This is a genomic window from Pseudomonas mosselii, assembly GCF_019823065.1.
Classification (GTDB): domain Bacteria; phylum Pseudomonadota; class Gammaproteobacteria; order Pseudomonadales; family Pseudomonadaceae; genus Aquipseudomonas; species Aquipseudomonas mosselii.
On the sequence record NZ_CP081966.1, the window covers coordinates 1,229,195 to 1,341,762 of the forward strand.

Here is a 112,568-nt window from a genome sequence, read left to right on the forward strand (position 1 = left end):
CTGTGTCGCGTTGGGGGGTGCGGCGGCCCCTGACTCTTGTGGTCAGATCGCGGCTTTCTTGTGGCGGATGGCCACCGGCCCGGCATTGGCCTCCACGGCCTTTTTCAGCTCAGGGCACAGCCCGGCCATGAACGCCAGCTCCGCCACCACGAACAGCGGCCCGATGATCAGCCCGCTCAGGTCATCGACGAACGCTGGCTTGCGCCCTTCGTACCAGTGGCCGACGAACTGGATGATCCAGCCCACCACGAATGCCCCCAGCCCGGCGCTCAGCCACAGCCCGGTGCTCTGTACGGCCAGCGCCTGGCCGGCCCACAGGCACAGCCCTAGCAGCAGGCCCATCACCAGCCCGAAGCGCAGGTCCAGGCGCAGGTAGAACCACACCGACCAGCCCGCCAGCAACAGCGCCGGCGACAGCCAGACGCCGGCCAGTTCCCAGCCGGGGCGCGACAGCAGGATGGCCACGGCCAGCACGATCAGCGGAATGCCGATGAAGTGGGTGGCGATATTGCGCGGGTCGCGGTGGTAGGTCGCGTATTGACTCAGGTGCTCGACGAGGTTTTTCATTGTTGTTCCTCCATCAGGGGTGAGCGCAGCTTGCCCCCGTTCAGTCACCGTCGTCTGTCGCCTGGCCGACAGAGTTCGTTTTGCGAGGCGCCATGCACGATCCGCGTACCCAGCTGCTGCATGGCCAGTGGTTCCGGCAATTGCCCGCTACCGTTCAGGATAGCCTTCTGGCTCAGGGGCGTGCGCGCGAGCTGGCGCCGGGGCAGTGCCTGTTCCAGCGCGGCGATGCGCCCTGTGGCCTGTATGCGGTGCTCGAGGGGGCGATGCGGGTCGGCGCGGTCAGCAGCGAGGGCAAGGAGGCGTTGTTGACGTTGGTTGAATCGCCCCACTGGTTCGGCGAGATCAGCCTCTTCGACGGCCAGCCGCGTACCCATGACGCCTATGCCGAAGGACCGACGCGCCTGCTGTGGATCCCCCAGGCGCCGCTACTCGAGTGGCTGGCGCGCGAGCCTGTGCATTGGCGTGAGCTGGCCTTGCTGATGAGCCACAAGTTGCGCTGGGTGTTCGTTGCCCTGGAGCAGCAGAGCCTGCTGTCCGCCGCGCCGCGGGTGGCACAGCGCCTGCTGCAGATGGCCGAAGGCTACGGCGAGCGCGATGTCGCCCAGTGGCGGCTGCAGGTGTCCCAGGAACAGCTGGCGCTGATGCTGTCGCTGTCGCGCCAGACCATCAACCAGATCCTCAAGAGCTTCGAGCAGTCCGGCGTGGTACGCCTGGGCTATGGCGAGGTGGAGATTGTCGATGCCCGGCGTCTGCGGGCGATGGGGCAGCATCCAGGCTGACCAGGGTGTCGATCATCGCCCGTGCCGCCGGTGACAGGCGATAGCCGCTGCGGCTGATCACCCCGCAGCGGACGCTGAGCACCTCCAGGCCTGGCGGCAGGTTGCGCCAGTGCAGGCGCACCAGATCGCCGGCGGCCAGGTCCTCGGCCACCGCCTCCTCACTGGCCGTGCCGATGGCGTCGCTGGCCAGCACCACACTGCGCAGCACCGCCAGGTGCTCGGTCTGCAGGTGCGGGGTGAAGTCGCTGCGTCCGCTGAGGTTGGCCAGGCGCTTGCGCACGCCCGGCGCCAGCAATGCACTGGCCAGGGGATAGGCGAACAAGTCGTTGGTCGACAAGCTTTCCTTGGCCAGCAATGGGTGCCCGGGGCGGCAGAAGAACAGGCCGGGGCGCGGGGTCAGCGGTTCGGTGTGGAAGTTCGGGTCGGCCTCGAAGGTGCGCACGTCATCGACGAAGAACTCGATCTGCTCGCGCCGCAGCGCCTGGCCCAGGCGTTCGGCGTTGTCCACCAGCAGCGCGGTGCGGATGCCCGGATGGCGCTCGATGAACTGTTGCAGGGCCTGGGGCACCAGGCGCACGGCCAGTGCCGGGCCGCTGCCGAAATGCAGTTCGCCGGCATCGAGCTTGGTCATCTGCAGCACTTCGTTGTTCAACTGCGCCGCGCCTTGCACCAGGCGACGGGCGTGTTGCAGTACCACCTGCCCCTCGGGAGTTGGGCGCAGTGACTTGTTGGCGCGATCGACCAGGGCGCAGCCGAAGGCCTGTTCGAGGTTCTGGATGGCGCGGCTGAAGGCGGGTTGGGTGATGCCCATGGCTTCGGCAGCGCGGACGAAACTGCGGTATTCGGTAAGGGCGATGAAGTAGCGCAGTTGGCGCAGGTCCATGCTCGGGCTCTGGGGCGGGGATCGGAGCTTGGTTTTAGCGAGTTCTCGCATATAGCGTCAAAGAATTTAATTTGATTTGAATATGTCTTTTGATTATTTGAGGAAAACCCACTCCCACGCCGCTCCTCTCTTGTGCGGACGATGTGGGAGCGGGCTTGTCCCGCGATGGCATCAAAGAAGATTGAGTGGGTAACTGACGATCAGTCGGTTCTCGTCGAACGCATTGCTGCTGAAGTCCCTGCGCATGGTCGAGTTGCGCCATTTCACCGAAAGGTCCTTGAACGTCCCGGCCTGTACCACATAGGCCAGCTCGGTCTCCCTGGCCCACTCCTTGCCATCGTCCACCCCACCGGCGTGCACGTTGTCACCCTTGATGTAGCGGTTCATCAGGGTCAGCCCAGGGATGCCCACGGTGACGAAGTTGAAGTCATGGCGCACTTGCCAGGAGCGCTCCTTGGCATTATCGAAGCTGGCGTTGTAGCTGTCGTTGGCCAGGGTGCCGCCGCTGGTGCCGTTGACCCGCATCCAGGCGTCATCGCCGCTGACCTTCTGCAGGCCGATATAGAAGGTGTGGCCCTGGTAACGTGCCGAAAGCATGGCCGAGGCCGTACGGTTGTCGAGGTCGCCGGCGCGGGCGCTACCCTCTTCCTTGCCGAGGAAGTAGCCCAGGTTGGAGCCCAAGGTCCAGTCGCCCAGCGGCTGGCTGTGTACCAGGTTCAGGTACTGTTGGCGGTAGATGTCCTTGAGCCGGGCATCCCACAGGCCGACCATCGTGCGCTTGTCGTTGAAGCTGTATTCGCCACCGGCGAAGTTGAAGCGGTCGGAGGTGATGCCGGCGCGCCCCTGCATGAACATGTCTTCCATGCTCGCGTCGTTGCGCGGGCTGTTACCGCGGAACTGGCCGGCATAGAGGGTCAGGCCTTCGATCTCCTTGGCGGTGAGCTGGCCGCCGCGGAACGTCTGCGGCAGCGAGCGGCCATCGTCCGAACGCAGGATCGGCAGCACCGGCATCCACTCGCCGACCTTGAGTTCGGTCTGCGACAGGCGCGCCTTGAATGCCACGCCCAGGCGGCCGAAATCATCGGCCGGGCGGCCATCGTCATGCACCGGCAGCAGGTGAGTGCCGGCCGTGCCCTTGCCACCGTCGAGCTTGAGCGAGTACAGCCCCAGCACGTCGACACCGAAGCCGACGGTGCCCTGGGTGAAGCCGGAGCGAGCGTCGAGGATAAAGCTCTGGGTCCATTCCTCGGCCTTGCCCTGGGGGTTGGCCGGGTCGACGAAGTTGCGGTTGATGTAGAAGTTGCGCAGGTTGAGGCTGGCCTTGGCGTCTTCCAGGAAACCGCTTTCGGCGGCGACGGCGGGCAGGGCGCAGGACAGGGCCAACAGGCCCGGGAGCAGCTGGCGTGCGGGTTGCAAAGTGCTCATCTGTCGTGGATCTCTTGTTTTTATTGGGCGAGCCGGTGCGCTGCGGGTACGGGCCGCAGGTGTGGGCGTCTTTAGAGAGAACGAGTGCAACGTTGCGTGGGCGATGGTGCGGGGGAGGGTGGGGGCGAGGCAATTCGTGGAACGCGGAATGGGGCGATTATCGAACGTAATGTTGATCGAGCGTCATCGCGGGCAACAAAAAGCCCACCGCAAGGGTGGGCTTGATGCGTTACCGGGCCAATCAGCCTTTCGGCGTCTGGATCGAGGCTTGTTGCTGGGTCTGCTCGTACCAGCCGCCACCGAGGGCCTTGTACAGGTTGACCTCGCTGACCAGCTGCGACAGGCGATCGCCGATCAGCGACTGCTGGGCGCTGAACAGGTTGCGCTGGGCGTCGAGGAAGGTCAGGTTGCTGTCGATTCCGATGCGGTAGCGGCGCTCGGCCAGGCGGTAGTAGTCCTGGTTGGCGGCCACCAGGTCACGTTGCGCCTGCAGCTGCTCCTCGAACGTCTTGCGTGCGGCCAGGCCATCGGCGACTTCCTGGAAGGCGGTCTGAATGGTCTTTTCGTACTTGGCGACGTTGATGTCCTTCTGGATCTTCGAGTAGTCCAGGCTGGCCTTGAGGCTACCGGCGTTGAAGATCGGCAGGTTGATCTGCGGCTGGAACAGCCAGGTGCCCGAACCACCCTTGAACAGCCCGCCCATGTCCGGGCTCAGGGTACCGGCGTTGGCGGTCAGGCTGATGCTCGGGAAGAACGCGGCGCGGGCGGCGCCGATGTTGGCGTTGGCGGCCTTGAGCAGGTGCTCGGCTTCCTGGATGTCCGGACGACGTTGCAGGATGTCGGACGGCAGGCCCGCCGGCACTTCGGCCAGTTGGTCGGCATTGAGCTCCAGCGGCTTGGGCAGGTTGGCCGGCACGCCGGTACCTACCAGCACGGTGAGGCTGTTCAGGTCCTGGGCGACCAGGCGCTGGTACTGCGACAGCTTGACCCGCGCACCTTCGACGGCGGTGCGGGCCTGGCTCAGGTCCAGCGCCGAAGCCACGCCCACCTCATTGCTGCGGCGGGTCAGGTTGTAGCTCTCTTCGTACGTCTTGAGCGTTTCTTCGGTCAGCTTCAGCAACGCCTGGTCGGCCTGCCAGGTGTAATAGGCGTTGGCCACGCTGGCCACCAGGCTGATCTGCGTGGAGCGACGCGCCTGCTCGCTGGACAGGTAGGTTTCCAGGGCCTGTTGGGTCAGGCTGCGCACACGGCCGAACAGGTCCAGTTCATAAGCGCTGACACCCAGGGTGGCCGAGTACTGGCTGCTGATGGATGCCTCGCCGGTCTGCGACATGTTCGCCGGCAGCCGCTGGCGGCTACCGCTGCCATTGGCCGATACCGCCGGCAGCAGGTCGGCGCGCTGGATGCGGTACTGGGCGCGGTAGGCGTCGATGTTCAGCGCCGCGACGCGCAGATCGCGGTTGTTTTCCAGCGACGTCTGGATCAGTTGCTGCAGCGCCGGGTCGTGGAAGAACTGGCGCCAGCCTTGCTCGGCCGCGGCAACGTTGGCCGACTCGGTCGGCGAGTACGCAGGGCCTTGCGGCCACTGCGCGGCCACCGGCGCCTCGGGCGTCTGGTAGTCGGGGATCAGCGAGCAGCCGCCGAGGATGAAGGCGGTTACCGCCAGGGACAACAAAGACTTGGTCATTGCCCAGCCTCATAACGTGGAGTTTCAGGGGTGGCGTGTTCTTTCGGCTCTTTGCTGCCGAACAGCGACGACACTGCGACGAAGAATAGCGGTACCCAGAAGATGGCCAGCACGGTCGCACTGATCATGCCGCCGATCACGCCGGTACCAATGGCGTGCTGGCTGCCGGCGCCGGCGCCGCTGGCGATGGTCAACGGTACCACGCCGAGGATGAACGCCAGCGAGGTCATGATGATCGGGCGCAGACGCATGCGGCACGCCTCGATCGCCGCGTCGTACAGGCTGCGGCCTTGCTCGTGCAGTTCCTTGGCAAACTCGACGATCAGGATGGCGTTCTTCGCCGCCAGGCCGATCGTGGTCAGCAGGCCGACCAGGAAGTACACGTCGTTGGACAACCCACGCAGGCTGGTGGCGAGCAGGGCACCGATGATGCCCAGCGGTACCACGAGCACGACCGCGATCGGGATCGACCAGCTTTCGTACAGCGCCGCCAGGCACAGGAACACGAACAGTACCGAGAGGGCGAACAGCGCCGGCATCTGCGAGCCGGAGAGTTTTTCCTCGTAGGACATGCCGGTCCAGGAGTAGCCGATGCCGGTTGGCAGTTCGCCGGCGATGCGCTCGACTTCGGCCATGGCCTCACCGGTACTGTAGCCCGGGGCCGGGGTACCGAGGATCTCGACCGCTTCCACGCCGTTGTAGCGCGACAGCTTCGGTGAGCCGTAGCTCCATTCGCCCTTGGCGAATGAGGAGAACGGCACCATTTCACCCTTGCCGTTGCGCACGTACCACTTCTGCAGGTCTTCCGGGCTCATCCGCGAGTTTGGCTCGCCCTGGATGTAGACCTTCTTGACCCGACCGCGGTCGATGAAGTCGTTGACGTAGCTACCGCCCAGGGCGATCGACAGGGTGTTGTTGATGTCGGCGATGGTCACGCCCAGGGCACTGGCGCGTTCGTCGTCGATGGTCAGTTGGTACTGTGGCTCGTCGTTCAGGCCGTTCGGACGCACGGCGCTGAGGATCTTGCTCTGCGCGGCCTTGGCCAGGAACTGGTTGCGCGCTTCCATCAGTTTCGCGTGGCCGACGCCGGCGCGGTCCTGGAGGAACACGTCGAAGCCGGTGGCGTTACCCAGTTCGAGTACCGCCGGCGGGGCGAAGGCGAACACCATCGCGTCACGGAAGCTGAAGAAGTGCATCTGCGCGCGCTGGGCGAGGGCGAACACGCTGTTCTCCTTCGAGCGCTCGCCCCACGGCTTGAGCATGATGAAGGCCATGCCCGAGCTCTGGCCACGACCGGCGAAGTTGAAGCCGTTGACGGTGAACACCGAAGCCACGGTATCGGCTTCCTTGTCGAGCAGGTACTCGCGCATCTGGTCGACCACCACCTGGGTGCGCTCGGCACTGGAGCCGGCCGGGGTCTGCACCTGGGCGAACAGCACGCCCTGGTCTTCCTCGGGCAGGAACGCGGTGGGGATGCGCGCGAACAGCCAGATCATGCCGACCACGATCAGGGCGTAGGCCAGCAGGAACGGGATCTTGTTGCGCAGGATGGTGCCGACGCTGCGTTCGTAGCCGGCGACGCTGCGGTCGAAGTTGCGGTTGAACCAGCCGAAGAAGCCACGCTTGGCCACATGGTGCTCGCCCTTCTTGAGCGGCTTGAGCATGGTGGCGCACAGGGCCGGGGTGAAGATCAGCGCCACCAGCACCGACAGGCCCATGGCCGAGACGATGGTGATGGAGAACTGGCGATAGATCACACCGGTGGAACCGCCGAAGAAGGCCATCGGCAGCAGTACCGCCGACAGTACCAGGGCGATACCCACCAGGGCGCCCTGGATCTGCTCCATGGAGCGCTTGGTTGCCTCCTTGGGCGGCAACCCTTCCTCGGACATCACCCGCTCGACGTTCTCCACCACGACGATGGCGTCGTCCACCAGCAAGCCGATGGCCAGGACCATGGCGAACATGGTCAGGGTGTTGATGCTGAAGCCTGCGGCGGCAAGGATGCCGAAAGTACCCAGCAACACCACCGGCACGGTCATGGTGGTGATGATGGTGGCGCGGAAGTTCTGCAGGAACAGGTACATCACCAGGAACACCAGGACCACGGCCTCGATCAGGGTGTGGATCACCCCGCTGATCGATTCGGTGACCACCGGCGTGGTGTCATACGGGAATACGGCCTTCACGCCCGGCGGGAAGAATGGCTCCAGGTCGCTGATGGTGGTGCGCAGCGCCTTGGCGGTGTCCAGGGCGTTGGCGCCGGTGGCCAGCTTGACCGCCAGGCCCGAGGCCGGCTTGCCGTTGTACTGGGCGCTGATGGCGTAGTTCTCGCCGCCCAGGCCGACCGTGGCGACATCGCCCAGGCGTACCTGGGAACCGTCGTTGTTGACCTTGAGCAGGATCTTCTCGAACTGCTCGGCGGTCTGCAGGCGGGTCTTGCCGATGATGGTGGCGTTGAGCTGGGTGCCCGGCAGTGCTGGCAGGCCGCCGAGCTGGCCGGACGAGACCTGGACGTTCTGCGCGGCCACGGCGGTGCGCACGTCGACCGGGGTCAGCTGGAACTTGTTCAGCTTGGCCGGATCCAGCCAGATACGCATGGCGTACTGCGCACCGAACACCTGGAAGTCACCGACGCCCGCGGTCCGCGAGATCGGGTCCTGCATGTTGGAGACGATGTAGTTGGCCAGGTCGTCCTTGCTCATGCTGCCGTCTTCGGACACCAGGCCGATCACCAGCAGGAAGTTCTTCACGGCCTTGGTGACGCGGATACCTTGCTGCTGCACTTCCTGCGGCAACAGCGGGGTGGCCAGGTTCAGCTTGTTCTGGACCTGGACCTGCGCGGTGTCGGAGTTGGTGCCCTGCTCGAAGGTGGCGGTGATGGTCATGCTGCCGTCGGAGTTACTTTCCGACGACACATAACGCAGGTTGTCGATACCGTTGAGCTGTTGCTCGATCACCTGCACCACGGTGTCCTGCACCGTCTGCGCCGAGGCGCCCGGGTAGGTCACGGAGATGGCGATGGCCGGCGGGGCGATGCTCGGGTACTGGTTGATCGGCAGCTTCAGGATCGACAGGGCGCCGACCAGCATGATCACCAGGGCGATCACCCAGGCGAAGATCGGGCGATCGATAAAGAACTTCGACATGGTTTACTCCGCTTTGGCGTCGGCTTTGGCCGTGTTGGCCTGAGCAGGGCCGGCCGGCTTCTTGACGTTGGTGGCTTCGCTGACCTTGACCTCGACGCCCGGTCGCACGAACTGCAGCCCTTCGGTGATCAGACGATCGCCCGGGTTCAGGCCTTCCTCGATCAGCCAGTCGCTGCCAAGAGTGCGGCTGGCCTTGAGCTGGCGCAGTTCGACCTTGTTCTCCTGGTTGACCACCAGCGCGGTCGGCGCGCCCTTGAGGTCGCGGGTCACGCCCTGTTGCGGGGCCAGGATGGCGTTGGCGTTGACCCCGGCCTTGAGCCGCGCATGCACGAACATGCCAGGCAGCAGGGTGTGGTCGGGGTTGGGGAAGATCGCGCGCAGGGTGACCGAGCCTGTGGTCTCATCGACGGCGACTTCGGAGAACTCCAGGCGACCCTGTTGCTTGAACAGGCTGCCGTCCTCCAGCACCAGTTGCACCTGGGCGGCGTTGTCGCCGGCCTTCTGCAGTTGGCCGCTTTCCAGGTCACGACGCAGCTTGAGCAGCTCGGCGGTGGACTGGGTGACGTCGACGTAGATTGGATCGAGCTGCTGGATGGTGGCCATGGCGTTGGTCTGGCCGTTGTTCACCAGGGCGCCTTCGGTGACCGAGGAGCGACCGATGCGGCCACTGATCGGGGCCAGTACCTTGGTGTAGCGCAGGTCGATCTGGGCGCTCTTGAGCGAGGCCTCGGCCTGCAATCGTTTGGCATTGGCGTCGTCGTATTCCTGCTTGGAGACGGCTTGCTCGTCGATCAGCTGCTTGTAGCGTTCGGCCAGCGAGCGGGTAGCCTGCAGGTTGGCCTGGGCGTTGGCCAGGGTCGCCTCGTAGACGGCCGGGTCGATCTGGTAGAGCTGCTGCCCTTCCTTGACGTCGGTGCCTTCCTTGAACAGGCGCTTGAGAATGATGCCGTTCACCTGCGGGCGAACCTCGGCCACCCGGTAGGCGCTGGTACGCCCCGGCAGTTCCGAGGTCAGGGTGAAGGCTTGCGGTTGCACGGTCACGACGCCGACCTGAGGAGCCTGCGGCGCAGGCGCTGCTTCCTCTTTCTTACAGCCACTGAGCAGGGTTGCCAGGGCCACGGCGGAAACCAGGGCGGTTACGGCTGGCTTGAATTGCATGAGGATCCTCGGGTCGCGGGAGCAAGGGAGCTCAAGAATATAGTGGAAGAGTCTTAAGAGAAAAACGCTATCCGGTGGATAAATAGCTTGCTAAGGAATATACTTACATTCATGGTTGTTTGTAAATACCGTCGGTGAGTCGCCGCGGATCGTCCACATGCACCCGGGAGTGGCCCATAAAATGCTCGCCCCGGCCCGATTCCCGTCCGCCAGATGTGCGGGCGGGGCCTGATGAGGTTGTACTGCCATGGTCCGTCGAACCAAAGAAGAAGCCCAGGAAACCCGTGCCCAGATCATTGAGGCGGCGGAAAAGGCCTTCTACAAGCGCGGTGTCGCGCGTACCACCCTGGCCGACATCGCCGAGCTCGCGGGGGTGACCCGCGGGGCGATCTACTGGCATTTCAGCAACAAGGCGGAGCTGGTGCAGGCGCTGCTCGATAGCCTGCACGAAACCCATGACCACCTGGCCCGGGCCAGTGAAAGCGAGGACGAACTCGACCCGCTCGGCTGCATGCGCAAGCTCTTGCTGCAAGTGTTCAACGAGCTGGTGCTCGATGCCCGTACCCGGCGTATCAATGAAATCCTGCATCACAAGTGCGAGTTCACCGACGACATGTGTGAGATTCGCCAGCAACGCCAGGGCGCGGTGCTGGACTGCCATCAGAGCATCGCCCTGGCCCTGGGCAATGCGGTACGTCGTGGCCAGTTGCCCGGGGAGCTCGATATCGATCGGGCTGCCGTGGCCATGTTTGCCTATGTGGACGGCCTGATCGGCCGCTGGCTGCTGCTGCCGGACAGCTTCGACCTGTTGGCCGATGTCGAAAAATGGGTCGATACCGGGCTGGATATGCTGCGCTTGAGCCCAGGCTTGCGCAAATGACACTTTGTTAAGGATTGTGAGGAAGTGTTACTCCTTTGCGATTAAGGGGGCGTTAGTACCCCCTGTGGGCGCAGACAGCTAGCGCCCGCGCAACTGCCGGTCGGGTAAGGCCAGCGCCGCCAGCAGTCCGATCAGCGAAGCGCCGGCACTGACCAGCAGCAGGTCGCGGAAGGTTTCCAACAAGCGCGCCTGCGTCTGCGGATCCGCCTCGCCGGTCTTGAGGCTCCCCAGCAGCGGGTTGCCCAGCATTTCGAAACCGCCCTGATGCAGCAGCGCCAGCAACAGGCTCGACATGCACGCCACCCCCATCGCCCCGCCGAGCGAGCGGAACAGGTTGGTGGTACTGGTCGCCACGCCGATGTCCCTGCTGTCCACCGCGCTTTGCGTGCCCACCAGCGAGGTGGGGAACTGCAGGCCGCAGGCGATGCCGGTCAGCAGCATGAACACCGCGCCGAGCAAGCCCGACTGTGGTGGTGTCAGCGCCATGGCGGCAATGGCCAGCGGCATCAGCAGTGCTCCGGTCAGGATCTGCGGTTTGAAGCGGCCGGTGCGGCTGGTCATGCGTCCACCGGTGAAGGCGCCGACGGGCAGCCCCATGGCCAGTGGCAGCAGGTGCAGCGCCGCGCTGTCGGCACCCGCACCGGTGATGCCCTGGTAGCGCAGGGGCATGAGCATGGTCAGCGAAATCGACTGGAAGCTGGCGAAGAAGATCACGCACCAGCACAGCACCGCCACCCGATTGCCGAACAGGCTCAGCGGCAGCAGCGGCTCGCGGCAACGGCGCTCGTGGGCGATGAACGCCAGCAGCCCGAGCAGCGCGCAACCCAGCAGCGCCAGCACCTGCGACGACAGCCAGGCATGCCCCTGGCCGACCAGGGTGATGCCCAGCAGCAGGCTGCCCAGACCAACGATCATCAACACAGCGCCCAGGTAGTCCACCCGGGCCTCGCGGCGCTTGACCGACAACCCGTCCAGCGCCCGATGGATGACCCACAGGGCGACCAGTCCCAGCGGCAGGTTGATCCAGAACACCCAGCGCCAGGACAGGTACTCGGTCAGCCAGCCGCCGAGCACCGGCCCGGCGACACTGGCCAGGGCGTACATACTGCTGAAATAGCCCTGGTAGCGTCCGCGCTCGCGCGGTGGCACGAAGTCGCCGATGATCGCCTGGCTCACCGACACCATGCCGCCGGCGCCGATGCCCTGGAGCACCCGCGCCAGCACCAGTTGCGGCATGTCCTGGGCCAGGCCGCAGGCCACCGAGGCCAGGGTGAACAGGGCAGTGCCGGTGAGGATCATGCGCCGCCGACCATACAGGTCGCCGAGCTTGCCGTAGATCGGCACCGCGATGGTCATGGCCACCATGTAGCCGGAGATGACCCAGGCCAGCAGCCCGACGTCATTGAACTGCGCGGAGATCGCCGGCATGGACACGGCGACGATGGTCTGGTCGAGTGCGCCGAGGAAGATCGCCAGCATCAAGGCGGTCAGGACGCTACGCAGGACGGTGGGGGGGAGGGCGGCAGTCACGGTGGATACCTTGTGGTCAGAGCTGGCACGAGCGCGAGGCGTCGTGGGCTTGTCGTGCGATGGGATCGTCAATGGGGGCGTATTGTAGCCTGAGTTACATAGCTACCTATGTACTCCATGCATCCCCTATGCAAGATCGGCATTAGCGCATTCATCCAGCGATGCATGACCGCGTGATATCGTGGCAGGGCCGCAGAGGCTGAAATCCGGGGGCTGCACCAGCATGGTGCAGCTGTTTGCCGCAGGGTTTCGCGTCGCTGTATGTCCACACCTTCTATTCCTCTGCCTGCATGTCGAGCATGACCGCCCTGATGGCGACGGTTGGAACAGTCAGGTAGACCCGATACAGGGGTCGGTTGTCAGCCGTTCACAAATTTCATTACAAGCGGAGTGATCATGCCCAAGGCTTCCCACCACGATCTGCGTTTTGCCTTTCGCGAACTGCTTGCTTCAGGTTCGTGCTATCACACCGCTTCGGTCTTCGACCCGATGTCCGCCCGTATCGCCGCGGACCTGGGCTTCGAAGTCGGCATCCTCGGCGGCTCGGTCGCCTCGTTGCAGGTCCTGGCCGCGCCGGACTTCGCCCTGATCACCCTCAGCGAGTTCGTCGAGCAGGCCACCCGCATCGGGCGCGTGGCCCAGTTGCCGGTGCTCGCCGACGCCGACCACGGCTATGGCAATGCGCTCAATGTGATGCGCACGGTCATCGAGCTGGAGCGCGCCGGCGTGGCCGCGCTGACCATCGAGGACACCTTGCTGCCGGCCCAGTTCGGCCGCAAGTCCACCGACCTGATCTCGGTGGAGGAGGGCGTGGGCAAGATTCGCGCGGCGCTGGAGGCACGTGTCGATTCGGCGCTGGCGATCATCGCCCGGACCAATGCCGGCGTGCTCACCACCGAGGAAATCATCGTCCGCACCCAGAGCTACCAGAAGGCCGGCGCCGATGGCATCTGCATGGTGGGGGTGAAGGACTTCGAGCAGTTGGAGCAGATCGCCGAGCACCTGAGCGTGCCGCTGATGCTGGTCACCTACGCCAACCCGAACCTGCGCGACGACGAGCGCCTGGCGCGCCTGGGCGTGCGCATCGTGGTCGATGGCCATGCCGCCTACTTCGCCGCGATCAAGGCCACCTACGACTGCCTGCGCCAGCAGCGTGGCCAGCAGCACAAGTCGGACAGCCTCGGCGCCACCGAGCTTTCGCACACCTACACCCAGCCCGAGGACTACATCCGCTGGGCGAAAGAGTACATGAGCGTCGAGGAGTGATTTTCTCTACCTGACGGCGCTCAGGGTGGCGCTGTGGGGAACGCAGTGTTCGTGGACGCAACTGGCCGCCGTGTTGGGCTGGCTTCGCAGCAGCTCGACCCGCCAGCAGGCCGAGCCATAAAGCCCGGCCACCGCGACCAGGGCGAAGACGAGGGCGCAACGCCTGGATTTGATGCTCATGGTGCGGACCTCCTGTTGGTGCAACAGGTCATACCGTCAAGCATAGGCCTTGTGCACGAATCTGCATCGCCTGGACTCAGCTCAATCCCTTGTCCCACTCCGGCTCGTCGCCGAACCGCTGCGCCAGGAAGTCGAGCATGCTGCGCAGCGTCGCCGGCATGTGCTTGCGCGAGGTGTACACCGCATTCAGGGTCAGCTCCCGTGGCCTGGCGTGCGGCAATAGCCGTACCAGCTCGCCACTGCGCAACGCGGCCGCCGCCTGGTAGGTGGGCAACATGGCGATCCCGGCGTGGGCCAGGGCGGCTTTCTGCAGGGTCATGGCCTCGTTGGCGCTGATATTGCCCTGCACCGGCACGGCGACGTTCTGCCCGTCCACCTCGAAATGCCACAGGCTGTGGCCGAAATAGGCGTGGGTCAGGCAGTTGTGCCGGCTCAGTTCCTCGACCTGGCGCGGCGTACCGTGCTCGCGCAGGTAGGCGGGGCTGGCGCAGACCACCGAGCGGCACACGCTCAGGCGCCGGGCGATGAGGTTGGGGTCGACGTCGTTGCTGGTGCGGATGGCCAGGTCGATGCGCTCGTCCACCAAGTTGACGGTGCGGTCGAGCATTTGCAGTTCCACTTTCACCCCAGGGTAGCGTTTGACATAGGCGGCCAGCGCATCCACCAGTTGGGCCTGGCCGAACGAGGTGCTGACGCTGATGCGCAGTTCACCGCGGGGGGCGTCGTCCGGCTGGCGCACGGCGTTCTGCAGGTCGCCGGCCAGCTCCAGCAACTGGCGGCAGCGGGGCAGGGTTTCGAGACCCGCCGCCGTCAGGCTGAGCTTGCGCGTGGTGCGTTGCATCAGGCGTGCGCCCACCCAGTCCTCCAGCTCCGCCAGGTAGCGCGATACCACGGGCCTGGAAAGCTCCAGATGATCCGCCGCGGCGGACTGGCTGCCCAGGTCGACGACGGTGACGAATACGCGCATGGCGTTGAGACGGTCCATGATCTGTCCGATTTTAGAAACAAACTATGTCGAAGCATCGCATTTTTTGTATTGGTTCGGGCAACTAAGCTTGTCTGCATCGTCCCACTCACAGGATCTTGCGATGTCTCTTCTCACTCCCCTGCGCGGCCTGCTGCTGGCCTGTCTCACCCTCGGCGGCCAGGCCATGGCCAGCGAACCGCTAAAGCTCGAAGCCTACAACCCTGGCCACGCGGCGATCTTCCCGGTCAGTTCGGTGATCGTCAGTGGCGCCCATGAGGCCATCCTGGTCGACGCCCAGTTCGGCAAAGGCCAGGCCGAGCAGGTGGTCGAACGCCTGCGTGCCAGCGGCAAGCAGCTGACCACCATCTATGTCAGCCATGGCGACCCGGACTACTACTTTGGCCTGGACACCATCATCCAGGCGTTTCCCAAGGCCCGGGTGGTCGCCTCGGCCGCCACTGTCGAACACATTCGCAAGACCATGGACGCCAAGCTGGCCTACTGGGGCCCGCAGATGGGCGGGGACAAGCCGGCACGCCTGGTGGTGCCGCAGGTCCTCGAGGGCAATCGCCTGGAGCTGGAAGGCCAGGCACTGGAGGTTGTCGGCCTGGACGGTCCACAGCCGGACCGCAGCTTCGTCTGGATTCCCTCGATCAAGGCAGTGGTCGGTGGCGTGGTGGTTTCCGAGCACATCCACGTGTGGATGGCCGACACCCAGACCGCGCAATCCCACGCCGACTGGCTGAGCACCCTGGCGAAGATCGAGCAGCTTGCCCCGCGCACGGTGATCCCTGGGCATTACCTGGGCGACAGCAGCCGCTCGCTGGACGCGGTGCGCTTCACCGCCGGCTACATTCGTGACTTCGATACCGAAGCCGCCAAGGCCGCCGACTCCGCCGCGCTGATCGCAGCGATGAAGCAACGCTACCCGAACCTTGGCGACGAGAGTTCCCTGGAACTGGGGGCCAAGGTCGCCAAGGGCGAGATGAAGTGGTAATCCCTTTCAACCTGTTGGAGTGTTTCCCATGAGCAAGATCGCAATCATCGGCGCCACCGGGCGCGCCGGCAGCCAGTTACTGGAAGAGGCCCTGCGTCGTGGTCACAGTGTGGTGGCGATCGCCCGTGATCCGGGCAGCCTGCAAGGCCGTGACGGCGTGACGGTCAAGGCGCTGGATGCCAAGGACAGCGCCGCCCTGCAGGCGGCCGTGGCGGGCTGCGACGCGGTGCTGAGCGCGGCGCATTTTTCCACTCTCGAGCCGGGCGCGATCATCGAGCCGGTCAAGCGGGCCGGGGTCAAGCGCCTGCTGGTGGTGGGCGGGGCCGGCAGCCTGCTGCTGCCGTCCGGGCACCGGGTGATCGACAGCCCGGACTTCCCCGAGGCCTACAAGGCCGAGGCCAGCGCCGGGGTGCGCTTTCTCGATACGCTGCGCCGCGAACCGACCCTGGACTGGACCTTCCTGTCGCCGTCGGCGGAGTTCGTCGAAGGCGAGCGCAGCGGGCACTACACTCTGGGCAAGGACCACCTGCTGATCGGCGCAGACGGCAAGAGCTGGATCACCTTTGCCGATTACGCCATCGCCATGCTCGAAGAGCTGGAAAAGCCGGCACACTCGCGGGCAAGGTTCACAGTCGGTTACTGAGTCGCACGGTACAAGGAGCGGCCTTGTGTCGCGAAAGGACCCGCAAGCGGCCCCGGCGATCTATGCCATGGCCACGATCCTGGGGCCGCTGCGCGCCCCTTTCGCGACACAAGGCCGCTCCTACAGGGATTGTGCAAGGCTTGAGGCACGTGCCTGCAGCCACTCCATCAACTCGACCAGCCCCGCGGGCATGGTCTTCGAAGGTGTCACCAGGTAATACCCCTTCCCGGTCGTCACCTTCAGCTCGAACGGCATGCACAATCGGCCTGCGTGCAGGTCGTCGCCGATCAGCGAGAAATCGCCAATGGCGATCCCCGTCCCTTGGGAGGCCATCGCCATCGCCATGTCCAACGTCTCGAAATGCTGCTTCGGCCCCTGGGGCTCGAACCCGGCATTGGCCGCCTGCAACCACAACCGCCAGTCATGTTCGTCCCGCGAGGGGTGCAGCAGCATCTGCCGTGCCAGGTCCTGCAACTGCAAGGGGCCGCTAGACACCGATGGCGCGCAGACCGGCGTCAGTTGTTCGTCGAACAGCTTGCGTACCTGCTGCCCCTGGTTCGGCGCCGCGCCATAGACCACGGCCGCATCGAAGCCCTCGCGACGAAAATCCACGCCATGCTGCACCGTGGTGGTCAACTCCACCGGGACATCTGGGCGCAGTGCCTGCCATTCCAGCAAGCGTGGCAGCAGCCAGCGCATCACACAGGTCGGCGCTTTGAGCTGCAGTGTCGCGCTGCGTCCGCCGACCTCGCGCACGCCTTGCTCGATCAGGGCAAAGATCTGCTGCACCCTGGGCAGCCAGTCCTGCCCTTCGCGGGTCAGCGCCAGGCCTCGGGCCTGGCGCTGGAACAATGCGTAGCCCAGGTGCTCCTCGAGCCCGGCGATCTGCCGGCTGACCGCGCCTTGGGTGATATGCAGATGGTGCGCGGCGCGGGTGAAGTTGCAGTGCTGGGCGGTCACCAGGAAGGTGTGCAGGGCGGGGAGGGGCGGCAGGCGTTTCATTGTGACAAGCCATGATATGGGGTCATGGCTAGTATGTGTTTTTTTGCATTGTGGCGGTAGTCGGCGCTTGTTTCCATGAGCACAGGTCTTAACAAGAATCGGGTACTCGATGATGGCAACCTGTGGTGAAGTGCTGGTCAAACTCCTCGAAGGCTATGGCGTCGATCATGTCTTTGGCATTCCCGGCGTGCATACCGTGGAACTCTACCGCGGCCTGGCCGCTTCCTCGATCCGTCACATCACCCCCCGCCACGAGCAGGGTGCCGGGTTCATGGCCGATGGCTACGCGCGTACCCGGGGTAAGCCTGGCGTGTGTTTCATCATCACCGGCCCGGGCATGACCAACATCACCACCGCCATGGGCCAGGCCTATGCCGACTCGATTCCGATGCTGGTGATTTCCAGCGTGCAATCGCGCAACCAGCTGGGCGGCGGCCGTGGCAAGCTGCATGAGCTGCCCAACCAGGCCGGGCTGGTAGCGGGGGTGGCGGTGTTCTCGCACACGCTGATGAGCGCCGATGACCTGCCTGAGGTGCTGGCCCGGGCCTTCGCCGTGTTCGACGGTGGCCGGCCTCGCCCTGTGCATATCGAGATCCCGCTGGATGTGCTGGTGGAACCCGCCGATCATCTGTTGCCGGGCCGCGTGGTGCGTACCACCCGTGCCGGCGCCGCGCCACAGATCGTGCAGCGCATGGCCGTGCGCCTGGCCAAGGCGCGGTGTCCGCTGATCCTGGCCGGTGGCGGTGCGCTGGAGGCGGGCACCGCGCTGGCGCGACTGGCCGAGCACCTGCAGGCGCCGGTGGCGCTGACCATCAACGCCAAGGGGTTGTTGCCCGCCAACCATCCGCTGCAGATCGGTTCGACCCAGACCCTGTCTGCCACCCGCGCGCTGGTGGCCGAGGCCGACGTGGTGCTGGCCATCGGCACCGAACTGGCCGAAACCGACTACGACGTGACCTTCAAGGGCGGTTTCGAGATTCCCGGCAGCCTGCTGCGGATCGATATCGACCCTGACCAGACAGTACGCAATTACCTGCCAGAACTGGCCCTGGTGGGCGATGCCGCCCAGGCCACCGAAGCGCTGCTGGTAGCCCTGAACCTGCAGGCGCAACCGCCGCGTGATAGCGATTGGGGAGCGGCGCGGGCCGCCCGCCTGCGCCAGGACAACGCGGCCAGTTGGGACCAGCCGACCCTGAGCCAGACCCGTCTGCTGACCAGCATCCTGCAAACCCTGCCGGACGCCATCCTGGTGGGCGATTCGACCCAGCCGGTCTATACCGGCAACCTGACCCTGGACATGGCCAGGCCGCGCCGCTGGTTCAATGCCTCGACCGGTTACGGCACGCTGGGCTACGCGTTGCCGGCCGCCATGGGCGCCTGGTTGGGCAGCGCCGAGTCGCCCGCCGAACGCGCGCCGGTGGTGTGCCTTATCGGTGACGGCGGGTTGCAGTTCACCTTGCCCGAGCTGGCCAGCGCGGTCGAGGCGCAGGTGCCGCTGATCGTGCTGCTGTGGAACAACCAGGGGTACGAGGAAATCAAGAAGTACATGGTCAACCGGGCGATCGAGCCGGTTGGCGTGGACATCCATACCCCGGACTTCATTGGCGTGGCGCTGGCGCTGGGGGCCGAGGCAGAGGACGTGGGCGATGTGGGGCAGTTGCAGGCGGCGTTGGGCCGGGCAGTGGAGCGTCAGGGACCGACCTTGATCCAGGTGGATCAAGGCCGGTGGCAGCAGGCGGTACTAGCCTGAGCGCAGTAGCGAGGGCTTTGCCGTCGATCGCGGGGCAAGCCCGATCCTACGGTCGTCCAATGTTTGTCTCTTTTCAGCTGGCGCTGGCGCGCAGGCGCGCCACGTCGCGAATCGGCGGTGCTCCGTACAAGCGGCTGTACTCGCGGCTGAACTGCGACGGACTTTCATAGCCCACCCGGTAGCCAGCCACCGCGGCCTCCAGCCCGTCATTGAGCATCAGTCGCCGCGCCTCCTGCAGGCGCAGCTGCTTCTGGTACTGCAACGGGCTCATCGAGGTCACCGCCTTGAAACGGTGGTGCAGGGTCGAGGTGCTGAGGTTGACCTCGCGTGCCAGGTCCTCGATGCGCAAGGGCTCCTGGTAATGCCGGTTGAGCCAGGCGATGGCCTGGCATACCCGGTGGGTCTGGCTGCTGGACAGGGCGATCTCGCACAGACGCCAGCCCTGGGGGCCACGCAGCACGCGATACATCAGCTCGCGGCGCACCAGTGGGGCGAGCACGGCGATATCCCGCGGGCTGTCGAGCAAGCGCACCAGGCGCAGCAGCGTGTCGAGCAACTGCGGATCGCTTTTCTCCACGAACAGTCCACGGCCGGAAGCCTGGCCGGGGACCAGTATCGGCCCGCTCTCGGCGATCAGCTGGCTGATCTGTGCCGGGTCGATATCCAGGCGCAAACCCAGGCAGGGGTTCTCCGGGCTGGCCTCGAGCAGGGCGCCGGTAATGGGCAGCGTCACCGAGACCACCATGTAGTGCAGCGGGTCGTAGGTATAGCGCTCGTCGCCCAGGAACAATGTCTTGCTGCCCTGGGCCAGGATACACAAGGCCGGTTGTGCCAGGGCCGGCATGCCGCGTACATCCTCTTCGTAGCGGGTCAGGTACAGGTCTTCGATGGCCGACACCGAGCCATGGGGGATTTGGGCGTGACGCCGGATCAGTCCGGCCAGCTCCTGGCGTTGCTGCTCCAGAAGCGGATCGAGGGACGTGGATGAACTCATGGCGGTATTCCTCTGCTGACGGACGCAGCATAGGTTTGGGCAATGGCAGGCGCTAGTCGAAAGCTGCAGATCGATTGCCTGATCCTGCTCCGTTGCAGGATCAGGCAATCGGCCGGCAGTAATGGCCTAACGTTCCGCGTGGGCGACCCCCTAACCTTGGCAGCCTGGTTTTCCCGTCCGTAGCGCTTCAAGGAGATCGTTCATGAGCCAGCAGCAACCGGTCACACACCTGGCTTTCATCCGCGCCAGCAACGGTCGATCCGCGGAACTTGGCGTGCGCCTGCGCGACCTGCTCGAGCCGTCGCGGCGTGCGCCGGGCTGCCTGAGCTTCAGCGTGCAGCGCTCGCAGGTCGATGCCGACCTGTGGCTGCTCAGCGGCAGCTGGTGCGACCAGCAGGCGATGAGTGGCTATTTCGCCTCGCCCACCCTCGACGTATTTGGTGAGCTGGTGCAGGAGCAGGTGGTCAGCAGCCTCGACCTGCATACGTTCGCCTAGCGTGTAAAATGTCGTCCCTCGATCACACAGGCGCAGAGCGACATGGCACGTAGAGAATTCCCCCACTTCGAAGCGGTTTCGGCAATGGTCCCGGTACAAGGCGGCGGCTACCACGCGGCGATTGCCGTGAAGGCCCTGGTCATGGGCGGCGCGCCGCGCTTTCACAAAGTGCTGGACGGGCAGGTGTTCCAGTCGGCGATCGCGGCCGACGAGGCCGCTTGTGCCGAACTCGAACGCCTGCAGGGCGTGGGCGAGGAAGGTGAGCTGATTTTCTGATCAGGCCTGTGGCCGAGCCATCTTGAACAGCTCGCCCAGCGCAAAGTAGTCGGCCGGGCCGCCGCCACGCAGGATCGGCTCGGCGGCGGCGGTGTCGTAGATACCGTCTTTCAGCAGGTGCTCGGCGATGTGCACCGCCACCACCTCGCCGAGGATCAGCCAGCTGGGCACCACTTCCTGGTCCGCACGCTTGAGCTGGACGATCTGGCTGACCTTGCATTCGAAACTCACCGGGCTTTCGCCGACACGCGGCACCTTGACCACATTCGAGGCGGTCGGGGTGAGGCCGCTGAGCGCGAACTCGTCGACATCCGCCGTCACGGCGGCGCAGCTCTGGTTCATCTGCTGCGCCAGCGGACGGGTGGCCAGGTTCCAGACGAACTCTCCGGTCTGCTCGATGTTGTTCAGGCTGTCTTTGCGCCCGACGCTGCAGAAACCGATGATCGGAGGGATGTAGTTGAAGGCGTTGAAGAAGCTGTAGGGCGCCAGGTTCAGGCGGCCTTCGCGGTCGTGGCTGGAGATCCAGCCGATGGGCCGTGGGCCGACGATGGCGTTGAACGGGTCGTGGGGCAGGCCGTGGCCTTTGGCGGGTTCGTAGTAGTACATCTGCGCAAGGCCGCGAGGCCCTTCCTGGTGGGGGACAAGGCGCCTAGTGTGCCAAGGCTTGGCCCGGCTGCAAATAATCAAGCCCGGCCGAAGCCGGGCTGGTACCGCGCCTCAGCGATCAGCTGAGGCGGTGGCCGTTGGTGCGGTCGAAGCCGTCTTCTGCGAAGCGCTGGCCGCCGGTGCGGTCGAAGCCATCTTCGGCGAAGCGCTGGCCGCCAGTGCGATCAAAGCCGTCTTCGGCGAAGCGCTGGCCGCCGGTGCGATCGAAGCCGTCTTCGGCGAAGCGCTGGCCGCCGGTGCGATCAAAGCCATCTTCAGCGAAGCGCTGGCCGCCGGTACGATCGAAGCCATCTTCTGCGTAGGTGGCCGACTGACTCTGTACGGCAGCGAAGGTGTGGGCGCCGGTACGGTCGAAACCGTCTTCGGCGAAGGCGCCAGTGGCCAGAACAGAGAGGGCGAGGGTGAGGATCAGTTGGTTTTTCATGGTCGTTGCTCCGGTGGGTTGCTTGGGGTTGTTGTTTCTATGGGTTCAATGCTACGCCCATTAAATTGATTAAAAAGCGCAAAAAATAGCAAATTAGAATCGATTAAATCGATTGATAGTGGCGCGGGTAATGTCAGGAAGCTGCCATTGGCGCCCCAGCCACCGCCCAACGCCGTTCCCATCGGTTTCGGAAGGGCAGGTCAGTGGCAGGGCCATTTCAGAATGGGCCCAGGCAGTTAATTGGGAATTAAGGGAAGAAGCGGCTTTCCATGAGATAGCGACCTGTTACCAGTGACGCGAGGTACAGCGGGGAGCGAGCTGTTCAGGGCGCTCGTTGACCAGCCCTGCTCAGGTCTCTTGGGTATTCACCCTGTATCGGGTGCTACGCCCGCCGCCGGGCAGACGAACCAGGCAATGCTTGTCCAGCAGGTCGACAAGGTGCCGGGTGGCCGTGGCCTTGGAGACCTTGGCCACCGCCTGGTACTGGCTGGCGCTGATACCGGCCTCGAACCCGCGAGGCCCACCATCGAGCAGGCGGTTGAGCACCTTGACCTGTTCGGGCAACAAGCCATCGTCACGATGGATCAGCCAGAAGCGCGCCTTGGCCAGCACCCGGTCGATGCGCACCAGCGCTTGCTGGAGGCTGCGCAGCAAGGTGGACAGGAACCAGGCCAGCCATTGTGTGACGTCCAGGTCGCCGCGCTGGCTGCTTTCAAGGACTGCGTAGTAGCCGGCCCGGTCTTCCAGGATGCTGCTGGACATGGCGTAGAAACGGACCGCACGCTGCTCGCCCTGGGCCAATGCCAGGTCTGTGATGGCGCGCGCCAGGCGGCCGTTGCCATCGGCGAAGGGGTGCAAGGTGACGAACCAGAAATGGGCGAGCCCCGCGCGTAGCAGGGGGTCGAGTTGCCGATCGCTGCGGCTATTTTCAAACCAGTCGATGAACTGCCGCACCCGCTGCTCCAGGCCGGCACGCGGCGGTGCTTCGAAATGCACCCTGGGTTTGTCGATACGCCCCGATACCACTTGCATTGGAGCATCGTCGCGCCATTCACCGACTGGCAGGGGCGGTGCGAGTGAATCGTCAGGTTCGGGAAACAGCCAGCGGTGCCACAGGAACAGGCGCTGTTGATCCAGTGGCCGAACATAGCCCATGGCCGCATCCACCATCAGTTCGGCCAGGCCCTCGCTGCGTGTCGTGGTCATACCCGGCTCCGCGATGCCGAGCCGGCGGGCCAGGGAAGAGCGGACGGACTCCACATTGAGCTGCTCACCCTCGATGGCCGAGGATGTGACAATGTTCTGCAGCAGGGTATCGAGCGTATCGAGGTTGGCATTGGCCTCGGTCACCGCCCCCGCTCTGCCCAGCAGGCAGCCCTGCGCCTGGACGCAGTCTCTGAGCAAGGTTGCCAGTTGTGATGCGTCCCAACGAAAGTCGGGCCAGTCGGCCTGCTGCCAGACCCAGACGGTGTCGGCAGCCGTATGCGCTTTTGGGTTCATGAGCCGAATAATAGCGCCATTCGGCTCATTGTGTGAGCCGAATGGCGCTATTATTCGGCTCACAATCCTTAAAAAGGGGCGCACGGTCATCCGCAGCGCCCCTTTTCAGTTCTGCGAGGAGGGATCAGTCGGTGGTGATCCGCGAATGCTGCTTGGTGTCCTTCATGGTCGCGTACACCAACAGCGAGCAAGCGATGCAGGCGGTGACGTACCAGTAGAAGCCGGTCTCCATGCCGATGCTCTTGAACCACAGGGCCACATACTCGGCGGTGCCGCCGAAGATCGACACGGTCAGCGCGTACGGCAGGCCGACGCCCAGGGCGCGGATTTCGGTCGGGAACAGTTCGGCCTTCACCACGGCGTTGATCGAGGTGTAGCCGCTGACGATGATCAGCGCGGCCATGATCAGGAAGAACGCGCCCCACCAGGTCTGGATGGTGTGCAGGGTGCTGAGGATCGGCACGGTGAAGAGGGTGCCGAGCACGCCGAAGGCGATCAGGATAGGGCGTCGGCCAATCTTGTCGGACAGCCCGCCGATCACCGGCTGCAGGCACATGAACAGGAACAGCGTGGCCGCCGAGATGGTGGTCGAGTCGCTGATGCTCATGCCCACGGTGTTGACCAGGTATTTCTGCATGTAGGTGGTGTAGGTGTAGAAGGCCAGGGTACCGCCCATGGTCAGACCGACCACGGTCATCAGCTCCTTGGGATGGCGCAGCAGGGTACGCATCAGGCTTTCCTTGGATTTTTCCTTCTTGGTGAAGGAGGCGGTCTCTTCCATGCCGCGGCGCAGGTACAGGGCGACCACCGCGCATAGCGCGCCGATCACGAACGGTACGCGCCAGCCCCAGGCATACAGCTCCTCGGTGGTCAGGGTGTTCTGCAGGACGATCAGCACCGCCAGGGCGATGAGCTGGCCCGAGATCAGGGTGACGTACTGGAAACTGGAGAAGAAGCCACGGCGTTCCTTGCTGGCCATCTCGCTGAGATAAGTGGCCGAGGTGCCGTACTCACCACCTACCGACAGGCCCTGCATCAGGCGGGCGATGACCAGCAGGATCGGCGCGGCGACGCCGATGGTCTCGTAGCCCGGCGTCAGGGCGATGACCAGGGAGCCTGCGCACATCAGCAGTACAGAGGCCATCAGTGCCGCCTTGCGGCCCTTGCGGTCGGCGTACAGGCCCATCAGCCAGCCGCCTATCGGGCGCATGAGGAAGCCCACGGCGAAGATCGCGGCGGTGTTGAGCAGTTGGGCGGTGGTGTCGCCGGCGGGGAAGAAGGCCTTGGCGAAGTACAGCGAAAATGCGGCGTAGACATACCAGTCGTACCATTCGACCATGTTGCCGATGGAGCCACTGAAGATCGATTTGAGGCGGCTGGCGGTGGACTTTTGCGCGGCGGGCGCAACGGCCGCCCCGGTGGGCAGAGTGCTGGCGTTATCCATCAGGGATACCTTCTCGTTGTTTTTGTGGAGCGCGCTCGAGGCGCAGCTTGAGAAGGGTTTTGCAGGAGGTGTGCCAGATGAGTGCGTGGTGATCCATTCGAGGGCATCGCGGGGCAAGCCCGCTCCCACGCAAAGCCTGTGCCGCCTGCGTTTCAAGGACCTTCGTGGGAGCGGGCTTGCCCCGCGATGAGGTGTGAAACAACGGCAACGGATAGGCGGTTTTCCGCTTGTTGTCCTGAAATACTGAGCAATAATCCGCTCATTCGCGCTCAAGAAAGTCCTCTCTCACCAACCCATGCCGCTGCATCTTTTCATTGAGTGTGCGCCGCGGCAGTTGCAAGGCCTCCATCACGCCCTTGATCTCACCCTTGTGCTGGCGCAGTGCCGCGCGCAGGCACTGGGCCTCGAACGCTTCCATCTGCTCGACCAGTGATTGCCCACCGGACTCGATCTCCAGGGCCGGCGAGCCCAGCCCCAAGGCATGCCGTTCGGCGGCATTGGCCAGCTCGCGCACATTGCCCGGCCAATCGTGAGCCAGCAGGCGCGCCAGTTGCACGCCGGTCAGCGGCGGGGCGCTGCGTCCGAGGCGTTCGGCGGCGGCGCGGGCGAAATGCTCGAACAGCAATGGGATGTCCTCGCGCCGCTCGCGCAGGGGCGCCAGTCTCAGTTCGGCGACGTTCAGGCGGTAGGCCAGGTCTTCGCGAAAGCGCCCGGCGCGGGCTTCCTCCAGCAAGTCCGGCTTGGTCGCGGCAATGATGCGCAAGTCGACGCTGATGCTCTGGTTGGCGCCCAGTCGCTCGAGCTTGTGTTCCTGGATCACCCGCAGCAGCTTGGCCTGCTGGGCCAGCGGCATGCTCTCGATTTCGTCGAGGAACACGGTGCCGCCATTGGCGTACTCCAGCTTGCCGATACGCTTGCCCTGGGCGCCGGTGAATGCGCCGCTCTCATGGCCGAACAGCTCGGCTTCGAAGAGCGTCTCGGGAATGGCCGCGCAGTTGAGGGCGACGAAGGGCTTGTCGGCGCGCGGGCCGAAGTCGTGCAGGCAGCGCGCCACGCGCTCCTTGCCGCTGCCGGTTTCGCCACGAATCAGCACGTTGACCGGCAGGCCGGCCAGCTCAAGCACCTGACGGCGCAGTTGCAACAAGCCTTGGGACATGCCCAGCAGGGTGTTCTCCAGTTGTGCCTTGAGGTCGGCCTGTTCATGCAGGCGGCGGTTCTCCAGGACCAGCTGGCGCTTTTCCAGGGCCCGGCGCAGGCTGCCCATCAGGTGTTGCGGGGTGAACGGTTTCTCCAGGAAGTCATAGGCGCCATTGCGCATGGCTTCCACCGCCATGGGCACGTCGCCATGGCCGGTGAGCAGGATCACCGGCAGGTCGGGATTGCTTGCCTGCAACCGTTCGAGCAGCTGCAAGCCGGACATACCGGGCATGCGCACGTCGCTGAGGATCACCCCGGGGAAGTGCGGCTCGAGCCTGTCCAGGCAGTCCTCGGCGCGGGCGAACAGCTGCACGTTGAAGCCCGACAGGCTCAGCCACTGTTCCACCGCGGTGCGGATGCTCGCTTCGTCGTCGACGACGATCACCGAATTCAACATACAGGCTCCAGGTCGCGCGGCAGGGTGAGGCTGAAGCGGGCACCGCCCGGCAGGTTCTCGACCTGCAGGCGACCACCGGCGTCGATGACGATGCCATAGGAGATGGCCAGGCCCAGCCCCAGCCCCTCACCGACCGGCTTGGTGGTGAAGAACGGATCGAAGACCCGGTCCAGGTCGCAGTCGAGGATACCACCACCGGAATCGAGCACGCTCAGGCGCCACTGCGCATCGTCGGCCTCGATGCGGATCTCCAGGCGTTTGTAACGCTTGTCGGCCATGGCGTCGATGGCGTTGCGCAGCAGGTTGATCAGCACCTGCTCCAGGCGGATCGCGTCGCCGCGGACCCAGGCCGGGCGTGCCAGGTACAGCGCCACTTCGACGCCTTCGGCACGGATGCGGGTGTCCAGCAGGTGCAGCGCCTGGTCGACCACCGTGGCCAGGTCCAGGCGCTCGCGCAGGCCGCCGGGGCTGTTGCGGGCGAAGGTCTTCAGGTGGCCGGTGAGCGCGGCCATGCGGCTCAGCATCTGCTCCAGAGGCTCCAAGGCCTGGCGCGCTTCGTCATGGCGGCCATGGTCGAGCAGCAGGCGCAGGGTTTCCAATTGCATGCGCTGGGTGGTCAGCGGCTGGTTGATTTCATGGGCCAGGGCTGCCGACATCTGCCCCAGCGCCGCCAGCTTGGCTGACTGCACCAGGCCTTCCTGGGCGGTATGCAGCTCGCGGGTGCGCTCTTCGACCAGGCGCTTGAGCTCTTGTCGGCTGCGTTGGCGCAGTCGGGCCAGGCGCAGGCGCTGGCTGACGAACAGTGCGGCGAACACCAGGCTCAGCCAGATGGCCGCGGCGGCGAGGGCGGCGTTGCGCCCGTCCTCGGCGACCTGTGGCTTGCGCAGCAGGTGCAGGGTCCAGCCTTCGGCCTCCAGCGGCAGGCGCTCCCACAGGTACTCGGCGGTGCCATCCGGGCCCTGGACGCGGGTCAGGTGGCTGGTGTCGGTGAAGCGGGTCAGGACCTGGTGCTGCAGGGGCACCAGCGGTTGCTTGTCATACTGGCGGGTTTCGGCCAGCTCGGCGCGGTCGGCGCCGGACAGCGGTTGCAGCTCACGGTAGCGCCAACCGTCCTGATTGGCGATGAAAGTGATGCCGCGGGCATCGCTGACCAGCAGGATATCGCTGCCTTGGCGCCACTCGCGCTCGAGCTCCGGGAACTCCAGCTTGACCACCATGGCGCCGAGGAAGCGGCCGTGTTCGTCGTCTACCGCGCTGGACAGGAAGTAGCCCGGCACGCCGCTGGTCACGCCGACCGCGTAGAAGCGGCCGCTGCCCTGGCTGCGGGTCTGCTTGAAATAGGGGCGAAAGCCGTAGTTGGAACCGACATAGGTGGTCGGCAGGCGCCAGTTGCTGGCGGCGATGGCCAGGCCCGTGCGGTCGAGCAGCTCCAGGGTGGAGGAGTTGGCGGCGCCGTTGATGCGTTCGAGCTTGCGGTTCAGGGCGTCCTGCACCGGCTCGGTGACTGGGCCGCGCAGGGCTGCAATCAGCTCTGGATCCAGCGCCAGCACTGCGGGCAGGGCGCGGTAGCGCTCAATCAGAGTGTGCAGGGCGTTGGCGTACAACCCCAGTTGTTCGCTGGCCCGGCGGGCGTCGGTTTCCATGGCCTGGCGCTTGGCCTGGTGCATGGCCCAGCCGGCGCTGAGGGTGGTGCCGACCAGGATCAGCAGGATGATCAAACCCAGGCGCAGGGCGCGGAAGGATGAGGGCATGGGGCGGATCCGGGATCTTGGTTGTCTGTGCCAGCCTTATCGCGGGGCAAGCCCGCTCCCACAGGATTGCAGAGGGTCCTGTGGAAGCCGGCTTGCCTCGCGAAGGGGCCGATCCTGCTTAACGCAGCTCGAAGCTCTGTTGCTGTACCGCCTGCGAGTCGAGGCCGATCTGGACATTGAACTGGCCAGCCTCGGCGACGTGCTGCAGTTGGCCATTGTAGAACTTCAGGTCCTGCTCACTGATGTCGAAGGTCAAGGTTCGCGCTTCGCCTGCCTTGAGCATCAGTTTCTGGAAGTTCTTCAATTCCTTGACCGGGCGGCTCATCGACGCGCTCTGGTCCTGGATATACAGCTGCACCACGGTCTCGCCGTCACGCTTGCCGGTGTTCTTCACCGTCACCTTGGCCTGCAGGGTGTCGCCACGCTTGAGTGCCTTCTGCGACAGCGCCAGCCCCGACAGCTCGAAACGGGTGTAGCTCAGGCCGTAGCCGAACGGGTACAGCGGGCCGTTCGGCTCCTCGAAGTACTGCGAGGTGTAGTTGCCCGGCTTGCCCGGGGTGAACGGGCGGCCGATGCGCATGTGGTTGTAGTACATCGGGATCTGCCCGACCGAGCGCGGGAAGGTGATGGCCAGGCGACCGGACGGGTTGTAGTCGCCGAACAGCACGTCGGCGATGGCGTTGCCGCCCTCGGTACCGCTGAACCAAGTCTCGAGGATGGCATCGGCCTGTTCGCGCTCCCAGGCGATCGACAGCGGGCGGCCGTTCATCAGCACCAGCACCAGGGGCTTGCCGGTGGCCTTCAGCGCCTTGATCAGGTCACGTTGTACCGCTGGGATTTCCAGGGTGGTACGGCTCGACGATTCGTGGGACATGCCACGGGACTCGCCGACCACGGCCACCACCACATCCGCCTGCTTGGCCGCCTTGACCGCTTCGTCGATCAGCACGGCGGCGGGACGTGGGTCATCGACGATTTCCGGCGCGTCGAAGTTGAGGAAGTTCAGGTAGTCGAACATGGCCTTGTCGCCGGTCACGTTCGAACCCTTGGCGTAGACCAGTTTGGCCTTGCCTTCGACTGCGCGGCGCAGCCCCTCGCGCACGGTGACCGAATGCTGCGGTTTACCGTCAGCGGCCCAGCTGCCCATCATGTCGATCGGCGCGTCGGCCAGGGGGCCGACCAGGGCGATGGTGCCGGACTTCTTCAGCGGCAGGGTCTGCTCGCGGTTTTCCAGCAGCACCAGGCCACGGCGTGCCACGTCGCGAGCGGCGTCACGGTGCAGGCGGTCTTCGGCGTAATAGTCCTTCAGGTCGGTATCGGCCTTGGGAATGCGTACATAGGGGTCCTTGAACAGCCCCATGTCGTACTTGGCGCCCAGCACTTCGCGCACTGCCTGGTCCAGCTCGGCCTGGCTGACTTCGCCGGACTTCAGCAGCCCCGGCAGCTCTTCGCCGTAGAGCGTGTCGTTCATGCTCATGTCGATGCCGGCCTTGATCGCCAGCTTGGCCGCTTCCCGGCCGTCGCGGGCCACGCCATGGCGGATCAGTTCCTGGATGGCGCCGTGGTCGCTGATGGTCACACCCTTGAAGCCCCACTCCTTGCGCAGCAGGTCGTTCATCAGCCAGGTGTTGGAGGTGGCCGGCACGCCGTTGATTGAGTTCAGCGCGACCATTACCCCGCCGGCACCGGCGTCGAGCGCTGCGCGGTAGGGTGGCAAGTAGTCGTTGTACATCTTCGGCAGGCTCATATCGACCGTGTTGTAGTCGCGCCCGCCCTCGACCGCGCCGTAGAGGGCGAAGTGCTTGACGATAGCCATGATGCTGTCGGCGTTGGCCGGGCTCGAGCCCTGGAACGACTTGACCATCACCTGACCGATCCTCGAGGTCAGGTAGGTGTCCTCGCCGAAGCCCTCGCTGGTGCGGCCCCAGCGCGGGTCGCGGGCGATATCGACCATCGGCGCGAAGGTCATGTCCAGGGAATCGGCGGCGGCCTCGATGGCCGAGGTGCGGCCGACCTTGGCGATGGCATCCATGTCCCAGGACGAGGCAAGGCCCAAGCCGATCGGGAAAATGGTGCGCTCGCCGTGGATGGTGTCGTAGGCGAAGAACATCGGGATCTTCAGGCGGCTGCGCATGGCCGCGTCCTGCATCGGCCGGTTCTCGGGGGCGGTGCGCGAGTTGAAGGTGCCACCGATGCGTCCGGCGGCGATTTCCTCGCGGATCTTGTCGCGGGGCATCTCGGGGCCGATGCTGATCAGGCGCAACTGGCCGATTTTCTCGGCCTCGGTCATCTGGCCGACCAGGTGGTCGATGAACGCCTGCTTGTCTTGCAGGGGCGCGGCGGTGGGGGCGGCAAGGGCCGCCTGACTGGCAAGGCCCATGGCCAGGCCCAGCAAAGACAGTTTCATCATCAATTCCGTTGTCGAGTGATAAGCGGCTGGTCGAGACGTTTCGTACGCTTGTAGCTGTCGCGTCCGCTGGCGGTTCTGTGGATCATTCATCCATGATCCAGCGCAGTCGCGGATTATGCCTTATATGAAGCGCTTGTTGAGATACACTCTCGCCCACCCGATTGCCGGGATAACAACGATAAGAACGCTCGAGAGACGATGGCATGACCGAATACGAACAGCGCCAGATCGCCGAGGCGATCGCCCGCGCCGAGCGGCGTACCGATGCGGAGCTGGTGACCGTGCTGGCCCGCCGCGCCGACGACTTTCCCTACCTGCCGTTACTCTGGGCCGCCCTTCTGGCCTTGCTGATCCCCGGCGCATTGCACCTGTGGCTGGGCGGTATCGGCGTCAATGGCCTGCTGCTGGCGCAGATGCTGACCTTCATCAGCCTGTGCCTGCTGCTGCGCCATCCGCGTCTGGCGGCCTGGGTGGTGCCGTCGGTGCTGCGGCGCCGACGTGCCTCGGGCCTGGCCCGCCAGCAGTTTCTTGAACTCAATCTACAGCGTACCGCCGGTGCCACCGGGGTGTTGATCTTCGTCAGCGAAGCCGAGCGTCATGTCGAGATCCTGGTTGACGAAGGCATTGCCCGACACCTGCCGGAGCAGGCACGCGAGGCGATTGTTGCCCGCTTCACCGAGCAGGTGCGCCTGGGTCATACCCTGCAGGGTTTCGTCGAATGCATCGAGGCCTGCGGCGAGCTGCTCAGCGAACACGTGCCGCCCACCCATGCGCGCAACGAGCTGCCCAACCGCCTGGTGATTCTCGACTGAGTCTGATCAGACCGGAGGCGAGTCGCAGCGGGCTTGCCCCGCAAACACCGGTGAAGCCGGTGCATTACGCCGGGTGCTGGTTTCGTGAGGATCACCATCGACGTAGAATGCCGGGCATTGCGCATTGCGCCCCCGCATTCCGAGGCACCCGTTCCCATGTCGTCCCCTTCTTCAGCCCCCACCGCGCCGGACGCGCGTGCCCAGTTCCTGAACCTGCTCGCCGACGCCCTGGCCGATGGCAGCCTGAGCAAGCTGGTGTTGGCCCGCCATGTCGGCGCCGACCAGACCCTGCAGCGGATCATCGCCAAACCGGTGCAGATCAAGGGGCAGGCCTGCCTGTCGCTGGTCTACCGTCATCAGACCCGCGACATCACCCGCAACCTGGGGCTGGACCCGGCGCTGGCGCTGGTGACCGAGCTGCTGCCGGAAAGCTTTCGCAACGCGCACCTGTTCACCGCCGCCGGCGAGGTGCAACTGGAATTCAGCAAGAAGGGCAAGCCGATGCTGCGCCGCCACCTGGCCCAGCCGACGCCACGCGAGACCGGGGCTGGCGGGCACGACCGCGAAAAGAAGCGCTACCTGGAACTGTCGCGACCGTTCCTGCGCGACCTGGGGGTGACCGACGGTCAAGGTGCGCTGATCCCCTCGATGTCGCGCAAGTGGAAGCAGATCAACAAGTTCATCGAAGTCTTCGACCATGCCTTGAGCAGCGCGCCGGTGAGTGCGCAACAGACGCTCAAAGTCGCCGACTTCGGCTCGGGCAAGGGCTACTTGACCTTCGCCATGCACGATTACCTGCGCAATACCCTAGGGCGTGAGGCGCAGGTCACCGGTGTCGAATTGCGCGCGGACATGGTCGAGCTGTGCAACGCCGCCGCCGCTCGCCTGGAGCATCCGGGCCTGGTGTTCGAATGCGGTGATGTGCGCAGCGTGGTGCCTGAAGCCATCGACGTGATGATCGCCCTGCATGCCTGCGACATTGCCACCGACTACGCCATCCATACCGGCATTCGCTGCAAGGCCGCGATCATCATGTGCTCGCCGTGTTGCCACAAGCAGGTTCGTCCGCAACTGCGCAGCCCCGGCCTGTTGCAACCGATGCTGCAATACGGGCTGCACCTGGGGCAGCAGGCTGAAATGCTCACTGACAGCCTGCGGGCACTCTATCTTGAGGCCTGTGGCTACGAGACCAAGGTGTTCGAATTCATCTCGCTCGAGCACACCAACAAGAACAAGATGATTCTTGCGGTCAAGCGCCGACAGCCCCAGGACAATGCGGCGCTGCTGGAGAAGATCGCCGAGCTCAAGGCGTTCTATGGGATACGCGAGCATTGCCTGGAAACCCTGCTGCAGGCGGATGGCCTGATCGCTGGGTGATCGACCTCGCCTGGACCTACAGCACCTTCCCCGTTTCGGTTAGGCCGTTTCCGAAAGAGCTTTTCTGAGTATGTTGCAGCCTTCCTGGCACCTAGTCTGGCTTGTGGTGACGCCCGTCGGCGTTACTGGGTTGTCACTTGACAACCTTCTTCCCATGCCCATACTGGAGCTCAATCGATGGCCCGTCCCCTCCATCCAAACAAGGAAGTCGAGCAGTCCTTGGCACACGCTGAGGCGCAGGGCTGGAAAGTCACGGTGCGGGGCGGCCACTGCTGGGGGCGGATCTATTGCCCCAACAACGACCGCGAATGCCGCTGTGGCGAGTTCTGCATCACCAGCGTGTGGAGCACACCCAGAAATCCGGGCACCTTCGCTCGCCAGTTGCGCCGGGTCGTGGACAACTGCACATCGATGCGCGGGATCGTCAAACAGCCAGTGGAGCGAAAGTGATGGAGTACGAATTCACCCTCAAGTACCAATTGCACGACGGTGTGGACGTCGATGCACTGATCGAGCTTCTGGGAGAGGCCGGTTGCGATGACGCGGTGGTCGGTAGTGGTCAGCCCGGACGCCTGGCCCTGGCTTTCTCCCGCGAGGGCAAGACTGCGCGGGAAGCGGTGCACAGCGCCCTGGAGAATGTCCGGCAGGTCTTGCCGGAGGCCCGCCTGATCGAAGCCAGTCCTGACCTGGTCGGCCTGACCGATGTGGCGACGCTGGTGGGGGTGTCCCGACAGAACATGCGCAAGCTCATGCTCACGCATCACCGCACTTTCCCGGCCCCGGTGCATGACGGCAGCCTTTCGCTCTGGCACCTGGCCGACATCCTGGCCTGGATGCAGGAACGTGGTACCCACGCCGTGGGCCAGGCGCTTCACGAACTGGCTGTCGTGGCGATGCAGGTGAATGTCGCCAGGGCCCAGGAACGGGTGGCGAGTGGCAGGTGATGCAGTCCTTTGCATCATCGCCGTTGGACAGACTCAGAAGAACCGGGTCACGCTGATCTTGGCATTGCGCCCTTGGGTATAGGCGTTCTCGCCTGACAATTCCGGTCGGATTGCCTTGTTGAACAGGTTGTCCACGGTCAGGTTGACCTCGGTGCCCTTGAGGTACGGCTGTTGGGGTTTCCAGTTGGCGAACAGGCCGTGAATTTCGTACTTCTCGTTGCCGAAGTTGTCGTAGTAGCGGTCACCGAGGGCGCTGGCCGGGCCCTCGAAGTATTTGTCACTGGGCAGGTGGCGGGTGGCGCCGACGAATTGTGCGGTCCAGCCGACACGGGCGTCCCAGGACGGAATCTTGACCCCCAGGGTGGTGATCCATTTCGGCGCCGGCACATCCTTGGCCCATACGTCGGGGCCCCAAGGGTTGGTATAGGCGCCCTCATGGCGACCTTCCATCCAGGCGTACGATACCGCGCCGAACAGGTAGGTGGAATCGTAGAACGTCTCGATCTCGAAGCCCTTGTACTCCACGTCGCCGATGTTGCGGTAGTTGCCCATCAGGCCACCGCCGCAGGTGTTGGCGATGCTGCCGCCAGTGACCAGTTGCTCCTGGCAGCCGACGCCAGTGGCCTTGAAGATCTCGTCGGTGATCTTGTTGCGGAACAAGGTCGTGCGTACCTGGGCGCTGTCGCCCTGAACAAACACGTTGGAGAAATCACTGATGCTGCCCACGCGCACGCCGGTAATGCGTTCCGGGTCAAGGTCGCGGCTGGTGGACGTGCGGCTTCCCACGCCTTGCACCTCGTACTGCTCATCCAGCACGGGGGCGCGCCAGGTCTTGCTGTAGTCGGCAAACAGCACGGTCTGTTCGGTGGCCTTCCAGAACAGCGACAGGCGTGGCGACCAGCCGCTGTAGGTCTTGTCGCTGTAGTCGTGGCCGGCGGCCGGGTTGTTGTAGTAGGGCGCCTGGTTGGGCTTGCCCTCGTTGGTGACGTGGTCATAGCGCAATGACGGAGTGATGGTCACGCTGCCCAGGGTGACGGCGTCCTGCAGGTAGTAGCCCTGGCTGTGGACCTGGCCGCTGGGCATGAAGTAGGGCTGGTAGTGGCCATAGTTGTACTTGGGCACTTCATAGGTCTTGCCGGGCATCCACATCTGCGTGTCGCGATCGTGGCGACGAAGCTGTACGCCAGCGGTAAGCGCATGCTCCAGCGGTCCAGTAAGGAAGGTGCTGGTGTTCTTCACATCGAGCATGCGGTCCTTGTACTCGGTGTCCATCTTGCGACCACCGGTGGCCGGCTGGAAGAACGCCGTGGCTTCACGCTCGTCGGTCTGCTTGGTGTCGGACTCGGAGTATTTCACCTGCAAATCGACCCACGGATTCTCGATGGGCTGGTACTTGTAGGTGGCCGACCAGGTGGTGTCGATGGTGGTGCGATAGGCCAGGAAGCGTTTGAGAGAGCCTTCGTAGCCATACTTCTTGATGTCCGCGGCCGAGGGTGGCGCCGGGTAGGCGGTGGCGGCGAAGGTGGTCCAGCGGTCGGTTTCGGAGCGCGAGTAGGAAAGGCCCAGGCTGTGCTCGTCGGTGAAGTGGACGTTGCCCTTGAGCAGCATGCCGTCCAGGTCCAAGGCGCTGTAGGGCACGCGCTTGGGGTTGACCGGCCACTGGTTGTTCGGGTCCGGCAGGTTGTCGGCCATTTTCAGGTTGCCGCCGTCGCGTTTGGTGTAATAGACCAGGCCGTCGAAGCGCCTGTCATCGCTGCGGCCGAACAGCGCCGAGCTGTAGATCTGCTGATGGTCGTTGCTGGCGTAGCCATATTTGAGCATGGCGCCACTGTCGCGACCTTCCTGCAGCAGGTCGCCGGCGTCCTTGGTCTGCATGTTGACGCTGCCGCCGAAGCCGCCGTTGCCGGTCTTCACCGAATGGGGACCCTTGTCCACCTCGATGTGCTTGATCAGTTCCGGCTCGATGAAGATCGTGCCTTGCTGGTAACGCTCGAAGCCGCTCTTGGGCGCGCCATCAAGGGTCATCGGCACGTCCTCGGCGTCGCCCAGGCCCCAGATGTTGATGGTCTGGCCGCCGGGTTTGGCCGAGCCGCCCATGTTCACGCCGGGCAAGGTGGCCAGTACGCTGGGGATGTTGTTCGGTTGGTAGCGGTCGATCTGTTCCTGGTCGAGGGTCGAGCGTCCGACGTTGCCGGGCTCCACCTGCTTGCCGTCGCCGACGATGCTCAAGGCGCCGAGCTGGATGCTGTTGTCGGCACTCGGGGCGTCCTCGCGCAGGCGTACCACGTAGGTGTTGCCCATGCGCACGACACTGAAGCGGCTGCCCACCAGCAGGCGCCCGATGGCCGCCTCGGCCTCGAAATCTCCCTTGAGTGCCGGTGCCTGTGCGCTGCCGAGCAGGGCCTCGTCGAACAGCAACTGGACCTTGGCCTGCTGGGCCAGCTGACTCAACGAACGGGCCAGCGGTTGTGCAGGCAGGTCGAAGGGTACCGGCGCGGCTTCAGCGGCCAGGCTCATGGCCAGGCACAGGGCCAGCAGGGTGGGTCGGGCAGGCAGGCAGTGCAATGGACGCAACGCGGACAACATGGATTCCCCCAAACGGCAAAAGGCCGGAAAAAGCCCGCCATCAAACAGCAGGCGGGGAGGAAGACGCGGCGTTGCGATAAAACCTCACCTGCGAATGATAAAAATTCTCAAATTATTTTTTAACGCCGCTCGATGCGCAGGCGCCCATCGGCGAGCAAGGTTGTCTTGACCGGCAACAGCGCAGGCAGGGCATTGAGCAGGGCGTCCGGATCGCGCACGTCGAGGTTGCCGGACACCTTGTAGCGGCCGAGCGCCGGATCGGCCAGCACCACCGGCTGCTGGCGATACAGGCCGAGCTCGTCGACCAGGCTGGCCAGCTCGCGGTTGCGGAAGCTCACATGGCCTTCGCGCCAGTCGGCGACCTGCTGCTCACCGAGTTCGTGGCGGGTCAGGCTGCCGCGCGCCAGGTCGTAGGTGACGCCCTGTCGGGCACCGAGCAGCACGGGTGGTTGTCGCTCACCCGGCGTATCGAACGCCACCTGACCGTGGGCGACCGCCACCACCAGTTCGCGCTCGCCACGGCGCAGGTCGAAGCCGGTACCGACCACGCGCACCTGGCCGCTGCCGGCGTCGACGAACAGGGGGCGCTCCTTGTCGGGTGCCACCTCGATGTACAACTGGCCGTGGTCGAGATGGATCAGTCGGCGCTCGGCGCTGAAGTCCAGGCGCAGGCGAGTCTGGGCGTTGACGAAGAGCTGGCTGCCGTCGGGCAGTTGCAGGGGCTGCAGGGCCTGGCCGGCGGCGATGTACTGGCTGAAGGCGGTGCTGCCCGCCCCCAGATTGCCCGCCAGCACCGCACAGAGCAGGGCCGCCGCGGCTGCCAGGGCCGGGCGCCAGCGTGGCGTGCGGCGCATCGGCAAGGGCACGGGGCGGTTGGCCTGTTTGAGCGCGGCCAGGTCATCCCACAACTGTTCGAACTGACGATAGGCACGGGTGTGCTCGGGCGTCTGCATCCACAGGGCGAAGGCCTTGCGCTCCTGGCGCGACGGCTGGTTGCGGTTGCGGCTGAACCAGCTCGCCGCCTGGGCGTCGATCGGGCGCGGGTCGAGCTCGTCGGTGGGGGTCATGGGAACTGCTCCGTGCCGTTGTCACTGTCCAGGCGTTGCTTGCATTGCAGCAGGGCGGCGGCGATGTGCTTCTCGACCATGCTGACGGAAATGTTCATGCGTTCGGCGATCTGGGCCTGGGTCAGGCCTTCGAAACGGTGGAGCATAAGGGCTTCGCGGCGTCGCGGCGAGAGTTCGGCGAGCACCTGGCGCAATTGATTCAGTCGTTGCTGCTGCTGGGCGTGATCCAGCGGGTCATTGGCGGACGTGTCATGGGCCTCGGGCAGGGTGTCGTCGGCCAAAACCGCGTGGCGGACTTTTTGCCGTCGCCAATGGTCGCTCAGCAGGTTGCGCGCCACCTGGAACAGGAACGCGCGCGGCTGTTCCACCTTGGCCCGGTCCCGATAGCCCAGCCACTGGGCGAACACATCCTGGGTCATGTCTGCGGCATCGCTGGCATTGTTCATGTGCTTGCGCAGGAAATGCAGGATGTCGGCATAGAAACCGTGGGCGACAGGGTCGGGCTTGGGGCGCTGCATGCACGCTTTCCGGGCTGGCGTGGAGGAAAGGGTGCGGATCTTATCGAGAATTATTTACATTTGCAAAGTGGCCGATTCAATGCCGACGAGCGTGGCTGGCGGGTACGGCAATCGCCAGCTCAGCCAACCCCAAGGGATGACTGGTTGAATCGAAGAAATGCAGTGAAACCTGGTCAAGGTCGGCGAAACGGTCGATAAAGTGTTGCTTCTGGTTGATGATCGACGCCTCGCTCAATGGTCGGATGGCGATTGACAAGTGCCGTGGCCGTGCCTGACGGATGGCCTCGAGCAGGTGCTGGTCGCTGGCATCCAGGTGTTGGCCGAACAGGCACAGGCCACCCTGTTCGCGGGCCAGCTGGCCCAGGCTCCAGGACAGGTAGTCCGAGTGGCGGATGGCGCGTAGCTTGTCGTCACTGCGGCTCTCGTTGACGAACAGCGGCACTTCGCCAGGGATGTTGACGGCGAAGCCTTCGAGCAGCTCGGCCTGTTCCGCGCCGCGCTGGCGGGTGCTGCCGTCGGGTAGTTTAAGCAGGTGCATGCCGCCATGCAGGTGCAGCACGCGGATGCCTTCTACCTCGCTGCGGCGCACATCGAAGAAACCCTGCTCGTCGAACAGGCTGGCAAAACCTTGCGCATCCTGGGCCACGGCCCAGGGCAGGATCAGGTCGTAGTTGCTGGTGTAGACGGTACGGTACTGGCGCAGCGCCTGGTTGATGGCCGTGCGCGTCGCGGCGGGGAACAGCGGCCAGGGCAGGTGCACGGCACGCACCGCGTGGATCAGCGCCTCCTTGATCGAGTAGTAGCGGTTCAGCGGTGCGGTGGAGTTGATCGCCAGCGCGGCATTGGCCCGTACCGTGGTGTTCAGGGTGCTGAGCACCGGCTCGAACAGCTCGCTACCCAAAGCCTTGAACAGCGCCTGGTCGCTCACCCCCAGCGCCTTGTGCCGTACCTGCTGGGCTTGCTCGAACAACGAGAAGTAGCCGAACGGCTTCCACAGCGCGCGACTGGCGCCGTTGCCCAGCAGCAGGGCGGTGCAGGGGTGGCGCTGGTTGAGGTCGGCCCAGGAGGGCAGGTGGGCGTCGAGTGCGGGCATGGGTGGTCCGTTGGGTGGGGCGGAAACGCCAGGGACTTTAGCATGTCATGCAGAGTGTGCGAGGCTTGCGCCTTCAAGGACTGCACCGTTGACCTTGCCGGCGCTTCCAGAGGCCGGCCCCGATCTGCAAAGGACTACCCATGTACAAGACCCTTCTCCTGGCCACCCTGCTGGCGAGCACTGCCGCCCATGCCACTGATGGCAAGGACCTTGCCAATGCCCAGGACATCCCTCACCCGGCCGTGATCGCCCACCGCGGCGCCTCGTTCGACGCGCCCGAGTCCACCACCCCTGCCTACCTGCTGGCCCGTGAACTGGGCGCCGACTACCTGGAAATGGACCTGCAGCGCACCCGCGATGGCGTGCTGGTGGTGGTCCACGACGATGTGCTGGCGCGCACCAGCGACGTCGCCGAACGTTACCCGGAGCGCAAGGCCAGCCCGGTCAGCGCCTTCACCCTGGCCGAGCTCAAGGCGCTGGATGCCGGCAGCTGGTTCAACAAGGCCTACCCCGAGCGTGCCCGGGATGCGTTCAAGGGCCAGCGCATCCTGACCCTGGACGAGGTGATCGACATCGCCGAAGGCAATCCCGAGCGTCACCCCGGCCTGTACATCGAGACCAAGGAACCGGCCCAGTTCCCCGGCATCGAGCAAGATCTGAAGCAGCGCCTCGAAGCCCGTGGCTGGCTCGACAAGCCGGGCCGGGTGGTGTTGCAGACCTTCGACCGCAACAGCCTCAAGCTGCTGCACGAAGCCATGCCGCAGGTACCGAAGATCCTCTTGCTTTGGGTGGCCAAGGGCAGCATCGAACCGGCCTCCGGGCAGGACTTCGCCGAGTCCGGCGAGCAGGACAAGTCGGCCTTCTACGCCCGCCAGCAGCCCAAGGACCGCGCCGAGTTCGAGCGCTGGCTCGACTACGCCAAGGCCGGCGGCGCCATCGGCACCGGCCCTTCGGCGATCCGCACCCACCTGGGCGAGCAGAGCTATTCCGACCTGATTCAGCCCTGGATGAACCAGGCCAGTCATGACAAAGGCCTGCTGGTGCACGTCTACACCCTCGACGAGGCGGTGGACTTCGACAAGGCGATGAAGGCCGGCGTCGATGGCATCTTCACCAACCGTGCCGGTGAGCTGATGCGTTTCTATAAACGACCGATGCCACAGAGCGAAGGCCAGTTACTGCGCAAGCTGGGTTACTGAACGGCAACATGATCGGCAGGGGACACAGGCTGTGCCGTGATACCGAGCCCACGTCCCGTTCAAGGGACGTCGTGGGTGGTAGTCCCCTCCCTCACTCCGCGGTACCCTCCCGGCGAGCCCTGTTGCGCCATACCCGATACGCCCGAATCCCCGCCCGTACCGAGCCGAACAGCAATTTTTCCTCCATCTCCCGGGCCATCCCGGAACGCACCAGCATGCGCAGGAAGGTGCCACGGGCACGGGCGATGGCGAAATGAATACCCTGGGCGGCGAGGGTGTCGCGGACTTCGCGCAAGGCTGCCACGCCACTGACGTCGATGTTGGTCACGGCTTCTGCGTCGAACAGCACCACCTGGGGTTTCTCCACGCCTTGCACGGCCTCGAGCAGGCGCATCTTGAAGTAGTCGGCGTTGAAGAACAGGATCGCGTCGTCGAAGCGGTACACCACCAGGCCCGGCACGGTACGGGCGTCCTTGTGCTGGCGCACGTCCACCTGGCCTTCGATGCCCGGCACCCAGCCAAGCACGGCGTCGGTGGGCTGGTAGATGCTGTAGAGCAGGCGCAGGATGGCCAGGGTCACGGCGAACACGATGCCCGGCAACACGCCCAGGCCGAGCACGCCGACCGTGGTCAGCAGGCACAGCCAGAACTCGAAGCGGCTGAGCTTGCGGATGGTCTTTAGCGACTTCACGTCGATCAGCCCCCAGCCGGCCATCAGCAGCACCGCGCCCAGCGCGGCCTGGGGAATCCAGGCCATGGGCGCGGTGAAGAACAGCAGGATCAAGGCGATCACCAGGGCGGCGATGATGCCCACCAGCTGGCTCTTGCCGCCGACCATGTCGTTGACCGCGGTGCGCGAGTCGGCGCCGCTGATGGCGAAGCCCTGGGAGATGCCGGCGGCCAGGTTGCTCACGCCCAGGGCGAGGAACTCGTGGTTGGCGTTGATCGCGTAGCCGTGGCGGGCGGCGAAGCTGCGGGCGGTGAGCATTGCGCTGCAGAAACTGATGGTGGCGATACCCAGGGCATCGCGCAGCAGGCTCTTGGTTTCCGCCAGGGTGCTCTGCGGCCAGGCCAGCTCCGGGATGCCCGCCGGTACCGGGCCGAGGATCGCCACCCCATAACGGTCAAGACCGAACAACCCGGCCAGGGCGGTGAACACCACCACCGTCACCAGTGCCGCCGGCAGCCGCGGGTAGCGTCGCGGCAGCCAGATCAGCAGGCCCAGCCCGGCCAGGCCGATGGCCAGGGTCAACCAGTGGATCTCGCCCAGGCGCTGGAGGAAGTTGATCAGGCTGAGGATGAACCCATCGCCTTCGATCCTGAAGCCCACCACTTTCGACAACTGCCCGGCAAGCAGGCTCAGGCCGATGCCATTGAGGTAGCCGATGAGGATCGGCCGCGAGAAGAAGCTGGCGATGAAACCGGCCCGCGCCACCCCGGCGGCGATCAGCATCACGCCCACCAGCACGGTGACGATTACCGACAGCTCGGCGATGCGGTGCGCATCACCCATGGCCAGCGGCGCCACGGCCCCGCCGATCATGGCGCAGGTGGCGGCGTCCGGGCCGACCATCAACTGGCGTGAGCTGCCGACCAGGGCATAGACCATCATCGGCAGCACGCAGGCGTACAAGCCGTACTGCGGTGGCAGGCCGACGATCTGCGCATAGGCGATGGCGATGGGGATCTGGATCGCGGCCACCGACAGGCCGGCTTGCAGGTCTGCGTGGAACCACTCGCGGCGGTAGTGCAACAGGTTGGCCAGGCCCGGTAGCCAGCGGGAGAGAAACATGCGCAGTCCTTTGGAAATGTTTCACAAAGCGTAGCGGTTATGCACCGCGAATCACTGGGCATTCAAGCCAATCGGCGCGGCCATGGCCATGGGCCAGATCAACAAAGGAACACTGGAAACGAAAAAAGGAGCCGAGGCTCCTTTTGACAGCGACGACGCTATTGGAACGTCGGGCGGGGAATGCGAGTTGGAGCGGGTAGAGGGAATCGAACCCTCCTCAATAGCTTGGGAAGCTATAGTTTTACCAATAAACTATACCCGCTTCGAAGCACGACTTTTTACCAGAACCCTCCCTGAATGAGAAGCCCAAGGCTGTAAAAAAGCCTGTCGGCGGCCCGTAGCCTGCGGCTGTCGAGGGCTACAGGACGCCGATGCGCTCAGATGGCCAGTGCATGCTGCCCCGTTTCCTGTGTGTAGCGGTGGCGGGGTTCGCGCAGCGCCGGTTTGAGGAAACCGAGCATCGCATTGCGGGTATCCTCGCAGGCAGTCTTGTGCTCCATGTCCAGGAAGTGGCCTGCGCCCTGGATCACGCTGAAGTGGCTACGCCCCACATGCCGGCTGAACTGACGGGCATCCTCGACGGTGGTGTACTCGTCGCGGTCACCGTTGATGAACAGCACCGGGATGTCGATGTTGCGCGCGGCCTTCAGTGCCCGCTCCAGGTCGTGGTCGAGCACCTGGTTGATGTGGAAGTGCATCTGCGCATACTCGTGGCTGTCCAGGCTGCTGACGTGCCGGTAGTTGAAGCGCTTGAACAGCGACGGCAGGTGCTTGCCGATGGTGTCGTTGACCAGGTTGCCCACCTGGTAGCGGTCGCAGGCGGCCAGGTACTGGCAACCGCGCTCCAGGTAGTCGCGCATCGGTTCGTTGATCACCGGTGAGAACGAGCTGACGATGGCCTTCTTCACCAGCCGCGGCTGGTGCGCCAGCGCCAGCAGGGTGCAGGCGCCGCCCCAGGAGAACGACATCACGTGGTCGGCACGGAAGTGTTCAATCAGCTCGAGCAGGATGTGTGCCTCGGCTTCCTTGGTCAGCAACCGTTCATGGCGGTTGTGGGGTTTGGACTTGCCGGCGTAGGGCTGGTCGTACAGCACCACGTTGAACTGTGGGTGCAGGTTGCGCACTGTCTGTGCAAAGGACGCCGTGGTGGCCAATGAGCCATTGATCAGGATGATCGTCTTTTCGGCGCCTTCCGCGCGATGGAACTCCGTGTAAACCCGGTACTGCCCTTGGATATCAAGTACAGCGATTTCTGGCCTCATGTCATCGACTCCTGGCGCAAAAAGGGTATTCGCGTCACCTGGTGGCGTGTGCGATCGGCAGGCGGGTTGGGCGCCGAATCGACCGGACAGGCCATTAGGGTGCACGTGCTTTATGACAGGTAGGCATTCGCCTGGAACTGAAACCGGTAGGCCCTTGTGTCGATCCTTGACGCTTGTAGACGACGGTATTGTTGTGCGGGCGATTACCGTGCCCCAGGGCATCGAGACCCCGGGTGGCCGGTAAAGGGCGTCTTGGACTGCGGTTGTGACCAATGAGTCACATGCAGACCGACGAGTTAGCAGTCAAGCAGCGAGGCCGGGATCGCGCAAGTGCCGTTGAGGCAATCTTTCGTGGGAAACTGCCGAATGGCGAGTTCGTTCAGACCGAGGCGATTTCCTCGGCGGTCAGCGCCCTGAATTCTCCCGGATGCAATATCGGGTCCAGTGTGATCGACCCCATGCTTTCCCGATGCAGTCCCACGACCTTGTTCTGGAAGTGTCCGAACATCCGCTTCACCTGGTGATAGCGGCCCTCGACGATGACCAGGCGCGCGCTGCGCGGGCCGAGGATGTCCAGCTGCGCGGGCAGGGTGGTGAGGTCTTCGAAGGCGAAGTAGAACCCTTCGCGGAACCGATCGATGTAATGTGCACCGATTTCGTCCTCGGTGTGCACCAGATAGGTCTTGGGCTGCTTGGTCCGTGGCTGGGTCAGGCGCCGCGACCACTGACCATCGTTGGTCAGGATCAGCAGCCCGGTGGTGTTGTAGTCCAGACGTCCGGCGATGTGCAGGTCATCGCGCAGCGCTGCCGGCAGCAGGTCGAGCACGGTGCGGTGCTGCGGATCCTGGGTGGCGCTGACGCACCCGGCGGGCTTGTGCAGCATCAGGTAGCGCGCTGGACGCCCGGCCTGGTGCAGCTGCTCGTCGACCTCGACGCGGTTGAACTCGCGCACCTCCAGCAGCGGGTCGCCGGTCGGCAGGCCATCCACGCGCACGCGCCGCTGGGCCAGCAGCAGGCGCACTTGCTGGCGGTTGTAGCAGGGCAGGTTGCCGAGGAATCGGTCGAGGCGCATGGGGCGGGTCGCTTGCGGGAAATCGGCGCGCAGTCTAGCGGATCGTGCGCGCTGGCGCTGCCTTGAGCTGCGCGTCCACCTGCGCGCAGCGCGGGCACAGGCAGGCCTTGTCGCGCAGCTCGGCCGGCAGGGCCTCGATCAGCGTCGGGTCGATGGCCACGTCGAAGCACCAGCAGCCTTGCGCGGCGTTGCGCGGGTCGGCCAGGCCGCACTGGTTGAGGGCGCCACAGGCGGGGCAGCGTTGAAGTTCAGGCATGGTCGGGTCCGGGCATTTCGCTGCAGACGCGGTTGCGTCCGCCTTGTTTGGCACGATAGAGCGCATGGTCGGCCCGGGTCAGCAGGCTGTGCAGGCTGTCGTCGCGCCGCAGGGCGGACAGGCCGATGCTCACGGTCAGGCGCAGAGGCTGGTCGGCGTGGCTGAAGGTCAGTTGCTCGGTGCGCCGGCGGATCTTTTCCGCCACCTCGATGGCCTGGCGGCCTTCGGCTTCGCGCAGCAGCACGATGAACTCCTCGCCGCCCCAGCGGCACAGTATATCGGACTGGCGCAGGCTGCCCTGCAGCACATTGGCGAACTGGCGCAGCACTTCGTCGCCGGCCAGGTGGCCATGGGTGTCGTTGAGGGTCTTGAAGTGGTCGAGGTCGATCAGCAGGGCGACCAGCGGCGCGCTGTCACGCTGTGCTTCGATGAGCGCCTGGCCGGCCAGCAGGTCAAAGCTGCGGCGATTGGGCAGGCCGGTGAGGCTGTCGAGGGTGGCCAGTGCCTCGGCGTTGTCCTGGTGCCGCTTGATCATGGCATTGAGCAGTGACAGGACTACCAGGGTAATCATGGCGCAAATAGCCAAGTTCAGGTACAGCGACTGGCGGATGCGGTCCAGGGCGCCGCTTTCGCGCTTGTCCACCAGCAGGTACCAGTCCAGTTCCGGCAGCAGGCGCACATTGAGAAAGTGGCTGTGGCCGTCGTTGTCGGTGTACTCGTGACTGCCGCTGGCCGGTGTCGGCATGCGTGCCAGCAGGTCCTGCCACTGGCTGCTGTCGGCCAGTTGCTGGCCGGCGCGCAGGCCATGGGGGCCACCGTCGGAGCCGGTCAGCAAAACCTTTCCACCGGCGTCGGTGAACAGCACCGAGCGCTGGTAGCGTCGCTGGTATTCGTCGATCAGTCGGACCACCGACTCCACGCTCAAGCCCACGCCGGCGGCACCGATGAAGCGCTGCTGATAATCGAGCACGCGGTGGTTGATGAATACGGTGGGTTTGTCCTGGTTGGCCATGTCCACATCGACATTGATCTCATAGGGCTTGCCCGACTGGCGCAGGCGGAAGTACCAAGCGTCGCGCCAGGCGTCGGCCCGCACCTGCTTGAGCACGCCCTTGGCCTGGTAGTAGGTGAGGCTGCGGTCGGAGACGAAGAAGCTGGTGCAGGTGGCCTGACTGCCCATCACGGCGCCCAGGTAGCGGGTGATGCGCCCGGTGTCCTGCTCGCCGGCCAGCACCCAGTCGCGCAGGAAAGTGTCCTGGGCCATCATCGAGGCGATCAGCACCGGGCGGATCAGGTCTTTCTGGATCTCGGAGTAGACGGTGTCGGAGGTCAGCGGCAACTCGGTGTTGACGATGCCGTCGCGGATCGCCCCGCGCGAGGCGTAGTAGCCGAGCAGCGAGGTGGCCAGGAAGCCGCCGGCCAGCAGCAGCAGCAGGGCGACGAGCAGCGAGCGTTGCGAGAACAGGGCGGAAGGCGAAGGCATGATCTTCCCGTGAAGTGTGCCGGTGGCCACATTCTAGTGAGATGACCGAAAAATGACTGCATGTTTTTCAGGGTTATAGGACCTGTTTCAATTTGTTGCGCAAATGGCACTGAACCCTGTTGCCACGGTCTTATCCTGTGTCGACCAACTGCTTGTCGTCGACGCCCGCCAGCGTCGCTGTGCCGGGCACCCCTGCGGTCCAGGAGGCCGCCATGTACCCACGAATCCTGCTCGTCGTCCTGCTCGGACTGCTGACCTCCGCCTGCGCCCCTTACTACGAGAGCGGTGGCTACTACCGCAGCGACTACTACACCAGCGATCGCTACGTTTACCCAGGCTATTACCGCCAGGACCGCTATTACGTGGTACCGCAGACCCGCTACTACTACCAGCCTGCGCCGCGTTACTACGGGCCGGCGCCGGTGCCACAGTACCGCCCTTATCCGGCGCCCGGCATGCAACCGCGCTGGCACGGGAATCCGCGTTATGACTACGGCAACCGCCAGCGCTACGACTACGGTCGGGATCGCGACCGCCACGACTACCGCAATGACGACCGTCGGGGCGATCGCTGGCACTCCAACGGGCAGGGCAACCGTGACCGTCGACCCGATGGGGGCCGCGGTGGCGAGCGGGGCTGGTCGCGGTGACAGGGCACTGACGTCATCCCAGTTCCGCCAACGGATGCCGCCCCTCCCAGACCTTGCTGAAATGCGCCTCCACCACCGCCGCCGGCACCTGCGCCACATCCGGCCAGTGCCAGTGCGGGGTGTTGTCCTTGTCCAACAGACGGGCGCGCACCCCCTCGCTGAACTCCGGGTGACGGCAGCAGTTCAGGCTCAGGGTGTATTCCATCTGGAATACCTGCGCCAGCGAAAGGTGCCGCGCCCGACGGATCTGCTCCCACACCAGGTGCGCCGTCAGCGGGCAGCCCTCGTGCAGGCGTTGGCCGGCCGCCGCCAGCACGGGATCGGCGTGCGTGGCCAGGCCGGCCAGGGCCCGCCAGGCCGCTACCGGGTCGGCCACGTCGAGCACTTCGTCGATCACGCCGCGGCGCGCCAGCCACTGGCCTTGCGGCAGTTCGGCGCAGGCGCGGTGCTGCTCGGCCTTGAGCAGGCTGTTGAGCTGCAGGGTGGTCTGCTCCTGCCAGTTCAATTGCAGCAGTTCCTCGATCAGCGCCTCCTGCTGGTGCTCGCCCAGGAAGCGATCGGCCAGGTTCAGGTCCAGTGCGTCACGGGCATTGAGCGGGGCGCCGGTGAGCCCCAGGAACAGGCCGAGCTTGCCCGGCAGTCGGGCGAGGAACCAGCTGGCGCCGACGTCCGGGTACAGGCCGATGCTGATTTCCGGCATGGCTAGGCGGCTGCTGGGGGTGACGATACGCACCGCGGCGCCTTGCAGCAGGCCCATGCCGCCGCCCAGCACATGGCCGTGGCCCCAGCACAACAAGGGTTTGGGGTAGGTATGCAGGCGGTGGTCGAGGCGGTACTCGCTGGCGAAAAACGCAGCGGCCAGCGGCGGCACGCTGCCGGGGTGTTCGCGGCAGGCCTCGACCAGGGCGCGGACATCGCCGCCGGCACAGAAGGCCTTCGGCCCGTTGCCGCGCAGCAGCACGCAGACGATCCCGGGGTCGCTGGCCCAGGCGCGCAGCCGTTCGTCGAGCACCTCGATCATGGGCAGCGTCAGGGCGTTGAGCGCCTTGGGCGCATCCAGGGTGGCGATGCCGATACGGGCGCCGTCGGCGCCGGTCAGTACCTCGCATTGAATGGACATGGACTACCTCGCGCAGGTCATCCCCTCAGTATGGCCTGCTGCGGCGAAGCTGCCGGTCGTCGGTCGGATCGATTGACAAGCCGGCCCGGCTTTCCTAGTGTCGCGGCACTTTGCTTTTGGATGCCCCCATGACCGACGACGATCGCATCAAACTCGAACCCAGCTGGAAGGCCGCGTTGCGCGCCGAGTTCGACCAGCCCTACATGCAGCAGCTGCGCGAGTTCCTGCGTGCGGAGCACGCCGCCGGCAAGGAGATCTACCCGCCTGGGCCGCTGATCTTCAACGCCCTGAATTCCACACCGCTGGAGCAGGTCAAGGTGGTCATCCTCGGCCAGGACCCATACCACGGTCCCGGCCAGGCCCATGGCCTGTGCTTCTCGGTGCAGCCGGGTATCCCCACGCCGCCATCGCTGGTCAATATCTACAAAGAGCTGCAGCGCGATCTCAACCTGCCGATCCCCGCGCATGGCTATCTGCAGAGCTGGGCCGAGCAGGGCGTGCTGCTGCTCAACACCACCATGACCGTGGAGCGTGCCAATGCCGCGTCCCACGCGAAGAGAGGTTGGGAGTTCTTCACCGACCGGATCATCCAGGTGGTCAGCGAGCAGTGCCCGAACGTGGTGTTCCTGCTGTGGGGCTCCCATGCGCAGAGCAAGCAGAAGCTGATCGATGCCAGCAAGCACCTGGTGCTCAAGTCGGTGCATCCCTCGCCGCTGTCGGCTTACCGTGGGTTCTTTGGTTGCGGGCATTTCAGCCGTACCAACAGCTTCCTGGAGCAACGCGGGATGGCGCCGATCGATTGGGCGTTGCCGCCGTTGTGACATGAAATCAAAGGGCCGCTTCGCGGCCCTTTGATTTCATGTCCTGGCCCAGCGCCTGAACAACGGCTCGGCCAGGAACAGCACGAACAACAGCCTCATCACCTGCAGCGCCGTCACCAGCGGCACGGACAGTTGCAGGGTCTCCGCCGTCAGGCTCATCTCGGCGATGCCCCCGGGCATCATCCCCAGCGTCAGCGAGCGCAGGTCCAGGTGCGTCAGCAGGCTCAACGCCCAGGCCGCGCCTGCGGCGATCAGCATGCACAGTGCCGTGGCCAGCAATGTCCGGCCAAGGAACGACGGCGCCCGGCGGAAGAATGCGCGGTTGAAGTGACAGGCCAGGCCGCTGCCGATCAGCCACTGGCCGATCTGGCTGGCGCCGTTGGGCAGGCCGATCTGCAGGTTGCCCGCCAGGCTCACGCTGGCTGCCACCAGCAACGGTCCGAACAACCAGGGGTTGGGCTGGCGCAGACGCTGCCAGAGCAACGCCATCAGCACCCCCAGCGGCGCGATCAATACCAGCCAGCCCCAGCTCACGCTGCCGGCATGGTTCAGCGGCGCGCCATCGCCAAGCAGCAACTTGAACAGCGCCGGCACGCACAGCACCACCGCCAGCACCCGCAGGCTCTGCGCCGCGGCCACCTGGCTGAGCACCGCGCCGTTGCGCGCGCCGAGGTTGACCATCTCGCCCGAACCGCCCGGCATGCTGGCGAAGAACGCCGTGGCGCGGTCCTCACCGGTGCGCCGCAACAGCCACACGCTGATCACGCTGGAGAGGGTGGTGAACAGCGCGCCGAAGAAGATCAGCGCGAAGTGACTGGCCACCTGTTCGATCACCGCCGGGGTGAAGTGCAGGCCGATGCCGATGCCGATGATCCATTGCCCGCATTTGCGACCATTGGGGATTTCACTGAGTTGCCAGGGGGTAAGGCAGCGCACCAGGATGATCGCCAGCAACGAGCCGATCATCCACGGCAAGGGCCAGCCGACCTTGCTGGCGAGAAATCCGCCGGCAAGGCCGACCAGTCCGGTGGCCCAGAACAGTGGCACCGAGCGATCAGGCATCGGCCATGGCCCGGCGTTGCAGGGCACGTTTGCGCCAGCTGCGCAGCAGCGGCAGGCTCAGCATGCACACCACCAGCACCCACACACCCATGCTGATCGGGCTCGACCAGAGGATGCCCAGTTCACCGTTGGAGATCGACAGCGCGCGGCGCAGGTTCTGTTCCATCAGCCCGCCGAGGATGAAGCCCAGCAGTATCGGCGAAAGCGGGAAGTCCAGCTTGCGCAGGATGTAGCCCATGATGCCGATACCGACCATCAGGAACAGGTCGAAGGTGGTGGCATGCACCGCGTACACGCCGATCGCGGTGATGATCGCGATCACCGGCACCAGCGCCCAGTTCGGCACGGCGAGGATGCGGGTGAACACACGGATCATCGGCACGTTGAGGACGATCAGCATGAGGTTGGCGATGAACAGCGAGGCGATCAGCCCCCAGACGATGTCCGGCTGTTGCTCGAACAGCAGCGGGCCGGGGGTGATGTTGTACAGGGTCAGCGCGCCGATCATCACTGCGGTGGTACCCGAGCCGGGCACGCCGAGGGTCAGCATCGGCACCAGGGCGCCGCAGCAGGAGGCGCCGATGGCGGTTTCAGGCGCGGCCAGGCCACGGGCGTCGCCCTTGCCGAACTTGCCTTTGTCGCCGGCGATGCGTTTTTCGGTCATGTAGGCCACGGCACTGGCCAGGGTCGCGCCGGCACCCGGCAACACGCCCATGAAGAAGCCCAGCAGGCCGCAACGGATGTTGACGAAGAACACCGAGGCCGCTTCCTTGAGGTTGAACAGCATGCGCCCGGTGGCCTTGACCGCCACATGACCGTGGTGGGTCTTTTCCAGCAGCAGGAGGATCTCGCTGATGGAGAACAGGCCCAGCACCAGCACCACGAACTGGATGCCATCGGCCAGGTGCACGCTGTCGCCGGTGAAACGGTACACGCCGCTGTTGGCGTCGATGCCCACTGCCGAGAGGAACAGGCCGATCAGCGCGGCGATAAAGGTTTTCAGCGGCTTGTCGCCGGCCATGCCGCCGAGGGCGACGATGGCGAACACCATCAGCACGAAGTACTCCGCCGGCCCGAAGGCGATCGCCCATTTCGCCAGCAGCGGGGCGAACAGCACCATGCCGCAGGTGGCGATGAAGGCGCCGATGAACGAACTCCAGGCCGACAGCGACAGGGCCACGCCGGCCAGGCCCTGGCGGGCCATGGGGTAGCCGTCGAGGGTGGTCATCACGGTGGAGGCTTCGCCGGGGATGTTCAGCAGGATCGAGCTGATCCGCCCACCGTATTCGCAGCCCAGGTACACCGCGGCCAGTAGGATCAGCGCCGACTCTGGCGGCAGGCCGAGGGCGAAGGCGATGGGGATCAGCAGGGCCACGCCGTTGATCGGGCCCAGGCCCGGCAGCAGCCCAACCACGGTGCCGATCAGGGTGCCGGTCAGGGCGGTGACCAGGTTGTACGGGCTCAGGGCGACGCCGAAGCCCTGGCCCAGGTAGCTCAAGGTATCCATGTGTCAGTTCTCCAGTACGTCGAGCAGGCCGAGGGGCAGGGGCACGTCCATCACGCGGTCGAACAGCCAGTAGAGGAACAGGCTCATGCCCACCACCACGAGGGCGCTGTGCAGCCAGCGGCCACCATAAAGGCGGGCCATGGGCACGCCGGCCAGGATGGCGCTGAGGATGAAGCCCAGGGCTTCGAAGGTGCTGGCGAAGACGATCAGCAGGCCGACGCAGGCGGCGATCTTGATCAGGGTCTCGCGGTCCAGCTCCGGTTCGTCGTCCTTGCGTACGATGGGCGTGGGGCGGATCGCCAGGTACAGCAGGCCCAGGCTCATCAGGCCGAGCATCAATAGTGGGTAGGCGCGCGGGCCGACCGGTTCATAGGAGAAGGCGGCCTGATAGGGCCAGGCCATGACTGCCAGGGCGGCGCATACCGCCAGCAGGACCAGGGCGAAGAGGCGTTGCAGGATCATGGGAGAATCCTCGGTAATGTTCGACACGGCGCGGCCCCCTGTAGGAGCGGGGGAGGCTTACTGGATCAGCCCGAACTCACGGGCCAGCGCCTTGTAGTCCGCCACCTGTTTCTTCACATAGCCGTCCAGCTCCTCGCCGGTCATGGCGAACGGGAACAGTTCGCGCTGGTCGCGCAGCTTGGCGAAGTCCTCGGACGCCAGCAGCTTGTCGAACGAAGCCTTCCACCAGGCATAGTCCTCGTCGCTGACCTTTGGCCCCAGGTAGAAGCCGCGCACCACCGGCCAGACGATGTCGTAGCCCTGCTCCTTGGCGGTGGGGATGTCCTTCATCTCCGGCTCGTCCAGGCGCTTGTCGGAGAACACCGCGAGGATGCGCATGTTGCCGCTCTGGATGTGCGGCATGGAGTCGGAAATGTCGGTGGAGCCAACCTGAATGTGCCCGCCCAGCAGCGCGGTGGCGATCTCGCCACCGCCTTCAAGTGCCACGTAGCGCAGGTCGCGCGGGTTGATCCCGGCGGCCTTGGCGATCAGCGCGGTCTGCATCCAGTCCTGGCTGCCGACGGTGCCGCCGGAGCCGATCACCACCTTGCTCGGGTCTTTCTTCAGCGCCGCGACCAGGTCGTCGAGGGTCTTGTAGGGCGAGTCGCTCTTCACCGCGATGGCGCCATAGCTGGTGCCGACCGCGGCCAGCCATTTCACCGCGTTCTCGTCGAAGCGGCCGAACTTGCCCTGGGCCAGGTTCAGCAGCGAGCCGCTGGACCAGGCCACCAGTGTGCCGGCATCCGCCGGGCGCTGGGCGACCACGGCGTTGTAGGCCACCGCGCCGACGCCGCCGGGCATGTAGGTCACGCGCATGGGCTTGCTGAGGATCTTCTCGTTGACCAGGGCGCTCTGCACCAGCTTGCAGGTCAGGTCGAAACCGCCGCCGGGCGAGGCCGGGGCGATGCATTCGGGGCGTTTCGGTTCGGCGGCCAGGGCGTTGCCGGCCAGCAGCAGGCAACCGGTGGCCAGGACGAGGCGGCGCAGTGAAAAGGTCATCGTCTATCTCCGTGAGCGTTGTTGTTATGGGTTACCACAGGGCCACGCTGTAGCTCACCAGCAGCCGCACCTCGTCCGCGTCGCGGGTGAAGTTGGAGCGGAAGGTGGCGTTGCGCAGGCGCACGGCGACGTTCTTCAACGGGCCGCTTTGTACCACGTACTTCAGTTCGGTGTTGCGTTCCCACTCCTTGCCCTCGCCACCGGCGGCGCGGCTGACGTTGTCGCCGCTGATGTAGCGGGTCATGAAGGTCAGGCCGGGGATGCCGAGGGCGGCGAAGTTGTAGTCGTAGCGCGCCTGCCAGGAACGTTCGTCTCTGCCTGCGAAGTCGTTGATCTGGACGAAGTTGACCAGGTACGGGTCGGCGCCATCGACATAGGGGAAGGCGCTGTCGCCGGACAGCTGCTGCCAGGCGCCGCTGACCTTGTGTCCGCCCAGGGTATAGCTGAGCATGCCGTTGACGGTGGTGTTGTCGATCTTGCCGGCCTTGGCCGCGCCGGCGTCGTCGCTGATCGCCAGGCGCAGGTCGGCGCCGAAGGTGCCAGGGCCCCAGGGCTGGGTGGCGAGCAGGCCGATGAAGTGCTGGCGGTAGATGTCGTCGAGCTGGGCGAAGTGGTAGCTGCCGGTGATGCGATCGGTGAACTGGTAGTCCAGGCCGCCCATGTCGAAGTTGTCGGCGCTGAAGGTGCCGCCGAAGCGGCCGTTCTTGTTGTTCAGGGCCAGGTCTTCCCAGTTGCTGTCGTCGCGGTCCTTGGCCTTTTCCAGGCGCCCGCCGGTGAAGGTCAGGCCCTTGATCTCCTTCGAGGTGACCAGACCGCCTTCGAAGGTCTGCGGCAGGATGCGCCCGTCGTTGGGCTGCAGGGTCGGCAGTTCGGGGATCAGCGTGCCGATCTTCAGCTCGGTCTGCGAGACCTTGACCTTGCCGGTGAGGCCCAGCTTGGAGTACTCGTCGGCGGCCTTGCCGTCGTCGTGGGTGGGCAGCAGGCCCGTGCCCGTGCGGTCCTTGCTGGAGTCGAGCTTGACCCCGACCATGCCCAGCGCGTCCAGGCCGAAGCCCACGGTGCCCTCGGTGTAGCCGGACTCGAAATTGAGCATGAACCCCTGGGCCCATTCGTCGCGCTTGGATTGCTGCGCGCTGGTGCCGTCGCGGAAGTCGCGGTTGAAGTACATGTTGCGGGTTTCGAAGGTGGCCGTGCTGTCTTCGAAGAAGGCGGCCTGGCTGATGGGCGCGACACCGGCAAGGGCGAAGGCGCTGGCGAGGGCGGAAGGTCGGGCGGCGAACGAACGGATAGGCGCGAACGCCTGCGGCTGCATGGACAGCATCGTCGGTGACTCCATTTATTGTTCTTATGTGTTGCACCTTGCTGGTGCTTTTTGCGGCGCACGGGGCGACCGTGGTGCGATGCTAGGCAACCAACCTTTCGCTAACCTTTCAGCGTGAAAGGTTTCCGGCGAGGGCTTCACAGCGCCCGCCACGGCGTTACACTCCGCGCAAAAAGCCCAGCCGAACAGGGAGAATCCGATGCGTGTGCTGCTGGTCGAAGACCATCTGCAACTGGCCGAAAGCGTGGCCCAGGCCCTCAAGAGCCAGGGCCTGACCGTGGACGTGCTGCATGACGGCGTGGCCGCCGACCTGGCCTTGGCCAGCGAGGACTACGCCGTGGCGGTGCTGGATGTCGGCCTGCCGCGGCTGGACGGTTTCGAGGTGCTGGCGCGTCTGCGCGGGCGCGGCAAGACCCTGCCGGTGCTGATGCTCACCGCCCGCAGCGATGTGAAGGACCGCGTGCACGGCCTGAACCTCGGCGCCGACGACTACCTGGCCAAGCCCTTCGAGCTGACCGAGCTGGAAGCGCGGGTCAAGGCCCTGCTGCGTCGCAGCGTGCTTGGTGGCGAGCGCCAGCAGCGCTGCGGCCCGCTGGTCTACGACCTGGATACCCGGCGCTTCAGCCTGGGCAGCGAGCCGCTGACCTTGACCCAGCGCGAGCAGAGCGTGCTAGAGGCGCTGATCGCTCGCCCTGGTCGGGTGATGAGCAAGGAACAGCTGGCGGCCCAGGTGTTCGGCCTTGACGAGGAGGCCAGCCCCGACGCCATCGAGATCTACATCCACCGCCTGCGCAAGAAGCTCGACGGCCACCCGGTGGCCATCGTCACCTTCCGTGGCCTGGGCTACCTGCTCGAGCACCGCGATGCGTGACAACGGCAGCCTGCGCGGGCGCTTGCTGGGCAACCTGGCGCTGCTGCTGGTGGTGCTGATGCTGGCCAGCGGCCTGAGCGCCTACTGGAACGGTCGCGAAGCCGCCGACACCGCCTATGACCGGACCCTGCTGGCGTCGGCGCGAACCATCGCCGCCGGCCTGTCGCAGCGCGACGGCACCCTCAGCGCCGACGTGCCCTATGTGGCCCTGGATACGTTCGCCTACGACAGCGCCGGGCGCATCTACTACCAGGTGCTGGACATTCACCAGAAGCTGATTTCCGGCTACGAGAACCTGCCGCCTCCGCCTGCGGGCACGCCGCGCACCGACGATTATCCGGCGCTGGCGCGCTTCTACAACGCCACCTACCTGGGCCAGGACGTGCGCGTGGTCAGCCTGCTCAAGGCGGTGAGCGAACCGAACATGAACGGCATGGCCGAGATCCGCGTGGCCGAGACCGAGGAGGCGCGGGTGCGCATGGCCCGCGGATTGATGGCCGACACCCTGCTGCGCCTGGGCATGCTGGCCTTCGGCGCGCTGGTGATGGTGTGGTTCGCGGTGAGTGCCGCGCTGCGCCCGCTGGAGCGCTTGCGCACGGCGGTGGAGGAGCGCCAGCCGGACGACCTGCGCGCCTTGCCGGTGGTCCAGGTGCAGCGTGAACTGGGGCCGCTGGTGCGCGGGCTCAATCACTTCACCGAGCGCTTGCGGGGCCAGTTCGAACGCCAGGCGCAGTTCATCGCCGACGCCGCCCACGAACTGCGCACGCCGCTGGCGGCGCTAAAGGCGCGGGTGGAACTGGGCCTGCGCTCACGGGAGCCGGACGAATGGCGCAAGACCCTCGAAGCCGCCGCCCAGGGCACGGACCGGCTCACCCACCTGGCCAACCAATTGCTGTCGTTGGCGCGGGTGGAGAACGGCGCCCGCGCCATCGCCGAGGGCGGCGCCCAGCGCCTGGACCTGAGCCAGCTGGCCCGTGAACTGGGCATGGCCATGGCGCCCCTGGCCCATGCCCGCGGCGTCGCCTTGGCGCTGGAGGCCGAGGCGCCGGTGTGGCTAAAGGGCGAGCCGACCCTGCTCAACGAACTGCTCAGCAACCTGGTGGACAACGCCCTTGCCCACACCCCGCCCGGCGGCGATGTGGTCCTGCGGGTATTGGCGCCGGCCGTGCTCGAAGTCGAGGACGACGGGCCGGGGATTCCCGAGGACGAGCGTGAGCGGGTGTTCGAGCGCTTCTACCGACGCAGCGCCCAGGGCAGCGGCCTGGGGTTGGCGATCGTCGGCGAGATCTGCCGGGCGCATCTGGCGCAGATCAGCCTGCACGACGGCGAGCGGGGCGGGCTGAAGGTGCGGGTGAGTTTTATCGCGGACTGAAGGTCATCGTGGGGCCTGTCGATTCAGCGCAGCATGCCCCGCGCATCCAGCAGCTCGGTGATATCCAGCTCGGTGCCGTAGGGCAGGCCCAGGTGGCGGTAGGCGGGCAGGGCGGCCAGCGGTCGGCTGCGCTCGCGCTGGCTGATGCAGCGGGCGATCTGCACGATGTCGATGTAGTCGATCTGGTCGGTGCGCCGGTCCAGGTCCTGCACCTGGCTGGGCACGTTGACCAACTGCTCGGGGAATTCCCAGGCGCTGAGGATCTTGTCGCCCAGTACCGGCTGGATCTGCTCAATGACGAAATGCAGGCAGATCGGGTCGGAGAGCAGCTCGTTGTGCTCCTCGGCATAGATCAGCACCGGTAGGGCGCCGATCTGGTGCACCAGGCCGCCGAGGGTGGCCTGGTCGGGCTTGAGCTGGGTGTAGCGGCGGCACAGTTCATAGCTGATGCCCGCGACTTCCAGGCTGTTGGCCCAGATATCCCGCAGCTTGTGTTCCACCGCCGGAGCGCGGGCATGGAAGATCTGCTCGATCACCAGGCCGATGGCCAGGTTGCAGCTGTAGTTGATGCCCAGGCGGGTGATGGCGGTGTGCAGGTCGGTGACTTCGACGGCGGCGCGCATCAGCGGGCTGTTGACCACCTTGATCAGGCGGGCCGACAGCGCGGCGTCGCGGCCGATCACCTTGCTCAGGGCGGAAACGCTAATCTCGCTGTCTTCGGCGGCTTCGCGGATGCTCAGGGCGACTTCCGGCAGGGTCGGCAGGACCAGGTCGTCCCGGTCGATGGCGGCGAGCAGTTGCGCTTGGACCTTCTCGGCCAGCTTGTTCATGGACTTCTCTACGGCAAAGGTGGTGCAGCCCCGGCATGTCGCCGGGGCGGGCTGGTCAGCGCTGGATTTCCCGGTCGCGGTCCAGTTCGTAAGGCAGGTCGAGCAGCGACAGGCGCGGGCCTTCGAGGCTGCCCAGATGCAGGTTGTCGTCCGCCACCGCCTCGGCGCTGAGCACGGCCAGCAGTTCGACGGCGCTGCCGGTGCTGGCCCCGATCACCACTTCGCCGACCGACGAGCCGTGGGTCGGCGAGAAGATCTCGGCGCCCGGCTGGGGTACCGCTGTCTCGGCCAGCGCCAGGCGATATTGCCGGCGCTTGAGCTTGCCCAGGTACTGCATGCGGGCGACGATTTCCTGGCCGGTGTAGCAACCTTTCTTGAAGCTCACGCCATCGACGGCCTGCAGGTTGATCATCTGCGGGATGAACAGCTCGCGGGTCGGGCCCCTGACCTGGCCGATGCCGGCGCGGACCTGGCCCAGCAGCCAGTCGTTGAGCGTGCCCTCGGGCAGCGAGGCGGCCAGTTTCTGGGTAACGGCGGCGGCCTGCTCGGCAGGCGCCCACAGTTCGACACGGCCGGCCGAAGCGCGGACGGCGATCAGACCCGCATGACGGGCGGTCGCGCCGGCCTCGTCCGCCACGGACAGGCCCAGCGCCTGCAGGGCGGCGTCGCCCTGCTGCAGGCCGAAGCGCGTCCAGGCGGCGCTGTCGTCGCTCAGCGTGGCCTTGGAGAACACCGCGTATTTCTTCAGGTCGGCCAGTTGCGCCTCGAGCAGCTCGCTGGCCATGGCCAACAGGTAGCCATTGCCCTCGGGCAGGATACGGAAGCTCGACTGCATGCGGCCCTTGACCATGCAGCGGGCGCCAAGGCTCGCGTGCTCGTCGTTGAGGTAACCGATGTTGCAGGTCAGCTGACCTTGCAGGAACTTGCCGGCGTCGGAGCCGCGGACGGCGAGGATGCCCTCATGGGAGAGGGTACAGAAGAAAGCGGAATCGGCCATGGGTCATCGCGGTAGCTAAAGACTGGCGGCCATCATAGAACGCCGGTAACAAAATAGGTAGGTGACTAGACCAACGCCTTGTGCCGCTTCGTTCGCTGCGCGGTATACTGCGCGACCACTCGAGGAGGGCCCCATGGTCGAACAAACTGAACTCAACCGGCTTTTCTGGCATAGCCGTCGCGGCATGCTGGAACTGGACGTGCTGCTGGTCCCTTTCACCCAGGAGGTCTACCCAAGCCTGAGCGAAGCCGACCGCGAGCTGTACCGTCGCCTGCTGACCTGCGAGGATCAGGACATGTTCGGCTGGTTCATGGAGCGCAGCGAGTCCGAGGATCCGGAACTGCAGCGCATGGTCCGCATCATCCTGGACCGTGTTCAGCCCAAGTGAAGTTTTCGAGTGCCGTTGGCAAGGCTCGCGCCTGCTGCTGACGGCCTACCTCGCCAGCCTGGCGCTGGCACTGCTTACCCTCGCGCTGATGGCGCTGCCCGGGTGGCTGCGCGGCCTGTTGGCCGTCGTCTGTCTTGCCCACGCCTGCTGGGCTATTCCCCGGCGCGTCCTGCTCACCCACCCCGAGGCCATCACCGGCCTGCGCCGCGACCTGCGTGGCTGGCACCTCTATAGCCGCGCCCAGGGCTGGCAGCCGGCGCGCCTGTGCCGAGACAGCGTCGCCCTGCCGGCCATGGTGGTGTTGCGGTTCGTGCGCAAGGGGCGCATGTTCAGCCAGAGCCAGTGCATCCCCAGGGACGCACTGGATTGTGAGGCACACCGGCGACTGCGGGTGCGCCTGAAGTTCAGCCGGCGCCGCTGGGCCGCGCCGGCCTGACCCTCACACCCCCTGCGGGATCTCTTCGCCGCCCAGGGCTTCGAACAGCACCGGCAGGAACTCGGTGAAGGTCATCATCATCAGCTGGAAGCTGGCGTCGAACTGTTGCTGGGCCTCGTCGCCGCCATCCTGTTCGGCCTGCTCCTGCAGCAGCTCCTCGAACTTCAGGCGCTTGATCACCATCTTGTCGTCGAGCACGAACGACAGCTTGTCCTGCCAGGCCAGGGCCAGCTGGGTGACCAGCTTGCCGGTGCTCAGGTGCAGCTGGATTTCCTCGCTGGTCAGGTCCTGGCGTTTGCAACGCACGATGCCGCCGTCCTCGGCGGTGTCGCGCAGCTCGCACTCGTCGAGAACGAAGAAGCCTTCGGCGGCCTGCTGCGACTTGACCCAGTCGGTCATGGTCGCGCTTGGCGCGATCTTCACGGTGGCCGGGCGCACCGGCAGCGAGCCGATCACTTCACGCAGGGTCGACAGCAGGTCTTCGGCGCGCTTGGCGCTGGCCGAGTTGACCAGGATCATGCCCAGGCGCGGGGCGATGGCGGCGAAGATCATCGAGCGGCGGATGAAGGCGCGCGGCAGGAAGGCCTGGATGATCTCGTCCTTGATCTGGTCGCGTTCCTTTTTATAGACCTTGCGCATCTGCTCGGTCTCGATCTCCTCGACCTTCTCCTTGACCGCGTCGTTGACCACGCTGCTGGGCAGGATGCGTTCTTCCTTGCGTGCGGCGATCAGCATGAACTCGCCACTGACGTGAACCAGGGGCGCGTCCTCGCCCTTGCCGAACGGCGCGACGAAACCGTAGGTGGTCAGTTCCTGGCTGGCGCAGGGGCGGGCCGGCTTGCTGGCCAGGGCGGCCTCCAGCGCCTCGGCCTCGAACGGTACTTCCTGGGTCAGGCGATAGGACAGCAGGTTCTTGAACCACATGAGGGGGAATCTCTCCTTAATACATAAGGCGGGCATTATTCTCCGAGGGGCGCTTCCAGGCCAACCCTGTCATAGGGCCAGCAGTCCTATATAGAGGAAGAAAATCGCGGCGCGGCTAGGTCTTTGAAAGGCCTGGAATTTTTTTTCAAAAAATTTGAAAAAAGTGCTTGCCAGGGTAGGAGGTCCTCCGTAGAATGCGCGCCACACCGAGACGAAGGGTGATTAGCTCAGCCGGGAGAGCATCTGCCTTACAAGCAGAGGGTCGGCGGTTCGATCCCGTCATCACCCACCACTCGATGTATAGCGCGGCGGTAGTTCAGTCGGTTAGAATACCGGCCTGTCACGCCGGGGGTCGCGGGTTCGAGTCCCGTCCGCCGCGCCATATTTAGCTTCCAGGGCCCACTGAACACCCGGAAGCAACAGAGAAAGCGACCTTAGGGTCGCTTTTTTTGTTTCTGGCATTACGCCAGAATGCCCCTGTCCGCCGCATGTGGCCAGCAGGCCCCGCGTCGGTTCCTATCGCAAGCCAGAGACCGATCATGCAGGATGCCAGCCTCTCCAACCCCCCCACCTATTCCACGCCACTGCTCGGTATCGACCTCGGCACCACCAACAGCCTGATTGCCGTCTGGCAGGACGGCGAAGCTCGGCTGATCCCTAATGCCGTGGGTGAAGTGCTCACCCCCTCGGTGGTCAGTGTCGATGACGACGGCTCGATCCTGGTCGGCCAGGCTGCCCGGTCGCGATTGACCACGCACCCCGAGCGCACCGCGGCGGCGTTCAAGCGCTTCATGGGTAGCGACAAGCGCTATGCGCTAGGCGAGCATCGATTCACGCCTGAAGAATTGTCGGCGCTGGTGCTGGGCGCATTGAAGCAGGATGCCGAGGCGCACCTGGGCTGCGCGGTCAGCGAGGCGGTGATTTCGGTACCGGCGTATTTCAGCGACGAGCAGCGCAAGCGCACGGTCTTCGCCGCCGAGCTGGCCGGGCTGAAGGTCCAGCGGCTGATCAACGAGCCGACCGCCGCGGCCATGGCCTATGGCCTGCATGAGCAGAAGTTCGAGCGCACCCTGGTGTTCGACCTGGGCGGCGGCACCTTCGATGTCACCGTGCTGGAGTACGCCTTGCCGCTGATCGAGGTGCATGCCTCCACCGGTGACAATTACCTGGGCGGCGAGGATTTTACCGAGGCATTGTTGCAGGCCTGCCTGCGCGATTGGAACCTCAAGGCCGAGGACCTGGCCCCCCAGGCCCTGGCCAGCCTGCATGACGCCATCGAACAGCTCAAGCGCGAGGCGGGCGAGGGCAGCCGCGTGCTGGACTGGCACGATGGCGCGCAGCCCCGCGAGTGGCGGCTGGACGACCTCAAGCTGCAGGCGATCTGGGCGCCTTTGCTGACCCGGGTGCGTGCGCCCATCGAGCAGGCCCTGCGCGATGCCCGGTTGAGCCCGCGCGAGCTGGACAGCCTGGTGCTGGTCGGTGGCGCCACGCGCATGCCGCAGGTGCAGCAACTGGTGGCCAAGCTGTTCGGACGCTTGCCGTACCGGCACCTGGACCCGGACACCATTGTCGCCCTCGGCGCCGCCAGCCAGGCCGCCTGCAAGGCCCGCGACGCGGCCATCGACGAACTGATTCTGACCGATGTCTGCCCCTACACCCTCGGTGTGGCCTCGTCCCGGGGCGACGACGTCACCGGAGCGTTCTCGCCGATCATCGAGCGCAACACGGTGATCCCTACCTCGAAGGTGCAGCGCTTCTACAGCAGCCACCCAGAGCAGAAGTTCGTGCGCATCGCCGTGTACCAGGGCGAGCGGCCGTGGGTGCGGGACAACATCCTGGTGGACAGTTTCGAGGTCCCGTTGCAGCCGACCGGTGAAATCCAGTCGCTGGACGTGCGCTTCAGCTACGACATCAACGGTTTGCTGGAAGTGGATGTGACCTTCCTCGAAAGCGGCCAGAAGCACAGCCACAGCATCGACCGCAGCCCCGCCGGGCTGGATGCCGAGGCGCGCCTGGCGAGCGAGGAGCGCTTAGCGCGGCTGAAGATCCACCCGCGTGACACGCTGCCCAACCGCACCCTGCTGGCCCGTCTGGAGCGGGCCTGGATGCAGAGCCTGGGCGACGAGCGCGAGCTGATCGGCAGTTGGCTGGACGCCTTCAACGCTGTGCTAGCCGGGCAACAGGCCGCTGAGATCAGCCGTGAGCGCCAGGCGTTGAGCCAGGCGCTTGACGAGCTGCGCTACTGACCGTTCAGCCGCCGCAGGGTAGCCTGCAGGCTGTCATCGAGCAGCGCTTGCTGGCCCGGTTGCGAGCCGTAGCGGTTCGGCAGCCGGTCACCGGGCAGCAACAGCAGCAACAGCGGTAGTACCGGTAGCACCCTGCTCAGCACGAGCAGCAGGATCAGCGCCGGGATACCCTGGCCAAGGTCGCGCAGGCGCCTGAGGAAGGCACTGATCAGCAGCAGCACCGTGACCAGCATCAACACTGGCAGTGTGAGCATCATGCTGGCGCAGAGGGCGGCGGCCGCCAGGTTCAAGGCAAACCCTGAGCGGTTCAGGCGGCTGTTGAGTTTCCACACGGCCCAGAATTTCGCGGGAGGGTGCTGCAGGGCATTGCGCAACATGCGCTCGCTCCACGACAGCACGGCCATGATTGCACAGCGCAAGCCCAGGTCCTGCTGCGGGTCGTCCTTGATCTTCTGCAAGGCGCGCAAGGCGCGGATCTTCGGCGGCGCGCAATCGTTGTACAAGCTGTCCAGGGCGTCGAGCACATCATTGAACGCACGGCTGTCGACGCCGTGGGCATGGGCGAGTTCGGCCGGTGGATGCTTGGTCTTGCCTTGCAGCAGGCCGCTGCGCAGTGCCTCGAACCATTCATCCTGCGGCGCCAGCGCATCCAGGCGCTGGCGCAGGCGTTCACGTTGCTCGGTGTCCAGGGAGCGGTCATGGTGCAGCACGGCGCAAAACAGCAGATAGCCCAGAGGATGGTCGTTGCCCAGGCTGCCATCGTCATGCTCCAGGCAGGCCAGCAATTGCGCTGCACCGGGTAGGCGCGTGCTGCTCAGGGCTTGTTGCAGGGTCAGCAACCGCGCTGAAACCATCGCCTGCACAGGGTCGCGGGTATCCAGGCTGCCAAGCAGGCCACTGCTGCCGTCAGGGCTGGGCAGTTGTTGGCAGAGCAGGGCGTGCAACGGGGCGAACGGATGCCCGGACGGGTAGTGCAACTGGCTTGGCAGGGTCGGGTCGATCAGCGCCAGCCAGCGTGACGGCTGCTCCAGCAGGGCAAGCATGAACAAGTGCTGGCGGTGCCAGTTCCACAGCGCGTCACCCTCGGGCATGGCCGGCAGCAGTACGCCGGTCTCGGCGAGCGTGTCCTGCAGTTGCAGGGCGAACGGCGTGGTGAACAGGCGGCGCATGTCAAACCGCACATTCAGGGCATGCAGGGCGTGGGCCGGGTATACCCGCATGCGCCGCAGCCATTCGCGACAGACCGGGCGAATGGCGTCCTCGGTCAAGGCCTCGGGCAGCTCCGCCCCCGGGGCTTCGCTGGCGCAGAAATCCACTAGCACCTTGACCACCGGGGCCTGTTCAAGCCAGTGCAACTGCTGGCTGGCCTGGCGCTGGAAGCCTTCGAGGATCAGCGCGTCGAGGGCATCTTCGGCGAGCGGCTGGGCGAGCACCTGGCGCAGCAGACCGGCTTCCCCGCGTTGCAGCGCCCAGGCCTGCCAGTAGAGGCGGTGCAGGTCGTGGTCCTGCGGGTCCTGCAGCAGCCAGGCGAGCAGCGGCAGTTCGTCATCACCGTCCAGCCGCCAGTCGATGAAGGTCGCGGCGATGCCTTGCAGCTCCAGGCGCGAGGCTTCGGACCAGCGCGCCAGGGTCTGCGGGGACTGCCCGGGGCTGCCCCAGTTCTGGGCGGGGTCGTCCAGCTCGGCGGGCCAGCCGGCCGGGGTGTGCAGGCGGTCAAAGGCCTGGATCAGCAACGGCAGGCGCTGGGGCTGGTGGCGGGCGCAGAGGTCGATCAGCCAGCGTTCGGCCTGTGGGTGCTGGTGTTCGCGATACAGCCGCAACCAGCAGTCCAGGGCCTGTTGCTCGGCGCCCAGGGCATCGGCCTGGCGGGCCAGCAGGTAGAGCAGGTCGGCATCGTCCGGGGCCTGTTGCTGGCGCGTCTTGAGCATTTCGTGGAAGGTCCGGCTGGGGATACCGGCCTGGCTGAACTGCACCAGCAGGCGTTGCACCAAGGCCGGGTCATCCGGCATGGCCAGGCAGGTATGCACGCCGGCGAACTGCTCGTACTCGAACAGTGGACGCTGCTGGTAGCAGTACTCGAGGCTGCGGAAATACCACAGGCTTTCCATCTGCGCGCTGGCCGGCCAGTCGCGCATGCAGGCGGTGTCGAAGGGATCGGGCTGTTCCAGGCGGTCGAGGAAAGCTTCCACTTCGTGGCGCTCGTCCAGGCGCAGCAGCTGCTCGGCCCAGCCCAGGCGCCGTGCCAGCAGGCCCGCGCAGTGGTGGGACAACGGTCCGCAGTCGCGCAGGGTGTGCAGCAGTTGCCAGCTGAGGTCGTCCAGTTCATCCAGCGGCAACTCGTCCAGTTCGGCGATAAAACGCTGCCAGGCTTGTGGGTCGAAGCGCTTGGACGGCTCCTCGAGCAGTGTGTGGAACTGCTTGAGGGCTGGATGGGGGGCATTTTCTTCGCGTGTTGGCTCAGCCTCGCTGGGCGCCTGCTCGCGGGCCAGGCGCAGGGCTTCCTCGTAGGCTGCCCGCAGTGCCTGGAACCCTTCGGGATCGGTTTCCGGGTGGTGCGAGGGCAGGCGGCCGCGATAGGCCAGGCGGATGGCGTCCATGTCCTGGGTCGGTTCGATTCCCAGGCGAATCCAGCAACTCATGACCAGCAGTCCTCTTCCAGCGTGGTGGGTCGTGCGGGCTCGGGCAGGGGCATGTCCCAGGGCAGTCCGGCCAGCAGGTCATGGGCGCCGAGGCGCAGGTTGAGCACGATGCAGCGGTTCCAGTGCTCGCAGCCCTGGCGCTCGAGGTTGGCGGCCAGGGTCTCGTCGCTGCTGTCGCTGGCATTCCACAGCGCCTTGCCGAACAGGTAGCCGGCCAGGTAGCCGTCCCAGCGGTTGTAGTAATGGCGGGCGCGCAGGGCCAGGCGGTAGTGCAGGTAGAGGCTTTCGTCGCGATCGATCAGGCCTTTCTTGACGCCGGCGCGCAGCAGGAAACCCATGCGCCCCAGGTCCCAGGCCCGGGTGCCGCCCGGGCCGCAGTCGGGGAAGGTGCGGGCAGCGTACTCATGGCGGATGCGCTCGCGTGGGGGCAGGGTGTCGAGCAAGGCCTGCCACTGGCTGGGCAGACAGCGCTGGTACTGCCAGTAGGCCTCGCTCATCTCGGTGGCGTGGCCGTTGTCGGCCATGCTGAGCATGTCCAGCAACTGGGCGCGGTTGCTGATGCCCCACCAGCGCTCAAGGTCGGTCTGGTCTTCGCCCTCGAAATAGTCGGGTGCGGTATAGCTGGCGCCGTTGAGGGCGGCCATGGGGGCGGAGAGAGCATGCAGCCAGTGCTGCGCGGTTTCGTCCATGAAAGGAGTCCTGGAGGTGCTGGGAACTGGCGGGGATTGTATAGGAAGTTTCCTGCCGGGTTCTCAGGGATAGGTCCCGAGTCGATAGGCCTCGGCCACCTCGCGGAGCACTTCGCACACCCATTGCGCCGGCAGGCTCTGGGGCAGCGCCGCATTGCGGCAGATGCCCACCGACCCGCCCGGCTCGAGCACGCCCAGGTCGAGCTCGGCCAGCTCGCCACGCCCGAGGTCGATCAGCACGGCGTCCCGTGGCGCCACCCAGACCGCCTCGCTGCCCAGCACATAGCGCCTGCTCAGGGCCAGCGACAGGGTTTCCAGGCGCTGCGCCGGCAGCGGGATCGCGCATTGCACGAACAAGCTGTCGGCATGCTGGCGAATGGTCGTCCCCGGCGGCGGCAGCACCAGCGGGTAATCACCGACCTGCCTGCGCTCGACGGGCCGCTGCGCCAAAAGCGGGTGCCCCGGCCGCACCACCAGGGTCATCGACTCGCTGTACAGGTGCTCGAACGACAACCCTTGGATCTGCGGGCTGTCGGTCATTCGCCCGACCACCAGTTCCAGTTCCCCCAGATGCAACTGACCGAGCAATTGGGCACTGGCCCCGGTCACCACGCTGATCAGCAACGCCTCGTGGCGTTGATGCAGGCGGCACAACACCTCGGGCATCAGCAGCCCTTCGACCGTCGACAGCACGCCGATGCGCACCTGCGACGGTGCCCGCGCCTCGCCGCGCACACTGCAGACCCCGTCGCGCAACGCCTGCACGCTGGGGCCGGCGTAGCGCATGAAGCGGGTGCCGGCCGGGGTCAGGGTAACGCCGTTGTGACCACGCTCGAACAGGCGTGCCTCGAGCAGGTCCTCCAGTTCCTTGAGGGTCTTGGAGATCGCTGGCTGGCTGATCGCAAGCACGTCGGCTGCCCTGGCCAGGCTGCCCTGCCGGGCAATCTCCAGGAAGCACAGCAGGTGACGGAACTTGATGCGGGTATCGAGGTTCATGCCCGGCAGTGTATCCGTGCGGGCCAGACCTGCAACGTCTGGGTGATCTTCGTCACTCGGCGACGGTTCCTCCCTTGCAGGCAAAGCCCTGAACCTTTAGCGTGTGCCGCTTCGATGCATGGAGCAGCGCTATGGCCGCCTACCTGACCCAGGACCTGGTCCTTGAACTGGGCGATGAAACGCCCGAAGACACCACCATGAACATGCTGACCTTCCGTCAGCGTGGCACCACCCTGGTGATCGCTCGCAGTCCGCTGGCTGCCGGGCAGACGCTGGAGGCGCTTTACCTGCAGCAACTGGCGCAGTTGCGTGAACGCCTGGGGGCGATCATCAGCGAACCACAGCCGGTCAGCGCAGGCGTCGATCGTGGCATCCACGGCCTGGAAGTCAGCCTGCAATTCAAGCGCGGCGAAGTGGTCTCGTACCAGCGTCAGTTGGCTTACGCGCCAAGCGGGCAGGCCCGTTTCGTGGCGGTCAGCTATAGCAAGGAAACACCGCTGGAGGCGGTCGATCTCGCCCATTGGGAAGCCATCAAGGCAGGATTGCGGCTGAACTGACCCGGGCACAAGGAAGTGGTTCATGGGCGATAGCCTGCATGCCGCCCGCGAGGGCGATCTCATATTGCATCCGCCGTTGATGGCCGAGCTGGTCAGCGGGCTGACCGAAGCGGTGATCTATGCCGCCGCTACTGCGGCGGTCGCGGCGGCGATCGGCGGTGCCGTGGTGGCCGTGGTTGGCACAGGTGGGGCCGCCGCCACGCTCACACCATTGATCGCCGGTGCCCTGGTCGGTGCCGCCGCTATGTTGCCTGCTGGCGAAGACAAGAGCATAGGCGAGCACATTTCCGATCTGAGCAGTTGGGTCGGCAATTCGATGTTTCCCCCCGAACCCTACGGTGCGATCGACAGCGGATCATCCAACACCCGCATCAATGGCATGCCTGCAGCCCGCGCGGCAGGGACCGTCACGGGTGCCAGTGAGGCCGAACCCTCCGCCGAGGCACCCTCGATACTGGAAAACATCGGTAACTACGCGATGATGGGCGCATCGCTGATGCTGCCGGTCATCGGGTTGGCTCAGGAAATCAACAGCATCTTCAATCCCCCAGTCGCCACCCCGGCGAATCCTGGCACCCAACCTGCCGAACTGGACACCGTCAAGTGCAGCAAGCACCCGGTCCCCAACTTCGTCGCGCAAGGGTCGGACAAGGTTTTCATCAATGGCCATCCTGCGGCCAGGGTCGGGGACAAGAGCACCTGCGACGGCCCCATCGGCATGACCTTCTCGCCCAATGTGCGGGTTGGAGGTGGCACGGTCACCGTGCGAGACATCCGCGACGGCAAGAGCGCAGCGGCAAAGATCATTGGCCTGGTCGCCGGCATGCTGCTGGCAAGGCGCGTCAAGAGCCGCTCGCGGCCACGCAACGCACCCAAGCCCCGTTCCCGTATTCCTGGCTGCAAGGGGCACCCGGTGCTGGTCGCCACCGGCAGCAAACGGCTCGATGGCCCCGAGGACCTGGACTTCAGCCTGCCCGGCCTGCTGGCCATCGATTGGTCGCGTCGTTATGACAGCAACGACCTGCGCGACGATGGTCTGTTGGGCAAGGGCTGGAGCCTGCCCTACGAAGTGCGTCTGGAACGGGTGCCTCATCCGCAAGGTGGCGAGCTGTGGATCTATGTCGACGAAGACGGCAGTCGCATCGAGTTGGGCCGCATGGTGCCCGGCAGCGCGCTGCTCAGTACCTTGGACGGTGTTGCCATTTTCCATCAGGACGATGGCATCACGGTGGTGGAGGACATCTATAGCGGCCAGTACCAGGTGTTCAAGACCGATCCGACAGCACACAGCCGGTCGCGCCTCGTGCAACTTGGCGATCGCAACCTCAACCGCCTTGAACTGCTGTATGACGACCAAGGGCGCTTGCAATTGCTGGTCGATGCCTTCGGTCGCACTGCCGTGCAGTTGCGCCACGACAACCAGCATGGGCGCCGAGTGCGCGAGGTGTGGCGGCTACAGTTGGCCCCAGGCGATGCGTTCGAGATCGCTGACCAGCAGTTGCTGGTCAGCTACCGCTACACCCAGGCCGGTCAGCTAGCCGAGGTACGCGATGCCAGCGGGCAAACGGTACGCCGTTTCACCTACACCGCAGCAGGGTGCATGGCGAGCCAGACTCTCGCCAGCGGTGTCGTCCATCACTATGAATGGGCCAGCCTGGAGGTACCGCCAGACGGAGTGGCCTCGCGTGGGGGCTGGCCACGGGACCTACCGGCACCGCTCGAGGCGCAGCCCACACACCAGTGGCGAGTGATGCGCCACCACAGCGATAGCGCAGAGGACTATCACTTCGACTACGACCTGGCTCAGGGCCTGACCCGGGTTCGCGACAGCCTGGGGCGGGAGGAGTCGTTCCATTGGGGGCCGCACTATGAGATCCATCGGTATGTCGATGCCCTGGGCAACCTCTGGCAGGAGACCTTCCAGCAGGGGCAGTTGATCGCCAGTACCGAGCCCGATGGCAGCCAGTGGTGCTACAGCTACGACGGTGCAGGCCGCCTTGTCTGCAGCCAGGACCCGCTCGGGCGCAGTGAAAGCATTGCCTATGGCGAACATTGGGCACTGCCGCTGAGCATCGTGTCGCCTGGCGGCGCAAGCTTGCGCATGCAGTACGATTGCCAAGGCAATGTGCTCAGTGAAACCGATGCCCTGGGTAATACCACAGGTTACCGCTACGACGATCGCGGGCGACTGCTGGCCATCACCGACGCGCATGGCCGACAACGCCGGTTCACATGGAATGACCGTGGCCAGTTGCTCAGCTACCGCGACTGTTCCGGCCATGTCACGCATTATCGCTACACCGAGCGCGGTGAGCTGGCGGAGTCTGTCAATCCGCGGGGCGAGCGTAGCCGCCACCGCTACGATGTGCGCGGCTACCTGATCGAAAGCCAGGGGGCCGACGGGCGCACCGATCATTATCAGGTCAACGCCGCCGGGCAGTTGACCCGCCATATCGATGGCGCCGGGCGCACCACCCACTGGCATTTCGACTCCAGCGGTCGCCTGTTGCAACGTATCGACCCCATGGGGGCGGCGCTGAGTCTGAATTACGATGCCTATGGCCGACTGCAGGCGCTGGTGAACGAGAACGGCGAACGCTATCGCTTTGAATGGGATGCGCTGGACCGCGCGCTCACCCAGCAGAACCTCGATGGTGGTGGCTACGCCTATACCTACGACCACCGGGGCAACGTCACGTGTATCGCCCACCACCCGATCCCGGATCAGGCTCACGACACGGCCATACAGATCCATCAGCTGGAGCACGATGCCGTTGGTCGCTTGCTACGCAAGCACACCACCGATGGTTGCACCGAATACGTCCATGACGAGGGCGACAACCTGCTGTCGGTGACATTCACCGATAAGCAGGGCAATGCCCGGCGACTGGCGTTCAGCTATGACCGCATGGGCCGCCTGCTGAGCGAGACCAGCGCTGCCGGTACCGTGGGTTATGCGCATGACGAGTTGAATAACCTGCAGAGCCTGACCCTGCCCGATCAACGCCGGATAAACCACCTGTATTACGGCAGCGGCCACCTGCATCAGCTCAATCTCGACGGGCGGGTGATCTGCGATTTCGAGCGCGACAGCTTGCATGACGAAGTGCTGCGCACCCAGGGCCAGTTGCAGACCCGCACCCGCTATGACAGCTGTGGGCGCCTGCAACAGAGGGCGATCCATTACCGGGACGCCTCGAGCATGACGCTGGCGTTGTTGCAAAAGGACTATCGCTATGACGACGGCGACAACCTGGTCTGCGAAACCTTTACCCAGACCCAGCGACCCGGCACACAGAATCCGGCCCAGCAAGAGCATGCGCTGCGCTTCCACAGTGCTGGCCTCGGCAATGGCAGCTGCCAGGGCTCGGTGACCTACGACTATGGGCCGAGCCAACGCATCTATGGTGTGACCCGCCGCCTGGCGCTGGGAGATGTGCCGATCGTCGAGCATTATGGGTACGACCGCGCTGGTAACCTGATCGAGGGCTACCAGCCCAAGGCTCATGTGCGGCACAACCGGGTCACGGTGCATCAGGACAAACGCTACCGCTACGATGGTTTCGGCCGCATGGTCGAGAAGCGCAGCGGCAGCCGGCTGTTACAGCGCTTCGAGTACGATGCCGAGCATCGGCTGGTCCGCGTAAACCAGCAACGCGGCACCGTGCACGAGCGCATTGAGTTCAGCTACGACCCACTGGGGCGGCGCATCGGCAAGCGCCTCTACCGCAGCGGCCATGAGCAACCCGTCAGTCGCACCGACTTCCTCTGGCAGGGCCTGCGTTTACTGCAGGAGGTGCAGGATGGCAAATCGAGCCTGTACCTGTATGCCGACCCTGGCAGCCACGAGCCGCTGGCGCGTATCGACGGCGCACCTGGCCAGGAAGTGGTGCAGTACTTCCACACCAACATTGCCGGGCTGCCCGAGCAACTGACCGACGCACAGGGTAATTCAGTCTGGTACAGCGACTACCTGTTGTGGGGCCGCAGCCGCGAAGAGTGGCACGCGCCTGACCAAAACCGCCAGCAGAACCTGCGTATGCAGGGGCAGTACCTTGACCGCGAGACTGGCCTGCACTACAACACGTTCCGCTATTACGACCCGGACATCGGCCGCTTCACCCAGCAGGACCCGTTGGGGCTGGAAGGCAGCATCAACCTGTATGCCTATGCTCCCAATCCACTAACCTGGATCGACCCGCTGGGCTTGTCGGAATGTTCGCTTCTCGACCGTATCATCCAAGACGCCAACAAGGTCGCTTCACCCGGTGGCGAAGTGACCGCGCGGCAGGCCCAGATCCTGCGCGGCAACCTGCCGGTGGTGCAGCGGCGCAACGCGGCGCAGAACCAGGCGATGCGCAAGGAGTTCGTGAAAACCGAGAAAGGCCTGATCAAACAGTGGGAAAAGAACACCAACCGGACCTGGCCAGACGGCGCCACGGCCCACCATGTGATTCCATTGGAAAGCGGTGGCGCCAACAAATGGTGGAACCTGATGCCGACCCACGGCACGCTGCCCAACCATTCGTTGCCCGGTATCCCCGGCCCGCATGCCGCCGGTGGTGTACTTCGCACCACCATCCAGCAAGGTCGCAAGGCATTGCCACCCAAGACCATCACCGATTTGAGGCTGTAACATGATCGACCTGGAACACACGCTCGAACAGATCGGGCAGACTCGATTCTTCGGCAATCTGGGCAAGCCTGACATCCAGGATCCGCAGGTGATTCTCATCGCTTCGGTCGAGGCGGTGTTCGTGACCCCCTCGGACCAGGCGTTCCAGGGCTTGTACGATGCCACTCAATGGCTCCCCACCTCGCCGGGCGAAGACGATCCGTACTACCCGCGGCAAGAGACGACCAAAGTGCTGAGCGAGCAGCGCATGGCGCTGAACAGGGCAGTGATGGCCGCCACCCGCACGCTCGATAAGGCGCCGTTCATCTGCCGCCCGCACGACTTCAGCGAGGCCGCTCGCGGCGGCGCGGCCTTCGCGTTCCGTCAGTACGCCACCGAGCAGTTCTTCGGTCTGGGCGATCACTGGCGTCGGGTGGTCGACCTGTACCTGGCCGGGCACTGGCCGGTTGGGCATGCTCCCGGCAAACTGATTGTCATCTGAGTCTTTGTCCCAGTTCGACCGTCATACCACGGATACGCACTGGCCACACCGGCAAGCGCTGTGTCGGATCTTCCAGGCAGTTGCCGTTTTGCAGGCAGAAATGTTGCTTGTACAGCGGCGCCGCTACCACAACGGTTGCGCCCAGGCTGCCCACCAACCCACGCCCGATGATGTTCGCGCCCGAGCGTGGGTCACGGTTGCCGACGGCGTACAGCTCCCGCCCTTGTCCCGGCAGGTAGAACAACGCCACCTGCTCACCCTCGTGCCACACCACCACCCCGGAGTCGGCGACCAGGTCGCTGGCCTGGCACACCATCTGCCAGCGGATTTCACTGGCTGAAACCGTGTTGGACAGGTTCATCACATTGCCTCCTCGTGGGTGGGAATCAGCTGAAGCGGCGCAGCCGGTCGGCGTTGGCCACGCTCGCGCACGAAATGCACATCCGGATCGGCGCGCTGGTCGTTGACGAAAGTGCGGAAGCGCTTGAGCTTTTCCGGATCGCCCAGGGCGTTGGCCCATTCGCACTCGTAGCGCTCGACCACCTGCTGCATCTGCGCTTCGAGTTCGGCTGCCAGGCCCAGGCTGTCGTCGATCACCACCTGCTTGAGGTAGTCGAGCCCGCCTTCGAGGCCCTCGCGCCACACCGAGGTGCGCTGCAGCTTGTCGGCGGTGCGGATGTAGAACATCAGCACGCGGTCGATCAGTCGTATCAGGGTCTTGTCGTCCAGGTCGGTGGCGAACAGCTCGGCGTGGCGCGGGCGCATGCCGCCGTTACCGCATACGTACAGGTTCCAGCCCTTGTCGGTGGCGATCACGCCGATGTCCTTGCTTTGCGCCTCGGCGCATTCGCGGGTGCAGCCGGATACCGCGAACTTGAGCTTGTGCGGCGCGCGCAGGCCCTTGTAGCGATCCTCCAGGCGCAGCGCCATGGCCACGCTGTCCTGCACGCCATAGCGGCACCAGGTGCTGCCCACGCAGGATTTCACCGTGCGCGTTGACTTGCCATAGGCGTGCCCGGTCTCGAAGCCGGCAGCGATCAACTCGCCCCAGATCAGTGGCAGTTCGTGCAGCTGGGCCCCGAACAGATCGATGCGCTGGCCGCCGGTGATCTTGGTGTAGAGGTCGTATTTCTGCGCCACCTGGCCGATCACGATCAGCTTCTGCGGGGTGATTTCGCCGCCTGGAATGCGCGGCACCACGGAGTAGGTGCCGTTTTTCTGCATGTTGGCCATGAAGGTGTCGTTGGTGTCCTGCAACGGTACCAGCGCCGGGTCCATGATCGGCTGGTTCCAGCATGAAGCGAGGATGTTGCCCACCGCCGGTTTGCAGATGTCGCAACCCACGTGACCTTTGCCGTGGCGTTCGAGCAGTTCGCCGAAGGTGCGGATACCCTCCACCCGCACCAGCCCGTAGAGCTCCTGGCGGGTGTAGGCGAAGTGCTCGCACAGGCTCTTGTCGAGCGTCACGCCACGGGCGGTCAGCTCATGCTCGAAGACCTGCTTGAGCAGGGCAGCGCAGCCACCGCAGCCGCTGGCGGCCTTGGTGCAGCCCTTGACGGCGGCAAGGTCGCCGCAACCACTGTCGATGGCGGCGCACACCGCGCCCTTGCTGACGTTGTGGCAGGAGCAGATGGTCGCGCTGTCGGGCAGCGCATCAGCGCCCAGGGTCGGCGCGCCACTTCCTTGCGGCAGGATCAGCGATGCCGGATCGGTCGGCAGGGCGATGCCGTTCTGGGCGTACTGCAGCAGGGTGTCGTAGTAGCTGTTGTCGCCCACCAGCACCGCGCCGAGCACGTGCTTGCCACTGGCATCCACCACCAGCCGGCGGTAGGCGCTGTTGGCCTCGTCGATGAAGCGGTAGCTGCGTGAACCGGGCGTGGCGCCGTGGGCATCGCCGATCGAGCCGACATCCACGCCCAGCAGCTTGAGCTTGGTCGACATGTCGGCGCCGGTGAAATCGTCCGCCGTCTCGCCCAGCAGCCGCGCGGCCAGGTTGCGCGCCATGGCGTAGCCGGGGGCGACCAGGCCGAACACGCTGCCGTTCCACGACGCGCACTCGCCGATGGCGAAGATCCGTGGATCGCTGGTCTTGCACTGGCTGTCGATCACCACGCCGCCGCGCGTGGCGATCTCCAGGCCACAGGCCCGGCCCAGGGCGTCCTGTGGGCGGATGCCGGCGGAAAAGACAATCAGATCGGTCTCCAGGTGTTCGCCACCGTCGAAGTTCATCCGGTAGCGGTACTGCTCGCCAGCGCTGATCGACTGGGTCGCGCGGGACAGGTGCACGCCCACGCCCAGGGCCTCGATCCGCGCCTTGAGCGCCGCGCCGCCTTCGCTGTCCAGCTGTACCGGCATCAGGCGTGGGGCGAACTCCACTACATGCGCCTCCAGGCCCAGGGACTTCAGGGCGTTGGCTGCCTCGAGGCCGAGCAGGCCGCCGCCCACCACCACGCCACGGCGGGCATCTGCGGCGGCGGCGCGGATCGCATCGAGGTCCTCGAGGGTGCGGTAAACCAGGCGGGCATTGCCGCTGGAACCTTCGATTGGCGGCACGAACGGATAGGAACCGGTGGCCAGGATCAACTGGTCATAGCCCAGGCGGCCCTCGGCGGTGACCAGCTCCCGGCGCTCGCGATCGATGTCCAGCACCGCCTCGCCCAGGTGCAGGTGCACGCCGTGGCGGCTGTAGTAGTCCGGGGCGCACAGGGCCAGGGTCTCGGCGCAGCTACCGGTAAAATACTCCGACAGGTGCACCCGGTCGTAGGCGCGCTGGCGCTCCTGGCCGAACACATGCAGCTCGAAGTGTGCCGTGGCGCCGCGTTCGATCAGCTGCTCGACGCAGTGATGGCCGACCATGCCATTGCCGACGATGACCAGTCGTGCTCGTTGTGCCCCGTTCGCTGTTGCCTGCATAGCCGATCCTCGATCACGGAAAACGAAAAAGGCGCCTGGAGCCGAAGCTCCAGGCGCCTTTGCCTGTACTCATCAGTGTGAGGCCCCTGTTGACCGCCGTTGGTCGTTGGGGCTGTTGTGCATTGCTTGAAGCAGGGAGCGTGCCAGGCTCCCTTTAATTGCGGGGCAAGCCCGCTTTCACAAGGGTTACAGCTTTGGGCATGTGCTGGCCAGGTGGTGCGGGCGCACAAGCAGGGTGCAGCCCTCACCACCGTGGTGCATCAATACACATCCCGCCGGTAGCGCTTGTCCCGTCCCAAACCTTCGACATAGGCCGCTGCCGCGGTCTCGTCCAGGCCGCCGTGCTGCGCCACCACCTGGCGCAAGGCCGCATCCACATCCCGGGCCATGCGCTGGGCATCGCCGCAGACATACACATGCGCGCCGTCCTGCAGCCAGCGCCACAGTTCGGCGCCCTGTTCCAGCAGGCGTTGCTGCACATAGATCTTCTCCGGCTGGTCGCGGGAGAACGCGGTGCTCAGGCGTACATGGCCCTGCGCTTCCCAGGCCAGCAACTGTTCGCGATAGTAGAAGTCGTGTGCCTCGTGCTGCTCGCCGAAGAACAGCCAGTTGCGGCCAGGCGCTGCACGTGCCTGGCGTTCCTCGAGGAAGGCCCGGAAGGGCGCGATGCCGGTGCCGGGGCCGATCATGACGATGGGCGTGCCGTCGTCGTCGGGCAGGCGGAAGTGTTTCGATGGCTGTGCAAAGATGGCCACTTCGACGTTCGTCGCTCGGTCGGCGAGAAAGGCCGAGCAGACTCCCTTGCGTTCGCCATAGCGCACCGTGGACACCGTCAGGTGCACCTGCCCCGGGTGCGCCTTGGGGCTTGAGCTGATCGAGTACAGCCTTGGCTGCAAGGGCCTGAGTAGCGCCAGCCAGCGGGCCATTGGCCATTGCCGGGGGAACTCGCGCAGCACATCGGCCAGTTGCCGGCCCCATAACCAGTCCTTGAGCGCGGTCTTGCATTCAGGCTGCAACAGCTGCTGCAGAGAGGGCGCGTTTTCGCTGAGCGCCTCGAGCTGTCGTGGCGTGACATGGGCAATGTCCAGATGCCGTTCCAGCGCCAGGCCCAGGGGCATTGGCTTGCGGCCTTCAAGCTCGACAATGGCCTGGCCATCGAGCTGCATCAGGCCGAGCAGCTCCTCGACCAGCGCCGGGCAGTTGCGCGGCCACACGCCCAGCGCGTCGCCGGGGTGGTAGTCCAGGCCGCTACCCGCCAGGTCGAACACCAGTTGACGGGTCTCCTTGGTCGAACCTGGGCCATTGAGCAGGCGGTTCTCCACCAGGCGTGCAGGCCATGGCTGGTTTCTGCCGTGAGGCTCGGCAGTCGGTGGCGCCGGCGTAGCCACCGTGTTTGTGCCAAGGGCCAGCAGCAGGGCCTCGAGCCACGTACTGAATGCAGCCTCGAAGTCCGGCTCGCACTCGACCCGCTCCAGCAGGCGCTGGCCGCCCAGTTCCGCCAGGCGCTGGTCGAGCTTGCGGCCAAAGCCGCAGAACTGGTCGTAGCTGGAGTCGCCCAGGGCCAGCACCGCGTAGGGCAGATTGGCGCAATCGGTTTCGCCCGCACCCTGCAGGGCCTGCCAGAATGCGGCGCCACTGTCCGGAGCATCGCCGTCACCGAAGGTGCTGGCAATCAGCAGTACGCTGGCGCAGCCGTGCAATTGCGCCGGGCTGACGCTTTCCATGCTGCTGAGCGCCACCATCAGCCCCGCCTCGCGCAGGCCTTGGGCGCAGCGTTCGGCCAGCGCCTCACCGTTGCCGGTCTGCGAGGCCCACAACACGCGATGGCAAGGTACTGCCGCCTGTGCTTGGGGCTGGGCGAACAGCCCCGCCAGCAGGCCATCGACGAACAGGCGCCGGGCCGGCGCCAATGGTGCGGTGGCCGGGAGGCTTGGCACACCCTCGGCGCGTGTCTGTTGCAGGCCAAGCAGGAAACCTTGCAGGTAATGGCGCTCCTCTTCGGCAAGCACCGGAGCAGGTTGTGTCTCCAGGCCCAGCAGGCGGGCGAGGGTGGCGGTCGGCATGGGGACGGGCTCCGCAGGAATGGTGACGTCCAGGTCGAGGACCTCGATGCGTTCACCCGCGACCCGTTCGAGGGTCACGGCGCAGTACTTGAAGGCCGGTTGCAGCGAGGTGGGGTCGACGGCGTCGCAGGTCACCGCGTTGATCGCCAACTGCTCGCCGTACAGGTCATTCCAGTGGAATGGCGCGAAGCAGCCGCCGGGCAACACCCGGTCGCTGAGGCGGGCCGGCAGCAGCGCCTGGCCTCGACGTGAACGGATCGCCACCTGGTCCTTGTCGCCGATGCCCAGGCGCCGGGCATCGGCGGGGTGGATCTCGACGAAGGGGCCGGGGTCGAGGCGGTTCAGGCTTGGGACCTTGCCGGTCTTGGTCAAGGTGTGCCACTGATGTTGCACGCGGCCGGTGTTGAGGATGAAGGGGAAGGCATCGTCCGGCAACTCGGCCGGCGCCAGCCAGGGTCGGGCATGAAAACGCGCCTTGCCGCTGGTAGTCGGAAAGCTCAGCGCCGCTGGCTGGCCGTCTGCGTCGTTGCGATAGCGCAGCGGGCTGCGGTTATCCTCGCGCCCCGGCGCGCAGGGCCACTGCCGGGGGCTGGCGCGCAGCCCGGCATAGTCGATGCCGCGCAGGTCGTAGCCGGTGGCCGGGTTATGGAAGCGGCGGATCTCTTCGAACACCGCCTCGGCGTCCGGGTAGTCGAAGGCATGCGCGTAGCCCATGGCACAGGCGATGCGCGCGATCAGGCGCCAGTCCTCCAGGCTCTCGCCAGGCGGCTCGACGGCGCGTGGCATCAAGGTCAGGTTGCGCTCACTGTTGATCATCACCCCCTCGCCCTCGGCCCACAGCGCCGCGGGCAGGAGGATGTCGGCGTAGCGGTTGGTCTCGGTGTCGAGGAAGGCGTCCTGGCTGATCACCAGTTGCGCCTGGTTCAGGCCGTCGATCACCTGCTGGCGGTTGGCGACGCTGGCCACCGGGTTGCTGCAGATGATCCAGCAGGCCTTCACTTCGCCGTTCTTGAGCTGTTCGAACAGCGCCACCGTGCCTTCGCCGCCCTCGCTGCGCAATGTGCCGGGCGCCAGCTGCCACTGCCGCTCGACGAAGGCGCGGTCCGCCGCCACCTGCGCCGAACGCTGGCCCGGCAGGCCCGGTCCCATGTAGCCCATCTCGCGGCCGCCCATGGCGTTGGGCTGGCCGGTCAGCGAAAACGGCCCGCTGCCGGGGCGGCAGATGGCGCCGGTGGCCAGGTGCAGGTTGCACAGGGCATTTGTGTGCCAGGTGCCGTGGATGCTCTGGTTCAGGCCCATGGTCCAGCAGCTCATCCATTCGCCGGCCTCACCGATCAGGCGGGCGGCTTCGTGGAGGTCGGCCTCGTCCAACCCGGTGATGGCCGCGACCCGTTCCGGGGTGTAGTCCGCGAGAAACGCCGGCAGGTCCTCCCAGCCCTCGGTGTGGCGGGCGATGAAATCCGCGTCGGTGTGGCCGTTGACATGCAGCAGGTAAAGAAGGCCATTGAGCAGCGCGAGATCGGTGCCCGGGCGCAGTTGCAGGAACAGGTCGGCCTTGTCGGCGGTGGCACTGCGCCGGGTATCGACGACGATCAGCCTGGCCCCGGCCTTGAGCCGGTCGCGCAGGCGCAGGAACAGGATCGGGTGGCAGTCTGCCATGTTCGCGCCGATCACCAGGAACACCTCGGCGCGTTCGAAGTCCTGGTAGCTGCCCGTCGGTCCGTCGGCACCCAGTGACTGCTTGTAGCCGCTGCCGGCACTGGCCATGCACAGGCGCGAGTTGGATTCGATATGACGGGTGCGGATGAAGCCCTTGGCCAGCTTGTTGGCCAGGTACTGGGCTTCCAGTGACATCTGTCCGGACACGTACAAGGCCACGGCATCAGCGCCATGGGTGTCGATGATCGCGCGCAACCGCGCGGCGGCTTCGCTGATGGCCATGTCCAGGCTGCAACGCGCCGGCTGCTGGCTGCGCTGGTCGCGCACGAAGGCGTGGGTCATGCGCCCGGCCTGTAGCGGCACATGGGCGCTCAGGCCCTTGGTGCACAGGCGACCGAAGTTGCTCGGGTGCTGCTTGTCGCCACTGACCTTGACCACCTTGGCATCGCTCACGTGCATGACGATGCCGCAGCCGACCCCGCAATACGGGCAAACACTGCGCACTTGGCTGTCGCTCATCGGCAATCTCCTGCTGACGAAACGACAAAGGCGCCGGCTGCCCGGCCTGCAAGCGGCAAGCGGGGCAACACGGCGCCTTCGTCGTGATGAAAGGGACCATCGGCGTTGATGGTCGCGATGGCAACCAGGCAGCAAATCCCGGGCCATGTCATCGCGGGTCAAGCCCGCTCACAGGTTCGATGGTTAGCTTGGCAAAGGCGTGCACCAATACGGGGAACCACGCACCAACGGATGGCGCGTGCATACGGGCGGATATATGATTCGCGTACGTTTCATATATGCGAGTAACTACACCATGGGTATCGTCAAGATCTGCGACGACCTCCACGAAGACCTGCGCGTGGCCAGCGCCGCGCTGTCGCGTTCGATCAACGCCCAGGCCGAGCACTGGATCCGCCTCGGCATGCTGGCCGAACTGCACCCGCAAGCCACCTATCAGGAACTGCTGCGCCAGTTGCTGCGCCAGGAGCAGGCCAACCTCAAGGCGCTTCTGCAATGAGCAAGGTCATCCTCAAGGACGCCGCCGAGCTCGAACTGATGCGCCGCGCAGGCCAACTGCTGGCCCGGGTGTTTGCCGACCTCGACGGTTTCATCCGCCCCGGAGTGACCACCATGCAGATCAACGACCGCGCCGAGGCCTTCATCGTCGAAACCCTCAAGGCCCGACCGGCGAGCAAGGGCCAGTACGGTTTCCCCTATTCACTGAACACCTCGGTGGACCATGTGGTCTGCCATGGCATGCCCAAGGCCGACGAGGTGTTGAAGGAAGGCTCGATCGTCAATGTCGATATCACCTTGGAGCAGGGCGGCTACATTGCCGACTCGTCGAAGATGTACGGCATCGGTCAGATCGGCGACCAGGCCCGGCGCCTGGTCGATACCACCTATGCCGCATTATGGAAGGGCATCGAGCAGGTGCGCCCCGGCGCGACGCTCGGTGATATCGGTCATGCCATCCAGGTCCACGCCGAGGCCGCTGGCTACAGCGTGGTGCGCGAATACTGCGGGCATGGCATCGGCAGGCAGATGCACGAGGCACCGGAGGTGCTGCACTACGGCCAGCGCGGCATGGGCATGAAGCTGCAACCGGGGATGGTGTTCACCATCGAGCCGATGATCAACCAGGGTGGGCGTGGGACCCGTGGTCTGCGCGATGGCTGGACGGTGATCACTCGCGATCACACGCTGTCGGCGCAATGGGAGCACACGGTGGCCGTGACCGAGAGCGGATTCGAGGTGCTGACCTTGCGTGAGGAAGAGCGGCAGGCTGCAAAGGGTTCCTAAGCACGGATGCCTGGGTCATGGTGCAGCCCGTCATCGGAACTTGGCGCTCAGGCTCGCCTCCCATCTTCATGGTCTAGTCTGAAACTACCGGTACCGGCCCACGCTCGACTACAACCGCCGGCCCGGAAACCATTGGAGTCCCTGGGAGGTGCCCCATGAGCCTGCTGCTCGAGCCATACACCCTGCGTCAGCTGACCCTGCCCAACCGCATCGCCGTTTCCCCCATGTGCCAGTACTCCGCCGTCGACGGCCTGGCCAACGACTGGCACCTGGTCCACCTGGGCAGCCGCGCGGTCGGTGGCGCGGGTCTTGTGATCAGCGAGGCCGTCGCGGTCACCGCCGATGGGCGCATCACTGCCGAGGACCTCGGCTTGTGGACTGACGACCAGATCAAGCCCTTGCAACGCATCACCCGTTTCATCACCGCCCAGGGCGCCGTGCCCGGTATCCAGCTGGCCCATGCCGGGCGCAAGGCCAGCACCCACAGGCCGTGGCTCGGAAAGCAAGGCAGCGTCAAGATCGAGGAGGGCGGCTGGCAGCCGGTCGGGCCGTCGAAGATCGCCTTCGATCCGCAGCACACCGCACCACGTGAATTGACCAAGGACGAGATCCAGGACGTGGTCGCCGCGTTCGTCGCCGCGACCGAGCGGGCATTGCAGGCTGGCTTCAAGGTGGTCGAGATCCACGCCGCCCACGGTTACCTGCTGCACCAGTTCCTTTCGCCGTTGAGCAACCAGCGCCGCGATGAATACGGCAGCTGCTTCGAAAACCGCATTCGCCTGACCCTGCAGGTTGCCGAGGCGGTACGCAAGGCCTGGCCGCAGGAACTACCGCTGTTCGTGCGGGTGTCGGCCACCGATTGGGTCGAGGATGGCTGGAACCCGGACGAGACCGTCGAGCTGGCCCGTCGCCTGCGCGCCCTGGGCGTCGACCTGATTGATGTGTCGTCAGGCGGGACCTCGGTCAATGCCGAGATCCCCACCGGCCCCGGCTACCAGACCCGCTTTGCCGAACGGGTACGCAAGGAGTCGGAAATCGCCACCGGCACCGTCGGCATGATCACCGAACCGGCCCAGGCCGAGCATATCCTGCGCACCGGCCAGGCCGATGTGATCTTCCTCGCCCGCGAGCTGCTGCGCGACCCCTATTGGCCGTTGCATGCCGACGACGACCTGGGCGGCAACAAGGCGACCTGGCCAGCGCAGTATCAGCGGGCCACCAGCCGGGCCAACCCCATCCACGAGTCGGACCTGCGCGACTGATTCAGCGACAGGCCGCCTGGCTGAGAATGTCGCTGACCCACTGGTTGATGCTCTTCTGCGCCAGCTCGGCCTCGGCCGCCACGCTGGCGTGGAGGGTGGGCTCCAGGCGCAGGCTGAGTGTTCCGGAGTAGGTCTTCTGCGGTTCGCGGCCCAGGCGCTTGCAAGTTTCGAGGTAGTCATCGACGGCTTCCTCGAAAGCGATTGGTTGAACAAACAAACCAAGCTGGGCAACATCCGGATGCAAATGCGTTAAGCGTGGCTTCAGCTTGCCGGCCTACTCTGCAGTCCTACCTACTTTGGATGCTTGCGAGGTCTGCCAGATGAACACCCGTGGTCTGCTCGATCAGCTATTGAAAACCGGTCAATCCATGCTGCAGAACCAACAGGGCAAGGGCACCCGTCACAAGGGCTCCGGGAGCCTTGGCAGCCTGTTGTCCGGTGCCGGCGGCGGCGCATTGGCGGCTGGAGCGATGGGCCTGCTGCTGGGGAACAAGAAGGCGCGCAAGTACGGCGGCAAGGCACTCGCCTACGGCGGGCTGGCCGCACTTGGCGTGCTGGCCTACAAGGCCTATGGCAACTGGCAGGCGCGCCAGGGCGCGGGCAATCACGAGCCGCAAACCCTCGACCGTCTGCCGCCGGCCCAGGCCGAGCAGCATAGCCAAGCCGTGCTTCGGGCACTGGTGGCAGCGGCCAAGTCCGATGGCCATATCGATGAACGAGAGCGGGCATTGATCGAAGGCGAGTTCACCCGCCTGGACAGCGACCGTGAGTTGCAGCACTGGCTGCATGCCGAACTGAACAAGCCGCTGGACCCGGCCGAGGTGGCCCGCGCCGCGCAGACGCCGGAGATGGCCGCCGAAATGTTCCTGGCCAGTGTGATGATGGTCGATCAGGAGAACTTCATGGAGCGTGCCTATCTCGATGAACTGGCCCGCCAGCTGCGCCTCGACCCGAACCTGCGCCAGGAACTGGAGAATCAGGTCAGGCTTGCCGCAGGTCAGTGAACCGGCATTTGGCCGCCTGAACGGGCACGGACGCCTGAATACCGCTGCATTCAGCCGCAATTGAACGGGAAGCCTGGGCTATACTTCGGCGATTTTTCCCGCTCGTATCGAATTCCTGAGGGCTGAATGTGAAGAACTGGACCTTGCGCCAACGGATCCTGGCAAGTTTCGCCGTGATCATCGCCATCATGCTGCTGATGATTGTGGCCGCCTACTCGCGGCTGGTGGCGATCGAGTCCAGCGAGGAAGCCGTGGGGTCCGACAGCATCCCCGGCGTCTACTACAGCTCGATGATCCGCAGTGCGTGGGTCGACAGCTACGTCACCAGCCAGCAGTTGGTGGGGCTGTCGAACCACCGCGAGATCACCTCGGCCGACCTGGAGCTGTTCAAGGGCTTCAACGATCGCCTCAAGAAACACATGGCCAGCTACCAGGCGACCATCCGCGACGCCGCCGACCAGGCGGCGTTCGACGACTTCACCCGTCTGGAGGAGGAGTACGTCAAGCTCGTCGACCAGGTCCTGGAGACCTACCGCCAGAAGAACTACCCCGAAGCCCAGCGCTTGATCATGGATGTGCTTACGCCGGCCTGGAAAGAAGGGCGCCAGCACCTGAACGAAGTGATCGAGCGCAACCGCGAGTCCGCCGACAAGGCCACCAACGACATCGTCAGTGCGGTGAACACCGCCAAAGGCAGCATGGTCGTCTCGCTGCTGCTGGCCATTATCGCCGCCGGTGTTTGCGGACTGCTGCTCATGCGCCAGATCACCGCACCCATGCAACGCATCGTCCACGCTCTGGACGGTCTGCGCTCGGGTGATCTGAGCATGCGCCTGAACCTGGACCGCAAGGATGAGTTCGGCGCGATCGAGGGTGGTTTCAACGAGATGGCCGAGTCCCTGGCCAACCTGGTGGCCCAGGCCCAGCGCTCGTCGGTGCAAGTGACCACCTCAGTCACCGAGATCGCGGCCACCTCCAAGCAGCAACAGGCCACCGCCACCGAAACTGCCGCCACCACCACCGAGATCGGCGCCACGTCGCGGGAAATCGCCGCCACCTCGCGGGACCTGGTGCGTACCATGACCGAAGTCACCAGCGCCGCCGACCAGGCCTCGAGCCTTGCCGGCTCCGGCCAGCAGGGCCTGGCGCGCATGGAAGAAACCATGCACCAGGTGATGGGCGCCGCCGACCTGGTCAATGCCAAGCTGGCGATCCTCAACGAAAAGGCCAGCAACATCACCCAGATGGTGGTGACCATCGTCAAGGTCGCCGACCAGACCAACCTGCTGTCGCTCAACGCCGCCATCGAGGCCGAGAAGGCCGGCGAATACGGTCGTGGCTTCGCCGTGGTCGCCACCGAGGTGCGGCGCCTGGCCGACCAGACCGCCGTGGCCACCTACGACATCGAGCAGATGGTGCGCGAGATCCAGTCGGCGGTGTCGGCCGGGGTGATGGGCATGGACAAGTTCTCCGAGGAAGTGCGCCGCGGCATGTTCGAGGTGCAGCAGGTCGGCGAGCAACTGAGCCAGATCATTCACCAGGTGCAGGCGTTGGCGCCGCGGGTACTGATGGTCAACGAGGGCATGCAGGCCCAGGCCACCGGCGCCGAGCAGATCAACCAGGCGTTGGCCCAGCTAAGCGATGCCAGCACCCAGACCGTCGAGTCGCTGCGCCAGGCCAGTTTCGCCATCGACGAACTGAGCCAGGTGGCCGCCGGGCTGCGCGGTGGTGTGTCGCGGTTCAAAGTCTGACGACGATGAACGACATGTCCCCCCGCGAGGCGCGCGCCAGCACTGAAAAGGGCGTGCTGTACCTGCAGTTTCGCATCGCCGACCAGCGTTTCGCCCTGGACGTGCGCGAGGTGATCGAGGTCCTGCCGCAACGTGCGCTCAAGCCCATTGCCCAGGCTCCGGTCTGGGTGGCTGGCGTGCTCGCCCATCGCGGTGTGCTGGTGCCGGTGATCGACCTGTCGGCGCTCAGTTTCGGCTCCTCGGCCCAGTCGCGCAGCAGCACACGCCTGGTGCTGGTGCATTACCGCGCCGATCCACAGCGTCCGCAGTTGCAGCTGGGGCTGATCCTGGAGCAGGCCACCGACACCCTGCGCTGCGCGCCTGACGACTTCCAACCCTACGGGCTGGACAATGCCGAGGCGCGTTACCTCGGGCCTGTGCGCCAGGACGCCCGGGGTTTGTTGCAACGCATCGAGGTGGATGACCTGTTGTCGGATGCGGTGCGCGAGTTGCTCTATCCGCTGGAGCCAGGGCAGGTGCAGGCATGACTGAGCAGCGTTTCTTTCGTTTCCTGCAGGAGCGTATCGGCCTGGACGTCGAGTCGGTCGGCGCGGCGATGGTTGAGCGTGCCTTGCGCCAACGCTGCACCGTCGTGCAGGCGCAGAACCTGGACGACTACTGGGTGCGCCTGTTGCAGTCGACCGATGAACAGCAAGCCCTGATCGAGGCGGTCATCGTTCCGGAAACCTGGTTCTTCCGCTATCCCGAATCCTTCACCGCGCTGGCGGGCCTGGCCCACAAACGCGTAGAGGAGCTGGCCGGTGCCCGGCCGCTGCGGATCCTCAGCCTGCCTTGCTCCACCGGCGAGGAGCCGTACTCGATCGCCATGGCGTTGCTCGACGGCGGGCTGAGCCCTGGGGTATTTCGAATAGACGGCCTCGACATCAGCCCCAGTTCGGTGGCCAAGGGCGAGCTAGGGGTCTATGGCCGCAACTCGTTCCGCGGCAGCGAGCTGGCCTTTCGCGAGCGGCATTTCACCGCCGTCGGCGAGGCCCATCGCCTGGATGAGCGGGTGCGCCAGCAGGTCAGCCTGCAGGTGGGCAACGTGCTCGATCCGGCGCTGCGGGCGCGCCAAGGTCTCTATGATTTCGTGTTCTGCCGAAACCTGTTGATCTATTTCGATGTGCCGACCCAGCAGCGAGTGTTCGAGGTGCTCAAGCACATGACCCATGTCCAGGGCGTGCTGTTCATCGGGCCGGCCGAGGGCAGCCTGCTGGCGCGCCTGGGCATGCGGCCGTTGGGGATCGCCCAGTCGTTCGCCTACGTGCGTCAGGATGAAGCGCCGCCGGTCCCCATCGCCAAGCCGGCGTCCCGCCCCACAGTCGCGCCATCCGTGCCACCGCGTATCTTGACGCTGCCGCCGCGGGTTGGCAGACCGAACGCCGCGCCAGTCGCCAAGGTGATGCCAGCCGAAGGTGAGGCGCAACTGCTGGCCAGCATCGCCCAGCATGCCAATGCCGGCGACAGCGCCCAGGCCAGGGAAGGCTGCGAGCGCTATCTACGCAAGTTTGCGCCCAAGGCACAGGTCTACTACTGGCTGGGGTTGCTCAGCGATACCGAGGGCGATGCCGCGCAGGCCATTACCCATTACCGCAAGGCCCTCTACCTCGAGCCGCAGCACCCGGAGGCGCTGATGCACCTGGCCATGCTGCTGGCCGCGCAGGGCGACGAGGCGGGCGCGCGACGCCTGCAGGAGCGTGCCGCTCGGGCAGGCAGGGAGTCTGAACGATGAGCGGCGAATACCCTATGCAACTGATCGCCCACGATGACGAGCAGATCGATGACTGCTGGAATCGTATCGGGGTGCATGGCGACAAGCAGTGCCCCTTGCTGCCACGGCATGTGCACTGCCGCAATTGTGAGGTCTATGCCGAGGCGGCAATGCGCCTGCTCGACCGTTATGCGCTGATTCAGGATGAACCGCTCGAGGCGCCGCTCGTGCAGGAAGAAGCGGTCGGCCGCTCGATGCTGCTGTTCCGCCTGGGCGAGGAATGGTTGGCCCTGGCTACCGCCTGCCTGGCCGAGATCTCCCCGTTGCAGCCGGTGCACTCATTGCCTCACCAGCGATCGCGGGTGCTGCAGGGAGTCGCCAATGTGCGCGGGTCGCTGGTGCCTTGCCTGTCGCTGGCCGACCTGCTGGGCGTATCGGTCGAGGCGGGCGGCGAGCGCGGTGGGCGGAGCATGCCGCGCATGCTGATCCTGGCGGCCGAAGGCGGGCCGGTGGTGGTACCGGTGGACGAGATAGACGGTATCCATCGCCTTGACCCGGCGACCCTGGACAACGGCCGCGATGCGGCGCACTTCACTGCGGCGGTGCTGCAGTGGCGTGGGCGCAGCGTGCGCGTGCTGGATGAACAACACCTGATGTCAGCCGTGAAGCGGAGCCTGTCATGACCCCGGAGCAAATGCGCGATGCGTCGCTGCTCGAGCTGTTCAGCCTGGAGGCCGAGGCCCAGACCCAGGTGCTCAGTGCGGGCCTGATGGCGCTGGAGCGCAACCCTGCGCAACCCGATCAGCTCGAGGCCTGCATGCGTGCGGCGCACTCGCTCAAGGGCGCGGCGCGGATCGTCGGCATCGACGCCGGGGTCAGTGTCGCCCATGTCATGGAAGATTGCCTGGTAGCAGCCCAGGAAGGCCGCCTGCTGCTGCGCCCCGAGCATATCGACGCACTGTTGCAGGGCACCGATCTGCTGATGCGCATCGCCACGCCGGGCGATCAGGACAGCGAAGCCGCCGTGGCGGTGTTTCTGGCGCAGATGGCGTCCTTGCTCGACCCCTCGGCGCCGTTGCTGGCCAACGCACAGCCGAGTGCACCGAGCCTGCCGCCTGTCGTCCAGCCCGCACTGCCGGAGCCCGAGCCCCTGCCGCCACCTGAGCCCGATGTCGAAGCGGAACCGATGCCTGCCCGCAAGGCTGGAAAACGCGGTGGCGAGGGCGGCGAGCGGGTGTTGCGGGTCACCGCCGACCGACTGAACAGCCTGCTGGACCTGTCGAGCAAGTCGCTGGTCGAGACCCAGCGCCTGAAACCCTACCTGGCCACTCTGCAGCGCCTGAAACGCATGCATGGCCAGGGCATGCGGGGGCTCGACGGGCTGAAGGCCCAGCTGGAGGAGAGCGGGCAGGGGCCAGAAGTGCTCGAAGCCCTGGCCCAGACCCAGCAGTTGCTGGCCGAAACCCAGCAAATCCTGTTGCAACAGGCGGCTGACCTGGACGAATTCGGCTGGCAGGCCAGCCAGCGCGCGCAGTTGCTCTACGACACGGCTTTGGCCTGTCGCATGCGTCCGTTCGCCGATGTGCTGACCGGGCAGAGCCGGATGGTCCGCGACCTTGGACGTTCGCTGGACAAGCCCGTGCGCCTGCTGGTCGAGGGCGAGAAGACCCAGGTCGATCGCGATGTGCTGGAAAAACTCGAGGCTCCGCTGACGCACCTGCTGCGCAATGCGGTCGATCACGGTATCGAGCTGCCCGAGCAGCGCCTGCTGGCCGGCAAGCCGAGCGAGGGCACGGTACGCCTGCGCGCCTCGCACCAGGCCGGGTTGCTGATCCTCGAACTGTCCGATGATGGTGCCGGTATCGATCTGCAGCGCCTGCGCCGCAGTATCGTCGAGCGAGCCCTGTCGCCGGCCGAGACCGTGGCGCAGATGAGCGAGGCCGAGCTGCTGACGTTCCTGTTCCTGCCGGGCTTCAGCCTGCGCGACACGGTCACCGAGGTGTCCGGGCGCGGTGTCGGGCTGGACGCAGTGCAGCACATGGTCCGCGAACTGCGCGGGTCCATCGAGTTGACCCAGGTGGCGGGGCAGGGCTGCTGCTTCCACCTGGAAGTGCCGTTGACCCTGTCGGTGGTGCGCAGCCTGGTGGTCGAGGTGGGCGGCGAGGCTTATGCCTTCCCCCTGGCGCATATCGAGCGCACCGTCGAAGTGCCGGCCGAGGCCATCGTGCAGATCGAAGGTCGTCAGCACTTCTGGCACGAAGGCCGGCATATCGGCCTGGTGGCCGCCAGCCAGTTGCTCAACCGGCCGGCGGCGCAGGGCGACGAGCAGAGCCTGCGGGTGGTGGTGATCCGCGAGCGCGAACAGCTCTATGGGGTGGCGGTCGAGCGCCTGATCGGCGAACGGGTGTTGGTAGTGATGCCGCTGGACCCGCGCCTGGGCAAGGTCCAGGACATTTCCGCGGGCGCCTTGCTCGATGATGGCTCGGTGGTGCTGATCGTCGATGTCGAGGACCTGTTGCGCTCGGTGGACAAGTTGCTCAGCACCGGCCGCCTGGAGCGTATCGAACGGGGCGGGCGGGGCGGCAAGGGTGTGGCGCGCAAGCGCATCCTGGTGGTCGACGACTCGCTCACCGTGCGCGAGCTGCAGCGCAAGCTGCTGGGCAACCGCGGCTATGACGTGGCAGTGGCCGTCGATGGCATGGACGGCTGGAACGCACTGCGCAGCGATGATTTTGACCTGCTGATCACCGACATCGACATGCCGCGCATGGATGGCATCGAGCTGGTCACTCTGGTAAGGCGCGACAGTCGCCTGCAATCGCTGCCGGTGATGGTGGTTTCCTACAAGGACCGCGAAGAAGACCGGCGTCGTGGACTGGATGCCGGCGCCGACTATTATTTGGCCAAGGCCAGCTTCCATGACGATGCGTTGCTGGAGGCGGTCGTGGAGCTGATCGGAGGTGCCCAGGGATGAGAATCGCCATCGTCAACGACATGCCCATGGCCGTGGAGGCCCTGCGCCGTGCGTTGGCCTTCGAACCCGCGCACCAGGTGATCTGGGTGGCGGGCAATGGCGCCGAGGCGGTGCGCCTGTGCGCCGAGCAGACCCCGGACCTGATCCTCATGGACCTGATCATGCCGGTGATGGATGGTGTCGAGGCCACCCGGCGGATCATGGCGCAGACGCCGTGCGCCATCGTCATCGTCACCGTGGACCGCAAGCAGAACGTGCATCGGGTGTTCGAGGCCATGGGCCATGGCGCTCTGGATGTGGTCGATACCCCGGCGCTGGGCGCGGGTGACGCCCGGGAAGCGGCCGCGCCGCTGTTACGCAAGATCCTGAATATTGGCTGGCTGATCGGCCAGCAGCGTCCCAGTGCCGCTCGTACGGTGGCCGCGCCGCTACGCGAGAGCTCGCAGCGCCGTGCCTTGGTGGCCATCGGTTCGTCGGCCGGAGGGCCGGCGGCGTTGGAAGTGCTGCTCAAGGGCCTGCCGCGCAGTTTTCCGGCGGCCATCGTGCTGGTCCAGCATGTGGATCAGGTGTTCGCCGCCGGCATGGCCGAATGGCTCAGCACCGCGTCGGGTCTGCCGGTGCGCCTGGCCCGCGAGGGTGAGCCTCCGCAGCCGGGGCAGGTGCTGCTGGCCGGCACCAACCACCATATCCGCCTGCTGAGGAATGGCGAGCTGGCCTACACTGCCGAGCCTGTCAACGAAATCTACCGGCCCTCGATCGACGTGTTCTTCGAGAGCGTGGCGCGCTACTGGTCAGGCGACGCGGTGGGCGTGCTGCTTACCGGCATGGGGCGCGACGGTGCCCAGGGCCTGAAGCTGATGCGCCAGCAGGGCTTCCTCACCATCGCCCAGGACCAGCAAAGCTGCGCGGTGTACGGCATGCCCAAGGCCGCCGCGGCGATCGACGCGGCGGTGGAAATCCGCCCGCTGGAGCGAATTGCCGGGCGACTGGTGGAAATCTTTTCGAAATGAAGATATGTATTGAGGCGCGCCGCGTGGCCGGCGGTCAACGGGTGACTACGGATGAATGATCTACCGATCGAAGGTTTCACGACCATCAACGAAAGCGCGGCGATGGTCCTGCTGGTCGATGATCAGGCGATGATCGGCGAAGCGGTGCGCCGTGGTCTGGCCCATGAAGAGAACATTGACTTCCATTTCTGCGCCGACCCGCACCAGGCGGTGGCGCAGGCCATGCGCATCAAGCCCACGGTAATTCTCCAGGACCTGATCATGCCGGGCCTCGATGGCCTGACCCTGGTGCGCGAGTACCGCAACAACCCGGCCACCCAGGATATCCCGATCATCGTCCTGTCGACCAAGGAGGACCCGCTGGTCAAGAGCGCGGCCTTTGCTGCCGGGGCCAACGACTACCTGGTAAAGCTACCGGACACCATCGAGCTGGTGGCGCGTATCCGCTATCACTCGCGCTCGTACCTCACGCTGTTGCAGCGCGACGAGGCCTATCGCGCACTGCGGGTGAGCCAGCAGCAGTTGCTCGATACCAACCTGATGTTGCAGCGGTTGATGAACTCGGACGGTCTCACCGGGCTGTCCAACCGTCGTCATTTCGACGAGTACCTGGAATTGGAGTGGCGTCGGGCTATCCGTGAACAGCAGCAGTTGTCGCTGCTGATGGTCGACGTCGACTACTTCAAGGCGTTCAACGATAGCTTCGGTCACCTGGCCGGTGACGAGGCCCTGCGTCAGGTGGCCGAGGCCATTCGCGGCTGCTGCTCGCGGCCGACCGACCTGCCGGCGCGTTATGGCGGCGAGGAGTTCGCCCTGGTGCTGCCTAACACCTCCCCTGGTGGTGCGCGGCTGGTGGCGGAGAAGCTGCGCCAGACCATCATGGGCCTGAAGATCGCCCACACCGTGCCTGAGGCGGCCTCCCTGCTGACCGTGAGTATCGGTCTGGCGACCTTGACGCCGAGTGTCGGCAGTCATTGCCGTCAGCTGATCTCGGCGGCGGACAAGGGGCTGTACCTGGCCAAGAACAGCGGACGCAACCAGGTTGGCATTGCATGATCCGGTCTCCATCGGCTCGTTCCCTCCGCGCAAGAGCCGTCAATGCTGGCCATAGGCTGCAACTGCGACCATGAACAACCTTTCACCCAGGAACTTCCTGCGCGCAACCCGCTCTTATGCCGGTAGCCATTGGTCGCGGCCGCCTGCTAAGCTCGCGGCTTTACCCTGATTGCCCTCATGGCGCATGAACAAGGAAATTACATGAAACAGCATCGTTTGGCGGCCGCGGTTGCCCTGGTAGGCCTGGTCCTCGCGGGCTGCGACGCCCAGACCAGCAGCGTCGAGCTGAAGACTCCGGCACAGAAGGCCTCCTACGGTATCGGCCTGAACATGGGCAAGAGCCTGGCCCAGGAAGGCATGGACGACCTGGACTCGAAAGCCGTCGCCCAGGGCATCGAGGACGCGGTAGGCAAGAAAGAGCAGCGCATCAAGGACGAAGAGCTGGTCGAAGCCTTCACCGCCTTGCAGAAGCGCGCCGAAGAACGCCTGGCCAAGGCTAGCGAGGAAGCTGCCGCCGCCGGCAAGAAATTCCTCGAGGAAAACGGCAAGAAGCCTGGCGTGATCACCACCGCTTCGGGCCTGCAGTATGAAGTGGTCAAGAAGGCCGACGGCCCGCAACCCAAACCGACCGACGTGGTCACCGTCCACTACGAAGGCAAGCTGACCGACGGCAAGGTCTTCGACAGCTCCGTCGAGCGCGGCAGCCCGATCGACCTGCCGGTCAGCGGCGTGATCCCGGGCTGGGTCGAAGGTCTGCAACTGATGCACGTCGGCGAGAAGTACAAGCTGTACATCCCGGCCGAGCTGGCCTATGGCGCCCAGAGCCCGAGCCCGCTGATCCCGGCCAACTCGGTCCTGGTCTTCGACCTGGAACTGATTGCCATCAAGGATCCGGCCAAGGCCGACCAGGCACCGGCCAAGTAATACCCGGCCCGTTGCAAGAAGACGCCCCGTTTCGACGGGGCGTCGTCGTTTTCAGTCCGGCTTGACGCGAACCGTCGGCGTCATTCACTGTCGCAAGCAGTACCCACGCAGGCACGGAGGCCGGTGTCGCAAAACGTTTGCGCGATTGAAACGGTTGTGTAAAAAACGCCCGATTCGTACCAGGCCCTTGCCCGGCGGGCACCACGCGGCGCCAATGTCGCCCTGTTCACAAGGTTATCCACAATAAATGTGGATAACCCCTGGTCCTCTGGAGGTCCCATGAGCGCACCCTGGAATTTCGCCCGCTTCCTGCCCCTGGCCGAGCGCCTGCTCAGCCGCGGGCGGCTGCCGGCCCTGTTGTTCGCGGTGGCCCGCAAGGGGCCGAAGCTGGGCCAGTTGCGCGAGGATCTGCGCCTGATGCAGGCGCTGTGCCTGGCCTGGTGGCGTGGCGAGTACCGCGCCGTCAGCCCCAAGGCACTGGTGACCATCGTCGCCGGACTGCTGTACTTCGTAAGCCCCTTGGACGCCATTCCCGACTGGCTGCTGGGCGTCGGCCTGCTCGACGACATCGCCGTGCTGGGCTGGGTGCTCAAGACCGTCGCCGATGAGCTGGGTCGCTTCAAGGCCTGGCGCGACGCCCAGGCGCCGGAACGGCTGCGGGTGGTCGAGCGCCTTCCGGACACCCCGGAGGCGCTGCGTCTCGAGCGGCCCGGCAGCTGATTCGCACAGACCCCCGAGCTTGGTAATATAATTGGCATAAGGGTTATGCCTACGGATTACATGCCGTAATCCAACGTCAAGGGGGTTGTATGGGTATTCAGGTCATCAGCCGGGACGGTCAGCCCGAGTACGCAGTGGTTCCCTGGGAGCAATATCAGAAGTTGCTGGCGGCCGCAGGCCAGGCGCCGGCCGCGGCTCCCGACTCAGCCAGTCACAACGAGAGCACTCAACCAAGCGCCAGCCTGTGCTCCTTGGACCAGCTGGCGTCCTTGCGTCAGGCCAAGGGCCTGGCGCCGGAGCAACTGGCACGCAGCGTCGGCATCAGCCCGGCCTACCTGGCGATGATCGAGTCCGGGGAGCGCCGCCCGGACGCTGCGATCCTGCGCAGCCTGGCCTGGCACCTTGGCGTGGCCGGCTGGAGCGAGCCGTCATGAGCCAGGTCAGGATCAGCCGTCAGCAATGGCAGAGCCTGCTGACCGAGCTCGACCTGGCCCGCCGTCAACGCCACCTGCTCACGTACCGTGCGCTGCTTGAGCGCCTGCAATTGCCCAGTCCGGCGATGCAGACGCTGACCGCGGCGCTTGAATACCTGGCGGCGCTTGACGCCCGCGCCGAGCAGCCACTGCGCAGTTCGCTGGTGATCAGCCAGGGGGCCAGCCGCCTGCCGCGCACCGGCTTCTTCGAGTGCGTCGAGCGCCTGGGACGGTTTTCCGGACCGGTGGATGGCATGGAGGCGGCGTCCTGGCATGCCTCTGAAGTGGTGCGGGTGTTCGAGTATCGCTATCCGGAAGAGGCCTGAAATCGTGGCTGTAGGCTTGGTTGTGGAAGCGGGTTTGCCGGCGAAAGGACCGCACAGCGGTCCCCAGGTTTAACTCAGCACGGTTGTATCGATCAGGCTCAGCCCTGAGCCACCGTCATCCTTGGCTTGACGCTTGGCCTGGGAGGCAAGCTCGGCCAATTGACCGGCATCCAGCCCGTCGCTGCTGCCGGGCTCCAGCCAGACCACGCCGATTGACAGCGACAGCAAGGCGAAGGTCTCCCGCTGCCCTTGGCGGTTGTGGGCGATGAAGCAACCTGCCTCAAGGTGATCGCTGCGGTAGAAGCGTCGGCATTGCCGGCCAAAGGTCTCCAGCAGCAATTGCAGACGTTCGCGCCAGTCCGCCGAGCCCAGCACCAGCATGAAGTCGTCGCCGCCGATATGGCCGACGAAATCCCGGCTCGGGTCGACGCAGTCGTTCAGGCACTGGGCCAGGCACAACAGCACTTCATCGCCACGGGCATAGCCGTAGATATCGTTGAAAGGCTTGAAGCTGTCGATGTCCACGTAGCACACGGCGGCCTCGCGTCGCTGCAGCAACAGGCGCGCCAGGCACTGCTGGATCGGCACGTTGCCCGGTAGCAACGTGAGCGGATTGGCGTGCCTTGCCTGCTGGATCTTCTGCTCGGTGATCAGCTTGAGCACGTCGATCACCCGACCAAGCCCCAGGTAACGCCCATTCTGGGTAATGATGAAGTCTTCCTCGATACGCTGGCGCGCACGGCTGGTAAGCAGGCGGCTTACCTGCTGCAGCGACTGGCCGCGCTCGACGGCGAGAAAGTCTTGGCTCATCAGTCGGCTGATCGGCTTGCGCGCGAACAGGTCGGTGCCGAAGGGTTGGAGCAGGGCATCGGCAAGCGAGTGGCGATGGACGATGCCGCAAGGGCTGCCTTGCTCGTCCAGCACGGCGAGGGAGTTGAGGTTGGCCTGGCGGCGGAAGGCGTCTAGTACCTGTTGCGTGGCAGTATCGAGGGTGACCGAAGGCTGCTGGAGAAGCAGGGCGCTGAGGTCGCGGCTGTCCTCGCCCAGCGCTACAACCGAGTCTGGCGCCGGGGGTGGCAAGCCTAGGTAGTCTGCCACTGGAAACTCCTGGGGGCGGCCAAGCAGGTAGCCCTGGACCAGGAACACCCCCATCTCGCCCAGCACTGTCAGTTCCTCGGCCAGTTCGATGCCCTCGGCGATCACCTGAGCGCGTGAGGCCCGGGCGATCTGCAGGATAGAGCCGACGAACTCGCGCTTGAGCGGGTCCTGGTGGATGCCATCGATGAAATGACGGTCGATCTTCACATAGTCCGGGCGCAGCTCCGACCACAGGCGCAGGCTCGAGTAACCGGCGCCCAGATCGTCCAGGGCAATGGAGAAACCCATGTCGCGGTAGTGGTGCAGGGCGTTGTACAGCAGCTGGAAATCTTCGGTAGGCGTCTGCTCGGTCAGCTCGATGACTACCCGGCTCGGCGCCAGGCCGACCTGTTCGAGCATTTTCAGGGTGCGCCCGGACGGGTAGTCGGGCTCGACCAGGGATTCGGGGGAGACGTTGAGGAACAACTGGCCCGGCAGGTTCAGCTCGCTGAAACGGCGGCAGGCGGTTTCACGGCACAGCACCTCCAGTTCGGCGAGGCGACCGGCCTGGCGGGCGATGGCGAAGAGGTTCAGCGGCGAGTGCAGCGGGCTGTTGGACGGGCCGCGGCTCAGGGCCTCATAGCCGAGGATGCGCCTTTCAGACAGGCAGACGATGGGTTGGAACAGACAGTGGATACTGCGTTGAGCCAGGATGGCGCTCAAGGCGCTGAGCTGTTCGGTGACGGTCATGGACTGCTTCCTGAAGTGAAAAAGGCCGGACGCTTGCACGTCCGGCCCTTCCATTTCACGACAGTCCAGTGACTGTTTGATGACAGGTCACATTATTTCGCCATCACTTCAGTGCTTGGCCACCGACGTGCTGAGGCTCAGGTAGTCGAGCAGGATACGACCGGTCTCGGACAGGTAGGCATCGTCCTCGGGCTTGGTGTCGTCCGGCTCGGCGGGCAGGGCGTCCTCGTCTTCCTTCTTCAACTCCTTCAGCGGTTCTTCGCCCTTGGCTTTGCGGCGGATGTTCTCCAGCGTCAGCTGCTTGGACTCGATCTCGTCGTGGCGGGCGCGACGCTGCTGCTCGTTGAGGCTGACGGTCTTCTCGTTCATCAGCTTCTGGGTCAGCGCCAGGCGGTCGCGGATGTAGACGAACTCGGCATCCTTGTCGCTGCGCGCGTCATGCTGCGCCTTGAGCTGGGCCAGGAACGGCTTGAACGGATCGGAGGCCGGCTTGACCACCGGGCGGATGGTGTCCCACGGCATGGCCTCGGGGAGCGCGCTTTCGCCGATTTCCTTGGTGTCGATGATCGACGGATAGGCGATGTCCGGCAGTACGCCCTGGTGCTGGGTGCTCTGCCCGGAAACCCGGTAGAACTTGGCCAGGGTCAGCTTGAGCTCGCCGTGGTTGAGCGGCTGGATGGTTTGCACGGTGCCCTTGCCGAAGGTCTGGCCGCCAATGATCAGCGCGCGGTGGTAGTCCTGCATGGCACCGGCAAAGATTTCCGACGCCGAGGCCGACAGGCGGTTGACCAGCAGCGCCAGCGGGCCTTTGTAGAAGGCGCCCGGATTCTCGTCCTCGAGCACGTCGACACGGCCGTCGGCGTTGCGCACCAGCACGGTCGGGCCTTTCTCGATGAACAGGCTGGTCAGCTCGGTGGCTTCCTGCAGCGAGCCGCCACCGTTGTTGCGCAGGTCGATGACCACGCCGTCGACCTTTTCCTTCTGCAGCTCGGTGAGCAGCTTCTTCACGTCGCGGGTTGTGCTCTTGTAGTCCGGATCGCCAGCGCGATAGGCCTTGAAGTCCAGGTAGAAGGCCGGGATCTCGATGATCCCCAGCTTGTAGTCACGCCCGTCCTGCTTGAGCTTGAGCACCGACTTTTTCGCCGCCTGCTCTTCGAGCTTGACCGCTTCGCGGGTGATCGAGACGATCTTGCTGGTCTGATCGTTCGGCGCGTTGCTGGCCGGAATGACCTCCAGGCGTACCACCGAGCCTTTCGGGCCGCGGATCAGCTTGACCACTTCATCCAGGCGCCAGCCGACCACGTCGACCATCTCCTTGTTGCCCTGGGCCACGCCGATGATCTTGTCGGCCGGGGCGACCTGCTTGGTCTTGGCGGCAGGGCCTGCCGGCACCAGGCGCACGATCTTGACTTGGTCGTTGTCGCTCTGCAGCACCGCGCCGATGCCTTCGAGCGACAGGCTCATGTTGATGTCGAAGTTTTCGGCGTTGTCCGGCGACAGGTAGTTGGTGTGTGGGTCGTAGGACTGGGCGAAGGTATTGATGTAAGCCTGGAAGATGTCTTCCGCGCGAGTCTGGTCCAGGCGCGCCAACTGGTTCTTGTAGCGCTTGATCAGGGTTTCCTGAACCTGTTTGAGCTCCTTGCCGGAGATCTTCTGGCGCAGCACCTCGTCTTTCACGCGCTTGCGCCACAGCTCGTCGAGCTCGGCCTGGTTCTTCATCCACGGCGCGTCCTTGCGGTCGACCAGCAGGTCTTCCTTGACGCTGAAGTCGATCTTGTCGACGCCTTTGTTCAACTCGCCCAAGGCATAGTCCAGACGCTGCTTCACGCGGTCCAGGTAGCGCTTGTAGATAGTGAAGCCAGGTTCGAGGTTGCCGCTCTTGAGGAAGTCGTCGAACTGGGTCTTCCATTTGTCGAATTCGGCGATGTCGGCTGCGGTGAAGTAGCTGCGCGACGGGTCGAGCAGCTTGATGTAGCTGTCGTAGATGATGACCGAACGGGCGTCGTCCAGCGGTGGCTTGCTGTAGTGGTGGCGCTTGAGCAGCTCGACGATGTTGAGACTGGCCACGACCTCGTCGCGGTCCGGCTGCAGGCTGTCCCACTTGTTGGCGGCGGCCGCATTGCCACCGAGCGTGAGGCTGCCCAGGCCGATCATGAGGGCGAGGGCGGTGCTGGGGAGGAAATGCTTCATGCTGATTCGACGTGGAGGCAATTGATCACGCATAGTAGGCCGTCTTTTCCGTTCGCCGGTTCCATCGGAGCCGGACGCATACTGCAAAAAGCCTGGGACTTGGCGTTCCCAGGCTCGGTCATATGATTCAACTATGGAGGCACTGTGAAGGCATTGCAAGGCGTTGACGGACATGTGGCGTGGGTTGAGGCCGAGCGCCCGGCCTGTGATGCCGGGCAGGTGCGTATTCGCGTAGCCGCCGCCGGGTTGAACCGCGCCGACCTGCTGCAGCGGGCCGGGCTGTACCCGCCGCCGCCCGGGGCCAGCCCTTATATGGGCCTGGAATGCTCAGGGATCGTCGAGCAGGTCGGGGCCGGCGCCGACTGGCGCGTGGGCGACCGGGTATGCGCGTTGCTGGCCGGTGGCGGCATGGCCGAGGAAGTCGTGGTCGACGCCCGGCACGTGCTGCCGGTGCCCGAAGGCCTGAGCCTGCACGAGGCGGCGGCTGTGCCCGAGGTGTACGCCACGGCTTGGCTGAACATCTTCCAGCTGGGTGCATTGAAAGCCGGTGAGAAAGTGCTGGTGCATGCCGGTGCCAGTGGCGTGGGTTCTGCAGCCATCCAGCTGTGCAAGGCGTTCGGCAACCCGGTGTGGGTCAGTGTCGGGTCGCCGCAGCGCCTGGCCTATTGTCAGTCCCTCGGCGCCGTGGGCGGCGTGGTACGCAATGGCAATCTTGATGATCTGGAACAGCTCGGGCCGTTCGATGTGATCCTCGACCCGGTGGGCGCCAGCTATGGCCCGCTCAACCTCAAGCTGCTGGCGCGTGACGGGCGCTGGGTGATCATCGGCCTGATGGGCGGTCGCAAGGTCGAGCTGGACCTGGCGCTGGTGCTGGGCAAGCGCCTGGAAATCACCGGTTCGACCTTGCGCAATCGCGATGACGCGTTCAAGGCGCAGTTGTTACAGGAGCTGCGTCAGCAAGTGTGGCCGCTTTTCGCCCAGGGACGCCTGTCGCCACAGTTGGTCGACACCTACCCGGTAGCCTTCGCCGAGGCGGCTTATGCGGAGCTGGCGAGCAACCAGGTATCCGGCAAGCTGGTGCTGGTGATCGACCCGACGCTCGTGTGATCTGGCGCATGCCCCTGTAGGAGCGCGCAGACTGCAACCTCACTCGTGGTTCTGCGGCACCAGAATGGTGTCCCGGGCTTCGGGCAGCATCCCCGGATAGTCCAGGGTGTAGTGCAGGCCTCGGCTTTCCTTGCGTTGCATGGCCGAGCGGATCATCAGCTCGGCCACCTGCGCCAGGTTGCGCAGCTCGATCAGGTCGCGGCTGACCTTGTAGTTGCTGTAGAACTCGTCGATCTCGTCCAGCAGCATGCGCACCCGGTGTTCGGCGCGCTGAAGGCGCTTGCTGGTGCGCACGATGCCGACATAGTCCCACATGAACCGCCGCAGCTCGTCCCAGTTGTGCGCGATGATCACGTCCTCGTCCGAGTCGGTCACTTGGCTTGCGTCCCAGCAAGGCAGGGCGCGGGGCATGGCGACCTGGTCCAGGCGCGCCTCGATGTCGGCGGCGGCGGCGCGACCGTAGACAAAGCATTCGAGCAGCGAGTTGCTGGCCATGCGGTTGGCGCCGTGCAGGCCGGTGAAGCTGGTCTCGCCGATGGCATACAGGCCGGGCACGTCGGTGTGACCGTGCTCGTCGATCATTACCCCACCGCAGGTGTAGTGGGCTGCGGGCACCACCGGAATCGGCTGGCGGGTGATGTCGATGCCGAAGGTCAGGCAGCGCTCGTACACTGTCGGGAAGTGGCTGGTGATGAAGTCGGCCGGCTTGTGGCTGATGTCGAGGTAGACACAGTCCACCCCGAGGCGCTTCATCTCGTGGTCGATGGCGCGGGCGACGATGTCCCGTGGCGCCAGCTCTTCGCGTGGATCGAAGCGCGGCATGAAGCGCTCGCCATTGGGCAGGCGCAGCAGGGCACCCTCGCCGCGCAGTGCCTCGGTGATCAGGAAACTCTTGGCCTGCGGATGGTACAGGCAGGTCGGGTGGAACTGGTTGAACTCAAGGTTTGCCACCCGGCATCCGGCGCGCCAGGCCATGGCGATGCCGTCGCCGCAGGCGCCGTCTGGGTTGCTGGTATACAGGTAGACCTTGGCCGCGCCGCCGGTGGCCAGCACGGTGAAGCGCGCGCCGAAGGTGTCCACCTCCCCGGAGTTGCGATTAAGCACGTAGGCGCCCAGGCAGCGGTCGCCGTCCAGGCCCAGGCGGCGCTCGGTGATCAGGTCGACGGCCACGCGCTGTTCGAGCAGTTCGATGTTCGCGCGTTGCCTGGCCTGTTCCAGCAGGGTGGTGAAGATCGCCGCGCCCGTGGCGTCGGCGGCATGGATGATGCGCCGGTGGCTGTGACCGCCCTCACGGGTCAGGTGGAACTCGAAGCCGCCGTCGTCGACGCTGTAATGCTCGTCGCGGGTGAATGGCACGCCTTGTTCGATCAGCCACTGGATGGCCTCGCGGCTGTGCTCGACGGTGAAGCGCACGGCATCTTCGTGGCACAGCCCGCCACCGGCGTTAAGGGTGTCCTCGACATGGGACTGTACGGTGTCGGTATCGTCAAGCACCGCGGCAACGCCGCCCTGGGCCCAGAAGGTCGAGCCGTTGGCCAGGTCGCCCTTGCTCAGTACGGCGATGCGCAGGTGGCGGGGAAGGTTCAGTGCCAGGCTGAGACCGGCGGCACCGCTGCCGATCACCAGGACATCATGTTGGAATTGTTGGCTCATGTCGGGACACTAGTAATCTTTGGAGGGGGCACGGCACAATAGTCGAGCGCAGATGGCACTGTGAAACTATCGTGAAACCTGGCCGGGATGCCTTTATAGCAGCCCCGGGCGCCTGATTTCCAATGGTGCATACGGGTGGCTGGCGATCTTTATGGGAACTTTCCGATACCCCTGGAAATCCTATAAAGGCTGCCCGTACGCCACAGATTGCCGCGGCGACGCAAGGCGGCAGCTCTATCTTGGGCTGACACCTGCGTAACGAAACCAGAATATCGACGCAGCCGGCCGTGACCGCGCTGCGTCTTTCGTGCGAGCCGACCAAGGGCCGCAGGAAACTTGCTTGGAGGGGAGAACTTTTGCGCAAAGCCCGAGTCTATGGTTGCAAGCCTGAACGATGGCTGATGCAGCGCTCCTTCGAGATCACTGAGGAGTGTTCATGCTAACCCAGGAAGAGGATCAGCAGCTTGTAGAGCGCGTGCAGCGTGGCGACAGGCGAGCTTTCGATCTGTTGGTGCTGAAGTATCAGCACAAGATTCTCGGGTTGATCGTGCGTTTCGTACACGACACCCATGAGGCGCAGGACGTGGCGCAGGAAGCCTTCATCAAGGCATACCGTGCGCTTGGGAATTTTCGCGGTGACAGTGCGTTCTATACGTGGCTTTACCGCATCGCCATCAACACGGCGAAGAACTACCTGGTGTCCCGCGGAAGGCGGCCACCAGACAGTGATGTGAGCTCCGAGGATGCGGAGTTCTATGACGGCGATCATGGTCTCAAGGATCTCGAGTCCCCAGAGCGCTCGTTGTTGCGGGATGAAATCGAAGGCACCGTCCATCGAACCATCCAGCAACTGCCGGAAGATTTGCGTACGGCGCTGACCCTGCGTGAGTTCGATGGATTGAGTTACGAGGACATTGCCAGCGTCATGCAATGTCCAGTGGGTACCGTGCGCTCTCGAATCTTCCGCGCTCGGGAGGCCATAGACAAAGCCCTGCAACCCTTGTTGCAGGAAACCTGAGACAGCGGCGACAGCCAAGAGAGGAACCGCCATGAGTCGTGAAGCTTTGCAGGAATCGCTGTCCGCGGTGATGGATAACGAAGCGGACGAACTGGAACTGCGTCGCGTGCTGAATGCCGTCGACGATGCCGAAACCCGTGCTACCTGGTCGCGTTACCAGATTGCTCGCGCAGCCATGCACAAAGAGCTGCTGCTGCCCAAGTTGGACATCGCCTCGGCGGTTTCCGCAGCGCTGGCCGATGAGGCCGTGCCGGCCAAGGTCAAGCAGGGCCCTTGGCGCAGCCTCGGTCGCCTGGCCGTGGCCGCATCGGTGACCGTTGCCGTGCTGGCCGGTGTGCGCTTCTACAACCAGGACGAGATCAGCGGTGCCGAACTGGCCGCCCAGCAGCCTGCCCAGCAGGGGCTGAGCATGCCGCAGGCGCAAGGTCCGGCCGTTTTGGCAGGCTATAGTGAAAGCAACGAGCAACCGACCGGGCCAATGGCCAACGGTGTGCTGCAGAACCAGGCCGGCTGGGATCAACGCTTGCCGGGCTACCTGCGCCAGCACGCCCAGGAGTCCGCGCTGAAGGGCAACGAGACCGCGCTGCCTTACGCCCGCGCCGCCAGCCTGGAAAACCGCTAAGTTAAGGAGGATCATGCGCGCGCTACCTCTCCTGTCGCTGCTGCTTGGCAGCAGCCTGACGGTGCAGGCCCTGGCCGCCAACTCCTCGCCCGAGGCGAGCGAGTGGTTGAACAAGCTGGCACGGGCCGAGCAGCAGCAGAGTTACCAGGGATCCTTCGTCTACGAACGCAACGGCAGCTTCTCATCCCATGACATCTGGCATCGCGTCCAGGACGGCAAGGTCAGCGAGCGGCTGTTGCAACTCGATGGCTCGGCCCAGGAAATCGTGCGGGTCGACGGCAAGGTGCAATGCGTCAGCGGCAACCTTGCCAGTAGCGTGGGCACACCACCGGACAGCGCCCTGCGGGTGCTCGACCCCCTGAAGCTGATGAGCTGGTACGACCTGAGCGTGTCAGGCAAGTCACGCGTCGCCGGGCGCGATGCGGTGATTGTCGCGCTCACACCGCGTGACCAGCATCGTTATGCTTTCGAATTGCATCTGGACCGCCGCACCGGCCTGCCCCTGCGTTCGTTGATGCTCAACGACAAGGGCCAGTTGCTCGAGCGCTTCCAGATGACCCGCCTTGACACTGACGCTGCGCCAACCGACGCCGAACTGGCCGCCAGCGCCAGCTGCAAGCCGGTTGAGCGCACGCAGTCCGGCACCGCCGAAACCGTCGCCGGGTGGCGTTCGGACTGGCTGCCGCCAGGGTTCGAGCTGGTCAACAGTTCGGTCCGCCGCGATCCGGAGCGCAAGAATCCCGTCAGCAGCCTCATGTATGACGATGGCCTGGCCCGTTTTTCGGTGTTCCTCGAGCCGATCGGCAACGAGGCTGGTGTCGATACCCGTGCCCAGCTCGGTCCCACCGTCGCGGTGTCGCGGCGCCTTACAACGCCCAAGGGCAAGGTGATGGTCACTGTGGTCGGCGAGATCCCGCTGGGTACCGCCGAGCGTGTCGCCCTGTCGATGCGGGCCCAGGATGCCCAGGCGCGCCAATGACGGCGCGCCCTCTGACAGTTCTTGTTACACAGAGCTGACATGAAATTAAGGCATTGTCATTTGCAATCCTGCCGCAAATTTTCTATAGGTCAGGCTTCTCGGAGTCTGGCCTTTCCTGCGTCTGCGGGAACCTTACTGCTAACTACGCTCGTTGTGACGGGAGCCGTATGTCAATACCACGCTTGAAAACCTACCTATCGATGTTCGCCGCCGTGCTCATGCTTGGCCAGGTGCTCAGCGCCCAGGCCGAAGAGTCCCTGCCGGACTTCACCACCTTGGTCGAGCAGGCCTCGCCGGCGGTGGTCAACATCAGCACCAAGCAGAAACTGCCGGACCGCCGCGTCGCCGCCGGGCAGATGCCGGACCTCGAAGGCCTGCCGCCGATGTTCCGCGAGTTCTTCGAGCGCAACATGCCGCAGCAGCCGCGTTCGCCTCGTGGCGATCGCCAGCGCGAGGCGCAGTCGCTGGGTTCGGGCTTCATCATCTCCAGTGACGGTTATGTGCTGACCAACAATCATGTGGTCGCAGACGCTGACGAGATCATCGTCCGCCTGTCCGACCGCAGTGAATTGCAGGCTAAGCTGGTGGGCACCGACCCACGTACTGACGTGGCCCTGCTCAAGGTCGAGGGCAAGAACCTGCCGACCGTCAAGCTGGGTGACTCGGAGAAACTCAAGGTCGGTGAGTGGGTGCTGGCCATCGGCTCGCCGTTCGGCTTCGACCATTCGGTGACCAAAGGGATCGTCAGCGCCAAGGGCCGTACGCTGCCCAACGACACCTATGTGCCGTTCATCCAGACCGACGTGGCGATCAACCCGGGTAACTCTGGTGGTCCGCTGTTCAACATGAAGGGCGAGGTGGTGGGTATCAACTCGCAGATCTTCACCCGTTCCGGTGGCTTCATGGGCCTGTCGTTCGCCATCCCGATCGACGTCGCCATCGATGTGTCGAACCAGTTGAAAAAAGACGGCAAGGTCAGCCGCGGCTGGCTGGGCGTGGTGATCCAGGAGGTCAACAAGGACCTCGCTGAATCCTTCGGCCTGGACAAGCCGGCCGGCGCCCTGGTCGCCCAGGTCCTGGAAAACGGCCCGGCAGCCAAGGGCGGTCTGCAGGTGGGCGATGTGATCCTGAGCATGAATGGCCAGCCGATCGTCATGTCCGCCGACTTGCCGCACCTGGTCGGCAGCCTCAAGGACGGCGAGAAGGCCAAGCTGGAGATCATCCGCAATGGCAAGCGCCAGAACCTGGACGTCACCATTGGCGCATTGCCCGAGGATGACGCCGACATCGGCCTGGGCGCGGGTGCCGATGGCAGCGCCGAGCGCAGCAGCAACCGCCTGGGTGTGTCCGTGTCCGACCTGACCGCCGAACAGAAGAAGTCGCTGGAGCTCAAGGGCGGCGTGGTCATCAAGGAAGTCCAGGATGGTCCGGCGGCCATGATCGGCCTGCGTCCGGGCGATGTCATCAGCCACCTGAACAACCAGGCCATCGCCTCGGCCAAGCAGTTCACCGAGATCGCCAAGGAACTGCCGAAGAACCGTTCGGTGTCCATGCGCGTGCTGCGACAGGGGCGTGCGAGCTTCATCACCTTCAAACTGGCTGAATAAGCGAGTTGAACGGTAGGGAAAGGGCAGCTTCGGCTGCCTTTTTTCATGAGCAGCAGGCTTGATGGTCCTGCGTGGGAGCGGGCTTGCCCCGCAATGTGGCTCGATCAGGCAATATTTTCAGCTGATCGGACGCCATCGCGGGGCAAGCCCGCTCCCACGCTAACCGATAGGCAGGTGACAAGGGTTCTCCCATATCCCTCCGGCTTGAGGTACAATTCCCGGCTATTTTTCGGCGGGCGTCCGGCTCGCAGCCTTTTCGAGTGTTGACCCGTGAGTGATTTGAGTCATATCCGCAATTTCTCCATCATCGCCCACATCGACCATGGCAAGTCGACGCTGGCCGACCGTTTCATCCAGATGTGCGGTGGCCTGTCGGCGCGCGAAATGGAAGCCCAGGTCCTGGACTCCATGGACCTCGAGCGCGAGCGCGGGATCACCATCAAGGCCCACAGCGTCACGCTCAACTACAAGGCGCAGGACGGCAAGGTCTACCAGCTGAACTTCATCGACACCCCCGGCCACGTCGACTTCACCTATGAAGTCTCGCGCTCGCTGGCCGCCTGCGAGGGTGCGCTGCTGGTGGTGGACGCCGGTCAAGGCGTCGAGGCCCAATCGGTGGCCAACTGCTATACCGCCATCGAGCAGGGCCTGGAGGTGATGCCGGTCCTGAACAAGATGGACCTTCCCCAGGCCGATCCGGACCGCGTCAAGGACGAGATCGAGAAGATCATCGGTATCGACGCCACCGACGCCGTGGCCTGCAGCGCCAAGAGCGGCATGGGCGTCGACGAGGTGCTCGAGCGCCTCGTGCAGACCATCCCCGCGCCGGAAGGCGATATCGACGCGCCGTTGCAGGCGCTGATCATCGACTCCTGGTTCGACAACTACCTGGGCGTGGTCTCGTTGGTGCGCGTGCGCCACGGCCGCGTCAAGAAGGGCGACAAGATCCTGGTCAAGTCCACCGGCAAGGTGCACCTGGTCGACAGCGTCGGCGTGTTCACGCCCAAGCACACCCAGACCGCTGATCTGAAAGCCGGTGAAGTGGGCTTCATCATCGCCAGTATCAAGGACATTCATGGCGCCCCGGTGGGTGACACCCTGACCCTGTCCAACACCCCTGAAGTCGAAGTGCTGCCAGGCTTCAAGAAGATTCAGCCGCAGGTCTACGCTGGCCTGTTCCCGGTCAGTTCCGACGACTTCGAGGACTTCCGCGACGCCCTGCAGAAGCTGACCTTGAACGATTCGTCGCTGCAGTACATGCCGGAAAGCTCCGACGCCCTGGGCTTCGGCTTCCGTTGCGGCTTCCTCGGCATGCTGCACATGGAGATCATCCAGGAGCGCCTGGAGCGCGAGTACGACCTGGACCTGATCACCACGGCGCCCAGCGTGATCTACGAGCTCGAACTCAAGACCGGCGAAACCATCACTGTCGACAACCCGTCGAAGCTGCCGGACGTCTCGGCGGTCAACGACTTCCGTGAGCCGATCGTCACCGCGACCATCCTGGTGCCGCAGGAGCACCTGGGCAACGTCATCACCTTGTGTATCGAGAAGCGTGGCGTGCAGCGCGACATGCAGTTCCTCGGCAGCCAGGTCCAGGTGCGCTACGACCTGCCGATGAACGAAGTGGTGCTGGACTTCTTCGACCGCCTGAAGTCGACCAGCCGCGGCTATGCGTCGCTGGACTACCATTTCGACCGCTACCAGTCGGCCAACCTGGTCAAGCTGGACGTACTGATCAACGGCGACAAGGTCGATGCCCTGGCCCTGATCGTGCACCGCGACAACGCCGCCTACAAAGGCCGCGCGTTGACCGAAAAGATGAAGGAACTGATCCCTCGGCAGATGTTCGATGTGGCGATCCAGGCAGCTATCGGCGGCCAGATCATCGCGCGGACAACCGTCAAGGCGCTCAGAAAGAACGTACTGGCCAAGTGCTACGGTGGCGATGTCAGCCGTAAGAAGAAGCTGCTGGAGAAGCAGAAGGCCGGTAAGAAACGCATGAAGCAGGTGGGTAACGTGGAGATTCCACAGGAAGCCTTCCTTGCCGTGCTCAGGTTGGATAGCTAGGTCCTATGTCGCTAAATTTCCCGCTGTTGCTCGTCATCGCCGTCGCCGTCTGCGGTCTGTTGGGTCTGATCGACCTGCTGTTCCTGGCCCCGCGCCGGCGGGCGGCGATCGCCAACTACCAGGGCAGCGTCAGCCAGCCCGAAATGGCCGTGGTCGAACGCCTGAACAAGGAGCCCTTGCTCGTCGAATACGGCAAGTCGTTCTTCCCGGTGCTGTTCATCGTGCTGGTGCTGCGTTCGTTCCTGGTCGAGCCGTTCCAGATCCCGTCGGGGTCGATGAAGCCGACGCTGGAAGTGGGCGACTTCATCCTGGTGAACAAGTTCTCCTACGGTATTCGGCTGCCAGTGATCGACAAGAAGGTCATCGAGGTGGGCGATCCGCAACGCGGGGATGTGATGGTGTTCCGCTACCCGAGCGACCCCAATGTCAACTACATCAAGCGTGTGGTCGGCCTGCCGGGTGACGTGGTGCGCTACACCAGCGACAAGCGACTGTTCGTCAACGGCCAGTCGATCGCCGAGCAACTGGTCGGCAGCGAGCCGGGCACCCTGGGCAGCGCCGAGCTGTACAAGGAGAAGCTCGGTGAAGCCGAGCACCTGATCCGCAAGGAAATGACCCGCTACCGCATGCCGCCGGACCAGCAATGGACCGTGCCGGCCGGTCATTACTTCATGATGGGCGACAACCGCGACAACTCCAACGACAGCCGCTTCTGGGATGATCCGAACATTCCCAAGGAGCTGCACGGCATGGTTCCGGACCACAATATCGTCGGCAAGGCGTTCGCGGTCTGGATGAGCTGGCCCGAGCCAAAGCTCAGCCACTTCCCGAATCTGTCGCGGGTCGGGCTGATCCATTGAGTAACGACGGCGCTGTCCACGGACAGCGCCGATTGCATTTCTGACATAGGCTGTGTTCTCAAGGAGCGAGAGCTTTCGTCGGTTCCGGCGACAGACCGCAGTCAAACCGTCTTTCAGGATGTTGATTTGAACAACGCGTTGAACATTGCACGGGTGGCCCCATGAGCGCTTCCCTGGCCCGCCTGGAGCGCAAGCTCGGCTACACCTTCAAGAACCAGGACCAAATGCTGCTGGCCCTGACCCATCGCAGCTACGCCGGGCGCAATAACGAGCGCCTGGAGTTCCTTGGCGATGCCATCCTCAACTTCGTGGTCGGCGAGGCGCTGTTCGAGCGCTTCCCGCAGGCCCGTGAAGGCCAGTTGTCGCGCCTGCGCGCACGCCTGGTCAAGGGCGAGACCCTGGCGCGGCTGGCCCGCGGCTTCGACCTGGGCGAGTACCTGCGCCTGGGCTCGGGTGAGCTGAAAAGCGGAGGTTTCCGTCGCGAGTCGATTCTTGCCGACGCCCTCGAGGCCCTGATCGGGGCGATCTACCAGGACGCCGACATGCAGACCGCCCGCGAGCGGATCCTCGCCTGGCTGACCGACGAGTTCGATGGGCTGACCCTGGTCGACACCAACAAGGACCCCAAGACCCGCCTGCAGGAGTTCCTGCAGTCGCGTGCCTGCGAGTTGCCACGTTACGAAGTGGTGGATATCCAGGGCGAACCGCACTGCCGGACCTTCTTCGTCGAATGCGAAGTGGTCCTGCTGAACAAGAAAAGCCGTGGCCAGGGCGTGAGCCGGCGTATCGCCGAGCAGGTCGCCGCCGCCGCCGCATTGATCGCCCTGGGCGTGGAGAATGGCAATGACTGAGAATACTTCGACCCGCTGCGGCTATGTCGCCATCGTCGGTCGCCCCAACGTGGGCAAGTCCACGCTGCTCAACCACATCCTCGGCCAGAAGCTGGCGATCACCTCGCGCAAGCCGCAGACCACCCGCCACAACATGCTCGGCATCAAGACCGAGGGTGACGTGCAGGCGATCTACGTCGACACCCCCGGCATGCACAAGGCCAACGACAAGGCGCTGAACCGCTACATGAACCGTAACGCCTCGGCGGCCCTCAAGGACGTTGACGTGGTGATCTTCGTGGTCGACCGTACCAAGTGGACCGACGAGGACCAGCTTGTGCTGGAGAGGGTGCAGTACGTGACCGGCCCGTTGATCATCGCGGTCAACAAGACCGACCGCATGGAAGAGAAGGCCGAGCTGATCCCGCATCTGCAATGGCTGCAGGAACAACTGCCGAACGCCGAAGTGATGCCGATTTCCGCGCAGCAGGGGCACAACCTCGAAGCGCTGGAAGCCCAGATCGCCAAGCACCTGCCGGAAAACGAGCACTTCTTCCCGGAAGACCAGATCACTGACCGCAGCAGCCGCTTCCTCGCTGCCGAACTGGTGCGCGAGAAGATCATGCGCCAGCTCGGTGCGGAGCTGCCGTACCAGATCACCGTGGAAATCGAGGAGTTCAAGCAGCAGGGCCACGTGCTGCACATCCATGCGCTGATCCTGGTCGAGCGTGACGGGCAGAAGAAGATCATCATTGGCGACAAGGGCGAGCGTATCAAACGCATCGGGTCCGAGGCGCGCAAGGACATGGAAGTGCTGTTCGACTCCAAGGTCATGCTCAACCTGTGGGTGAAGGTCAAGGGTGGCTGGTCCGACGACGAGCGCGCCTTGCGTTCTCTGGGTTACGGCGACCTGTAAGCCCCAATCCCTGCTTTTGCTCCTGTGGGAGCGGGCTTGAGCCGCGATGGCGATCGCGGGGCAAGCCCGCTCCCACAGGCATTTCTGGCATCGAGAGATCCGAATGGACCAACCCACCCCACAACCCGCCTACGTGCTGCACAGCCGCGCCTACAAGGAAACCAGCGCGCTGGTGGACTTCCTCACCCCCCAGGGGCGGGTGCGGGCGGTGCTGCGCCGGGCGCGGGGCAAGGGTGGCAGCCTGGTGCGGCCGTTCGTGCCGCTGGAAGTCGAACTGCGCGGGCGCGGCGAACTGAAGAACGTCGGTCGCATGGACAGCATTGGCATCGCGGCCTGGCTGCACGGCGATGCGCTGTTCAGCGGGCTCTACCTCAACGAGCTGTTGATGCGCCTGCTGCCCGCCGAGGCGCCGCATCCGGCGTTGTTCGAGCACTACACCCTGACCTTGCAGGCCCTGGCCGCCGGGCGGCCGCTGGAGCCGTTGCTGCGCTCCTTCGAATGGCGCCTGCTGGACGAGCTGGGCTATGCCTTCGCCCTGGATCATGACGTCAACGACACTGCCGTCGTCGCCGAAGGGCTCTATCGCCTGCAGGTTGACGCCGGCCTGGAGCGCGTCGAGCTGTTCCAGCCCGGGCTGTTCAAGGGCAGCGAACTGCTGGCCCTGGCCCAGGCCGACTGGGAAGCGCCTGGTGCGTTGCTCGCCGCCAAGCGCCTGATGCGCCAGGCCCTGGCGGTTCACCTGGGGCCCAAGCCGCTGGTCAGCCGGGAACTGTTTCGCAAGCGCTGAGCACGACGTATGCTGTGGGGCTCAATCTTCAGGAGAGCCCTTTCGTGACTCACAGCAACCGCATGCTTCTCGGCGTCAACATCGACCACGTGGCGACCCTGCGCCAGGCCCGGGGCACCCGCTATCCGGACCCGGTCAAGGCCGCCCTGGACGCCGAGGAAGCGGGTGCCGATGGCATCACCGTGCACCTGCGCGAAGACCGCCGGCATATTCAGGAGCGCGATGTGCTGCTGCTCAAGGACGTGCTGCAGACCCGCATGAACTTCGAGATGGGCGTCACCGAGGAGATGATGGCCTTCGCCGAGAAGATCCGCCCGGCGCATATCTGCCTGGTGCCGGAAACCCGCCAGGAGCTGACCACCGAAGGCGGCCTCGATGTGGCCGGCCAGGAGGCGCGGATCAAGGCGGCGGTCGAGCGTCTGTCGCGCACCGGCGCCGAAGTGTCGCTGTTCATCGATGCCGACGAGCGGCAGATCGAAGCCTCGCGCCGGGTCGGTGCGCCGGCCATCGAGCTGCACACCGGCCGCTATGCCGATGCCGAGACGCCGACCGAGGTCGCCGAGGAGCTCAAGCGCATCGTCGATGGCGTGGCGTTTGGTGTTGGCCAGGGCCTGATCGTCAATGCCGGTCATGGCCTGCACTACCACAACGTCGAGGCGGTGGCGGCAATCAAGGGCATCAACGAGCTGAACATCGGCCATGCGCTGGTGGCCCATGCACTGTTTGTCGGCTTCAAGGCGGCGGTGGCGGAGATGAAGGCGCTGATCGTCGCCGCTTCGCGCTGATTCAGCCCCTGGGGCTGCAAGGCAGCCCCAGCGTCATTCGGCTTTGAAGAGGAGGGTAAAGCGAGTTGGCCCTTCGACCTGGCTGCTCACCTCGACCCGTCCCCCATGCAGCTGCATGATCGACTTGACGATCGCCAGCCCCAACCCCGTCCCGCCTTCCAATCGTGAACGTCCGGCGCCGGCCCTGTAGAACCGTTCGAACAGGTGCGGCAAGTATGCCTCGCCAATCCCCGGCCCGCGATTTTCCACCCACACGCCGATCTGGTCGCCGATTCGCTCGATGCCCACGGCCACTGGCTGGCCTTCAGGGCCATGGCGAATCGCATTGCTGAGCAGGTTCGACAGCGCCCGCTGGAACATCAGCTTGTCCGCCATCGCGGTACCCCAGCCTTGCAGGTGCAGGGAGATACCCCTGAGCTCGGCGCTGAAGGTGAACAGCTCGCTCACCCGCGCCACTTCGTCCGCCAGCGCCACGGGAACCAGGGCCACCTGGGTCTGCGGCTGGCTGACCTGGGCCAGGAACAGCATGTCGTTGATGATGCGGTTGAGCCGAGTCAGCTCCTCGACGCTGTCTTCCAGCGCCTCGCGGTACTTGTCGCCATCACGCTCGCGGGCCAGGGTGACCTGGGCCTTGCCCATCAGGTTGCCGATGGGCGTGCGCAGTTCGTGGGCCAAGTCGTCGGAAAACTGCGACAGCTGACGCACGCCCTGGTCGAGCCGGTCGAGCATCACGTTGATGGCGCGGGCCAGGTCGGCCAGTTCGACGGGCAGGCCCTCGTCCGGCAGGCGATGCTCCAGGTCCTGGGCCGAGACTTGCCCGGCGATCCGGCGAAAGTGCCGCAGCGGGCGCAGGCCTCGCTGCACCAGCTTCCACGCGGCGATGCCGATCAGCACCAGCAGCAGCGGCAGGGCCAGCAGGGTGGAGTGCAGGTAGGCCTGCAACAGGCTGTTGTCGTCGCTGCGGTTGAGCGACATCAGCACCTTGACCGGGGTGTTGTCGCGCAGGCGCATCAGGCGGCTGGCAGTGAGGATCTGGTTGCCATCGTCGTCGCGCCAGGTGTGGAAGGTCAGCCGGTTGTCGGCCTCCAGGTCCAGCAGGTGCTGCGGCTGCAGCGCCGGCCCCAGGCTGAGCAGGGCCGGGTGGCGGCCGTTGATGGCCATCACGCTGAGGCTGAGGTTGTCATGGCCCATGACCAGGTCGAGCAGCGGGTGGGCGCGAGCGCCGAGGTCGTCGCTGCGCAGATCGACGCGCAGGTTGTGCTCGACTTGCAGCATCTTGCGCGCCAGGTCCTTGCGCGCCCGGCTGTCCAGCTCGTGGTCGAGGGCGAACACCGCCAGGCACGCCAGCAGCAAGACCAGTGCCGCGCCGAGCAGGGTGACGGTCAGGCCCAGGCGCAGCGACAGGCTCGGGCGGCGCTTCACGCCCGGGCCTCGAGCACGTAGCCGACGCCGCGCAGGGTGTGGATCAGCTTGTCCTCGAACGGGTCGTCGATCTTCGCTCGCAAGCGGCGGATCGAGACCTCCACCACGTTGGTGTCGCAGTCGAAGTTCATGTCCCACACCAGCGAGATGATCTGTGTGCGCGACAGCACTTCGCCGCTCTGGCGCATCAGCAGGTGCAGCAGGGCGAACTCCTTGGCGGTCAGGTCGATGCGCTGGCCGCCGCGCCAGGCGCGGTGGCGGCCGGGGTCGAGTTCGAGGTCGGCG

At 65.1% G+C, this 112,568-nt stretch carries 96 protein-coding genes, 3 tRNA genes and 1 pseudogene (1 of these 100 cut by a window edge); 51 read left to right on the forward strand and 49 right to left on the reverse strand.

Features of this window, described 5'->3' with window-relative positions; translation table 11 throughout:
• Positions 1-42: 42 nt before the first annotated feature.
• Positions 43-567 (reverse strand): Mpo1 family 2-hydroxy fatty acid dioxygenase, encoded by a 525-nt coding sequence (locus K5H97_RS05515; protein ID WP_028690210.1) that lies wholly within the window; start codon positions 565-567, stop codon positions 43-45.
• Between the two features lie 92 nt (positions 568-659).
• Between K5H97_RS05515 and K5H97_RS05520 the strand changes: the two genes are divergently transcribed.
• Positions 660-1,346, forward strand: a complete 687-nt coding sequence (locus K5H97_RS05520; protein WP_028690209.1) for a Crp/Fnr family transcriptional regulator — start codon at positions 660-662, stop codon at positions 1,344-1,346.
• Here the strand turns inward: K5H97_RS05520 and K5H97_RS05525 are convergent.
• The 5 genes from K5H97_RS05525 to ttgA form a co-directional block, all read right to left on the reverse strand.
• Positions 1,246-2,229: a LysR family transcriptional regulator gene (locus K5H97_RS05525; RefSeq protein ID WP_028690208.1), complete on the reverse strand. Its 984-nt coding sequence runs from the start codon at positions 2,227-2,229 to the stop codon at positions 1,246-1,248. The two genes, K5H97_RS05520 and K5H97_RS05525, sit on opposite strands and share 101 nt — an antisense overlap.
• Positions 2,230-2,400: 171 nt before the next feature.
• Positions 2,401-3,654 carry an OprD family porin gene (locus K5H97_RS05530; protein WP_028690207.1) on the reverse strand — a complete coding sequence of 418 codons (1,254 nt, stop codon included), beginning with the start codon at positions 3,652-3,654 and terminating at the stop codon, positions 2,401-2,403.
• Positions 3,655-3,895: 241 nt separating this feature from the next.
• On the reverse strand, positions 3,896-5,341 hold the full coding sequence (locus tag K5H97_RS05535; RefSeq protein WP_028690206.1) for an AdeC/AdeK/OprM family multidrug efflux complex outer membrane factor: 1,446 nt from the start codon (positions 5,339-5,341) through the stop codon (positions 3,896-3,898).
• Entirely contained in the window at positions 5,338-8,490 is a 3,153-nt protein-coding gene (ttgB, locus tag K5H97_RS05540) for a multidrug efflux RND transporter permease subunit TtgB (protein ID WP_028690205.1), read from the reverse strand. The genes K5H97_RS05535 and ttgB overlap by 4 nt, the downstream gene beginning before the upstream one ends.
• 3 nt (positions 8,491-8,493) lie before the next feature.
• The gene (gene ttgA, locus K5H97_RS05545) at positions 8,494-9,648 is read right to left on the reverse strand and encodes a toluene efflux RND transporter periplasmic adaptor subunit TtgA (protein WP_028690204.1); all 1,155 of its coding nucleotides are present in this window, start codon (positions 9,646-9,648) and stop codon (positions 8,494-8,496) included.
• A gap of 247 nt (positions 9,649-9,895) precedes the next feature.
• Here ttgA and ttgR point away from each other — a divergent pair, with 247 nt between their 5' ends.
• Positions 9,896-10,528: an efflux transport transcriptional regulator TtgR gene (ttgR, locus tag K5H97_RS05550; protein ID WP_028690203.1), complete on the forward strand. Its 633-nt coding sequence runs from the start codon at positions 9,896-9,898 to the stop codon at positions 10,526-10,528.
• A gap of 78 nt (positions 10,529-10,606) precedes the next feature.
• On the opposite strand, the gene K5H97_RS05555 is transcribed toward ttgR, so the two are convergent.
• Positions 10,607-12,058, reverse strand: coding sequence for an MDR family MFS transporter (locus K5H97_RS05555; protein WP_028690202.1), 1,452 nt, complete (start codon positions 12,056-12,058; stop codon positions 10,607-10,609).
• Between the two features lie 396 nt (positions 12,059-12,454).
• Between K5H97_RS05555 and K5H97_RS05560 the strand changes: the two genes are divergently transcribed.
• Positions 12,455-13,324, forward strand: coding sequence for an isocitrate lyase/PEP mutase family protein (locus tag K5H97_RS05560; protein ID WP_028690201.1), 870 nt, complete (start codon positions 12,455-12,457; stop codon positions 13,322-13,324).
• A gap of 6 nt (positions 13,325-13,330) precedes the next feature.
• Here K5H97_RS05560 and K5H97_RS05565 read toward each other — a convergent pair whose 3' ends face one another.
• Together K5H97_RS05565 and K5H97_RS05570 are read right to left on the reverse strand one after the other, a co-directional pair.
• Positions 13,331-13,504, reverse strand: a complete 174-nt coding sequence (locus K5H97_RS05565; RefSeq protein ID WP_167388398.1) for a hypothetical protein — start codon at positions 13,502-13,504, stop codon at positions 13,331-13,333.
• 76 nt (positions 13,505-13,580) lie between these two features.
• Positions 13,581-14,489, reverse strand: a complete 909-nt coding sequence (locus K5H97_RS05570) for a LysR family transcriptional regulator (RefSeq protein WP_028690200.1) — start codon at positions 14,487-14,489, stop codon at positions 13,581-13,583.
• A 103-nt stretch (positions 14,490-14,592) separates the two neighbouring features.
• Between K5H97_RS05570 and K5H97_RS05575 the strand changes: the two genes are divergently transcribed.
• Together K5H97_RS05575 and K5H97_RS05580 are read left to right on the forward strand one after the other, a co-directional pair.
• Positions 14,593-15,468, forward strand: a complete 876-nt coding sequence (locus K5H97_RS05575) for an MBL fold metallo-hydrolase (protein ID WP_028690199.1) — start codon at positions 14,593-14,595, stop codon at positions 15,466-15,468.
• A 28-nt stretch (positions 15,469-15,496) separates the two neighbouring features.
• Entirely contained in the window at positions 15,497-16,111 is a 615-nt protein-coding gene (locus K5H97_RS05580; RefSeq protein WP_028690198.1) for an NAD(P)-dependent oxidoreductase, read from the forward strand.
• A 120-nt stretch (positions 16,112-16,231) separates the two neighbouring features.
• On the opposite strand, the gene K5H97_RS05585 is transcribed toward K5H97_RS05580, so the two are convergent.
• Positions 16,232-17,113 (reverse strand): LysR substrate-binding domain-containing protein, encoded by an 882-nt coding sequence (locus tag K5H97_RS05585; RefSeq protein ID WP_028690197.1) that lies wholly within the window; start codon positions 17,111-17,113, stop codon positions 16,232-16,234.
• Positions 17,114-17,225: 112 nt separating this feature from the next.
• On the opposite strand from K5H97_RS05585, the gene K5H97_RS05590 reads away from it, so the two are divergent.
• Entirely contained in the window at positions 17,226-18,863 is a 1,638-nt protein-coding gene (locus K5H97_RS05590; protein WP_028690196.1) for a 5-guanidino-2-oxopentanoate decarboxylase, read from the forward strand.
• A 73-nt stretch (positions 18,864-18,936) separates the two neighbouring features.
• Here the strand turns inward: K5H97_RS05590 and K5H97_RS05595 are convergent, their stop codons facing one another.
• Complete coding sequence (locus tag K5H97_RS05595) at positions 18,937-19,857, reverse strand: AraC family transcriptional regulator (RefSeq protein ID WP_028690195.1); 921 nt, start codon at positions 19,855-19,857, stop codon at positions 18,937-18,939.
• Between the two features lie 202 nt (positions 19,858-20,059).
• Here K5H97_RS05595 and K5H97_RS05600 point away from each other — a divergent pair, with 202 nt between their 5' ends.
• Together K5H97_RS05600 and K5H97_RS05605 are read left to right on the forward strand one after the other, a co-directional pair.
• Entirely contained in the window at positions 20,060-20,353 is a 294-nt protein-coding gene (locus K5H97_RS05600) for a putative quinol monooxygenase (RefSeq protein ID WP_028690194.1), read from the forward strand.
• Between the two features lie 42 nt (positions 20,354-20,395).
• Positions 20,396-20,629 carry a hypothetical protein gene (locus K5H97_RS05605; RefSeq protein ID WP_028690193.1) on the forward strand — a complete coding sequence of 78 codons (234 nt, stop codon included), beginning with the start codon at positions 20,396-20,398 and terminating at the stop codon, positions 20,627-20,629.
• On the opposite strand, the gene K5H97_RS05610 is transcribed toward K5H97_RS05605, so the two are convergent.
• The 7 genes from K5H97_RS05610 to bglX form a co-directional block, all read right to left on the reverse strand.
• Complete coding sequence (locus K5H97_RS05610; protein ID WP_028690192.1) at positions 20,630-21,235, reverse strand: flavin reductase family protein; 606 nt, start codon at positions 21,233-21,235, stop codon at positions 20,630-20,632.
• A 118-nt stretch (positions 21,236-21,353) separates the two neighbouring features.
• The gene (locus K5H97_RS05615; RefSeq protein ID WP_028690191.1) at positions 21,354-21,719 is read right to left on the reverse strand and encodes a hypothetical protein; all 366 of its coding nucleotides are present in this window, start codon (positions 21,717-21,719) and stop codon (positions 21,354-21,356) included.
• 348 nt (positions 21,720-22,067) lie between these two features.
• Positions 22,068-23,219 (reverse strand): Fic family protein, encoded by a 1,152-nt coding sequence (locus tag K5H97_RS05620; protein WP_028690190.1) that lies wholly within the window; start codon positions 23,217-23,219, stop codon positions 22,068-22,070.
• A 124-nt stretch (positions 23,220-23,343) separates the two neighbouring features.
• Entirely contained in the window at positions 23,344-24,663 is a 1,320-nt protein-coding gene (locus K5H97_RS05625; RefSeq protein ID WP_028690189.1) for an MFS transporter, read from the reverse strand.
• Positions 24,664-24,922: 259 nt separating this feature from the next.
• Positions 24,923-26,257, reverse strand: coding sequence for a sigma-54-dependent transcriptional regulator (locus tag K5H97_RS05630; protein WP_028690188.1), 1,335 nt, complete (start codon positions 26,255-26,257; stop codon positions 24,923-24,925).
• On the reverse strand, positions 26,251-28,008 hold the full coding sequence (locus tag K5H97_RS05635) for an ATP-binding protein (protein WP_028690187.1): 1,758 nt from the start codon (positions 28,006-28,008) through the stop codon (positions 26,251-26,253). The genes K5H97_RS05630 and K5H97_RS05635 overlap by 7 nt, the downstream gene beginning before the upstream one ends.
• Positions 28,009-28,126: 118 nt before the next feature.
• Positions 28,127-30,418, reverse strand: coding sequence for a beta-glucosidase BglX (gene bglX / locus K5H97_RS05640; RefSeq protein ID WP_028690186.1), 2,292 nt, complete (start codon positions 30,416-30,418; stop codon positions 28,127-28,129).
• A gap of 203 nt (positions 30,419-30,621) precedes the next feature.
• Between bglX and K5H97_RS05645 the strand changes: the two genes are divergently transcribed.
• The 4 genes from K5H97_RS05645 (at position 30,622) to K5H97_RS05660 (ending at position 33,551) form a co-directional block, all read left to right on the forward strand.
• Positions 30,622-31,230: a TPM domain-containing protein gene (locus K5H97_RS05645; RefSeq protein ID WP_028690185.1), complete on the forward strand. Its 609-nt coding sequence runs from the start codon at positions 30,622-30,624 to the stop codon at positions 31,228-31,230.
• A gap of 156 nt (positions 31,231-31,386) precedes the next feature.
• A complete protein-coding gene (locus tag K5H97_RS05650; RefSeq protein WP_028690184.1) occupies positions 31,387-32,607 on the forward strand; it encodes a class I SAM-dependent methyltransferase in 1,221 nt (406 codons plus the stop codon).
• 177 nt (positions 32,608-32,784) lie between these two features.
• Complete coding sequence (locus tag K5H97_RS05655; protein ID WP_028690183.1) at positions 32,785-33,057, forward strand: hypothetical protein; 273 nt, start codon at positions 32,785-32,787, stop codon at positions 33,055-33,057.
• On the forward strand, positions 33,057-33,551 hold the full coding sequence (locus tag K5H97_RS05660) for a helix-turn-helix transcriptional regulator (protein ID WP_028690182.1): 495 nt from the start codon (positions 33,057-33,059) through the stop codon (positions 33,549-33,551). Before K5H97_RS05655 ends, K5H97_RS05660 begins: the two co-directional genes overlap by 1 nt.
• Positions 33,552-33,584: 33 nt before the next feature.
• On the opposite strand, the gene K5H97_RS05665 is transcribed toward K5H97_RS05660, so the two are convergent.
• The 4 genes from K5H97_RS05665 to K5H97_RS05680 form a co-directional block, all read right to left on the reverse strand.
• Positions 33,585-36,137: a TonB-dependent receptor gene (locus K5H97_RS05665; RefSeq protein WP_028690181.1), complete on the reverse strand. Its 2,553-nt coding sequence runs from the start codon at positions 36,135-36,137 to the stop codon at positions 33,585-33,587.
• A gap of 119 nt (positions 36,138-36,256) precedes the next feature.
• On the reverse strand, positions 36,257-37,204 hold the full coding sequence (locus K5H97_RS05670) for a FecR family protein (RefSeq protein WP_028690180.1): 948 nt from the start codon (positions 37,202-37,204) through the stop codon (positions 36,257-36,259).
• Positions 37,201-37,722 (reverse strand): RNA polymerase sigma factor, encoded by a 522-nt coding sequence (locus K5H97_RS05675; RefSeq protein WP_028690179.1) that lies wholly within the window; start codon positions 37,720-37,722, stop codon positions 37,201-37,203. Before K5H97_RS05675 ends, K5H97_RS05670 begins: the two co-directional genes overlap by 4 nt.
• Before the next feature lie 76 nt (positions 37,723-37,798).
• On the reverse strand, positions 37,799-38,815 hold the full coding sequence (locus K5H97_RS05680; protein WP_028690178.1) for a DUF4917 family protein: 1,017 nt from the start codon (positions 38,813-38,815) through the stop codon (positions 37,799-37,801).
• A gap of 140 nt (positions 38,816-38,955) precedes the next feature.
• On the opposite strand from K5H97_RS05680, the gene K5H97_RS05685 reads away from it, so the two are divergent.
• A complete protein-coding gene (locus tag K5H97_RS05685; RefSeq protein WP_028690177.1) occupies positions 38,956-40,014 on the forward strand; it encodes a glycerophosphodiester phosphodiesterase family protein in 1,059 nt (352 codons plus the stop codon).
• Positions 40,015-40,105: 91 nt separating this feature from the next.
• Here K5H97_RS05685 and K5H97_RS05690 read toward each other — a convergent pair whose 3' ends face one another.
• The 6 genes from K5H97_RS05690 to K5H97_RS05715 form a co-directional block, all read right to left on the reverse strand.
• On the reverse strand, positions 40,106-41,806 hold the full coding sequence (locus K5H97_RS05690; RefSeq protein WP_028690176.1) for a SulP family inorganic anion transporter: 1,701 nt from the start codon (positions 41,804-41,806) through the stop codon (positions 40,106-40,108).
• 188 nt (positions 41,807-41,994) lie between these two features.
• Positions 41,995-42,068: transfer RNA gene (locus K5H97_RS05695), tRNA-Gly, on the reverse strand.
• A gap of 115 nt (positions 42,069-42,183) precedes the next feature.
• Positions 42,184-43,068 (reverse strand): alpha/beta fold hydrolase, encoded by an 885-nt coding sequence (locus K5H97_RS05700; protein ID WP_028690175.1) that lies wholly within the window; start codon positions 43,066-43,068, stop codon positions 42,184-42,186.
• Positions 43,069-43,447: 379 nt separating this feature from the next.
• Positions 43,448-44,140 (reverse strand): 16S rRNA pseudouridine(516) synthase, encoded by a 693-nt coding sequence (locus tag K5H97_RS05705; RefSeq protein ID WP_028690174.1) that lies wholly within the window; start codon positions 44,138-44,140, stop codon positions 43,448-43,450.
• A 34-nt stretch (positions 44,141-44,174) separates the two neighbouring features.
• Positions 44,175-44,396 carry a cysteine-rich CWC family protein gene (locus K5H97_RS05710; RefSeq protein ID WP_028690173.1) on the reverse strand — a complete coding sequence of 74 codons (222 nt, stop codon included), beginning with the start codon at positions 44,394-44,396 and terminating at the stop codon, positions 44,175-44,177.
• Positions 44,389-45,879, reverse strand: a complete 1,491-nt coding sequence (locus K5H97_RS05715; protein WP_028690172.1) for a sensor domain-containing diguanylate cyclase — start codon at positions 45,877-45,879, stop codon at positions 44,389-44,391. Before K5H97_RS05715 ends, K5H97_RS05710 begins: the two co-directional genes overlap by 8 nt.
• 212 nt (positions 45,880-46,091) lie before the next feature.
• On the opposite strand from K5H97_RS05715, the gene K5H97_RS05720 reads away from it, so the two are divergent.
• Positions 46,092-46,529, forward strand: coding sequence for a hypothetical protein (locus K5H97_RS05720; RefSeq protein ID WP_028690171.1), 438 nt, complete (start codon positions 46,092-46,094; stop codon positions 46,527-46,529).
• A gap of 13 nt (positions 46,530-46,542) precedes the next feature.
• Here the strand turns inward: K5H97_RS05720 and K5H97_RS05725 are convergent, their stop codons facing one another.
• On the reverse strand, positions 46,543-47,649 hold the full coding sequence (locus K5H97_RS05725; protein WP_028690170.1) for an enoyl-CoA hydratase/isomerase family protein: 1,107 nt from the start codon (positions 47,647-47,649) through the stop codon (positions 46,543-46,545).
• Positions 47,650-47,777: 128 nt separating this feature from the next.
• Here K5H97_RS05725 and ung point away from each other — a divergent pair, with 128 nt between their 5' ends.
• Positions 47,778-48,470, forward strand: coding sequence for a uracil-DNA glycosylase (gene ung / locus K5H97_RS05730; RefSeq protein ID WP_028690169.1), 693 nt, complete (start codon positions 47,778-47,780; stop codon positions 48,468-48,470).
• Between the two features lie 36 nt (positions 48,471-48,506).
• On the opposite strand, the gene K5H97_RS05735 is transcribed toward ung, so the two are convergent.
• The 5 genes from K5H97_RS05735 to K5H97_RS05755 are packed head-to-tail and all read right to left on the reverse strand — an operon-like array spanning position 48,507 to position 53,860.
• The gene (locus K5H97_RS05735) at positions 48,507-49,532 is read right to left on the reverse strand and encodes an AbrB family transcriptional regulator (protein ID WP_028690168.1); all 1,026 of its coding nucleotides are present in this window, start codon (positions 49,530-49,532) and stop codon (positions 48,507-48,509) included.
• The gene (locus K5H97_RS05740) at positions 49,525-51,039 is read right to left on the reverse strand and encodes a tripartite tricarboxylate transporter permease (protein ID WP_028690167.1); all 1,515 of its coding nucleotides are present in this window, start codon (positions 51,037-51,039) and stop codon (positions 49,525-49,527) included. Before K5H97_RS05740 ends, K5H97_RS05735 begins: the two co-directional genes overlap by 8 nt.
• 3 nt (positions 51,040-51,042) lie before the next feature.
• A complete protein-coding gene (locus tag K5H97_RS05745; protein WP_028690166.1) occupies positions 51,043-51,501 on the reverse strand; it encodes a tripartite tricarboxylate transporter TctB family protein in 459 nt (152 codons plus the stop codon).
• A gap of 57 nt (positions 51,502-51,558) precedes the next feature.
• Positions 51,559-52,539 carry a Bug family tripartite tricarboxylate transporter substrate binding protein gene (locus tag K5H97_RS05750; protein WP_028690165.1) on the reverse strand — a complete coding sequence of 327 codons (981 nt, stop codon included), beginning with the start codon at positions 52,537-52,539 and terminating at the stop codon, positions 51,559-51,561.
• Between the two features lie 31 nt (positions 52,540-52,570).
• Positions 52,571-53,860 carry an OprD family porin gene (locus K5H97_RS05755; protein WP_028690164.1) on the reverse strand — a complete coding sequence of 430 codons (1,290 nt, stop codon included), beginning with the start codon at positions 53,858-53,860 and terminating at the stop codon, positions 52,571-52,573.
• Positions 53,861-54,059: 199 nt separating this feature from the next.
• Between K5H97_RS05755 and K5H97_RS05760 the strand changes: the two genes are divergently transcribed.
• Positions 54,060-54,731 (forward strand): response regulator, encoded by a 672-nt coding sequence (locus tag K5H97_RS05760; protein WP_028690163.1) that lies wholly within the window; start codon positions 54,060-54,062, stop codon positions 54,729-54,731.
• Positions 54,724-56,103, forward strand: coding sequence for a sensor histidine kinase (locus tag K5H97_RS05765; RefSeq protein ID WP_028690162.1), 1,380 nt, complete (start codon positions 54,724-54,726; stop codon positions 56,101-56,103). The genes K5H97_RS05760 and K5H97_RS05765 overlap by 8 nt, the downstream gene beginning before the upstream one ends.
• A 23-nt stretch (positions 56,104-56,126) precedes the next feature.
• On the opposite strand, the gene K5H97_RS05770 is transcribed toward K5H97_RS05765, so the two are convergent.
• Both K5H97_RS05770 and ygfZ read right to left on the reverse strand, forming a co-directional pair.
• Complete coding sequence (locus tag K5H97_RS05770) at positions 56,127-56,933, reverse strand: HDOD domain-containing protein (RefSeq protein ID WP_028690161.1); 807 nt, start codon at positions 56,931-56,933, stop codon at positions 56,127-56,129.
• A gap of 55 nt (positions 56,934-56,988) precedes the next feature.
• The gene (gene ygfZ, locus K5H97_RS05775) at positions 56,989-57,930 is read right to left on the reverse strand and encodes a CAF17-like 4Fe-4S cluster assembly/insertion protein YgfZ (protein WP_028690160.1); all 942 of its coding nucleotides are present in this window, start codon (positions 57,928-57,930) and stop codon (positions 56,989-56,991) included.
• A gap of 133 nt (positions 57,931-58,063) precedes the next feature.
• Here ygfZ and K5H97_RS05780 point away from each other — a divergent pair, with 133 nt between their 5' ends.
• Entirely contained in the window at positions 58,064-58,318 is a 255-nt protein-coding gene (locus K5H97_RS05780; protein WP_028690159.1) for an FAD assembly factor SdhE, read from the forward strand.
• A complete protein-coding gene (locus tag K5H97_RS05785) occupies positions 58,302-58,754 on the forward strand; it encodes a protein YgfX (protein WP_028690158.1) in 453 nt (150 codons plus the stop codon). The genes K5H97_RS05780 and K5H97_RS05785 overlap by 17 nt, the downstream gene beginning before the upstream one ends.
• A 3-nt stretch (positions 58,755-58,757) precedes the next feature.
• Here the strand turns inward: K5H97_RS05785 and rdgC are convergent, their stop codons facing one another.
• A complete protein-coding gene (gene rdgC / locus K5H97_RS05790; protein WP_028690157.1) occupies positions 58,758-59,678 on the reverse strand; it encodes a recombination-associated protein RdgC in 921 nt (306 codons plus the stop codon).
• Between the two features lie 216 nt (positions 59,679-59,894).
• Here rdgC and K5H97_RS05795 point away from each other — a divergent pair.
• The 3 genes from K5H97_RS05795 to K5H97_RS05805 all read left to right on the forward strand — a co-directional run bounded on the left by K5H97_RS05795 (position 59,895) and on the right by K5H97_RS05805 (position 61,924).
• Positions 59,895-59,970: transfer RNA gene (locus K5H97_RS05795), tRNA-Val, on the forward strand.
• A 13-nt stretch (positions 59,971-59,983) separates the two neighbouring features.
• Positions 59,984-60,060 (forward strand) — tRNA-Asp (locus K5H97_RS05800).
• Between the two features lie 157 nt (positions 60,061-60,217).
• Positions 60,218-61,924, forward strand: coding sequence for a molecular chaperone HscC (locus K5H97_RS05805; protein ID WP_028690156.1), 1,707 nt, complete (start codon positions 60,218-60,220; stop codon positions 61,922-61,924).
• Here K5H97_RS05805 and K5H97_RS05810 read toward each other — a convergent pair.
• The 3 genes from K5H97_RS05810 to pcaQ form a co-directional block, all read right to left on the reverse strand.
• Positions 61,918-64,563 carry a J domain-containing protein gene (locus tag K5H97_RS05810; RefSeq protein WP_028690155.1) on the reverse strand — a complete coding sequence of 882 codons (2,646 nt, stop codon included), beginning with the start codon at positions 64,561-64,563 and terminating at the stop codon, positions 61,918-61,920. The two genes, K5H97_RS05805 and K5H97_RS05810, sit on opposite strands and share 7 nt — an antisense overlap.
• Positions 64,560-65,252, reverse strand: coding sequence for a DUF1266 domain-containing protein (locus K5H97_RS05815; protein WP_028690154.1), 693 nt, complete (start codon positions 65,250-65,252; stop codon positions 64,560-64,562). The genes K5H97_RS05810 and K5H97_RS05815 overlap by 4 nt, the downstream gene beginning before the upstream one ends.
• 63 nt (positions 65,253-65,315) lie before the next feature.
• Positions 65,316-66,248, reverse strand: a complete 933-nt coding sequence (gene pcaQ, locus K5H97_RS05820; protein WP_028690153.1) for a pca operon transcription factor PcaQ — start codon at positions 66,246-66,248, stop codon at positions 65,316-65,318.
• Between the two features lie 131 nt (positions 66,249-66,379).
• On the opposite strand from pcaQ, the gene K5H97_RS05825 reads away from it, so the two are divergent.
• The 3 genes from K5H97_RS05825 to K5H97_RS05835 are packed head-to-tail and all read left to right on the forward strand — an operon-like array spanning position 66,380 to position 71,922.
• Positions 66,380-66,805, forward strand: a complete 426-nt coding sequence (locus K5H97_RS05825) for a DcrB-related protein (protein WP_028690152.1) — start codon at positions 66,380-66,382, stop codon at positions 66,803-66,805.
• A 22-nt stretch (positions 66,806-66,827) separates the two neighbouring features.
• Positions 66,828-71,441 (forward strand): RHS repeat-associated core domain-containing protein, encoded by a 4,614-nt coding sequence (locus K5H97_RS05830; protein WP_051555646.1) that lies wholly within the window; start codon positions 66,828-66,830, stop codon positions 71,439-71,441.
• A gap of 1 nt (position 71,442) precedes the next feature.
• Positions 71,443-71,922: a hypothetical protein gene (locus K5H97_RS05835; RefSeq protein ID WP_036985976.1), complete on the forward strand. Its 480-nt coding sequence runs from the start codon at positions 71,443-71,445 to the stop codon at positions 71,920-71,922.
• On the opposite strand, the gene nirD is transcribed toward K5H97_RS05835, so the two are convergent.
• From nirD to K5H97_RS05850, 3 genes are all read right to left on the reverse strand, one after another.
• Positions 71,915-72,283: a nitrite reductase small subunit NirD gene (nirD, locus tag K5H97_RS05840; RefSeq protein ID WP_028690150.1), complete on the reverse strand. Its 369-nt coding sequence runs from the start codon at positions 72,281-72,283 to the stop codon at positions 71,915-71,917. The genes K5H97_RS05835 and nirD overlap by 8 nt on opposite strands.
• Positions 72,283-74,835 (reverse strand): nitrite reductase large subunit NirB, encoded by a 2,553-nt coding sequence (gene nirB, locus K5H97_RS05845; protein WP_028690149.1) that lies wholly within the window; start codon positions 74,833-74,835, stop codon positions 72,283-72,285. The genes nirD and nirB overlap by 1 nt, the downstream gene beginning before the upstream one ends.
• A gap of 260 nt (positions 74,836-75,095) precedes the next feature.
• The gene (locus K5H97_RS05850) at positions 75,096-79,076 is read right to left on the reverse strand and encodes a bifunctional nitrate reductase/sulfite reductase flavoprotein subunit alpha (protein ID WP_028690148.1); all 3,981 of its coding nucleotides are present in this window, start codon (positions 79,074-79,076) and stop codon (positions 75,096-75,098) included.
• 295 nt (positions 79,077-79,371) lie between these two features.
• Here K5H97_RS05850 and K5H97_RS05855 point away from each other — a divergent pair, with 295 nt between their 5' ends.
• From K5H97_RS05855 to K5H97_RS05865, 3 genes are all read left to right on the forward strand, one after another.
• A complete protein-coding gene (locus K5H97_RS05855) occupies positions 79,372-79,575 on the forward strand; it encodes a ParD-like family protein (RefSeq protein WP_028690147.1) in 204 nt (67 codons plus the stop codon).
• Positions 79,572-80,360 carry a type I methionyl aminopeptidase gene (map, locus tag K5H97_RS05860; protein ID WP_028690146.1) on the forward strand — a complete coding sequence of 263 codons (789 nt, stop codon included), beginning with the start codon at positions 79,572-79,574 and terminating at the stop codon, positions 80,358-80,360. The genes K5H97_RS05855 and map overlap by 4 nt, the downstream gene beginning before the upstream one ends.
• 155 nt (positions 80,361-80,515) lie before the next feature.
• Positions 80,516-81,622: an NADH:flavin oxidoreductase/NADH oxidase gene (locus tag K5H97_RS05865; protein ID WP_028690145.1), complete on the forward strand. Its 1,107-nt coding sequence runs from the start codon at positions 80,516-80,518 to the stop codon at positions 81,620-81,622.
• 1 nt (position 81,623) lies between these two features.
• On the opposite strand, the pseudogene K5H97_RS05870 reads toward K5H97_RS05865, so the two are convergent.
• Positions 81,624-81,821: pseudogene (locus K5H97_RS05870) on the reverse strand (type II toxin-antitoxin system HicB family antitoxin); the annotation flags it as partial.
• Between the two features lie 121 nt (positions 81,822-81,942).
• Here K5H97_RS05870 and K5H97_RS05875 point away from each other — a divergent pair.
• The 12 genes from K5H97_RS05875 to K5H97_RS05930 all read left to right on the forward strand — a co-directional run bounded on the left by K5H97_RS05875 (position 81,943) and on the right by K5H97_RS05930 (position 93,610).
• Positions 81,943-82,626 (forward strand): tellurite resistance TerB family protein, encoded by a 684-nt coding sequence (locus K5H97_RS05875; protein ID WP_028690144.1) that lies wholly within the window; start codon positions 81,943-81,945, stop codon positions 82,624-82,626.
• A gap of 128 nt (positions 82,627-82,754) precedes the next feature.
• Complete coding sequence (locus K5H97_RS05880; RefSeq protein WP_028690143.1) at positions 82,755-84,377, forward strand: methyl-accepting chemotaxis protein; 1,623 nt, start codon at positions 82,755-82,757, stop codon at positions 84,375-84,377.
• Between the two features lie 5 nt (positions 84,378-84,382).
• Positions 84,383-84,904, forward strand: a complete 522-nt coding sequence (locus K5H97_RS05885) for a chemotaxis protein CheW (protein WP_028690142.1) — start codon at positions 84,383-84,385, stop codon at positions 84,902-84,904.
• Positions 84,901-86,148, forward strand: coding sequence for a CheR family methyltransferase (locus tag K5H97_RS05890; RefSeq protein ID WP_028690141.1), 1,248 nt, complete (start codon positions 84,901-84,903; stop codon positions 86,146-86,148). Before K5H97_RS05885 ends, K5H97_RS05890 begins: the two co-directional genes overlap by 4 nt.
• On the forward strand, positions 86,145-86,810 hold the full coding sequence (locus K5H97_RS05895) for a chemotaxis protein CheW (protein WP_028690140.1): 666 nt from the start codon (positions 86,145-86,147) through the stop codon (positions 86,808-86,810). Before K5H97_RS05890 ends, K5H97_RS05895 begins: the two co-directional genes overlap by 4 nt.
• Positions 86,807-89,101, forward strand: a complete 2,295-nt coding sequence (locus K5H97_RS05900) for a hybrid sensor histidine kinase/response regulator (protein ID WP_028690139.1) — start codon at positions 86,807-86,809, stop codon at positions 89,099-89,101. Before K5H97_RS05895 ends, K5H97_RS05900 begins: the two co-directional genes overlap by 4 nt.
• The gene (gene cheB / locus K5H97_RS05905; protein WP_028690138.1) at positions 89,098-90,111 is read left to right on the forward strand and encodes a chemotaxis response regulator protein-glutamate methylesterase; all 1,014 of its coding nucleotides are present in this window, start codon (positions 89,098-89,100) and stop codon (positions 90,109-90,111) included. The genes K5H97_RS05900 and cheB overlap by 4 nt, the downstream gene beginning before the upstream one ends.
• A 51-nt stretch (positions 90,112-90,162) precedes the next feature.
• A complete protein-coding gene (locus K5H97_RS05910) occupies positions 90,163-91,167 on the forward strand; it encodes a response regulator (RefSeq protein ID WP_028690137.1) in 1,005 nt (334 codons plus the stop codon).
• A gap of 201 nt (positions 91,168-91,368) precedes the next feature.
• Positions 91,369-92,091 carry an FKBP-type peptidyl-prolyl cis-trans isomerase gene (locus tag K5H97_RS05915; protein ID WP_028690136.1) on the forward strand — a complete coding sequence of 241 codons (723 nt, stop codon included), beginning with the start codon at positions 91,369-91,371 and terminating at the stop codon, positions 92,089-92,091.
• A 279-nt stretch (positions 92,092-92,370) separates the two neighbouring features.
• A complete protein-coding gene (locus tag K5H97_RS05920) occupies positions 92,371-92,811 on the forward strand; it encodes a YkvA family protein (protein ID WP_028690135.1) in 441 nt (146 codons plus the stop codon).
• Positions 92,812-92,900: 89 nt separating this feature from the next.
• A complete protein-coding gene (locus K5H97_RS05925) occupies positions 92,901-93,245 on the forward strand; it encodes a helix-turn-helix domain-containing protein (protein WP_028690134.1) in 345 nt (114 codons plus the stop codon).
• Positions 93,242-93,610: a hypothetical protein gene (locus tag K5H97_RS05930; protein WP_028690133.1), complete on the forward strand. Its 369-nt coding sequence runs from the start codon at positions 93,242-93,244 to the stop codon at positions 93,608-93,610. Before K5H97_RS05925 ends, K5H97_RS05930 begins: the two co-directional genes overlap by 4 nt.
• 69 nt (positions 93,611-93,679) lie before the next feature.
• Here K5H97_RS05930 and K5H97_RS05935 read toward each other — a convergent pair whose 3' ends face one another.
• Positions 93,680-95,437 (reverse strand): bifunctional diguanylate cyclase/phosphodiesterase, encoded by a 1,758-nt coding sequence (locus K5H97_RS05935; protein ID WP_028690132.1) that lies wholly within the window; start codon positions 95,435-95,437, stop codon positions 93,680-93,682.
• A gap of 108 nt (positions 95,438-95,545) precedes the next feature.
• Positions 95,546-97,627, reverse strand: coding sequence for a carboxy terminal-processing peptidase (locus tag K5H97_RS05940; protein ID WP_028690131.1), 2,082 nt, complete (start codon positions 97,625-97,627; stop codon positions 95,546-95,548).
• Between the two features lie 144 nt (positions 97,628-97,771).
• Between K5H97_RS05940 and K5H97_RS05945 the strand changes: the two genes are divergently transcribed.
• Positions 97,772-98,734: an NAD(P)H-quinone oxidoreductase gene (locus K5H97_RS05945; protein ID WP_028690130.1), complete on the forward strand. Its 963-nt coding sequence runs from the start codon at positions 97,772-97,774 to the stop codon at positions 98,732-98,734.
• A gap of 39 nt (positions 98,735-98,773) precedes the next feature.
• On the opposite strand, the gene nadB is transcribed toward K5H97_RS05945, so the two are convergent.
• Complete coding sequence (nadB, locus tag K5H97_RS05950) at positions 98,774-100,387, reverse strand: L-aspartate oxidase (protein ID WP_028690129.1); 1,614 nt, start codon at positions 100,385-100,387, stop codon at positions 98,774-98,776.
• Between the two features lie 436 nt (positions 100,388-100,823).
• Here nadB and rpoE point away from each other — a divergent pair, with 436 nt between their 5' ends.
• The 10 genes from rpoE (at position 100,824) to pdxJ (ending at position 110,861) form a co-directional block, all read left to right on the forward strand.
• Positions 100,824-101,405 carry an RNA polymerase sigma factor RpoE gene (gene rpoE / locus K5H97_RS05955; RefSeq protein WP_003252049.1) on the forward strand — a complete coding sequence of 194 codons (582 nt, stop codon included), beginning with the start codon at positions 100,824-100,826 and terminating at the stop codon, positions 101,403-101,405.
• A gap of 31 nt (positions 101,406-101,436) precedes the next feature.
• The gene (locus K5H97_RS05960) at positions 101,437-102,027 is read left to right on the forward strand and encodes a sigma-E factor negative regulatory protein (protein ID WP_028690128.1); all 591 of its coding nucleotides are present in this window, start codon (positions 101,437-101,439) and stop codon (positions 102,025-102,027) included.
• A 13-nt stretch (positions 102,028-102,040) separates the two neighbouring features.
• On the forward strand, positions 102,041-103,006 hold the full coding sequence (locus K5H97_RS05965; protein ID WP_028690127.1) for a MucB/RseB C-terminal domain-containing protein: 966 nt from the start codon (positions 102,041-102,043) through the stop codon (positions 103,004-103,006).
• Positions 103,007-103,206: 200 nt separating this feature from the next.
• Positions 103,207-104,613, forward strand: coding sequence for a DegQ family serine endoprotease (locus K5H97_RS05970; protein ID WP_371263124.1), 1,407 nt, complete (start codon positions 103,207-103,209; stop codon positions 104,611-104,613).
• A gap of 270 nt (positions 104,614-104,883) precedes the next feature.
• A complete protein-coding gene (gene lepA / locus K5H97_RS05975) occupies positions 104,884-106,683 on the forward strand; it encodes a translation elongation factor 4 (protein ID WP_028690125.1) in 1,800 nt (599 codons plus the stop codon).
• A 5-nt stretch (positions 106,684-106,688) separates the two neighbouring features.
• Positions 106,689-107,543, forward strand: coding sequence for a signal peptidase I (gene lepB / locus K5H97_RS05980; RefSeq protein ID WP_028690124.1), 855 nt, complete (start codon positions 106,689-106,691; stop codon positions 107,541-107,543).
• Positions 107,544-107,704: 161 nt separating this feature from the next.
• Positions 107,705-108,394 (forward strand): ribonuclease III, encoded by a 690-nt coding sequence (rnc, locus tag K5H97_RS05985; RefSeq protein WP_028690123.1) that lies wholly within the window; start codon positions 107,705-107,707, stop codon positions 108,392-108,394.
• Positions 108,387-109,289, forward strand: a complete 903-nt coding sequence (gene era, locus K5H97_RS05990) for a GTPase Era (protein ID WP_028690122.1) — start codon at positions 108,387-108,389, stop codon at positions 109,287-109,289. Before rnc ends, era begins: the two co-directional genes overlap by 8 nt.
• Positions 109,290-109,392: 103 nt before the next feature.
• Complete coding sequence (recO, locus tag K5H97_RS05995; protein WP_028690121.1) at positions 109,393-110,076, forward strand: DNA repair protein RecO; 684 nt, start codon at positions 109,393-109,395, stop codon at positions 110,074-110,076.
• A gap of 62 nt (positions 110,077-110,138) precedes the next feature.
• Entirely contained in the window at positions 110,139-110,861 is a 723-nt protein-coding gene (gene pdxJ / locus K5H97_RS06000) for a pyridoxine 5'-phosphate synthase (protein ID WP_189656959.1), read from the forward strand.
• Between the two features lie 33 nt (positions 110,862-110,894).
• Here pdxJ and K5H97_RS06005 read toward each other — a convergent pair whose 3' ends face one another.
• Positions 110,895-112,283 carry a heavy metal sensor histidine kinase gene (locus K5H97_RS06005; RefSeq protein WP_028690119.1) on the reverse strand — a complete coding sequence of 463 codons (1,389 nt, stop codon included), beginning with the start codon at positions 112,281-112,283 and terminating at the stop codon, positions 110,895-110,897.
• On the reverse strand, positions 112,280-112,568 hold the end of the coding sequence (locus K5H97_RS06010) for a heavy metal response regulator transcription factor (protein WP_028690118.1). Its footprint extends 386 nt past the window's final position; only the last 289 of its 675 coding nucleotides appear in the window; its start codon lies beyond the right edge, outside the window; the stop codon is at positions 112,280-112,282. The genes K5H97_RS06005 and K5H97_RS06010 overlap by 4 nt, the downstream gene beginning before the upstream one ends.

What these genes read in the sequence shown, in the direction of transcription:
- lepB (WP_028690124.1), top strand. Translation starts at nt 106,689, where the DNA reads ATGTCGCTAAATTTCCCGCTGTTGCTCGTCATCGCCGTCGCCGTCTGC.
- ygfZ (WP_028690160.1), bottom strand. Translation starts at nt 57,930, where the DNA reads ATGGCCGATTCCGCTTTCTTCTGTACCCTCTCCCATGAGGGCATCCTC.
- K5H97_RS05805 (WP_028690156.1), top strand. Translation starts at nt 60,218, where the DNA reads ATGCAGGATGCCAGCCTCTCCAACCCCCCCACCTATTCCACGCCACTG.
- K5H97_RS05680 (WP_028690178.1), bottom strand. Translation starts at nt 38,815, where the DNA reads ATGCCCGCACTCGACGCCCACCTGCCCTCCTGGGCCGACCTCAACCAG.
- K5H97_RS05720 (WP_028690171.1), top strand. Translation starts at nt 46,092, where the DNA reads ATGTACCCACGAATCCTGCTCGTCGTCCTGCTCGGACTGCTGACCTCC.
- K5H97_RS05670 (WP_028690180.1), bottom strand. Translation starts at nt 37,204, where the DNA reads ATGACCCCCACCGACGAGCTCGACCCGCGCCCGATCGACGCCCAGGCG.
- nirD (WP_028690150.1), bottom strand. Translation starts at nt 72,283, where the DNA reads ATGAACCTGTCCAACACGGTTTCAGCCAGTGAAATCCGCTGGCAGATG.
- K5H97_RS05685 (WP_028690177.1), top strand. Translation starts at nt 38,956, where the DNA reads ATGTACAAGACCCTTCTCCTGGCCACCCTGCTGGCGAGCACTGCCGCC.
- K5H97_RS05780 (WP_028690159.1), top strand. Translation starts at nt 58,064, where the DNA reads ATGGTCGAACAAACTGAACTCAACCGGCTTTTCTGGCATAGCCGTCGC.
- K5H97_RS05825 (WP_028690152.1), top strand. Translation starts at nt 66,380, where the DNA reads ATGGCCGCCTACCTGACCCAGGACCTGGTCCTTGAACTGGGCGATGAA.
- K5H97_RS05940 (WP_028690131.1), bottom strand. Translation starts at nt 97,627, where the DNA reads ATGAAGCATTTCCTCCCCAGCACCGCCCTCGCCCTCATGATCGGCCTG.
- K5H97_RS05645 (WP_028690185.1), top strand. Translation starts at nt 30,622, where the DNA reads ATGACCGAATACGAACAGCGCCAGATCGCCGAGGCGATCGCCCGCGCC.
- K5H97_RS05830 (WP_051555646.1), top strand. Translation starts at nt 66,828, where the DNA reads ATGGGCGATAGCCTGCATGCCGCCCGCGAGGGCGATCTCATATTGCAT.
- K5H97_RS05925 (WP_028690134.1), top strand. Translation starts at nt 92,901, where the DNA reads ATGGGTATTCAGGTCATCAGCCGGGACGGTCAGCCCGAGTACGCAGTG.
- K5H97_RS05770 (WP_028690161.1), bottom strand. Translation starts at nt 56,933, where the DNA reads ATGAACAAGCTGGCCGAGAAGGTCCAAGCGCAACTGCTCGCCGCCATC.
- K5H97_RS05700 (WP_028690175.1), bottom strand. Translation starts at nt 43,068, where the DNA reads ATGAGGCCAGAAATCGCTGTACTTGATATCCAAGGGCAGTACCGGGTT.
- K5H97_RS05960 (WP_028690128.1), top strand. Translation starts at nt 101,437, where the DNA reads ATGAGTCGTGAAGCTTTGCAGGAATCGCTGTCCGCGGTGATGGATAAC.
- K5H97_RS05655 (WP_028690183.1), top strand. Translation starts at nt 32,785, where the DNA reads ATGGCCCGTCCCCTCCATCCAAACAAGGAAGTCGAGCAGTCCTTGGCA.
- cheB (WP_028690138.1), top strand. Translation starts at nt 89,098, where the DNA reads ATGAGAATCGCCATCGTCAACGACATGCCCATGGCCGTGGAGGCCCTG.
- K5H97_RS05580 (WP_028690198.1), top strand. Translation starts at nt 15,497, where the DNA reads ATGAGCAAGATCGCAATCATCGGCGCCACCGGGCGCGCCGGCAGCCAG.
- K5H97_RS05560 (WP_028690201.1), top strand. Translation starts at nt 12,455, where the DNA reads ATGCCCAAGGCTTCCCACCACGATCTGCGTTTTGCCTTTCGCGAACTG.
- K5H97_RS05850 (WP_028690148.1), bottom strand. Translation starts at nt 79,076, where the DNA reads ATGAGCGACAGCCAAGTGCGCAGTGTTTGCCCGTATTGCGGGGTCGGC.
- ttgB (WP_028690205.1), bottom strand. Translation starts at nt 8,490, where the DNA reads ATGTCGAAGTTCTTTATCGATCGCCCGATCTTCGCCTGGGTGATCGCC.
- era (WP_028690122.1), top strand. Translation starts at nt 108,387, where the DNA reads ATGACTGAGAATACTTCGACCCGCTGCGGCTATGTCGCCATCGTCGGT.
- K5H97_RS05875 (WP_028690144.1), top strand. Translation starts at nt 81,943, where the DNA reads ATGAACACCCGTGGTCTGCTCGATCAGCTATTGAAAACCGGTCAATCC.
- rdgC (WP_028690157.1), bottom strand. Translation starts at nt 59,678, where the DNA reads ATGTGGTTCAAGAACCTGCTGTCCTATCGCCTGACCCAGGAAGTACCG.
- K5H97_RS05915 (WP_028690136.1), top strand. Translation starts at nt 91,369, where the DNA reads ATGAAACAGCATCGTTTGGCGGCCGCGGTTGCCCTGGTAGGCCTGGTC.
- K5H97_RS05520 (WP_028690209.1), top strand. Translation starts at nt 660, where the DNA reads ATGCACGATCCGCGTACCCAGCTGCTGCATGGCCAGTGGTTCCGGCAA.
- K5H97_RS05585 (WP_028690197.1), bottom strand. Translation starts at nt 17,113, where the DNA reads ATGAAACGCCTGCCGCCCCTCCCCGCCCTGCACACCTTCCTGGTGACC.
- K5H97_RS05740 (WP_028690167.1), bottom strand. Translation starts at nt 51,039, where the DNA reads ATGGATACCTTGAGCTACCTGGGCCAGGGCTTCGGCGTCGCCCTGAGC.
- K5H97_RS05725 (WP_028690170.1), bottom strand. Translation starts at nt 47,649, where the DNA reads ATGTCCATTCAATGCGAGGTACTGACCGGCGCCGACGGCGCCCGTATC.
- map (WP_028690146.1), top strand. Translation starts at nt 79,572, where the DNA reads ATGAGCAAGGTCATCCTCAAGGACGCCGCCGAGCTCGAACTGATGCGC.
- pcaQ (WP_028690153.1), bottom strand. Translation starts at nt 66,248, where the DNA reads ATGAACCTCGATACCCGCATCAAGTTCCGTCACCTGCTGTGCTTCCTG.
- K5H97_RS05590 (WP_028690196.1), top strand. Translation starts at nt 17,226, where the DNA reads ATGGCAACCTGTGGTGAAGTGCTGGTCAAACTCCTCGAAGGCTATGGC.
- K5H97_RS05660 (WP_028690182.1), top strand. Translation starts at nt 33,057, where the DNA reads ATGGAGTACGAATTCACCCTCAAGTACCAATTGCACGACGGTGTGGAC.
- ung (WP_028690169.1), top strand. Translation starts at nt 47,778, where the DNA reads ATGACCGACGACGATCGCATCAAACTCGAACCCAGCTGGAAGGCCGCG.
- K5H97_RS05745 (WP_028690166.1), bottom strand. Translation starts at nt 51,501, where the DNA reads ATGATCCTGCAACGCCTCTTCGCCCTGGTCCTGCTGGCGGTATGCGCC.
- K5H97_RS05650 (WP_028690184.1), top strand. Translation starts at nt 31,387, where the DNA reads ATGTCGTCCCCTTCTTCAGCCCCCACCGCGCCGGACGCGCGTGCCCAG.
- K5H97_RS05755 (WP_028690164.1), bottom strand. Translation starts at nt 53,860, where the DNA reads ATGCTGTCCATGCAGCCGCAGGCGTTCGCGCCTATCCGTTCGTTCGCC.
- K5H97_RS05610 (WP_028690192.1), bottom strand. Translation starts at nt 21,235, where the DNA reads ATGTACTACTACGAACCCGCCAAAGGCCACGGCCTGCCCCACGACCCG.
- K5H97_RS05635 (WP_028690187.1), bottom strand. Translation starts at nt 28,008, where the DNA reads ATGCCCTCATCCTTCCGCGCCCTGCGCCTGGGTTTGATCATCCTGCTG.
- recO (WP_028690121.1), top strand. Translation starts at nt 109,393, where the DNA reads ATGGACCAACCCACCCCACAACCCGCCTACGTGCTGCACAGCCGCGCC.
- K5H97_RS05675 (WP_028690179.1), bottom strand. Translation starts at nt 37,722, where the DNA reads ATGCAGCGCCCCAAGCCCGACCCTGTCGCCCACGGTTTCTATGCCGAC.
- K5H97_RS05515 (WP_028690210.1), bottom strand. Translation starts at nt 567, where the DNA reads ATGAAAAACCTCGTCGAGCACCTGAGTCAATACGCGACCTACCACCGC.
- K5H97_RS05595 (WP_028690195.1), bottom strand. Translation starts at nt 19,857, where the DNA reads ATGAGTTCATCCACGTCCCTCGATCCGCTTCTGGAGCAGCAACGCCAG.
- K5H97_RS05735 (WP_028690168.1), bottom strand. Translation starts at nt 49,532, where the DNA reads ATGCCTGATCGCTCGGTGCCACTGTTCTGGGCCACCGGACTGGTCGGC.
- K5H97_RS05760 (WP_028690163.1), top strand. Translation starts at nt 54,060, where the DNA reads ATGCGTGTGCTGCTGGTCGAAGACCATCTGCAACTGGCCGAAAGCGTG.
- K5H97_RS05890 (WP_028690141.1), top strand. Translation starts at nt 84,901, where the DNA reads ATGACTGAGCAGCGTTTCTTTCGTTTCCTGCAGGAGCGTATCGGCCTG.
- K5H97_RS05765 (WP_028690162.1), top strand. Translation starts at nt 54,724, where the DNA reads ATGCGTGACAACGGCAGCCTGCGCGGGCGCTTGCTGGGCAACCTGGCG.
- K5H97_RS05895 (WP_028690140.1), top strand. Translation starts at nt 86,145, where the DNA reads ATGAGCGGCGAATACCCTATGCAACTGATCGCCCACGATGACGAGCAG.
- ttgA (WP_028690204.1), bottom strand. Translation starts at nt 9,648, where the DNA reads ATGCAATTCAAGCCAGCCGTAACCGCCCTGGTTTCCGCCGTGGCCCTG.
- K5H97_RS05575 (WP_028690199.1), top strand. Translation starts at nt 14,593, where the DNA reads ATGTCTCTTCTCACTCCCCTGCGCGGCCTGCTGCTGGCCTGTCTCACC.
- K5H97_RS05910 (WP_028690137.1), top strand. Translation starts at nt 90,163, where the DNA reads ATGAATGATCTACCGATCGAAGGTTTCACGACCATCAACGAAAGCGCG.
- K5H97_RS05530 (WP_028690207.1), bottom strand. Translation starts at nt 3,654, where the DNA reads ATGAGCACTTTGCAACCCGCACGCCAGCTGCTCCCGGGCCTGTTGGCC.
- K5H97_RS05815 (WP_028690154.1), bottom strand. Translation starts at nt 65,252, where the DNA reads ATGGACGAAACCGCGCAGCACTGGCTGCATGCTCTCTCCGCCCCCATG.
- K5H97_RS05625 (WP_028690189.1), bottom strand. Translation starts at nt 24,663, where the DNA reads ATGGATAACGCCAGCACTCTGCCCACCGGGGCGGCCGTTGCGCCCGCC.
- K5H97_RS05865 (WP_028690145.1), top strand. Translation starts at nt 80,516, where the DNA reads ATGAGCCTGCTGCTCGAGCCATACACCCTGCGTCAGCTGACCCTGCCC.
- K5H97_RS05665 (WP_028690181.1), bottom strand. Translation starts at nt 36,137, where the DNA reads ATGTTGTCCGCGTTGCGTCCATTGCACTGCCTGCCTGCCCGACCCACC.
- nadB (WP_028690129.1), bottom strand. Translation starts at nt 100,387, where the DNA reads ATGAGCCAACAATTCCAACATGATGTCCTGGTGATCGGCAGCGGTGCC.
- rnc (WP_028690123.1), top strand. Translation starts at nt 107,705, where the DNA reads ATGAGCGCTTCCCTGGCCCGCCTGGAGCGCAAGCTCGGCTACACCTTC.
- K5H97_RS05935 (WP_028690132.1), bottom strand. Translation starts at nt 95,437, where the DNA reads ATGACCGTCACCGAACAGCTCAGCGCCTTGAGCGCCATCCTGGCTCAA.
- K5H97_RS05750 (WP_028690165.1), bottom strand. Translation starts at nt 52,539, where the DNA reads ATGACCTTTTCACTGCGCCGCCTCGTCCTGGCCACCGGTTGCCTGCTG.
- rpoE (WP_003252049.1), top strand. Translation starts at nt 100,824, where the DNA reads ATGCTAACCCAGGAAGAGGATCAGCAGCTTGTAGAGCGCGTGCAGCGT.
- K5H97_RS05835 (WP_036985976.1), top strand. Translation starts at nt 71,443, where the DNA reads ATGATCGACCTGGAACACACGCTCGAACAGATCGGGCAGACTCGATTC.
- K5H97_RS05885 (WP_028690142.1), top strand. Translation starts at nt 84,383, where the DNA reads ATGAACGACATGTCCCCCCGCGAGGCGCGCGCCAGCACTGAAAAGGGC.
- ttgR (WP_028690203.1), top strand. Translation starts at nt 9,896, where the DNA reads ATGGTCCGTCGAACCAAAGAAGAAGCCCAGGAAACCCGTGCCCAGATC.
- K5H97_RS05630 (WP_028690188.1), bottom strand. Translation starts at nt 26,257, where the DNA reads ATGTTGAATTCGGTGATCGTCGTCGACGACGAAGCGAGCATCCGCACC.
- K5H97_RS05970 (WP_371263124.1), top strand. Translation starts at nt 103,207, where the DNA reads ATGTTCGCCGCCGTGCTCATGCTTGGCCAGGTGCTCAGCGCCCAGGCC.
- K5H97_RS05965 (WP_028690127.1), top strand. Translation starts at nt 102,041, where the DNA reads ATGCGCGCGCTACCTCTCCTGTCGCTGCTGCTTGGCAGCAGCCTGACG.
- K5H97_RS05570 (WP_028690200.1), bottom strand. Translation starts at nt 14,489, where the DNA reads ATGGACCGTCTCAACGCCATGCGCGTATTCGTCACCGTCGTCGACCTG.
- K5H97_RS05615 (WP_028690191.1), bottom strand. Translation starts at nt 21,719, where the DNA reads ATGAAAAACCAACTGATCCTCACCCTCGCCCTCTCTGTTCTGGCCACT.
- K5H97_RS05535 (WP_028690206.1), bottom strand. Translation starts at nt 5,341, where the DNA reads ATGACCAAGTCTTTGTTGTCCCTGGCGGTAACCGCCTTCATCCTCGGC.
- K5H97_RS05705 (WP_028690174.1), bottom strand. Translation starts at nt 44,140, where the DNA reads ATGCGCCTCGACCGATTCCTCGGCAACCTGCCCTGCTACAACCGCCAG.
- K5H97_RS05855 (WP_028690147.1), top strand. Translation starts at nt 79,372, where the DNA reads ATGGGTATCGTCAAGATCTGCGACGACCTCCACGAAGACCTGCGCGTG.
- K5H97_RS05605 (WP_028690193.1), top strand. Translation starts at nt 20,396, where the DNA reads ATGGCACGTAGAGAATTCCCCCACTTCGAAGCGGTTTCGGCAATGGTC.
- K5H97_RS05715 (WP_028690172.1), bottom strand. Translation starts at nt 45,879, where the DNA reads ATGCCTTCGCCTTCCGCCCTGTTCTCGCAACGCTCGCTGCTCGTCGCC.
- K5H97_RS05620 (WP_028690190.1), bottom strand. Translation starts at nt 23,219, where the DNA reads ATGAACCCAAAAGCGCATACGGCTGCCGACACCGTCTGGGTCTGGCAG.
- K5H97_RS05930 (WP_028690133.1), top strand. Translation starts at nt 93,242, where the DNA reads ATGAGCCAGGTCAGGATCAGCCGTCAGCAATGGCAGAGCCTGCTGACC.
- bglX (WP_028690186.1), bottom strand. Translation starts at nt 30,418, where the DNA reads ATGATGAAACTGTCTTTGCTGGGCCTGGCCATGGGCCTTGCCAGTCAG.
- K5H97_RS05525 (WP_028690208.1), bottom strand. Translation starts at nt 2,229, where the DNA reads ATGGACCTGCGCCAACTGCGCTACTTCATCGCCCTTACCGAATACCGC.
- K5H97_RS05565 (WP_167388398.1), bottom strand. Translation starts at nt 13,504, where the DNA reads ATGAGCATCAAATCCAGGCGTTGCGCCCTCGTCTTCGCCCTGGTCGCG.
- pdxJ (WP_189656959.1), top strand. Translation starts at nt 110,139, where the DNA reads ATGCTTCTCGGCGTCAACATCGACCACGTGGCGACCCTGCGCCAGGCC.
- K5H97_RS05900 (WP_028690139.1), top strand. Translation starts at nt 86,807, where the DNA reads ATGACCCCGGAGCAAATGCGCGATGCGTCGCTGCTCGAGCTGTTCAGC.
- nirB (WP_028690149.1), bottom strand. Translation starts at nt 74,835, where the DNA reads ATGCAGGCAACAGCGAACGGGGCACAACGAGCACGACTGGTCATCGTC.
- K5H97_RS05710 (WP_028690173.1), bottom strand. Translation starts at nt 44,396, where the DNA reads ATGCCTGAACTTCAACGCTGCCCCGCCTGTGGCGCCCTCAACCAGTGC.
- K5H97_RS05690 (WP_028690176.1), bottom strand. Translation starts at nt 41,806, where the DNA reads ATGTTTCTCTCCCGCTGGCTACCGGGCCTGGCCAACCTGTTGCACTAC.
- K5H97_RS05600 (WP_028690194.1), top strand. Translation starts at nt 20,060, where the DNA reads ATGAGCCAGCAGCAACCGGTCACACACCTGGCTTTCATCCGCGCCAGC.
- K5H97_RS05920 (WP_028690135.1), top strand. Translation starts at nt 92,371, where the DNA reads ATGAGCGCACCCTGGAATTTCGCCCGCTTCCTGCCCCTGGCCGAGCGC.
- K5H97_RS05810 (WP_028690155.1), bottom strand. Translation starts at nt 64,563, where the DNA reads ATGAGTTGCTGGATTCGCCTGGGAATCGAACCGACCCAGGACATGGAC.